The 111,030-nt window shown below is 64.1% G+C and carries 108 protein-coding genes and 5 pseudogenes (1 of these 113 only partly in view); 54 read left to right on the top strand and 59 right to left on the bottom strand.

All coding sequences use genetic code 11. The features are described 5' to 3' along the window. Positions 1-398 precede the first annotated feature (398 nt). From L6D64_RS21050 to L6D64_RS21080, 7 genes are all read right to left on the bottom strand, one after another. A complete protein-coding gene (locus L6D64_RS21050; RefSeq protein ID WP_176507287.1) occupies positions 399-2,048 on the bottom strand; it encodes a dipeptide ABC transporter ATP-binding protein in 1,650 nt (549 codons plus the stop codon). Beyond that, positions 2,045-2,893, bottom strand: a complete 849-nt coding sequence (locus tag L6D64_RS21055) for an ABC transporter permease (protein ID WP_176507288.1) — start codon at positions 2,891-2,893, stop codon at positions 2,045-2,047. Before L6D64_RS21055 ends, L6D64_RS21050 begins: the two co-directional genes overlap by 4 nt. 139 nt (positions 2,894-3,032) lie before the next feature. Then, positions 3,033-4,088, bottom strand: a complete 1,056-nt coding sequence (locus L6D64_RS21060) for an NADP(H)-dependent aldo-keto reductase (RefSeq protein ID WP_176507289.1) — start codon at positions 4,086-4,088, stop codon at positions 3,033-3,035. 30 nt (positions 4,089-4,118) lie between these two features. After that, positions 4,119-5,441, bottom strand: a complete 1,323-nt coding sequence (locus tag L6D64_RS21065) for an LLM class flavin-dependent oxidoreductase (protein WP_176507290.1) — start codon at positions 5,439-5,441, stop codon at positions 4,119-4,121. Positions 5,442-5,454: 13 nt separating this feature from the next. Further along, on the bottom strand, positions 5,455-6,699 hold the full coding sequence (locus tag L6D64_RS21070; protein ID WP_176507291.1) for an acyl-CoA dehydrogenase family protein: 1,245 nt from the start codon (positions 6,697-6,699) through the stop codon (positions 5,455-5,457). A 21-nt stretch (positions 6,700-6,720) separates the two neighbouring features. Next, positions 6,721-7,653: an ABC transporter permease gene (locus L6D64_RS21075; protein WP_176507292.1), complete on the bottom strand. Its 933-nt coding sequence runs from the start codon at positions 7,651-7,653 to the stop codon at positions 6,721-6,723. Next, a complete protein-coding gene (locus L6D64_RS21080; protein ID WP_176507293.1) occupies positions 7,650-9,368 on the bottom strand; it encodes an ABC transporter substrate-binding protein in 1,719 nt (572 codons plus the stop codon). Before L6D64_RS21080 ends, L6D64_RS21075 begins: the two co-directional genes overlap by 4 nt. Positions 9,369-9,830: 462 nt before the next feature. Between L6D64_RS21080 and L6D64_RS21085 the strand changes: the two genes are divergently transcribed. Beyond that, positions 9,831-11,930 carry a TonB-dependent receptor family protein gene (locus tag L6D64_RS21085; RefSeq protein ID WP_176507294.1) on the top strand — a complete coding sequence of 700 codons (2,100 nt, stop codon included), beginning with the start codon at positions 9,831-9,833 and terminating at the stop codon, positions 11,928-11,930. Positions 11,931-12,006: 76 nt separating this feature from the next. Here L6D64_RS21085 and L6D64_RS21090 read toward each other — a convergent pair whose 3' ends face one another. Further along, positions 12,007-12,630: a glutathione S-transferase family protein gene (locus tag L6D64_RS21090; protein WP_176507295.1), complete on the bottom strand. Its 624-nt coding sequence runs from the start codon at positions 12,628-12,630 to the stop codon at positions 12,007-12,009. A gap of 125 nt (positions 12,631-12,755) precedes the next feature. Here L6D64_RS21090 and L6D64_RS21095 point away from each other — a divergent pair, with 125 nt between their 5' ends. Then, positions 12,756-13,286, top strand: coding sequence for a GNAT family N-acetyltransferase (locus tag L6D64_RS21095; protein WP_176507296.1), 531 nt, complete (start codon positions 12,756-12,758; stop codon positions 13,284-13,286). Positions 13,287-13,319: 33 nt separating this feature from the next. Here L6D64_RS21095 and L6D64_RS21100 read toward each other — a convergent pair whose 3' ends face one another. After that, complete coding sequence (locus L6D64_RS21100) at positions 13,320-14,198, bottom strand: DMT family transporter (protein WP_176507297.1); 879 nt, start codon at positions 14,196-14,198, stop codon at positions 13,320-13,322. A gap of 225 nt (positions 14,199-14,423) precedes the next feature. On the opposite strand from L6D64_RS21100, the gene L6D64_RS21105 reads away from it, so the two are divergent. After that, positions 14,424-15,248: an aldo/keto reductase gene (locus L6D64_RS21105; RefSeq protein ID WP_176507298.1), complete on the top strand. Its 825-nt coding sequence runs from the start codon at positions 14,424-14,426 to the stop codon at positions 15,246-15,248. Positions 15,249-15,271: 23 nt separating this feature from the next. Here L6D64_RS21105 and L6D64_RS21110 read toward each other — a convergent pair whose 3' ends face one another. From L6D64_RS21110 to L6D64_RS21120, 3 genes and pseudogenes are all read right to left on the bottom strand, one after another. Next, positions 15,272-17,362 carry a sensor domain-containing protein gene (locus tag L6D64_RS21110; RefSeq protein WP_176507299.1) on the bottom strand — a complete coding sequence of 697 codons (2,091 nt, stop codon included), beginning with the start codon at positions 17,360-17,362 and terminating at the stop codon, positions 15,272-15,274. 130 nt (positions 17,363-17,492) lie between these two features. Further along, positions 17,493-17,987 carry a GNAT family N-acetyltransferase gene (locus L6D64_RS21115; RefSeq protein WP_176507300.1) on the bottom strand — a complete coding sequence of 165 codons (495 nt, stop codon included), beginning with the start codon at positions 17,985-17,987 and terminating at the stop codon, positions 17,493-17,495. 66 nt (positions 17,988-18,053) lie between these two features. Continuing rightward, positions 18,054-18,176 (bottom strand): annotated as a pseudogene (locus tag L6D64_RS21120) (RidA family protein); the annotation flags it as partial. Between the two features lie 157 nt (positions 18,177-18,333). Between L6D64_RS21120 and L6D64_RS21125 the strand changes: the two are divergent. Further along, a complete protein-coding gene (locus tag L6D64_RS21125; RefSeq protein WP_054887291.1) occupies positions 18,334-18,660 on the top strand; it encodes a hypothetical protein in 327 nt (108 codons plus the stop codon). 41 nt (positions 18,661-18,701) lie between these two features. Here L6D64_RS21125 and L6D64_RS21130 read toward each other — a convergent pair whose 3' ends face one another. Both L6D64_RS21130 and L6D64_RS21135 read right to left on the bottom strand, forming a co-directional pair. After that, positions 18,702-18,914 (bottom strand): PLDc N-terminal domain-containing protein, encoded by a 213-nt coding sequence (locus L6D64_RS21130; RefSeq protein ID WP_054887292.1) that lies wholly within the window; start codon positions 18,912-18,914, stop codon positions 18,702-18,704. Between the two features lie 96 nt (positions 18,915-19,010). Next, on the bottom strand, positions 19,011-19,889 hold the full coding sequence (locus tag L6D64_RS21135) for a LysR family transcriptional regulator (RefSeq protein WP_176507301.1): 879 nt from the start codon (positions 19,887-19,889) through the stop codon (positions 19,011-19,013). 174 nt (positions 19,890-20,063) lie between these two features. Between L6D64_RS21135 and L6D64_RS21140 the strand changes: the two genes are divergently transcribed. Together L6D64_RS21140 and L6D64_RS21145 are read left to right on the top strand one after the other, a co-directional pair. Next, positions 20,064-20,489 (top strand): VOC family protein, encoded by a 426-nt coding sequence (locus L6D64_RS21140; RefSeq protein ID WP_176507302.1) that lies wholly within the window; start codon positions 20,064-20,066, stop codon positions 20,487-20,489. A gap of 98 nt (positions 20,490-20,587) precedes the next feature. Next, positions 20,588-21,843: pseudogene (locus tag L6D64_RS21145) on the top strand (cation:dicarboxylate symporter family transporter). A 40-nt stretch (positions 21,844-21,883) separates the two neighbouring features. On the opposite strand, the gene L6D64_RS21150 reads toward L6D64_RS21145, so the two are convergent. After that, a complete protein-coding gene (locus L6D64_RS21150; RefSeq protein ID WP_176507303.1) occupies positions 21,884-22,354 on the bottom strand; it encodes an FAD/FMN-containing dehydrogenase in 471 nt (156 codons plus the stop codon). A 139-nt stretch (positions 22,355-22,493) separates the two neighbouring features. Here L6D64_RS21150 and L6D64_RS21155 point away from each other — a divergent pair, with 139 nt between their 5' ends. Continuing rightward, entirely contained in the window at positions 22,494-23,501 is a 1,008-nt protein-coding gene (locus tag L6D64_RS21155; RefSeq protein ID WP_176507304.1) for a GlxA family transcriptional regulator, read from the top strand. A 6-nt stretch (positions 23,502-23,507) separates the two neighbouring features. Here L6D64_RS21155 and L6D64_RS21160 read toward each other — a convergent pair whose 3' ends face one another. Together L6D64_RS21160 and quiC are read right to left on the bottom strand one after the other, a co-directional pair. After that, positions 23,508-24,179, bottom strand: a complete 672-nt coding sequence (locus tag L6D64_RS21160; protein ID WP_176507305.1) for a TetR/AcrR family transcriptional regulator — start codon at positions 24,177-24,179, stop codon at positions 23,508-23,510. A 527-nt stretch (positions 24,180-24,706) separates the two neighbouring features. After that, positions 24,707-26,614 carry a 3-dehydroshikimate dehydratase QuiC gene (gene quiC / locus L6D64_RS21165; protein WP_176508092.1) on the bottom strand — a complete coding sequence of 636 codons (1,908 nt, stop codon included), beginning with the start codon at positions 26,612-26,614 and terminating at the stop codon, positions 24,707-24,709. Between the two features lie 476 nt (positions 26,615-27,090). Between quiC and L6D64_RS21170 the strand changes: the two genes are divergently transcribed. Then, positions 27,091-28,464 (top strand): MFS transporter, encoded by a 1,374-nt coding sequence (locus L6D64_RS21170; RefSeq protein ID WP_176508091.1) that lies wholly within the window; start codon positions 27,091-27,093, stop codon positions 28,462-28,464. Positions 28,465-28,499: 35 nt separating this feature from the next. Here L6D64_RS21170 and L6D64_RS21175 read toward each other — a convergent pair whose 3' ends face one another. The 4 genes from L6D64_RS21175 to L6D64_RS21190 form a co-directional block, all read right to left on the bottom strand. Next, positions 28,500-29,912, bottom strand: coding sequence for a DOPA decarboxylase (locus L6D64_RS21175; protein WP_176508090.1), 1,413 nt, complete (start codon positions 29,910-29,912; stop codon positions 28,500-28,502). 81 nt (positions 29,913-29,993) lie between these two features. Then, positions 29,994-30,938: a LysR family transcriptional regulator gene (locus tag L6D64_RS21180; protein WP_176508089.1), complete on the bottom strand. Its 945-nt coding sequence runs from the start codon at positions 30,936-30,938 to the stop codon at positions 29,994-29,996. Positions 30,939-31,057: 119 nt separating this feature from the next. Then, on the bottom strand, positions 31,058-31,768 hold the full coding sequence (locus tag L6D64_RS21185; RefSeq protein WP_176508088.1) for a YebC/PmpR family DNA-binding transcriptional regulator: 711 nt from the start codon (positions 31,766-31,768) through the stop codon (positions 31,058-31,060). Positions 31,769-31,894: 126 nt separating this feature from the next. Further along, the gene (locus L6D64_RS21190) at positions 31,895-33,211 is read right to left on the bottom strand and encodes an MFS transporter (RefSeq protein WP_176508087.1); all 1,317 of its coding nucleotides are present in this window, start codon (positions 33,209-33,211) and stop codon (positions 31,895-31,897) included. Between the two features lie 244 nt (positions 33,212-33,455). Between L6D64_RS21190 and L6D64_RS21195 the strand changes: the two genes are divergently transcribed. Then, positions 33,456-34,325: a LysR family transcriptional regulator gene (locus L6D64_RS21195; protein WP_176508086.1), complete on the top strand. Its 870-nt coding sequence runs from the start codon at positions 33,456-33,458 to the stop codon at positions 34,323-34,325. A gap of 157 nt (positions 34,326-34,482) precedes the next feature. Further along, entirely contained in the window at positions 34,483-34,842 is a 360-nt protein-coding gene (locus L6D64_RS21200) for a DUF2784 domain-containing protein (RefSeq protein WP_176508085.1), read from the top strand. On the opposite strand, the gene tam is transcribed toward L6D64_RS21200, so the two are convergent. Then, a complete protein-coding gene (gene tam, locus L6D64_RS21205) occupies positions 34,839-35,615 on the bottom strand; it encodes a trans-aconitate 2-methyltransferase (protein WP_176508084.1) in 777 nt (258 codons plus the stop codon). The genes L6D64_RS21200 and tam overlap by 4 nt on opposite strands. A gap of 96 nt (positions 35,616-35,711) precedes the next feature. Between tam and L6D64_RS21210 the strand changes: the two genes are divergently transcribed. Beyond that, positions 35,712-35,891 (top strand): hypothetical protein, encoded by a 180-nt coding sequence (locus L6D64_RS21210; protein ID WP_176508095.1) that lies wholly within the window; start codon positions 35,712-35,714, stop codon positions 35,889-35,891. A gap of 3 nt (positions 35,892-35,894) precedes the next feature. On the opposite strand, the gene L6D64_RS21215 is transcribed toward L6D64_RS21210, so the two are convergent. Beyond that, entirely contained in the window at positions 35,895-37,304 is a 1,410-nt protein-coding gene (locus tag L6D64_RS21215; RefSeq protein WP_054883205.1) for an amino acid permease, read from the bottom strand. Between the two features lie 325 nt (positions 37,305-37,629). Between L6D64_RS21215 and L6D64_RS21220 the strand changes: the two genes are divergently transcribed. Then, positions 37,630-39,054, top strand: coding sequence for an aminotransferase-like domain-containing protein (locus L6D64_RS21220; RefSeq protein ID WP_176508083.1), 1,425 nt, complete (start codon positions 37,630-37,632; stop codon positions 39,052-39,054). 190 nt (positions 39,055-39,244) lie between these two features. On the opposite strand, the gene L6D64_RS21225 is transcribed toward L6D64_RS21220, so the two are convergent. Genes L6D64_RS21225 through L6D64_RS21235 form a run of 3 tightly spaced genes read right to left on the bottom strand, consistent with a single transcriptional unit; the run spans position 39,245 to position 42,843 of the window. Further along, positions 39,245-40,267, bottom strand: coding sequence for a histone deacetylase family protein (locus L6D64_RS21225; RefSeq protein WP_176508082.1), 1,023 nt, complete (start codon positions 40,265-40,267; stop codon positions 39,245-39,247). Further along, entirely contained in the window at positions 40,267-41,508 is a 1,242-nt protein-coding gene (locus L6D64_RS21230) for a Zn-dependent hydrolase (protein ID WP_176508081.1), read from the bottom strand. The genes L6D64_RS21225 and L6D64_RS21230 overlap by 1 nt, the downstream gene beginning before the upstream one ends. Positions 41,509-41,538: 30 nt before the next feature. Then, on the bottom strand, positions 41,539-42,843 hold the full coding sequence (locus L6D64_RS21235) for an MFS transporter (protein WP_176508080.1): 1,305 nt from the start codon (positions 42,841-42,843) through the stop codon (positions 41,539-41,541). Between the two features lie 289 nt (positions 42,844-43,132). Here L6D64_RS21235 and L6D64_RS21240 point away from each other — a divergent pair, with 289 nt between their 5' ends. After that, positions 43,133-44,041: a LysR family transcriptional regulator gene (locus L6D64_RS21240; RefSeq protein WP_176508079.1), complete on the top strand. Its 909-nt coding sequence runs from the start codon at positions 43,133-43,135 to the stop codon at positions 44,039-44,041. Here the strand turns inward: L6D64_RS21240 and L6D64_RS21245 are convergent. The 5 genes from L6D64_RS21245 to L6D64_RS21265 form a co-directional block, all read right to left on the bottom strand. Next, a complete protein-coding gene (locus tag L6D64_RS21245) occupies positions 44,038-44,319 on the bottom strand; it encodes a type II toxin-antitoxin system RelE family toxin (RefSeq protein WP_176508078.1) in 282 nt (93 codons plus the stop codon). The two genes, L6D64_RS21240 and L6D64_RS21245, sit on opposite strands and share 4 nt — an antisense overlap. Continuing rightward, entirely contained in the window at positions 44,309-44,554 is a 246-nt protein-coding gene (locus tag L6D64_RS21250; protein ID WP_176508077.1) for a type II toxin-antitoxin system Phd/YefM family antitoxin, read from the bottom strand. Before L6D64_RS21250 ends, L6D64_RS21245 begins: the two co-directional genes overlap by 11 nt. A 113-nt stretch (positions 44,555-44,667) precedes the next feature. Then, complete coding sequence (locus L6D64_RS21255) at positions 44,668-45,672, bottom strand: alkene reductase (protein WP_176508076.1); 1,005 nt, start codon at positions 45,670-45,672, stop codon at positions 44,668-44,670. A 30-nt stretch (positions 45,673-45,702) separates the two neighbouring features. Then, positions 45,703-46,896 carry an MFS transporter gene (locus L6D64_RS21260; RefSeq protein ID WP_176508075.1) on the bottom strand — a complete coding sequence of 398 codons (1,194 nt, stop codon included), beginning with the start codon at positions 46,894-46,896 and terminating at the stop codon, positions 45,703-45,705. 206 nt (positions 46,897-47,102) lie between these two features. Then, positions 47,103-48,113, bottom strand: coding sequence for an aldo/keto reductase (locus tag L6D64_RS21265; RefSeq protein ID WP_176508074.1), 1,011 nt, complete (start codon positions 48,111-48,113; stop codon positions 47,103-47,105). A 118-nt stretch (positions 48,114-48,231) separates the two neighbouring features. Between L6D64_RS21265 and L6D64_RS21270 the strand changes: the two genes are divergently transcribed. The 6 genes from L6D64_RS21270 to L6D64_RS21295 all read left to right on the top strand — a co-directional run bounded on the left by L6D64_RS21270 (position 48,232) and on the right by L6D64_RS21295 (position 53,401). After that, positions 48,232-49,155 carry a LysR substrate-binding domain-containing protein gene (locus L6D64_RS21270; protein WP_176508073.1) on the top strand — a complete coding sequence of 308 codons (924 nt, stop codon included), beginning with the start codon at positions 48,232-48,234 and terminating at the stop codon, positions 49,153-49,155. An 86-nt stretch (positions 49,156-49,241) separates the two neighbouring features. Beyond that, a complete protein-coding gene (locus L6D64_RS21275) occupies positions 49,242-50,039 on the top strand; it encodes an SDR family NAD(P)-dependent oxidoreductase (RefSeq protein WP_176508072.1) in 798 nt (265 codons plus the stop codon). 21 nt (positions 50,040-50,060) lie between these two features. Further along, positions 50,061-50,468 carry an SRPBCC family protein gene (locus L6D64_RS21280; RefSeq protein WP_176508071.1) on the top strand — a complete coding sequence of 136 codons (408 nt, stop codon included), beginning with the start codon at positions 50,061-50,063 and terminating at the stop codon, positions 50,466-50,468. A gap of 130 nt (positions 50,469-50,598) precedes the next feature. Further along, positions 50,599-51,585, top strand: a complete 987-nt coding sequence (locus L6D64_RS21285; protein WP_176508070.1) for a zinc-binding dehydrogenase — start codon at positions 50,599-50,601, stop codon at positions 51,583-51,585. A gap of 239 nt (positions 51,586-51,824) precedes the next feature. Further along, entirely contained in the window at positions 51,825-52,367 is a 543-nt protein-coding gene (locus L6D64_RS21290) for a WYL domain-containing transcriptional regulator (RefSeq protein WP_176508069.1), read from the top strand. Positions 52,368-52,465: 98 nt separating this feature from the next. Beyond that, positions 52,466-53,401: a cyclase family protein gene (locus L6D64_RS21295; protein WP_176508068.1), complete on the top strand. Its 936-nt coding sequence runs from the start codon at positions 52,466-52,468 to the stop codon at positions 53,399-53,401. Positions 53,402-53,412: 11 nt separating this feature from the next. On the opposite strand, the gene L6D64_RS21300 is transcribed toward L6D64_RS21295, so the two are convergent. Next, positions 53,413-54,423, bottom strand: coding sequence for an AraC family transcriptional regulator (locus tag L6D64_RS21300; protein ID WP_176508067.1), 1,011 nt, complete (start codon positions 54,421-54,423; stop codon positions 53,413-53,415). 168 nt (positions 54,424-54,591) lie between these two features. Between L6D64_RS21300 and L6D64_RS21305 the strand changes: the two genes are divergently transcribed. The 3 genes from L6D64_RS21305 to L6D64_RS21315 are packed head-to-tail and all read left to right on the top strand — an operon-like array spanning position 54,592 to position 57,230. Continuing rightward, entirely contained in the window at positions 54,592-55,776 is a 1,185-nt protein-coding gene (locus tag L6D64_RS21305) for an acetyl-CoA C-acyltransferase family protein (RefSeq protein ID WP_176508066.1), read from the top strand. Between the two features lie 11 nt (positions 55,777-55,787). Next, positions 55,788-56,636 (top strand): 3-hydroxybutyryl-CoA dehydrogenase, encoded by an 849-nt coding sequence (locus tag L6D64_RS21310; protein ID WP_176508065.1) that lies wholly within the window; start codon positions 55,788-55,790, stop codon positions 56,634-56,636. Between the two features lie 12 nt (positions 56,637-56,648). Next, entirely contained in the window at positions 56,649-57,230 is a 582-nt protein-coding gene (locus tag L6D64_RS21315; protein ID WP_176508064.1) for a TetR/AcrR family transcriptional regulator, read from the top strand. A gap of 48 nt (positions 57,231-57,278) precedes the next feature. On the opposite strand, the gene L6D64_RS21320 is transcribed toward L6D64_RS21315, so the two are convergent. Genes L6D64_RS21320 through L6D64_RS21340 form a run of 5 tightly spaced genes read right to left on the bottom strand, consistent with a single transcriptional unit; the run spans position 57,279 to position 63,778 of the window. Next, positions 57,279-57,656 (bottom strand): response regulator, encoded by a 378-nt coding sequence (locus tag L6D64_RS21320; protein ID WP_099814559.1) that lies wholly within the window; start codon positions 57,654-57,656, stop codon positions 57,279-57,281. A 44-nt stretch (positions 57,657-57,700) separates the two neighbouring features. Continuing rightward, on the bottom strand, positions 57,701-58,927 hold the full coding sequence (locus tag L6D64_RS21325; protein WP_176508063.1) for a hybrid sensor histidine kinase/response regulator: 1,227 nt from the start codon (positions 58,925-58,927) through the stop codon (positions 57,701-57,703). Next, the gene (locus tag L6D64_RS21330) at positions 58,921-59,496 is read right to left on the bottom strand and encodes a chemotaxis protein CheB (RefSeq protein ID WP_176508062.1); all 576 of its coding nucleotides are present in this window, start codon (positions 59,494-59,496) and stop codon (positions 58,921-58,923) included. The genes L6D64_RS21325 and L6D64_RS21330 overlap by 7 nt, the downstream gene beginning before the upstream one ends. Beyond that, entirely contained in the window at positions 59,493-60,314 is an 822-nt protein-coding gene (locus tag L6D64_RS21335) for a CheR family methyltransferase (RefSeq protein ID WP_176508061.1), read from the bottom strand. Before L6D64_RS21335 ends, L6D64_RS21330 begins: the two co-directional genes overlap by 4 nt. Next, positions 60,311-63,778 carry a response regulator gene (locus L6D64_RS21340; protein WP_176508060.1) on the bottom strand — a complete coding sequence of 1,156 codons (3,468 nt, stop codon included), beginning with the start codon at positions 63,776-63,778 and terminating at the stop codon, positions 60,311-60,313. Before L6D64_RS21340 ends, L6D64_RS21335 begins: the two co-directional genes overlap by 4 nt. A 254-nt stretch (positions 63,779-64,032) precedes the next feature. Here L6D64_RS21340 and L6D64_RS21345 point away from each other — a divergent pair, with 254 nt between their 5' ends. Next, positions 64,033-64,383 (top strand): response regulator, encoded by a 351-nt coding sequence (locus L6D64_RS21345; RefSeq protein WP_176508059.1) that lies wholly within the window; start codon positions 64,033-64,035, stop codon positions 64,381-64,383. A 118-nt stretch (positions 64,384-64,501) separates the two neighbouring features. Here L6D64_RS21345 and cobF read toward each other — a convergent pair whose 3' ends face one another. Together cobF and L6D64_RS21355 are read right to left on the bottom strand one after the other, a co-directional pair. Then, entirely contained in the window at positions 64,502-65,251 is a 750-nt protein-coding gene (cobF, locus tag L6D64_RS21350) for a precorrin-6A synthase (deacetylating) (protein WP_176508058.1), read from the bottom strand. Between the two features lie 21 nt (positions 65,252-65,272). Continuing rightward, positions 65,273-66,562 carry an OprD family porin gene (locus tag L6D64_RS21355; protein ID WP_176508057.1) on the bottom strand — a complete coding sequence of 430 codons (1,290 nt, stop codon included), beginning with the start codon at positions 66,560-66,562 and terminating at the stop codon, positions 65,273-65,275. 355 nt (positions 66,563-66,917) lie between these two features. On the opposite strand from L6D64_RS21355, the gene L6D64_RS21360 reads away from it, so the two are divergent. The 3 genes from L6D64_RS21360 to L6D64_RS21370 all read left to right on the top strand — a co-directional run bounded on the left by L6D64_RS21360 (position 66,918) and on the right by L6D64_RS21370 (position 68,372). Next, positions 66,918-67,277, top strand: coding sequence for a histone-like nucleoid-structuring protein, MvaT/MvaU family (locus L6D64_RS21360; RefSeq protein WP_054883227.1), 360 nt, complete (start codon positions 66,918-66,920; stop codon positions 67,275-67,277). Positions 67,278-67,505: 228 nt separating this feature from the next. Then, on the top strand, positions 67,506-68,033 hold the full coding sequence (gloA, locus tag L6D64_RS21365) for a lactoylglutathione lyase (RefSeq protein WP_176508056.1): 528 nt from the start codon (positions 67,506-67,508) through the stop codon (positions 68,031-68,033). 96 nt (positions 68,034-68,129) lie between these two features. Further along, a complete protein-coding gene (locus tag L6D64_RS21370) occupies positions 68,130-68,372 on the top strand; it encodes a hypothetical protein (RefSeq protein WP_176508055.1) in 243 nt (80 codons plus the stop codon). 9 nt (positions 68,373-68,381) lie between these two features. Here the strand turns inward: L6D64_RS21370 and L6D64_RS21375 are convergent, their stop codons facing one another. Continuing rightward, positions 68,382-69,215 carry a shikimate 5-dehydrogenase gene (locus tag L6D64_RS21375; RefSeq protein WP_176508054.1) on the bottom strand — a complete coding sequence of 278 codons (834 nt, stop codon included), beginning with the start codon at positions 69,213-69,215 and terminating at the stop codon, positions 68,382-68,384. A gap of 161 nt (positions 69,216-69,376) precedes the next feature. On the opposite strand from L6D64_RS21375, the gene L6D64_RS21380 reads away from it, so the two are divergent. The 3 genes from L6D64_RS21380 to pbpG all read left to right on the top strand — a co-directional run bounded on the left by L6D64_RS21380 (position 69,377) and on the right by pbpG (position 71,165). Continuing rightward, the gene (locus tag L6D64_RS21380) at positions 69,377-69,718 is read left to right on the top strand and encodes a hypothetical protein (protein ID WP_099814553.1); all 342 of its coding nucleotides are present in this window, start codon (positions 69,377-69,379) and stop codon (positions 69,716-69,718) included. A gap of 94 nt (positions 69,719-69,812) precedes the next feature. Beyond that, a complete protein-coding gene (locus tag L6D64_RS21385) occupies positions 69,813-69,995 on the top strand; it encodes a hypothetical protein (protein ID WP_152956113.1) in 183 nt (60 codons plus the stop codon). Positions 69,996-70,238: 243 nt separating this feature from the next. Continuing rightward, positions 70,239-71,165 (top strand): D-alanyl-D-alanine endopeptidase, encoded by a 927-nt coding sequence (pbpG, locus tag L6D64_RS21390; RefSeq protein ID WP_176508053.1) that lies wholly within the window; start codon positions 70,239-70,241, stop codon positions 71,163-71,165. A gap of 58 nt (positions 71,166-71,223) precedes the next feature. Here pbpG and L6D64_RS21395 read toward each other — a convergent pair whose 3' ends face one another. Next, entirely contained in the window at positions 71,224-71,661 is a 438-nt protein-coding gene (locus tag L6D64_RS21395) for a hypothetical protein (protein WP_176508052.1), read from the bottom strand. 194 nt (positions 71,662-71,855) lie between these two features. Between L6D64_RS21395 and L6D64_RS21400 the strand changes: the two genes are divergently transcribed. The 9 genes from L6D64_RS21400 (at position 71,856) to L6D64_RS21440 (ending at position 79,418) form a co-directional block, all read left to right on the top strand. Continuing rightward, positions 71,856-73,190, top strand: a complete 1,335-nt coding sequence (locus L6D64_RS21400) for a lysine N(6)-hydroxylase/L-ornithine N(5)-oxygenase family protein (protein WP_176508051.1) — start codon at positions 71,856-71,858, stop codon at positions 73,188-73,190. Positions 73,191-73,361: 171 nt separating this feature from the next. Beyond that, the gene (locus tag L6D64_RS21405; protein ID WP_176508050.1) at positions 73,362-74,555 is read left to right on the top strand and encodes a PepSY-associated TM helix domain-containing protein; all 1,194 of its coding nucleotides are present in this window, start codon (positions 73,362-73,364) and stop codon (positions 74,553-74,555) included. Next, positions 74,552-75,091, top strand: coding sequence for a thiamine pyrophosphate-binding protein (locus L6D64_RS21410; RefSeq protein ID WP_176508049.1), 540 nt, complete (start codon positions 74,552-74,554; stop codon positions 75,089-75,091). Before L6D64_RS21405 ends, L6D64_RS21410 begins: the two co-directional genes overlap by 4 nt. Further along, entirely contained in the window at positions 75,088-75,408 is a 321-nt protein-coding gene (locus L6D64_RS21415; RefSeq protein ID WP_176508048.1) for a hypothetical protein, read from the top strand. The genes L6D64_RS21410 and L6D64_RS21415 overlap by 4 nt, the downstream gene beginning before the upstream one ends. Positions 75,409-75,419: 11 nt before the next feature. Beyond that, positions 75,420-75,989 (top strand): DUF6162 family protein, encoded by a 570-nt coding sequence (locus tag L6D64_RS21420; protein WP_176508047.1) that lies wholly within the window; start codon positions 75,420-75,422, stop codon positions 75,987-75,989. Positions 75,990-76,004: 15 nt separating this feature from the next. Beyond that, the gene (locus L6D64_RS21425) at positions 76,005-76,907 is read left to right on the top strand and encodes a metal ABC transporter substrate-binding protein (protein WP_054883295.1); all 903 of its coding nucleotides are present in this window, start codon (positions 76,005-76,007) and stop codon (positions 76,905-76,907) included. Further along, positions 76,904-77,653, top strand: a complete 750-nt coding sequence (locus tag L6D64_RS21430; protein WP_176508046.1) for a metal ABC transporter ATP-binding protein — start codon at positions 76,904-76,906, stop codon at positions 77,651-77,653. Before L6D64_RS21425 ends, L6D64_RS21430 begins: the two co-directional genes overlap by 4 nt. After that, positions 77,650-78,549 (top strand): metal ABC transporter permease, encoded by a 900-nt coding sequence (locus L6D64_RS21435; RefSeq protein WP_176508045.1) that lies wholly within the window; start codon positions 77,650-77,652, stop codon positions 78,547-78,549. Before L6D64_RS21430 ends, L6D64_RS21435 begins: the two co-directional genes overlap by 4 nt. Beyond that, a complete protein-coding gene (locus tag L6D64_RS21440) occupies positions 78,546-79,418 on the top strand; it encodes a metal ABC transporter substrate-binding protein (protein ID WP_176508044.1) in 873 nt (290 codons plus the stop codon). The genes L6D64_RS21435 and L6D64_RS21440 overlap by 4 nt, the downstream gene beginning before the upstream one ends. Positions 79,419-79,430: 12 nt before the next feature. Here L6D64_RS21440 and L6D64_RS21445 read toward each other — a convergent pair whose 3' ends face one another. Then, positions 79,431-80,060, bottom strand: coding sequence for a TetR/AcrR family transcriptional regulator (locus L6D64_RS21445; RefSeq protein ID WP_176508043.1), 630 nt, complete (start codon positions 80,058-80,060; stop codon positions 79,431-79,433). Between the two features lie 123 nt (positions 80,061-80,183). Here L6D64_RS21445 and L6D64_RS21450 point away from each other — a divergent pair, with 123 nt between their 5' ends. Genes L6D64_RS21450 through L6D64_RS21460 form a run of 3 tightly spaced genes read left to right on the top strand, consistent with a single transcriptional unit; the run spans position 80,184 to position 84,044 of the window. Further along, positions 80,184-81,863 carry an amidohydrolase gene (locus tag L6D64_RS21450; protein ID WP_176508042.1) on the top strand — a complete coding sequence of 560 codons (1,680 nt, stop codon included), beginning with the start codon at positions 80,184-80,186 and terminating at the stop codon, positions 81,861-81,863. A 27-nt stretch (positions 81,864-81,890) separates the two neighbouring features. Further along, positions 81,891-83,048 carry an MFS transporter gene (locus L6D64_RS21455; RefSeq protein ID WP_176508041.1) on the top strand — a complete coding sequence of 386 codons (1,158 nt, stop codon included), beginning with the start codon at positions 81,891-81,893 and terminating at the stop codon, positions 83,046-83,048. A gap of 18 nt (positions 83,049-83,066) precedes the next feature. Further along, positions 83,067-84,044, top strand: a complete 978-nt coding sequence (locus L6D64_RS21460) for a D-2-hydroxyacid dehydrogenase family protein (protein ID WP_176508040.1) — start codon at positions 83,067-83,069, stop codon at positions 84,042-84,044. Positions 84,045-84,067: 23 nt separating this feature from the next. Here L6D64_RS21460 and L6D64_RS21465 read toward each other — a convergent pair whose 3' ends face one another. The 3 genes from L6D64_RS21465 to L6D64_RS21475 all read right to left on the bottom strand — a co-directional run bounded on the left by L6D64_RS21465 (position 84,068) and on the right by L6D64_RS21475 (position 86,034). Next, complete coding sequence (locus L6D64_RS21465) at positions 84,068-84,511, bottom strand: acetyltransferase (RefSeq protein ID WP_176508039.1); 444 nt, start codon at positions 84,509-84,511, stop codon at positions 84,068-84,070. Between the two features lie 178 nt (positions 84,512-84,689). Next, the gene (locus tag L6D64_RS21470) at positions 84,690-85,478 is read right to left on the bottom strand and encodes a formate/nitrite transporter family protein (RefSeq protein ID WP_176508038.1); all 789 of its coding nucleotides are present in this window, start codon (positions 85,476-85,478) and stop codon (positions 84,690-84,692) included. 301 nt (positions 85,479-85,779) lie between these two features. Beyond that, on the bottom strand, positions 85,780-86,034 hold the full coding sequence (locus L6D64_RS21475) for a hypothetical protein (protein WP_176507983.1): 255 nt from the start codon (positions 86,032-86,034) through the stop codon (positions 85,780-85,782). Between the two features lie 167 nt (positions 86,035-86,201). On the opposite strand from L6D64_RS21475, the gene L6D64_RS21480 reads away from it, so the two are divergent. Genes L6D64_RS21480 through L6D64_RS21495 form a run of 4 tightly spaced genes read left to right on the top strand, consistent with a single transcriptional unit; the run spans position 86,202 to position 90,893 of the window. Continuing rightward, entirely contained in the window at positions 86,202-86,684 is a 483-nt protein-coding gene (locus tag L6D64_RS21480) for a cell division protein (RefSeq protein WP_176508037.1), read from the top strand. After that, positions 86,677-88,119, top strand: a complete 1,443-nt coding sequence (locus L6D64_RS21485) for a TIGR01777 family oxidoreductase (protein WP_176508036.1) — start codon at positions 86,677-86,679, stop codon at positions 88,117-88,119. Before L6D64_RS21480 ends, L6D64_RS21485 begins: the two co-directional genes overlap by 8 nt. 9 nt (positions 88,120-88,128) lie before the next feature. Beyond that, complete coding sequence (locus L6D64_RS21490; protein WP_176508035.1) at positions 88,129-90,573, top strand: alpha/beta fold hydrolase; 2,445 nt, start codon at positions 88,129-88,131, stop codon at positions 90,571-90,573. Beyond that, entirely contained in the window at positions 90,573-90,893 is a 321-nt protein-coding gene (locus L6D64_RS21495) for a YceK/YidQ family lipoprotein (RefSeq protein ID WP_176508034.1), read from the top strand. Before L6D64_RS21490 ends, L6D64_RS21495 begins: the two co-directional genes overlap by 1 nt. 17 nt (positions 90,894-90,910) lie before the next feature. On the opposite strand, the gene L6D64_RS21500 is transcribed toward L6D64_RS21495, so the two are convergent. Further along, positions 90,911-91,531, bottom strand: a complete 621-nt coding sequence (locus tag L6D64_RS21500) for a LysE family translocator (RefSeq protein WP_176508033.1) — start codon at positions 91,529-91,531, stop codon at positions 90,911-90,913. 90 nt (positions 91,532-91,621) lie between these two features. Between L6D64_RS21500 and L6D64_RS21505 the strand changes: the two genes are divergently transcribed. Beyond that, entirely contained in the window at positions 91,622-92,623 is a 1,002-nt protein-coding gene (locus L6D64_RS21505) for a 5'-nucleotidase (protein WP_236192568.1), read from the top strand. Between the two features lie 115 nt (positions 92,624-92,738). Here the strand turns inward: L6D64_RS21505 and trbK are convergent, their stop codons facing one another. Next, a complete protein-coding gene (trbK, locus tag L6D64_RS21510) occupies positions 92,739-92,918 on the bottom strand; it encodes an entry exclusion lipoprotein TrbK (RefSeq protein WP_099814542.1) in 180 nt (59 codons plus the stop codon). Positions 92,919-93,043: 125 nt separating this feature from the next. Between trbK and L6D64_RS21515 the strand changes: the two genes are divergently transcribed. Next, complete coding sequence (locus L6D64_RS21515) at positions 93,044-93,814, top strand: SDR family NAD(P)-dependent oxidoreductase (protein ID WP_176508032.1); 771 nt, start codon at positions 93,044-93,046, stop codon at positions 93,812-93,814. 12 nt (positions 93,815-93,826) lie between these two features. Here the strand turns inward: L6D64_RS21515 and L6D64_RS21520 are convergent, their stop codons facing one another. Both L6D64_RS21520 and L6D64_RS21525 read right to left on the bottom strand, forming a co-directional pair. Further along, entirely contained in the window at positions 93,827-94,480 is a 654-nt protein-coding gene (locus L6D64_RS21520; protein ID WP_176508031.1) for an HD domain-containing protein, read from the bottom strand. Further along, the gene (locus L6D64_RS21525) at positions 94,477-94,920 is read right to left on the bottom strand and encodes a GNAT family N-acetyltransferase (protein WP_176508030.1); all 444 of its coding nucleotides are present in this window, start codon (positions 94,918-94,920) and stop codon (positions 94,477-94,479) included. Before L6D64_RS21525 ends, L6D64_RS21520 begins: the two co-directional genes overlap by 4 nt. Positions 94,921-95,116: 196 nt before the next feature. On the opposite strand from L6D64_RS21525, the gene L6D64_RS21530 reads away from it, so the two are divergent. From L6D64_RS21530 to gstA, 3 genes are all read left to right on the top strand, one after another. Then, positions 95,117-96,838 carry an ABC transporter permease gene (locus tag L6D64_RS21530; RefSeq protein ID WP_176508029.1) on the top strand — a complete coding sequence of 574 codons (1,722 nt, stop codon included), beginning with the start codon at positions 95,117-95,119 and terminating at the stop codon, positions 96,836-96,838. A gap of 9 nt (positions 96,839-96,847) precedes the next feature. After that, entirely contained in the window at positions 96,848-98,152 is a 1,305-nt protein-coding gene (locus tag L6D64_RS21535) for an ABC transporter ATP-binding protein (protein ID WP_176508028.1), read from the top strand. A gap of 121 nt (positions 98,153-98,273) precedes the next feature. Continuing rightward, positions 98,274-98,879 (top strand): glutathione transferase GstA, encoded by a 606-nt coding sequence (gene gstA, locus L6D64_RS21540; RefSeq protein WP_176508027.1) that lies wholly within the window; start codon positions 98,274-98,276, stop codon positions 98,877-98,879. Positions 98,880-98,940: 61 nt separating this feature from the next. Here the strand turns inward: gstA and L6D64_RS21545 are convergent, their stop codons facing one another. From L6D64_RS21545 to L6D64_RS21560, 4 genes are all read right to left on the bottom strand, one after another. Next, complete coding sequence (locus L6D64_RS21545) at positions 98,941-99,435, bottom strand: DUF1543 domain-containing protein (RefSeq protein WP_176508026.1); 495 nt, start codon at positions 99,433-99,435, stop codon at positions 98,941-98,943. Positions 99,436-99,681: 246 nt separating this feature from the next. Next, complete coding sequence (locus L6D64_RS21550) at positions 99,682-100,692, bottom strand: cytochrome d ubiquinol oxidase subunit II (protein ID WP_176508025.1); 1,011 nt, start codon at positions 100,690-100,692, stop codon at positions 99,682-99,684. A gap of 9 nt (positions 100,693-100,701) precedes the next feature. Continuing rightward, positions 100,702-102,054 (bottom strand): cytochrome ubiquinol oxidase subunit I, encoded by a 1,353-nt coding sequence (locus tag L6D64_RS21555; RefSeq protein WP_236192570.1) that lies wholly within the window; start codon positions 102,052-102,054, stop codon positions 100,702-100,704. 48 nt (positions 102,055-102,102) lie between these two features. Beyond that, entirely contained in the window at positions 102,103-104,457 is a 2,355-nt protein-coding gene (locus L6D64_RS21560; protein ID WP_176508023.1) for an FdhF/YdeP family oxidoreductase, read from the bottom strand. Positions 104,458-104,634: 177 nt separating this feature from the next. Between L6D64_RS21560 and L6D64_RS21565 the strand changes: the two genes are divergently transcribed. Next, positions 104,635-105,144: a ferritin-like domain-containing protein gene (locus L6D64_RS21565; protein WP_054883320.1), complete on the top strand. Its 510-nt coding sequence runs from the start codon at positions 104,635-104,637 to the stop codon at positions 105,142-105,144. 41 nt (positions 105,145-105,185) lie between these two features. Here the strand turns inward: L6D64_RS21565 and L6D64_RS21570 are convergent, their stop codons facing one another. The 3 genes and pseudogenes from L6D64_RS21570 to L6D64_RS28310 form a co-directional block, all read right to left on the bottom strand. Further along, entirely contained in the window at positions 105,186-106,061 is an 876-nt protein-coding gene (locus L6D64_RS21570; protein WP_176508022.1) for a manganese catalase family protein, read from the bottom strand. Positions 106,062-106,121: 60 nt separating this feature from the next. Next, positions 106,122-106,214 (bottom strand): annotated as a pseudogene (locus L6D64_RS21575) (con-10 family general stress protein); the annotation flags it as partial. Continuing rightward, a pseudogene (locus tag L6D64_RS28310) lies at positions 106,215-106,475 on the bottom strand (con-10 family general stress protein); the annotation flags it as partial. Between the two features lie 308 nt (positions 106,476-106,783). Between L6D64_RS28310 and L6D64_RS21590 the strand changes: the two are divergent. Next, a complete protein-coding gene (locus L6D64_RS21590; protein WP_176508020.1) occupies positions 106,784-107,002 on the top strand; it encodes a hypothetical protein in 219 nt (72 codons plus the stop codon). Between the two features lie 66 nt (positions 107,003-107,068). Here L6D64_RS21590 and L6D64_RS21595 read toward each other — a convergent pair whose 3' ends face one another. Further along, on the bottom strand, positions 107,069-108,145 hold the full coding sequence (locus L6D64_RS21595; protein WP_176508019.1) for a zinc-binding metallopeptidase family protein: 1,077 nt from the start codon (positions 108,143-108,145) through the stop codon (positions 107,069-107,071). Between the two features lie 321 nt (positions 108,146-108,466). Here L6D64_RS21595 and L6D64_RS21600 point away from each other — a divergent pair. Then, positions 108,467-108,652, top strand: a pseudogene (locus L6D64_RS21600) (con-10 family general stress protein); the annotation flags it as partial. A 64-nt stretch (positions 108,653-108,716) separates the two neighbouring features. Here L6D64_RS21600 and L6D64_RS21605 read toward each other — a convergent pair. Together L6D64_RS21605 and L6D64_RS21610 are read right to left on the bottom strand one after the other, a co-directional pair. Further along, on the bottom strand, positions 108,717-108,875 hold the full coding sequence (locus L6D64_RS21605) for a hypothetical protein (RefSeq protein WP_176508017.1): 159 nt from the start codon (positions 108,873-108,875) through the stop codon (positions 108,717-108,719). A gap of 37 nt (positions 108,876-108,912) precedes the next feature. Beyond that, positions 108,913-109,074 (bottom strand): hypothetical protein, encoded by a 162-nt coding sequence (locus L6D64_RS21610; RefSeq protein ID WP_176508016.1) that lies wholly within the window; start codon positions 109,072-109,074, stop codon positions 108,913-108,915. Between the two features lie 177 nt (positions 109,075-109,251). Between L6D64_RS21610 and L6D64_RS21615 the strand changes: the two genes are divergently transcribed. Further along, positions 109,252-111,030: the 5' portion of a glycoside hydrolase family 15 protein gene (locus L6D64_RS21615; protein ID WP_176508094.1), read on the top strand. It continues 15 nt past the right edge of the window; only the first 1,779 of its 1,794 coding nucleotides appear in the window; its start codon is at positions 109,252-109,254; the stop codon falls past the right edge of the window.

Raw genomic sequence — 111,030 nt, forward strand, 5'->3', positions numbered from 1 at the left:
TTGTGTCGGTGCAGTCACTCCTGTGCCGCCAACAGGGACCACCTTGTTGGCATGTCGATGCATCTCGGTGGAAGCCAACAGGGGCATGGCGATGCACTTCGGTGGGCGCTGATGCTGTCCCACCAGTCTCCAGTCATGCACCAAGGCGGTCCCTGTTGGCTTCACAGGAGTGACTGGCCCGAAACAAATGTGGGAGCGGGCTTGCCCGCGATGCGCCGCGCGGGCGGCGCTCGATCTGATAGGCGCTGCGCAACTATCGGCGAACACATGGTGGCCGTGATGCGTTATCTGGCCGCCCGCGCGGCGCATCGCGGATAAATCCGCTCCTACAGTTTGTTTCGGGCCAGTCCCGCACCGCTGTCCGCCTGGTTTGTCCCATTCGAAGGACCGGCACAGGCTTACACTGCAATCCGCTCAAACCAGCGAGGCCGCGCCGCCGGCAGGTGCGGCACCGCATCGAGCAGGGCTCGGGTATAGGGATGGCGCGGCTGCCCGAGCACCTGCGCCACCGCCCCTTGCTCCACTACCCGGCCCCCTTGCATCACCAGCACCTGGTTACTGACCTGCTCCACCACCCCAAGGTCATGGGAGATGAACAGGCAAGCCAGGCCCAACTCCGCCTTGAGTTCCGCCAGCAACGCCAGAATCCGCGCCTGCACCGACACATCCAGCGCCGACACCGGCTCATCCAGCACCAGCACCTTGGGCTTCATCGCCAGCGCCCGGGCAATCGCGATGCGCTGTCGCTGCCCGCCAGACAGTTCCAGCGGACGACGGTCGAGCAGCCCCGCCGGCAACTGCACCCGCTCCAGTAACCTAGCCGCCTCGGTACGCCGCAACCCACGCGGCACACCCGCCTGGGCCAGCGCTTCGGCCAGCACTCGCAACACGGTATATCGAGGATCGAACGAGGCCAGCGGGTCCTGGAACACCACCTGTATGCCCTGTCGTGCCTGACGTTGCTGGACGGCAGACAGCGCCAGCCAGTCTTGCCCGGCCAGCTGCACGCTCCCCTGCTCCGGACGCTCCAGCCCGAGCAGGATGCGCCCCAGCGTGCTCTTGCCAGAGCCGGATTCACCCACCACGCCGAGTGTCTGACCGGCACGCAATTGCAGTGACACATCGTTCAGCACCTGACGCGCCTGGCCATCCGGCCCGACGAAAGCCTTGTGCAGGCCACGCGCCTCCAGCACCACCGGTTGCTCGTTCACAACAGCCTCCACCAGCGAAAGCGCCGGGACCGACGGGCGCTGAAAATGCACCGCCCGTGCCGCGCTCAGCAGGCGTTGGGTGTAAGGGTCCTGCGGGTCCTGCAGGATCTGTTCGACCGTGCCCTGCTCGACCACCACGCCATGGCGCATCACCGCCACCCAGTCGGCCAGACGCGCCACCACGGCCAGGTCATGGCTGACCATCAGCAGGCTGCTGTCGCGGGCGCGCAGGTGTTCAAGCAGGTCGAGGATCTGCGCCTGCACCGTGGCGTCCAGTGCGGTGGTGGGCTCGTCGGCGATCAGCAGGCGCGGCTGGCAGGCGATGGCCGAGGCGATCAATGCCCGTTGACGCAGGCCTCCGGACAGCTGCCAGGGGTACTGCCGGGCGCGAACTTCAGGTTCAGGTACACCGACCTGGCGCAGCAGTTCGAGTACGCGCAAGCGACGCTGCTCGGCGCCCAGGTCAGTGTGCAACAGCAACGGTTCTTCGATCTCGGCCCCCACCCTTCGCAGCGGGTCGAGCGAACCCAGCGCATCCTGCATGACGAAGCCGATGCGCCCACCGCGCAGGCGCTGCCAGTCAGCCCCGCCAAGCCGGCGCAGGTCCTGCCGGGCAAACACCAGGCGCTGGGCCTGCACCTGAGCGCCGGCACCGGTCAGGCCAACCAGCGTGCGGGCCGTCACGCTCTTGCCCGAACCCGATTCGCCCACCAGTGCCAGGCACTGTCCGGCGTGCAGTTGCAGGTCGACGCCGTGCACCACCGGCACGCCGTTGAAGCTCACGCGCAGGTCGCGGATGTCCACCAAGGGGGCTGGGTGCTGTTCGAAGATGCTCATGGGTTTCTGCCCTCGCTACGGCGCAACCAGTCGCGGCCGATGACGGTGATGGAAATGACGGTCAGGGTGATCGCCAGCGCTGGCCAGGCCATCAGCCAGGGCGCGTTGGCCATGAAATTGCGCGCCACGGCCATCATCGCGCCCCACTCGGGCGCAGGCGGTGGGGCGCCGAAGCCCAGGAAGCTCAGCGCGGCGGCGGCGGTGATGGCGCCACCCAGGCCGATGCAGGCCAGGATCAACACCGGTTGCACGGCATTGGGCAGCACGTGGGCCAGCACCACCGCCGAGCGTTTGCGGCCAAGCGTGACGGCGGCTTCGACGAAGCCGGCGTGGCGGATGGTCAGGGTCTGGGCACGGACCAGGCGGGCGTAGCGCGGCACTGAAGCGATGCCGACGGCGAGGATCAGGTTGCTGGTGCCCTGGCCGAACAGGGTGATGATGACCAGCGCCAGCAGCAGGTCGGGGAACGCCAGCAGGACGTCGACGGCGCGCATCAGCAGGTTGTCCAGCCAGGCGGGAGCCAGGCCTGCGAGCAGGCCGAGCGAAGTGCCCAGGCCGAGACCGACCAGGGTGGCGGCCAGGCCGATGTAGAGCGACGGGCGGGTGCCGTGGATCAGGCGGCTGAGGACGTCGCGGCCGTTTTCATCGGTGCCGAGCCAGAAGGTGGCGTTGGGTGGGAGGTAGGCCAGGCGGGCGTCGGCAGTCAGCGGGTCGGTTGGGGATAGCCAGTCGGGGAAGGCTACGGCCAGCAGGATCAGGGCCAGGATGAGCCAGGCCAGTGTGATACCTGGGCGAAGCTGCGAATTGCTGGTCAGGAGGGTGGGTGGCAGTGCAATCGTGTTCATAATTGTCCTTCTTTGGCGCCTTTGCCGGCCTCATCGCGGATAAATCCGCTCCTACAGGGGCACCACAGGGCCAGGGCCTATGCGGTACTTGTAGGAGCGGCTTCAGCCGCGAACAAGGGCGCAGCCCTTGCCACTCGGGCTACGGTGCCGGGTTGGGAATGCGGCGGTGCACGGCCTGGATCTCGGCCAGCACCTCGTCGGTCAGTTGCACATCCAGTGCACTGAGGTTCTCCTGCAACTGCAGCAAGCTGGTCTGTCCGGTAATCGCACTGGCCACGAACGGCTGGCGAATCACGAAGGCCAGGGCCAGTTGCGCTGGCGTCAGCCCATGCGCCTGCGCAATCTGCACATAGCTGGCGATGGCGCCGTTGGCTTCCTCGCTGCCATAGCGATTGAACGTGCGATACACCGACGACAACCGCGAACCCTCAGGCCTGGCGCCGTTCAGGTACTTGCCGGTCAACGCCCCGAACGCCAGCGGAGAATAGGCCAGCAGGCTGATCCCTTCGCGATGGCTGAACTCCGACAGGCCGTTTTCGTACAAGCGGTTGAGCAGGCTGTAGGGGTTCTGGATGCTGGCGATCCGCGCCAGGCCCTGGTGCTCGCTGTGCCGCAGAAACTGCGCAACACCCCACGGCGTTTCGTTGGACACGCCGATATGGCGAACCTTGCCGGCCTTGACCTGCTCATCGAGCACTGCCAGGGTTTCTTCGATGGCAATGGTGTCCGGGTGGTCATCGGCATAGGGATACTCGCGGACGCCGAAGAAGTTGCTGGTGCGATCGGGCCAATGCAGCTGGTACAGGTCCAGGTAGTCGGTGTTCAGCCGGCGCAGGCTCCCTTCCAGAGCGGCGACGATGTTCTTGCGGTCGTGGTGCGACAGGCCATCGCGGATATGCGCCTGGCCGCCGGGATCACGCGCCGGACCGGCGATCTTGCTGGCCAGGATGAGCCTGTCGCGGTTGCCACGGGCTTTGATCCAGTTGCCCAGGTAGCGCTCGGTAGTGGTCCAGGTTTCAGCGCGGGTCGGCGTGGGGTACATCTCGGCGGTGTCGATGAAATTGATCCCGGCGGCGATGGCGGCGTCCAGTTGCTCGTGGGCGTCCTGTTCACTGTTCTGATGGCCCCAGGTCATGGTGCCGAGGCTGAGCAGGCTGACCTGGAGGTCGGTGTGGCCGAGTGTGCGGTAACGCATTGGACATCTCCTGAAAATACGGAATCTGGATTAAGCGGCGAACTGGTTCACGGCCTTGGGCAAGCCAAGGTGGTCGCGCAAGGTGGTGCCGGTGTACTCGGTGCGGAACAGCCCGCGCTTCTGCAGCAGCGGCACCACTTCCTCGACGAACACCCGCGCGCCCGACGGGAACATGTCAGGCATGATGTTGAAGCCATCCCCGGCACCCGCCAGGAACCACTCGGCCAAGGTATCGGCGACCTGCTCCGGGGTACCGACAGCCAACCGATGCCCCACCAGGATCCGCCGCGACAGTTGGCGAATGGTCAGGTTCTCGCTGCGCGCCAGGTTCAGCTGGGCTTGCAGAAACCCGTGCGAACCGCGTTCGAAATCCGCCACCGCGCCAATCCGCTCCCAAGGCAACGGCGCATCCGGGTCCAGCTCGCTGGCATCGATGCCGATACGCCCCGCTACCTGCTGCAGCAGGCCATGCTCGCCGTGCCAGGCGTTGAGCTGGTCGAAGCGGGCATGGGCCTCGGCCTCGGTACTGCCGATCACGGTCGACAGGCCGGGCATGATCTTCAGGTGCTGGGGGTCTCGCCCCCAGTCCTTGGCGCGGGCCTTCATCTCCTGGTAGAACGCCTGGCCGTCGGCCAGGGTGGTCTGGGTGGTGAAGATCGCGTCGGCATAACGTGAACCCAGCGCTTTGCCGCCTTCGGATGAACCGGCCTGTACCAGCACCGGCCGGCCCTGGGGCGAGCGCGGCAGGTTCAGCGGGCCCTTGACCTGAAAATGCTTGCCCTGGAAGTCCAGGGTGTGGACTTTGCGCGGGTCGGCGAAACGGCCGGCGACGCGGTCGCCGATGATCGCGTCGTCTTCCCAACTGTCCCACAGCTTCAGGGTCACCTCGACGAACTCTTCGGCTCGCCCGTAGCGGTCGACATGCAGCGGCGCGCCAGCCAGGCCGAAGTTCTGCGCTGCGGCATCACCGGCATTGGTGACCACGTTCCAGGCCGCGCGGCCACCGCTGATATGGTCCAGCGAGGCGATGCGCCGGGCCAGGTTGAACGGTTCGTTGTAGGTGCTGGAGCAGGTGGCGATCACGCCGATGCGCTCGGTGGCGGCGGCCACGGCGGTGAGCAGCACAGTCGGCTCCAGGCGTCCGCCGGGTTGTGCGGACACGTCCGGCGGCAGTGCCGGGCCGTCGGCGAGGAAGATCGCGTCCAGGCAGCCGCGCTCGGAGATCCGCGCGATGTCGCGGTAGTAATTGACGTCGATATAGGCGTCGAGTGCCGCCTCGCCCTGGCGCCAGGCGCCGGCGTGCGAGCCAAAGCCGAGGATGTTCATGCCCAGGCTCATCTGTTTGCTGCTCATGCGGTTCTCCTGATCAGACTGCGCTGGCTTCGTCGCCGCTGCCCTGCCCTTCACTGGCGGCAGCCTGGCGGGCACGCCAGGCCTGGGCCGGGCTGATGCCGTTGAGGTAGTAGTCGCCCAGCGCCTGCTCGCGGTAGATCGCCGGGTTGTGCGAGGCCAGGGTGCGTGCGTTGCGCCAGTGGCGGTCGAGGCGCCGGGTGTTGCTGGTAGCCGAGGCGCCGCCGACCTCGAACAGCAAGGTGCTGGCCTGCAGCACTTGCGGCAGGACGATCTGCTGCGCCTGGAACGCGTGGATCTCGGCGTCGGTGTAGAGCTGCTCGGGCACCTCGCCTCGCTGCCCTGCTTCGAACACCGCCTGCAGGCTCTGGCCCACCGCAACCACCTGGGCCTCGGCGGCGAAAGCGAGGCTCGACAACCGACCGATCACCGCCTGCACCAGCGGGTCGGCGGCCGGTTGCGACTGCCCAGGCACACCAAAGGCGCGGGTGCGGCCCTTGACGAAGGCTACTGCGTCGGCCAGCACCGCACGGCTGATGCCGGCCAGCGTGGCCAGGTGCACCGCCTGGTAGAACGCGGTGAGATACGACTCGGCGCGCAACTCCCCTTTGGCGAAGCGGCGCAACAAATGCTCAGGCTGTACCTTCACTTGCGTGAACCGCGTGGTGCCACTGCCGGTCAGGCGCTGGCCGAAGCCGTCCCAGTCATCGACCCGCTCCACGCCTGGCGCACCGGTTGGTACCGCCAGGCTGACGAAGTCGTCGCCGTGGTTGGCCACCGCCGCGACCCAATCGGCGTAGAGGGTGCCGGTGCAGTAGTACTTCTCACCGTCCAGGTGGTAAGCGCCCTCGCCCCCGCTGAGCTGCACGGTATTGCCGGTGCTGTCGGTGCGCTCGGCCATGGCCGCGCCCCACAGCTCGCCGGCCGCCACTCGGGCGAACCAGTAGTCCTGGGAAGCGGCGTCGTTGGACGACAGTCGCCCTTCGACAAAGCCGAAGTGGGCGCGGAAGATCTGCGGCAGGTTGGAATCGGCCTGGCCCAGGCGCACCAACTGGCGCAGCAACTGCGGCAAGCTCGCGCCAAGGCCGCCGTGGCTGCGGGGCACGCGCAGGGCGCCAAGGCCGGCTTCGCGCAGCCAGGCCACCGGTTCATGGGCCAGGGTGCGTTGCTGCTCGCGGGCCACTGCGCCTTCGGCAATGCGCGCATAGATCGGCGCAAAACGCTCATCCAGATCGGCATCGGTAATCGAGGTTTGACTCATGGCAGTTCCTTTCTCGTGAATTCAGGGGCGTGCGGTGCGCGGGTCGATGGCCTGGGTCGCCAGGTCCACCAGCAGGTTGACCAGCACGTAGAGCGCCGCTGCCAGCAAGGTCACGCCGAGCACCAGCGGCACGTCCTTGGTGGCGGTGGCGTCGAGCATCAGCCGGCCGATGCCCTGGCGGCCGAACAACAGTTCGAGCACCACGGCACCCCCGAGCAGGCTGGCGAACACGTAGCCGGCCAGGGTCACCAGCGGCACCAGGGCGTGGCGCAAGGCATGGCGCAGGCGCACGGCGGTATCGCCCATGCCGCGGGCGCGGGCCTGGGTGATGAAGGGTTGTTCCAGCACCTGCTCCAGCGACTGGCGCAGCACCTGGGCCAGCACCGCCGCAATCGGCAAGGCCAGGGCCAGGCTCGGCAGCACCAGCGAGCGCCATCCGCTTGAGCCAGACGGCGGCAGCACATGGAAGTAGAAGGCGAAGGCCAGCAGCAGCACGGTGCCGATCACGAAATTGGGCGCCGAGGACAGCACCAGTTCGATGCCCGATACCAGCGCGCGCACGCGTCGCCCGCGGTTGGCGGTGAGCAGCGCCGAAGCCAGTGCCAGCAGCACCGCCAGCAGCGCCGCGGTGGTGGCCAGGGCCAGGGTCGCGCCGGCCTGCTCGGCAATCGCCTGGCCGACCGGAATGCGCAAGCGGTACGATTCGCCCAGCTCGCCCTTGGCCAGCCGCAGCAGGTAATGGCCGTACTGCACCCACAGCGGTTGATCGAGGCCGTACTCGGCACGCACCTGGGCCAGCATGGCTTCGCTCGGCATCGCATCCGGGCCGCCGAGAATCGCCAGGGCGGTGTCGCCACCACTGTGCTGCATGCCGAGGAAGGTCAGGCTCGCCGCCGCCCACAGCACGATCACGCCGTCGCGCAGGCGGCGCAGCAAAGTTGCCAGCAATTTCATGGTTGCTCCTTCGCCAGCCACACGCTGGTGAACAAGGGCACGTTGTGCGAACCGTCGAACAGCACGCCGCCGACCACGTTGCGGTAGGCGAGCAGCATCTGGCTTTCCACCGAGGGCACCGCCGGCACGGTCTCGCCCAGGCGCTGCTGGGCTTGGCGATACAGCATGCGACGGTGTGCCGGGTTGGTGCTGCGCCGGGCGTCACCGAGCAGCTGGTCGAGGCTGTCGTCGCGGAAGTGGCCGACGTTCTGGCCGATCATTCGGGCGCTGGGGATCGACTGGCTGTGGTAGAGGATGTACAGGCCGTCAGCTGTATTGGTGTGCCAGTAGCCGCCGCCGAGGGCATCGAAGTTGCCGCGGTAGCGCAGTTCCATGACCTTGCTGATCGGCAGCAGCTCGATGCGCAGGTCGAAGCCCACTTTGCGCAGGTCGGCCTGGGCCGCCACCGAGACATTGGCCGGGAATGCCGGGTTGTCGTAGGTCAGCAGCGTCGCCCCGAGGCGCTGGCCGTCGCGGGTGCGGTAGCCCTCGGCATCACGCCCGGTCCAGCCGGCGGCATCCAGCAGCCGGCCCGCTTCGTCGGGGTCGAAGGCCAGGGCATCGCGTGCCACCGGGTCATAGCCGGGGGTGTTCACCGCCAGAAAGTCACCCTTGGCCAGGTACTCGCCGAAGCCGGAGATCCACGCCAGGCCGTCGCGGTCGATGGCCTTGGCCACGGCCTGGCGCACCCGCACGTCATCGAACGGTACGCGCTCGACATTGAAGGTAATGCTGCGCGCCGGGTTGCCCTTGCGAATGCGGTTGCGCAGGGTCAGCTGCGGGTTGGCGCGGATCGCTGCAGCATTCTGCGCCGGGGCGTCCAGGGCCATGTCGCTGTCGCCAGCTTCCAGCGAGGTGTAGCGGATCATCGCTTCGGGCACGTAGCTCAATTCAATGCCGTCCAGGTAGGCCTCGCCCTGGTGATGGATCGCAGCTGGCGCCCAGTGGTAGCCCGGGCGGCGGGCAAAGCTGGCGCGCTGGTCACGCACCCAGCCGGTCAATACGAACGGCCCGGTGCCGATCGGCCGACTGGCTATGGTCGCGGGCGCCTCGATGATCTGCCGTGGCGAGATCATCCCCAGCCAGGCTTGCGACAGCACATCGAGAAACGGCGCATAAGGTGCGCGCAAGGTGGCTTCGAAGGTGAACGCATCGATCACCCGGCCGTTCAGGTACGGCGCGATGTAGGCAGCCGCCAGCGGCGAGTGGGTCTTCGGGTCGCGCATGTGTTCGAGGTTGACCCGCACCGCTTCCGCATCGAAGCGCTCGCCGTCGCTGAAGGTGACGTCGTCGCGCAGGTGGAAGGTGTAGGTCAGGCCGTCGGCGCTGATCTCCCAGCTCTTCGCCAGCCACGGCGTGAGGGTGCCATCCTCGGCCTGGTAGACCAGGCAGTCGAACAGGGTGCGGCCCATCCACTGCATGTTGCCGTGGGACAGCGCATGGATGTCGAAGCTGCCGGCATCGGTCGCTGCCGATACGCGCAAGGTGCCGCCGCGCTGGCCGCGCTGCTGCTCGACGAAGTCGCTGGCCGGGTAGCGCATCACGCCGTCCACCTCGCTGACCGCTTCACCCTTGAGGGTGGACTGGGCCTGCGGGGGCGTGGCGGGTGAACAGGCGGCAACTAACAGCGCACTGGCCAACAGGCATGCATTGAATAATCGGACGTTTGGCTGCACAGCAGGCTCTTTATATAGACGGCTACATAAAGTGCTGTTGCAGATGTCATGCCAGCCTTGTTTCCACGTATTTACTGGGCGCCAGCAGCCTTCCAGACGCGCTAACCACACAAACTGCCCAGTTACTGTTGGACTGCAGACAGTCAGCCAATGCAGGGCCCTGTGGGAGCGGGTTTACCCGCGAATGCGGCGGTGGCCATGCCAGAGCATTCGCGGGTAAACCCGCTCCCACAGGTTCGCCGTCTGATCTGGATATTTGTATATAACCCACACTGTTTCAAATACAACACGGCCACAACAAAACTTGCTGTTTCGTTCATCTTCACACACTCAATTACTTGGCAAAGCCGCAACTTCCGGTCTTTTGTCCGCTGGCACAGAATCTGCTCTTACCGCTTTCGACAGGCCTGACTATTCCCATAGAACGCCGAGGACCTACGATGACTTTCAAGGAATACGACGATGCGTGCGATTCACCCCCACCCACTGCGCCTGGCCATCCGCCACGCTGCTCTGGCCACCCTGCTGGCCCCGGCCACGGTACTGGCCGCTGACCCTACCCTCGGCACGGTGACTGTGCAGGCCGCCAAGCAGACTGAAGTGCAACAGGCCGCCAGCGCCCTCGCCGAGGTGCCCGGTGGCACCAGCGTGGTCGATAGCGAAGAAGTCGCCAAAGGCCGTACCGCCACCCTGCAGGACACCCTGGCCTACCAGCCCGGTGTGTTCGTACAGTCCACCGGCGGCAACGACGCGGCGAAGATCTCGATCCGTGGCTCCGGCGCCAACACCTCGCCCGGCTACTTCCGCGAAGGCATCAAGTTCCTCTTCGACGGCCTGCCACTGACTGGCCCTGGCGGCACCCCGTACGAATTCCTCAATGCCAGCGGCGTCAACTACACCGAGATCCTGCGCGGCGCCAACGCCTTCCAGTATGGCGCGCTGACCCTCGGCGGCGCGGTCAACTTCGTCAACCACAGCGGCTACAGCGCCCCCGGCCTGCGCGTGCGTGCCGAGGCCGGCAGCTACCACTACCAGAAGCAGAGCATCAGCTACGGCGGTGTCGAAGGTGGCCTGGATTACTACCTGCAGGCCGACAACTACCGCAACGACGGCTACCGTGACTACAGCCTGTCGAAAAGCTCGGGCATCGTCGCCAACGCCGGCTACCGCTTCAACCCGAAGCTGGAAACCCGCCTGCTGCTGCGCTACCGCGACGAGACCCACAACGACCCCAGCGCCACCACCCTCGACAATGCCCTGCACCACCCGCGCCGGGCCAGCGCCACCGCAGAAAGCAGCGGCGCCGGTGCGCGCCGCCCGGGCAGCATCTGGGCCGGCAGCAAGACCACCTACACCTTCGACGACGATGCGCGGCTGACCTTCGGCCTGTCGTACCACGACTACCGCCACACCAACAGCCCGCGCAGCCCGAGCAATCCCAGCTACTGGGACTGGCACGACCTCGGCCTGCTGCTGGGCTATGACCGGGTCGACTACCTGTTCGGCCACGAGAGCCGCAGCAATATCGCCTTTACTTCGACCCAGCACCTGCGCGGTGGGGTGGATTCGGCCAACGGCAACAAGGTGTCGCTCAAGCAGGTCAACTACAAGGACTCGTTCGACCGGGTGATCGCCCTGGGCAACGACATCAACCTGGTCGACAACCTGTGGCTTACCAGCGGCGTGTCGTTCATCAATGTGCGGCGCAAGGTCAACATCGACTACGCGGTCAACCCCAACACCACGACCTTCCCGCAGCATGTCGACTACGACAACTGGAGCGTCGCCCCGCGCATCGGCCTGCGCTACGAGATCAACCCCGAACTGCAGGTGTTCACCAACTTCAGCCGCAGCATCGACCCGCCCGCGTCATGGGAATACTCCGGCTCCGGCCCGACCCTGCCGTACATCCGCCCGTTGGTGGAACAGAAGGCCAACACCTTCGAGGTCGGCATCAAGGGTTCCCACGGCATCTTCGATGGCAGCCTGGCGCTGTACCGTTCGTGGATCCACGACGAACTGCTGAACGTGCAGATCATCCCTGCTACCTCCACCGCAGCAGCGGTCACCGGCGCGTTCAACGCTTCACCAACCATCCACCAGGGTGTCGAAGCCGGGCTCAATACGCGCCTGTGGGACAACACCCAGGGCGACCTGGTGCGCTGGCGACAGTCGTACACCTACAACGACTTCTACTACCGGCATGACGACACCTTCGGCGACAACCAGCTGCCAGGTGTGCCCAAGCATATCTACCAGGGCGAACTGCAATACCAGGACCACAGCGGCTGGTACACCGGGGTGAACGTGCAATCGGCATCGCGCACGGCGGTGGACTATGCCAACAGCTTGTATGCGCCGTCGTACACGATCTGGGGGGCGAACCTGGGGTATGAGGCGCCGAAGGGCAACTGGAAGGTGTCGCTGGACCTGAAGAACCTGGCGAACAAAGCGTACGTGACGGCGGTGACGCCGGTGTACAACGCGCGCGGGCTGGATACCGCGTCGTTCTGGCCGGGGGATGGGATCGGGGCTTATGTAGGGGTTGAAGTTCGCTACTGACTTTTCCTGTGGCGGCCTCGCGGATAAATCCGCTCCTGCACGGAGCGGATTTATCCGCGAACAGGCCGGTACTGGCTTACGCCGTCCGCGGCATCAGCTCGTAGGGATGCTTCCACCCCGGCACCGCCTGAATCCGCTGCTTCCACGCCTCGATGTGGCTGAAATCGGTCAGCACGATCCCGGTGTCCTCCGGCATGAACACATACCCCGCCAGCGACAGGTCGGCAATGGTCAGCCGCTCGCCGACCATGAACGGCGCCTTCGCCAGGTGCGCATCGACAATCCGGTACGCCGCCGTGGCCCGCTCCCGCAGGAAGCCGGTCACTTGCGTCTCACCTGTCTTCTTCAGGCACAGCAGGAAACGCAGCGCCGCGTAGTAGCTGGTGAACTTGTGGTTGTCGAACAGCATCCAGCGCCAGATCTCGCGCTTTTCATTGTCGTCACGCGGGCCGAACTGGCCGGTGCGCTCGGCGAGGTATTCAAGAATCAACGCCGACTGGGTCAGCCGCTGCCCAGCGTGCTCCAGCACCGGCACCTCGCCCTGCTCGTTGACCTCGTCACGCCATTGCGGGTCGCGGGTCTGGCCGTTGAAGAAATCGACGAACACCGGTTGCCAGTCCTGGCCAGTGAGTTCGAGCATCAGCGCAGCCTTGTAGGCGTTGCCGGATTCGGCGAAGCAATGCAGCGTATAGTCGGGCATGGGCGGACCTTCAGTTTCCTTTGAATGATCGATTTGGGCATTCACGGCAAATCCGTAACGGCGCTCGCACAGATTACACAAAAATAGGCTTAAATTTCCCGATCAACCCGCCAGGAAGGCCTGCAATGCCCTACCCCGATCTGCCTCGTACCCTGTCCACGCCGCGCACCCTGCTGGTCCGCCCGGCGCCGGCGTTTGCCCAGCAACTGCAGCAGGCGCTGCTCGACAGCTACAGCCTGCACCAACCGTTCCTGGCCTGGGCCAAGCCCGACTGGACCTTGAAGGAGGTGCAGGAAACGCTGCAACTGAGCGCCGAGGAGTTCCTCGACCCAGCCAAGGAAAAGCGCTATTTCATCCTCGCGCCGGACAGCGGTGAAGTGATCGGCTGCATCGGCCTGCGCCCTGGCGATGACCAGTACGAAGTGGGTTATTGGGCGAGCCAGGCCAGCAGCGGCCAGGGCCTGATGCGTGAGGCGCTGACCTGCCTGCTGGACGCGGTCGATGCCCCGGTGTGGCTGACCACTGATATCGATAACCATGCCAGCCAGCGCCTGGCCGAAAGCGCCGGGTTCGTGCGGGCCGGCAGCCAGCTGACTGAATTCGACCCCAGCACGCCGAGGCCTGTGTACCGACGCGTCCCTGCGGGAAACCGGTGAGCCAACTTCTCCATCGGCTGGAGCAATTCGCCTTTATTTCTTGCGCTGCATCCAGGCGGCCCCAAGGCCACTCAGGCAGATGATGGCAATGCCCAGCAAGCTCGCACTGTCAGGCACCTGGCCGTAGATCAGCAGCCCCAGCAACCCGGCAAACACGATCTGGCAGTAGCTGAACGGTGCCAGCAGCGCTGGCGCGGCATGGCGGAAGGCCTGGGTCAGCAGCAGGTGCGCGCTCATGCCGAAACCGCCCAGAGCCAGCATCAGCAATGCATGGTCCCAGCGCGGCACCTCCCAGAAGAACGGCACCAGCACACTCATCACCAGGGTGTTGCAAAGCCCCGCGTAGAAGTTGCTGGTGGTCGGGCTGTCGTAAGCCGCCAGGATGCGCGTGAGCAGCTGATAGAAGCAGAAGCCCAGTGCCGAACCGAACGGATACAGGATCGCCGGGGTGAACATCGCGCCACCGGGGTGTACCACTACCAGCACACCGATGAAGCCCAATACCACCGCCACCCATTGCCCTGTCGTCACCCGCTCCTTGAGCAAGGGCGCCGAGAGTGCGGTGACCAGCACCGGGGCGAGAAAGTTGACCGAGGTTGCCTCGGCCAAGGGCAGGTATTGCAGGCCGCTGGTGAACAGCAGGCTGGTGCTCAACAGGCTCAGTGCACGCAAGGTCTGCAGCAGCGGGCGACGGGTGCGCAAGACATTGAGCCCGGACTTGGGCAGGAAAATCCCGGCCATCAACAGCGTGTGCACCACATAACGGGCCCACACCACCATGACGATCGGATACAGCCCACCGAGGAACTTGGACAGGGCATCGTGACTGGCGAACAGGAAGGTCGCCACCACTACCAGGGCAATGCCACGCAGGGGTTGGTTGACTCCGGACAACGGTGTACTGGAACTCATGGCGTTCTCGTCGGCGGCGCGGCTCAGTGCTGCGTCAGGGGCAGGTGCGACAGCACGGATTCTAGAAGAGATACGACAACTTAAGGAAGTTCAATTCCAGGCTTTACCTGGAACGTTCGCCATTCCGTTCGCTGATCGACCACTTTCTACCCCGGCTGCATGGCCTGTGCCTGGCAAAGCGCGCACCATCGCCTGCGGACCCTCGACCTTGAACAAGGAGTTTTCATGCAACGGCTCACTACCCGCAACGGCCTGGACCTGCCCTGCATCGGCCTGGGCACCTGGCCAATGACCGGCGACGCGTGCACCCGCGCCGTGCACCAGGCGCTGGAGCTGGGTTACCGGCACATCGACACCGCCACTGCCTACGCCAACGAAGCCGCTGTCGGCCAGGCCCTGCGTGACAGCAGCGTGCCGCGTGAGCAGATCCACCTGACCACCAAAGTCTGGTGGGACCGCCTTGAGCCCAAGGCCATGCGCCAGTCGCTGGAAGACAGCCTGCGGGCGCTGGGCACCGAGCAGGTCGACCTGTTCCACATCCACTGGCCCGCCAAGGACTGGGATCTGGCCCGTAGCATCGAAACCCTGGTGGCATTGCGCGACGAGGGCAAGGCGCGCTGCATCGGCGTGGCCAACTTCCCACTCGGCCTGCTGCGCCGTGTGATCGAGGAACTGGGCGCGCCACTGTCGGCGATCCAGGTCGAATACCACGTATTGCTCGACCAGCAACCGCTGCTCGACTACGCTCGCCAGCATGACCTGGTGCTGACCGCCTACACCCCGCTGGCCCGTGGCCGCGCGGCGGAGCAGGCGGTGATCCGCGAGATTGCGCGCAAGCACGGCGTACTGCCGAGCCAGGTGGCGTTGAACTGGTTGCTCGATCAAGCGGGCGTAGCGGTGATTCCCAAGGCCAGCAGCCGGGACAACCAGCTGGCCAACCTGGCGGCGCTGGAGGTGCGGCTGGATGATGCCGACCGCGCGCTGATTGCCGGGTTGCCGAAGGGGCAGCGGGTCGTCAGCCCGAACTTTGCGCCGGACTGGAACAGCTGAGTCCTGACGGGGCCCTCGAACCACTACACACAAACCTGCTTCAGGCGCTCACTGGCCGGCGCCGGCCGCCCGTACAGGTAGCCCTGGAAGTGCGAGCACCCTTCTGCCCGCAGCCGTTGCATCTGTTCTTGCGACTCCACGCCTTCGGCTGTGGTCTTGATCATCAGGCTGTTGGACAGCTCGGTGATCGCACGGATGATCGACATCGCCTCGCGGCTGTCGCACATGTCATGGACGAACGACTTGTCGATCTTGATCCGGTCGAACGGGAACGAACGCAGGTAGCCCAGCGACGAGTAGCCGGTGCCGAAGTCATCCAGCGAAATCGACACACCCAGGTCCTTCAGCGCCCGCAGTGTGCGCACGTTCTCTTCACTGTTGCCCAGCAGCACCGACTCGGTGATCTCCAGCTCCAGGCGCTGCGGTGCCGGGCCCGAGTCGGCCAGGGCCAGGGCCACGCTGTGGACCAGGTTGGCGTTCTTGAACTGCACCGGCGACAGGTTCACCGACACGGTCTGCTCGGTGCCCCAGCTGGCCGCCTCCTGGCACGCCAGGTTCAGCGCCCGGGTACCGAGCTCGTGGATCAACCCGGTCTCCTCGGCGATGGGGATGAAGTCCATCGGCATGACCATGCCCCGGGTCGGGTGCTCCCAGCGCAACAGCGCCTCGTAGCCGGTCACGCTGTTGGTCTGCTGGTCCACTACCGGCTGGTAATGCAGGTGCAACTGCCCCAGGTGCAGCGCCGTGCGCAGGTCGGTTTCCACCAGGCGGCGCTGACGGGCGGCGACATCCAGCTCCAGGTGGAAACACTCGTAACGGTTACGGCCGTTGCGTTTGGCCTCATACAGCGCCATGTCGGCGTAGCCGAGCAGTTGTTCGGCCTGGTCGTTGTCGTCGGGGGCGATGGCGATACCGATGCTGAGCCCCACCGAGAACTGATGGCCCTCGATCTGGAATGGCGGGCAGATCGCCTCGATCAGGCGCCTGGCGGTGTTGCAGGCGGCCTCGCGGCTGTCCAGATGGGTCAGCACCACGGCGAACTCGTCACCGCCCAAGCGGGCCAGGGTGTCGTGCTCGCGCAGCTCGCGGCGCAGGCGCTTGCCGAGCGCGCGCAGCAGCTTGTCACCGAAGGCATGGCCGAGGGAGTCGTTGATGTTCTTGAAGTTGTCCAGGTCCAGGCACAGTGCGGCAGTGAGCTTCTCGTTGTCGTGACCGCGCACCAGGGCCTGCTTGAGGCGCTCATGGAACAGGGTGCGATTGGGCAGCCCGGTAAGGGCGTCGTGGTGCGCCATATGGTGGATCTGCGCGTGGGCGGCCAGCTCTTCGGTGGCATCTTCGGCCACGAACAGCACGTAATCTGCCTGGCCCTCACACTGTTGGCTGAGCAGCGCGCGGCTGCGCAGGGTGCGCGGGCCACAGGCGGTGTCGACCCGGGTTTCGGCGGCAAAGCCCTTGCTGCTGCGCGCCCCACGGCTGAGCTGGGTTTCCAGGTAATCCGCCGCGGCCGGTGCCAGGCACTCTGCGGGCGTGTGGCCGATCATTGGCTTGGCGCCGCCACCGAACAGGCGCTCGGCCTGTTGGTTGGCGAGCAGGATGCGCTGGCTTGCCAGGTCCTGGACGATGACGCTGGCAGGGATGTTGGCAATCACCGAGTCAAGGAACTGCGACAGGTTGGCCATTTCCTGGCTGTACTGCTCGGCCAGTTCCTTGGCTTGCAACAGCTCCAGCTCCTGCTGGCGGCGCTCGGAAATGTCGCGGGTGACCTTGGCGAAGCCGACCAGCTGGCCGTGGTCGTCACGTACCGCCTCGATCACCACATGGGCGTGGAAGGCCGTGCCGTCCTTGCGCAGGCGCGCACCGATCTCTTCGAAACGGCCGCTGCTGCGGGCCTGTTCCAGGTTCTGCTCAGGCAGGCCGGCCGCGCGCTGGTCTTCGCTGTAGAACAGCGAGTAATGCTGGCCGACGATCTCCTCGGCGCGGTAGCCCTTGGCGCGCTGTGCGCCGGGGTTCCAGTTGGCGACAATACCGTCGGGGGTGAGCAGGTAGATGGCATAGTCCACCACGCTCTGGATCAACAGCCGGTACATGATGTCGGGGCTTGCGACTAGCGACATGAAATTTACCTGAACCTGCGACGCGCACGAAAGGAACCCCGGGCCAGGGCGGCCGGGTCTTGTAAGGCAGTGCTGGCATTATGCCTTGCGAGTGAACTTTGTGAAGTAGGTCACAGAATTTTGCTGCGGGTCAGTGAAAGACGGAGGTCACCTGGTAGGTGAGCAGGTCAGGCTCGTCGGCGGGGAAGATCTGTTGCACGGGCCGTTGCAGGTCGGCCACCACGGCCTTGCAGAACGCCACCGCGATCGGATCCAGGGCGTAGCAACGCAGCAGCCAGTCGCCGGGGCTGGCGAGCAACTGGTTGGCCACGGCACGGCCGATGCCCTGGCGCCGATAGCGCTTGAGGATGAACAGGTCGGCCAGTTCCAGCGCGTCGAAACCGGGCAGTTCGCTGCGCTCTACCAGCACGAAGCCGGCAATGAAACCGTCCGCCAGCACCAGGCTGGCGCTCCAGCCTGGGGACTGCCAGTAGCGCTGCAGGTGCTCTTCGTGAATGTAGAAACGGCCGTCCACTTCGACATCTTCCTGCTCCCAGTCGGAGGACTCATAGGCATAGAACTGGTAGAGGTTACGGATCAGTTCGGCCTGATCGGGGGTGGTGGGCAGCAGTTCGATGGGCAGCATGGCTGGGGTGGCTCGGGCAAAACGTCATTCTAAGGCTTTTGTGGTGCCTCGGATGGCCTGTTCGCCGGCTTGGGTGGCATTGGCCAGCGCCTGGCGGGCTTGGCCTGCAAAATCGGGCGGCAGCTGCCCATTGGCATCCTCCCCGCCCTGCCCGGCGAGAAACAGCAGGCGGCTGCCGCTGGTGGGCTCGAGTTAGGTAGGTCAAGCTGTTGTAGGAAACTTCTTTATCGCCGTGCAGAACCTCAACCACGTGTATGTAGGATTGCGCCGCACAGTTCGCTAGATTGCAGTTCCCGGCACGGAGGCCAGCACTGCGGCGTAGCGCCGCTTCACTGAAGGAAAAGCCATGAGCAAGCCCTATGCGTTCCAACTCGCCTACACCATCAGCCCGGTGAACAATGACCATGAAGGTGACGCCGCGATAGCGCGAACCCACCTGCGCGAAGAAATGGGCTGGAAGACCTCCGGCAAAGTCGAAACGACGCTGCACGGTGAGGTTGTCCTGTCACCGGGTACGCCTGACGAAAAGCGCAAAGAAGCCAGCAAGGCGATTCGTACCCGCATCCGTGACGCGTTCAAGGCACTGGAGGTAGAGGACACGGTCAGCTTCGCCGGCAGCCTGATGGTCAGCGGCCTGGACCCGGCCATCAAAATCGGCATCACGCCCGACTGAACCCACCGGTATCAGGCGCCATGCGCCTGATACCGCCGCCGTCATTTCTCCTCCAGCACCGCCCTGCCCTTCACTGCCCGCGGCCCACGCCAAGCCCAGAACAGCAGCCCCGGGAACGGTGCATAGACCACGAACACAACCCACAGCATCTTGCGCTCTGCGCGCCGATCGCTGCCGATGATGTGCCAGATGGCAAAGATCTCGAGCAGGATGACCAAGGCCGCGACAATGATCCAGATCGTTCCGATTTCCATGAGCACTCTCCCGTTGGCATGTACTGGGTTGGGTTGCTGCCAGCGCTGAGGGTTCAGTTGGATTTGCTACGTGCGTTCAGTGACAACCCGCGCGTCTCAAGTCGCCGAGTGTCGGGCGGCCTGGACGATGAGGGCGATCAGTTGCGTCACCTGCTCGCTCAAGAGCACGTTGGCGTGGTGCACCAGGCCAATGTCGCGATGGAAGGTATGCGCACCAAGGTCATAGGCCCGCACGCTGGCGGGCCAGGCATCCTGGGTGACGGTCTGCGGTACCAGCGCCACGCCAACGCCCTTGCCAACCAGTTCGGTGATGGCCTCCAGTTCGTCCAGCTCGCACACTTCGCGGGGGCTGAAATGCGCCTGGCGCAGGAAGCGATCGACCTGACGACCGCCGAACGAAGAGCGGTCATAGCGAATGAAGGGCTGCGTGCTCAGCAGATCACTCCAGTGCGCCTGCTCCAGTCCTGCGGGCACGATCAGGCGGTAAGGCTCGCGGGCCAGGGTCGTCCATTGCAAATCGCTCTGCAGCTCGAATGGCGGACGGATGATCACCGCGATATCGATCTCCCTGGCGTCGACTGCGCTGAGCAACTCCAGTGACAACCCGGGAATGATGCGGGTGCGGCACTCCGAACGGGCCGCATGAAACTGCGCCAGTGCTTGGGGCAGCAGTGACCGCTGAATGGATGCGATGGCTCCAATGTCCACCTGCACAGTGGGCGCGGCCCCAGGCTCATTGGAACCCAGGCTGCTGTAGAGCCGGATCACTTCCTGCGCCTGAATCAGAACCTGCTGACCACGCCGGTTCAACTGGGCGTTCCTGCCCCGGCGCTCGAAAATCTCGAACCCCAGTTCCTCCTCCAGCCGCTGCATCTGGGCGCTCACCGCTGCCTGGGTCAGGTTGACCTTCAAGCCCGCCGCGGCAAAGGTGCCCTCGCGGGCGACCACGATCAGCGTCTTCAGCTCGCGGATCATCAACAAATTTCCTTTGTGTTTTTAAGAAAAATATATTGATTTTTTTATTGGTTCGCCATCCCTAAACTCGTCCGCAGAACAAAAAACAGACGCTTGCCGGCAAGCTCGGTTTTCAGGTTCAAGACGAAAGCCCCCGGCCTTCGCCTCCATCAAATCGATTCACAGGAGCACCTGATGAGCCTTTCCCCTTTCCACCTGGCAATCCCCGTTCACGATATTGCTGCAGCCCGAGAGTTCTATGGCCAAGTCTTCAACCTTGAAGAAGGCCGATCGGCTGCACAATGGGTCGACTTCAACTTCTTTGGCCATCAGTTGGTGATCCACGAACACCCGAAGATGGCGTATCAGGAACAGGCCTTGAGCAACCCTGTGGATGGCCACAATGTGCCGGCCCCGCATTTTGGCGTCATCCTGCATTGGGACGAATGGGAAGCGCTAGCCAAGCGCTTGACCGCGCTGGGCACCCAGTTCGTCATCGAACCGTACATCCGTTTCAAAGGCCAGGTGGGCGAACAGGCCACCCTGTTCCTGTTCGACCCCTGCGGTAATGCCCTTGAATTCAAGGCGTTCAGGGACATGGGGCAGCTTTTCGCCAAATAAACCTGAACATTTCGCGTGCCCTCGGCGTGGGCGCTCGCGCTCACGCATCTAGCTACTGCCAATCGCGCAGCACACCTTCTATAAAAAAGGCTAGAGCCATGAAAAAAGTCCCGCTGGTCTGGCAGATCGTTGTCGGTCTGTTGCTCGGTATCCTCGTCGGCTGGTACCTGAACAGCCATCCCGCTTATCAACAGTGGGCAAGCACCGAAATCCTCAAGCCCTTGGGTGACATCTTCATCAAGATGATGAAGATGATCGTCGTACCGATCGTCTTCTGTTGCATGGTGCTTGGCATTGCCGGAGGCGGCGACAACAAGTCGTTCGGCCGCATGGGGCCAAGTCGCTTGGTTACTTCTTTGCCATCACCACCTTGGCGATCATTGTCGGACTGGTGCTTGGCAACCTGCTGCAACCCGGGTCAGGCACCGTCATCGCAGGGATGGCACAGGGTGATGCGGTGATGAAGAGGGAACCCGCCAAAAGCGCCCTGCTGATCGTGCAGAACATCGTGCCCGACAACGTGTTCCAGTCGCTTTCCGAAGGCAAGCTATTGTCGGTCCTGTTCTTTGCCGTACTGTTTGGCATGGCCCTGAACGCGTTGCCACGGGAGAAGAGTGCTGCGGTAATCGCCACCCTGCAGGGCACCGCCGACGCCATGTTCAAACTGGTCAACTATGTGATGGCCTACGCTCCGATTGGCGTGTTCGGCATGATCGGCTCCACCGTCGCCACCTTCGGCTTCGACTCGCTGCTGCCACTGCTCAAGCTGATTGGCGTGGTGTACCTGGCACTGCTGCTGTTTGCGCTGATCGTGCTGGGTGGCATCTGCTACCTGATAGGCGAGAACCTGCTCAAGCTGGTGCGCTACTTCAAGGATGAACTGATCCTGGCCTGCTCCAGCGCCGCGTCGGCCGCGGTCATGCCGCAGTTGATGGAAAAGCTGGAACGGTATGGCGTTCCAAGGCGCATCGTCAGTTTCGTGGTGCCAGTCGGCTACGCCTTCAACCTGGATGGCGCGTCGATCTTCCTGGGCGTCGCGACGATCTTCATCGCTCAGCTGTACGGCATCGACCTGACGCTATCCCAGCAGATTCTGCTGGTCGTCACGATGGTGCTCACCTCCAAAGGCGCCGCAGGGGTACCCGGCTTTGCAATCATCATCCTCTCGGCGACATTGGCATCGGCCGGGCTGCCACTGGAAGCGGTGGCACTTGTGGCCGGCATCTTCCGCGTCATCGAAAGCGGTACGACCACGCTGAACGTGCTTGGCAATGCCATTGCGCCCCTGGTCATTGCCCGCTGGGAAGGCGTGGCGTTGAAGGGTGAAGGCGGCCCGCTTCCGCTGTGTAACTGAACGCTCAGAGCCCTGTCACAGACAGGGCTCTGACGCATCATCAGTGCGCCGACACCCCGTCCAGGGCCGCCTTGAGCGCCACGGCATCGGCAAAGGCCTGCTCGCTCACCAGCACCCCATCCTTCAAGCGCAGCCATGAAACCTGCCCCGCCTGCCCCGGATAGCGACTGGCAATACGGCCTTCGCGGTCGAGCAACACCCGGTAGCTGTAATCACGCATCGCCGGAATGGCGAACAGCTTGCTGATCAGCGCCGGCATGCGGTGGATATCGGCGACGAACACCGCTTCGCGCGCCTCCAGGTAGCCCTTGGGCGCGTCGGCCAAGGCGGCCTTGAGCAGCTTGGCACCCTCCATGTCGCGGGCCACCAGCAGGAGGTGAGTGTCGGTTTTCAGGCTGTAAGGCTGATCGTACTGGTCAAGCAGCGTCCAGGGTGCCAACCGCTCGCCTGGCTCCAGGGCGTGGGCCAGCAACGGCAGCAGACCGAACAGTAACGCGATGGCGTATTTCATCGAGGTTCTCCAGAACAGAAGCGCCAGCATAGTCCACTTGCCTCAACACGACCTGCACCACGACACGCGCGCGCCGGCGATTGTCTTTCCCGCACGCTGCCGCCACACTCTGCTGGCCAGCCAGGAAGCGGAGTCCAGAGTGCCCACCCCACGTCAGTTCAGCAAGAAGACCAGCACCAGCAACATGCTGCGGCTCAAGGCCAGCGCCGGGTGCCCCGAGGCCCCCTACCGCGTCGACTTCATCCTGCTCGAGCACTTCTCGATGGCCAGCTTCACCGTGGCCATGGACGTGCTGGTCACCGCCAACCTGCTGCGTGCCGACAGCTTTCGCTTCACCCCGCTGTCACTCAAGGGTGACCGGGTGCTCAGCGACCTGGGCCTGGAACTGGTGGCCAGCGAACTGTCCGCCAGCGACCTCAAGGAACTCGACCTGCTGATCGTCTGCGGCGGCCTGCGCACGCCGCTGAAATACCCCGAACTCGACCGCCTGCTGGATGAATGCGCCGCCCACGGCATGGCCCTGGGCGGGCTGTGGAATGGCGCCTGGTTCCTCGGCCGCGCCGGTGTGCTCGATGATTACGGCTGCAGCATCCACCCCGAACAGCGCGCCAGCCTGTCCGAGCGCAGCCCGCAAACCCGCATCACCCCGGCCAGTTTCACCCTCGACCGCGACCGCCTCAGCGCTGCCAGCCCCAACGGTGCCATGGAGCTGATGCTTGGCCTGGTGCGCCGCCTGTACGGCGACGGCTTGGCCGAAGGGGTGGAAGAAATCCTGTCGTTCTCCGGCGCCCGCTACCGTCAGGTCGGCCCAGGGGCGAAGAAGTCGATGAGCTTGCACCTGCGCACCATTGTCGAGCTGATGGAGAACAACCTCGAGGAGACCCTGAGCCTGGACCAGCTGGCCGCCTACAGCGGTCGCTCGCGTCGTCAGATCGACCGCCTGTTCCAGGCCCAGCTCGGCACATCGCCGCGGCGCTATTACATGGAACTGCGCATCACCAAGAGCCGCCGCCTGCTGCAGTACTCCGACCTGTCGGTGATGGAGGTGGCAGTGGCCTGCGGCTTCGTCTCGGTATCGCACTTCAGCAAATGCTACGCCGCCTACTTCGGCTACCCGCCGTCACGCGAGCAACGGCTGGGCGAGTAAGCGGGTTCAGGCGCGGATGTAGCTGAGCACCACGTCGCAGATCATCTGCCGATGGCGCAGCTTGACCTGCTCGTCGGCCAGGTCGATCTGGAAGATGTCGCCGAAGGTGTGGCGGTTGGACACCCGATAGAAGCAGAACGAACTCATCAGCATGTGCAGGTCGATGACCTCGATGCCCGGGCGGAATACGCCCTCCCTGACGCCACGTTGCAGCGTGCTGCCCAACGCCTGCAGCACCAGGCTGCTCATCTCGCGAATGGCCGGCGACTTCTTGATGTACTCGCCGTAATGGATGTTTTCGGTACACACCATGCGCACGAAGTCGACGTTGCGGTCGTGGTGGTCGAAGGTGAACTCGGCCAGCCGGCAAATCGCCTGTTCGGCCGGCAGCGACTCCAGGTCCAGGCTCTGCTCGGTCTTGCGGATATCACCATACAGCTTGACCAGGCACTCGACGTACAGCTGCTCCTTGCTGCCGAAGTAGTAGTAGATCATGCGCTTGGAGGTTGCCGTACGCTCGGCGATGGCGTCCACCCGTGCGCCGGCCAGGCCCTGCTGGACGAACTCGTTGATGGCGGCCTGGAGGATGTCCTCGCGGGTTTTCTCGGGGTTGTTCTTGCGCGGTTGGCGCGTAGCCGAGGGTTCAGGCGTGCTGAGGGGGGCTACGGGGTTGCTCATGGCGGCTCACGGAGTGTCTTATTGGGATTTGCCGGGATTATCCGTGAGTGGTTCGCCCTGCGGCAAGCGACGGAAGAACAAGGTGATCTGCCCGACCTCCACGCCGAGCGTGCTCATGCGGTTGAGGTGTATGGCAGTCAGAGTAGGCCCAAAGGTTAGCAGCGCCTATGAGATCGAGCGCCGCCCGCGCGGCGCATCGCGGGCAAGCCCGCTCCCACATTTGTTTCGGGCCAGTCATTCCTGTGCCGCCAACAGGATCCGCCTTGGTGCATGTCTGGAGACAGGTGGAGCGGCATAAGCGCCCACCGAGATGCTTCGCCATGCCAACAAGGCAGTCCCTGTTGGCTTCACAGGAGTGACTGGCCCGAAACAAATGTGGGAGCGGGCTTGCCCGCGATGCGCCGCGCGGGCGGCGCTCGATCTCATAGGCGCTGAAGATGTCAGGGCAGGCGCCTTTCAGCCCTTACACCCTCTCATGGCAAGCGCCTATCAACCCAGCCCTCCCACTCACGAGCGCCACCTCGCAATCACAGCACCGGCTTGCGCGCCACCCCGCTCCGCCGCTTGGCCATGGCCGCCAGGCGCACCGCGACGTTCGCCGCGCCATACCCGGCATAGCCACCCTTGCGCTGGATGATCTCGAAGAAGAAACGCTCCTCGAACGGCTCGGTATACACATGGAACAGCTCGCCGCCCTGAGCGTCACGGTCGTACAGCACGTTGTAGTACGCCAGTTCGCTGAGGAATTCGTCATTGAAATCGAACCGCGCCGCCAGGTCGTCGTAGTAGTTCAACGGGATTTCCAGCAACGGCACACCCGACTCCTTGGCCCGTGCCACTTCGGCGAAGATGTCCGCGCAGTCGAAGGCGATGTGGTGCACACCCGAACCGCGGTAACTGGACAGCGCATGGGCGATGGCGGTGTTGCGGTTCTCCGAGATGTTCAGCGGCAAGCGCAGGCTGCCGCACTGGCTGCGCAAGGCGCGGCTCTTGACCAGGCCATACGGGTCGGGCAGCACCACTTCGTCGTCGGCAGCAAAGTCAAACAGGCTCTTGTAGAACAGCACCCAGCTGTCCAGCGACTCGGCCGGCAGCGCCAGGGCCATGTGGTCGATGCGCTGCAGACCGCCAGTGACAGTGGCCGCCGGGTCCAGGCGGAAGTCGGTGTCGTAGAGCGACGGCCCTTCCTTGCCCTGCTCCACCAGGTAGATCAGGCTACCGTCCGGCGCACGCACGGCCGGCACTTCGCATTCGTTGGGGCCGACCAGGCCACGGAATGGCTGGCCGCGGAAGTCGGTGGCGCGTTGCAGCGCGGCGTGCTCATCCTTCACCCGCAGGGCGGTGGCGCACAGCGACGGGCCATGGGCCTCGAAGAAGTTGTGGCCAAACGAGTACGGCTCGGCGTTGAGCACGATGTTGATGTCGTTCTGGCGCAGCAGGCGCACCTCCTTGCTGCGGTGCTTGCCGGCTTCGGCAAAGCCCAGGCGCTTGAGCCAACTGCCCAGGCGCGCGCCGACGGCTTCGTCGACGGCAAACTCAAGGAACTCCACGCCGTCGTAGGCGCTGGCAGCCGGCGGGGTGAACAGCACGCCAGGCTCGAGGGTGATGCCTTCCTGTTCCAGGCGCAGGCGGGTCTGTTCTTCGAGGTACAGCAGCGAGCGCAGGCCGTCGGCGGCATTCTGCCGTGGCGGTGCTGCACGGAAGCCATCGTTGAAGATTTCCAGCGACAGCGGGCCGCGGTAGCCGGTGGCCAGGATTGGCGCGAGGAAGCCGGCCAGGTCCATTTCGCCCTGGCCTGGGAAGTTGCGGAAGTGGCGGCTCCACTCCAGCACGTCCATGTTCAGGATCGGCGCATCGGCCATCTGCACGAAGAAGATCTTGTCGCCCGGGATGTCGCGGATCGCCGCCGGGTCACCTTTGAGCGACAGGGTGTGGAAGCTGTCGAGGATCACCCCCAGTGCCGGGTGGTCGGCCTGGCGCACCAGGTTCCATACTTGCTGGTAGGTATTGACGTGGCGGCCCCAGGCCAGTGCTTCGTAGCCGATCCGCAGGCCGCGCTTGCCGGCGTGCTCGGCGAGCAGGCGCAGGTCGTCCACCAGGATCTGTTCATCGCCCAGGGCATCGGCCTGGACGTTGCTGCACACCAGCACCAGGTCGGTGCCCAGCTCCTGCATCAGGTCGAACTTGCGCTCGGCGCGGTCGATGTTCTTCTGCAGGCGGTTTCGGCGGCAGCCTTCGAAGTCGCGAAATGGCTGGAACAGGGTGATGGCAATGCCGAGGTCAGCGCACATCTGCCGCACTTCGCGCGGGCTGCCGGCGTAGTACAGCAGGTCGTTCTCGAAGATCTCGACGCCGTCGAAACCGGCGGCGGCGATGGCTTCGAGCTTTTCCGGCAGGGTGCCGCTCAAGGACACGGTGGCTATCGAACGCTGCATGAAGGAGTTCCTTGTTATTGGACGGACGACGAGCCGAGAACCCGCTGGGGTTTCTGGCACTGTTGATTATTCGCAGGTAAAGTCGGGCGGGCAATCTGTTTGTACGAAATGGTTAGTTTTGCGTTCGATTACCGCACAAAACCGATTTTGGCGAATTGATTCAGTGCCAACCCTAAGCAAACATGGACCCAGACGCAGGCCCACCGACCGCCCTCTTCTGCCCTGAGGGTCATTTGGCAGAACCTGCGCAGACAAGCCCAACGTCACAACATAATAAGTTCAATAAACCGGGTACCGACCTATGCACACCTCCATCGCCTTGCGATCCGCACCTGCTCGTTCGTCTTCCCTCTGCAGACACCGCCTGCGGTCAATCGCGCTATAACCGCCCTACTCCCGAAAAGCGATCGCACCCCTCTGGCCGCCCCTGGGCGACGCCAGCCGTGCGGCGACCTACAAGAACAACGGAGACAACGATGGCTCACTCAAGCTCTCAAGCCAAGAAAGCGACCGCCAGTGGATGGATTGGCTCGGCACTCGAATACTACGATTTCTTCATCTATGCCCAGGCAGCGGCGCTGATCTTCCCGCAGATCTTCTTCCCCAACACCGACCCGAAAATGGCCATCATCGCCTCGTTGGCCACCTACGGTGTGGGTTACCTGGCGCGCCCTGTCGGTGCCTTCGTGCTCGGTCACTGGGGTGACACCCGCGGGCGCAAGAACGTGTTGCTGCTCTGTATGTTCCTGATGGGCCTGTCGACCATGGCCGTCGGCCTGCTGCCGACCTACCACGACATCGGCCTGCTGGCGCCGGCCTTGCTGGTGCTGCTGCGCCTGGTCCAGGGCTTTGCCGTGGCCGGGGAAATCTCCGGGGCCAGCTCGATGATCATGGAGCACGCTCCGTTCGGCCGACGCGGCTACTACGCCAGCTTCACCTTGCAGGGCGTGCAGGCCGGCCAGGTATTGGCGGCGGCGGTGTTCCTGCCGCTGGCCTACTTCATGCCGAGTGAGGCGTTCAACGACTGGGGCTGGCGCATTCCGTTCCTGTTGAGCGCCGTCGTCCTGATCGCAGGCTTCATCATCCGCCGGGAAGTGCACGAAACCCCGGCATTCGTGAAGGAAGAGAAGCAGGACAAGGTCGCCAAATCGCCGATCAGCGAAGCCTTCCGGCACAGCTGGAAGCACATGGTGCTGGTGATGTTCATGGCGCTGATGAACGTGATCCCGGTGGTTGCCACCATCTTCGGCGCCGCCTATGCGGTACAGCCGGCCTACGGCATCGGCTTCGACAAGAGCGTGTACCTGTGGATCCCGGTGGTGGGCAACATCGTCGCGGTGCTGGTGATTCCGTTCGTGGGCAACCTGTCCGACAAGATCGGCCGCCGCCCGACCATGATCGCCGGCTGCCTGGGCTCTGGCCTGCTGGCCTTCGTCTACCTGTATGCAATCAGCATCCAGAACGTGCCACTGGCCTTCGCCACCTCGATCGTGATGTGGGGCATGGTCTACCAGGGCTACAACGCGGTGTTCCCAAGCTTCTACCCGGAGCTGTTCCACACCCGCTACCGCGTTTCGGCCATGGCCATCGCGCAGAACATCGGCACCATGCTCACCGCCATGCTGCCAGCCCTGTTCGCCCTGGTGGCGCCACCGGGTTCGGACAACATCCCGCTGGTGATCGGTGGCCTGGCCTTCTTCATCACCTGCGTGTGTGCGCTGGCGGCCTACATTGCCCCGGAGACTCACCGTCTGGCGATGGAAGACCTGGGCAATCCGGATGCCAAGCCGATGGACAAGGGCGCCTTCGAAGCCAGCCGCAAAGGCAGCTTTCAGGCTGTGAGCCACTGACAGATCGCTGGGGCCGCTCAGCGGCCCCGGCACCTTCAGCCTTTGACCACTTCCTGCAGGCTGTGCCAAAGCTTTGCCACATGCTCCCGCTCGGTCGGCAGGGCCCCCACCGAAACCCGTACCATCCACCGCCCTTCGAGCGTCGCCGGCGTCACATACGCCACCCCGGACGCATTCAGCCGCTCGGCCCACGCCCTGGTGTGCGTATCCAGCGCCTGCCCTTCCAGCCCCGCCGGCCGATGGCGAATGCACAAGGTCTGCAGTTGCACCGGTGCCAGCACTTCCCACTCCGCCGCCGCTGCAACCTGCTCCGCCAGCCAGCGGGCATTCTCCAGGTCACGGCGCAAGCGCTGCTGCAAGGCCTCCACGCCTTCGCTGCGCAACATGAACCACAGTTTCAAGGCACGGAAGCGCCGGCCCAGCGGGATCCCCCAGTCACGCAGGTTCTTCACCTCGCCATCCACCGCCGACTGCAAGTAGCTCGGGTTGGTGCTCATCACCCGGATCAGGTGCTGCGGATCACGCACGTAGTAGATCGAGCAATCGAATGCCACGCCCAGCCATTTGTGCGCGTTGACCACCACAGAGTCGGCCAGCTCGATGCCATCCCACATCCAGCGACATTCCGGGAGGATCATCGCCGAACCGGCCATGGCCGAGTCGACATGCAGCCACAGCCCGTTGGCCTGGGCGATTTCGCCGATCGGGCGCAGCGGGTCGAGGGCGGTGGTGGTGGTGGTGCCGGTGGTGGCGACCACCGCACAGGGCTGGTTGCCGGCGGCCAGGTCTTGCTCGATGGCAGCCTGCAGCGCCTGCGGGCGCATGGCGAATTTCTCGTCGGTCGCGATCAGGCGGATGTTGGCGCGGCCGAAGCCGGCCAGCAGTGCAGCCTTGTCCACCGAGCTGTGAGCATGGGCACTGACATAGACGATCAATGGCTTGGCCTCGGCCTGCAGGCCGCCGCGGACCAGCGCATAGTCGGTGGCTCGTTCGCGGGCACTGATGAGCGCCACCAGGGTACTGGTGGACGCAGTGTCCTGGATCACCCCGCTCCACTGGGCCGACAGCCCGAGCAACTGACGCAGCCAGTCGAGGGTGGTTTCCTCCAGCTCGCTCAACGCCGGGCTGGATTGCCACGACAGGCCGAGCACGCCAAGGCCGGTACTGAGGAAGTCGCCAAGCACCGACGACAGGGTGCCATTGGAGGGGAAATAGCCGTAGAAGTCTGGGTGCTGCCAGTGCGACAGGCCAGGCATGACCCATTGGTTGACGTCGTCGAGGATCGCCTCGAACGACTCGCCTCGCTGTGGGGCGGCCTGTGGCAGCTGCGCCTTGAGGTAGCCGGGCTCGACCTGGGCCATGACCGGGCGTTCGCCGACGGATTGGCGGTAGTCGGCGATCAGGTCGATCAGCTGGTGGCCGTACTGGCGGAATTGTTCTGGGGTCACGCGCGCGCTCCTGAGGGTTATCCAGTGCCCCAAGTCTAGGCGCCTGCGCCCATGCGAATAACCCCGCTTCGCGCATACCTGCTATGGCAAACCTGCAACCCCGCCCTGCACCCCGAATTGTGACTGGCGCCACAGCTCGAACACCCGGTTGCGCAACCAGCGGTGTTCGGCCGAGGCCTGCAAGCGCTGATGCCACACCACCCAATAGCGCTGGGTATGCTCGACAAACCCTAACGGCCGCCACGCCAGCCCATGCAGGCGGCACAATTGCCGGGCGATGTGCTCGGGCACCGTGGCCAGCGCCTGGCTGTTGCCGATCACCTGCACGGTCGCCGAGAAGAACGGTACTTCCAGGCTGATGCGCCGCTGCAAACCTTGGGCGCGCAAGTGGCGGTCGATAAAGCTGTCCTTGTCGCCGCCACCGGAAATGCGCACATGCTTGCAGGCCAGGTAATCGTCCTGGCCAAGCTCGTCCAGCGCGGCCAGCGGGTGGTCCTGGCGCATCAGGCACACCGCGCGGTCTTCACCGAGCAGGCGACCATGCAGGTTGGGCGGCGACTCGTCGAACAAGGTGGTGGCCAGGTCGATCTCGCCGCTGGCAAGCAAGGCGTATTGCCCGGCCTGCCAGGTGCGGTAGTCGATGGACACACCCGGTGCCTCTTGCTCCAAGGCAGCCACCAGCAGCGGCAGCATGTGCTCGGCCACGTAATCGGAGGCGGCCAGGCAGAACCGGCGCTCACAGCGGGCCGGGTCGAAAGCGGCGGGTTGGCGCAGGGCCTGGAGCTCTTCGAGCACCTGGCGCAGGGGCTCGACCAGGGCTTCGGCATACTCGCTAAGCACATAACCGCGGCCTTGACGCACCAGCAGCGGGTCGTCGAAGGCTTCGCGCAGGTGGGCCAGCTGGCGGCTCAGGGCCGATTGGCTGACGCCCAGGCGGTCGGCGGCGTGGCTGAGGTTCTTCAGCTGCAGGAGGCAGTCGAGGGTGCGCAGGTGGGCGAGGCTGAGGGAGGCGAAAGTCGGGTTCATGCAGGCTCCCTTGCGTGGTTTTTGCAGGCCCATTCGCGGGTAAACCCGCTCCTACAGGGCATGCACAGGCCTGTAGGAGCGGGTTTACCCGCGAATGGGCCGCAAAGCGGCCCCAGTTTTCAGGCGGTCAGGCCCACGTAGACGTTCTGCACGTCATCGTGCTCGTCGATCGCTTCGAGGAACGCTTCAACTTCAGCCAGCGCCTCGGCACTCAGGCTGGCCGCGCTCACCGGGTTCTTCGGGGTATAACCGATCTTCGCCGAAGTGACGGTGAAGCCATGCTCAGGCAGGGCCTTCTGTACCGCATCCAGGTCAGTGGTGTCAGTGATGAACAAGGTCGACCCCTCTTCTTCACCTTCCTCGAAATCCTGGGCACCGGCTTCAATGGCGGCCATTTCCGGGTCGGCATCGCCTTCCGGGGTGGCTTCGATCAGGCCGACGTGGTTGAAGTCCCAGGTCACCGAGCCGCTGGCGCCGAGCTGGCCCTTGCGGAACAGCACGCGGATCTGCGCCACGGTGCGGTTGACGTTGTCGGTCAGGCACTCGACGATCAGTGGCACCTGGTGCGGGGCGAAGCCTTCATAGCTGACGGCATGGTACTGCACGGCATCGCCGTCCAGGCCAGCGCCTTTCTTGATGGCACGCTCCAGGGTCTCACGGGTCATCGAGGCCTTCTTGGCCTGGGCGATGGCCAGGCGCAGGCGCGGGTTCATGTCCGGGTCAGCGCCGGACTTGGCCGCGATCTGGATTTCCTTGGCCAGCTTGCCCATGATCTTGCCCTTGGCATTGGCAGCTGTTTCTCTATGTTTGGCTTTCCACTGTGCGCCCATGTCGACTCTCTTTGTACCAGGCGGCCGGTTCAGGAAGCGACCGGCCAAAAGTGGGTGCAGTTTATACGCCCTCGGGCAGTGGATCGACAAGTAATCTCACGCTTCGTCGGCCTTGCTCGCTGCCCTTCAGGTACGCAGTGGCTTGATCGCCATGCTGGTGTTGGGCGCCACGTCGTTGGCCGCGGCAGTGCCGGCCGGGCGGCTGTTCCAGTGCGGCAGCAGCACCAGGGCCGAGAACAACGCACAGCCGGCAAACACGATGAACACCGTGACGCTGTCGAAGTAGCCCGGCAGCAGGCCGCCGAGCACCGCGCCCACCGAGCCGCAACCGTTGACGAAACCTGCCGCCGTGGCGCCGGCCTTGGCCGTGCCGAAGTCGATGGCCGCCGCGCCGCTGATCATCGAATCCGGCCCGTACAGGGTCAGGCCCATGACGAACAGCAAGGCCACCACCATCACGATACTGCCGCTGTGCATGGCCGCCATGAACGCTGCCAGGGTCACTGTCAGCAGCACCAGGCTGATCACGCAGGCCGGCATGCGCCGGGCGCCGAACAGCTTGTCCGAAGCCAGGCCGATGATGATCGGGCCCAACAGCCCCGCCAGTTCGAAGGCAGTGGGGATGATCGCCGCGCCGACCTTGCCTACCGAAGGCATCTGCTCGAAGACGATCACCGGCCCCCACAGCAGGATGGCGTAGCGTGCGGGCTTGAGCAGGAAGTACGCCAGACCCAGGGTCAGCACCGTGCGGTTGCGCAGGATTTCGCGCAGCGGCGCCCACACGCTGCACAGGTTAGCGGCCGGGGCCATGCTCTGCGGCTCGGGTTCGACCGCAGCAAGGCCGACGTCCTCCGGCTTGTTGCGCTGCATGAAGAAGAACAGCACGGCCACCCCGGCCACCACCGCGGCACTCGAGAAGAACGCCGCATGCCAGGTGCCGACCAGGGTATAGGCCCACCAGCCAGCGAACGGCGAAGCGACCAGGCCGCCGAAGGCGTAGCACGAACTCCACAGCCCAAGCACCCGGCCGCGCTGCGAAGCCGGGAAGAAGCTGCCGATGTTCTTGCACAGCCCGGCCCAGCCGGTGGACTGCGCCAGCCCCTGGACCAGCATGCAGGTGGCGAAGACCGGGAAGGTCGCCAAGCTGCCCATCACCACGGCCGCCGCCGCCGAGATCAGCAGGCCACCGAGCACCACCACGCGCGGGCCGAAACGGTCGGCGAGCATGCCCCAGGTGAACTGGCCCACGGCATAGGCGGCCAGGTAGATCGCGTCGAGGTTGGCCATGGCGGCCTTGTCGAGCATGAACGTCGGGTCTTCAGCGATGCCGAGCTTGGCCACCGAGAAGGCCTTGCGGGTGAAGTAGAAGGCGGCGTAGGCCAGCCAGGTGATCGCGAAAATCTGGATGCGCCAGCGTTTCAACGCAGCGAGTGCTTGATTCATTGATTCTGACCTCTTGCTCAAGTGTGCCGGCAGATTGTTAAAAAACGCCTGTCTTGTTGTTGTGTTGCGCACTGCATGACGAAGGCTCGTCATTTGGTCAGATGGCACCGATGTGCGGGCCATGCCCCGGCCACTGCTTGTGGCGTTGGCCTCGGGTTGAAACGTATGGAAACAGTTGCTGACTGATAAAGAAAATCGATTTATCGTATTTCACACATAAGCCCAGCTTGTTACCGGAGGCGGTATGTCGGTGTCACACGCTCAACTCAAGGCGTTCCATGCAGTGGCCGTGCACGGCAGCTTTACCCGCGCCGCGCAAAAGCTGTTTCTGACCCAGCCGGCGGTGTCCGACCAGGTGCGCAAGCTCGAAGAGCGTTTCGGTGTGCTGCTGTTCCACCGCAACAAGCGCTCGGTGCAACTGACCGACCTGGGCGAGCGCCTGCTGGGCATCAGCCAGCGCCTGTTCGCCTGCGAGGCCGAGGCGCACGACCTGCTGCAGGACTCCCGCGCCCTGCACACCGGCAGCCTGGTGCTGGCAGTGGATGCGCCCGTGCACGTGCTGCCGCAGATCGCACGCTTTTGCCAGCGCTACCCAGGCATCCAGGTCAAGATCGAGACCGGCAACACCGATGAGTCACTGGCCAGGCTGTTCAGCTACCAGGCCGACCTGGCGCTGCTCGGGCGCGATGTCGATGACGAGCGGCTGTACTGCGTGCCGCTGCGCCGCGACCCGATGGTGGCGTTCGTCTCGCACAACCACCCGTGGGCCAGCCGTGGCTCGATCAACCTGGCGGATCTGGACGACACACCGCTGGTACTGCGCGAGCCGGGGTCGGTGACGCGGCAGACGCTGGAGGAAGAGATGCAGCGCGCAGGCTTGCGGATCCGCCCGGCGATCCAGGTGGAAGGCCGCGAGGCAGCGCGTGAGGCGGTGGTGGTGGGGATCGGCGTGGGGGTGGTGTCGGCGGCCGAGTTTGGCGCAGATGCGAGGGTATGCGCGCTGCCCATTGTCGATTGCCAGCGGCATCTGACCGAAACCCTGGTGTGTCTGAGCGAGCAGAGAAGCCGCCGGGTGGTGGCGACTTTCCTGCAGATGGTTCAGGAAGAGTTGTAGCGCCTGCACCGGCCTCTTCGCGGCTAAAGCCGCTCCCACAGGTACCCCACAGCATCTGAAACCTGTGCAGTTCCTGTGGGAGCGGCTTTAGCCGCGAAGAGGCCAGCACAGGCAATACAACTATTCTGGAAATACCTCAACTCCAGGCTCTCCCACCATGCTCTACCGCTTGGCCGCCGACGCCCTGGTCCTGCTTCACCTGGCCTTCATCCTGCTGGTCCTGTTCGGCGGCCTGCTGGTGCTCAGGTGGCGCCCCGCCCTGCTCCTGCACCTCCCCGCCCTGACCTGGGGCCTGGCGGTGGAAGGCCTGCACCTGCAATGCCCGCTCACCGACTGGGAAAACCGCATGCGCCTGGCCGCCGGTGATGCGGGTTACCACGGCGGCTTCGTCGAGCACTACATCTGGCCACTGATCTACCCCGCCGGCCTGACGCCACAGATCCAGCTGCTGCTGGGCGGCGTCGTGCTGGTGTTCAATCTGGTCATCTACGGCTACATCATCTGGCGCCGGGCCTAGCGGGTCGCGACCACGAACAGCCGCGGGAACGGCAACAGCACCTTGCCATCGGTGGCGGGCGGATAGTCATGCTGCATGGCCTGCAGGTACATCTGCAGGAAGCTTGCCTGTTCCGCTTCGTCCAGCCTGGCCAGATAAGGCCGCAGCGCCGACCCCTTGAACCATTCCACCACCGCCTCGGCGCCGCCGGTCAACGGGTGGTGATAGGTGGTGCGCCACACGTCCACCCGCGTGCACAGGGGGCTGAGCAGGTCGTAGTAGAACGCCGCATTGTGCCGCGGCGGCAACTGGAAATCGGCGAATTTTTCCGCCCACGGGCCGTCGCTGGCGATCTTGCGCAGTTGCCGGTGAGCGGGCTCGTCGAGGTTGTCGGGGGTCTGCACGGCCAGGCTGCCACCTTCGCTCAGCTGGCGCACCAGGTGCGGGTACAGCGAGCCATGGTCAGGCACCCATTGCAGCGAGGCATTGGCCAGGATCAGGTCTTGCGGTTCGGGGGCGGACCAGTCGCTGATATCGGCAATTTCGCAGCGTACCCGTGGAATATGCAGGCGCTTGCGCTCGCGGGCCTTGTCGATCATGTCCTTGTCGCTGTCCAGCGCCGTTACCTGGGCGTCCGGGCAACGCTGCAGCAGCACTTCGGTCGAGTTGCCGGGGCCACAGCCCAGGTCGGTGGCATGGCGTACCGGCCGCGGCGGCACGGCGGCCAGCAGGTCACGCACGGCGCGGGTGCGTTCGTCTTCGAAGAGGGAATACTGGGTGGCGGACCAGGCCATGGGCGGCTCCTGTTGGCGGACGATGCAATGAGCATACGCCATGTACCCAAGTGCATGCGCCTGAACTGTCGGCCTATGCTTGAAGTCAGTTCCTTTATGCGCATGCCCATGAAGCTATCCATGGCCTTGGCCATTCTGGCGCTGATCGCCGCCGCCGCCCTGCTCGGTTCGCCCTGGATGAACCAGCGCTTTCACATGCCCGAGGACAAACACCAGGCCCAACAACGCGAAACGGCCGGGTCCCCAAGGGAGCCGGCCGTTTCCAAGCGCAACTGACGCTTAGTGCTGCTTGCCAGTACGGATCTGGTGCACCACGCCCATCGCCACCACGACAGCCGCGGCGATGCCGGTGGAAATCACCAGGATCTGATAATCAGGCATGAAGGCCATGGTCACCAATGCGGCGATGATGAAGCCGATCACCAGGTAGGTCAGCCACGGGAACAGCCACATCTGCAGGCGCACTTCCTTGCCTTCGGCGATCAGCTTGCGGCGCATGCGCAGCTGCGAGAAGGCGATCACCAGGTACACCAGCAGGGCAATCATGCCGGTGGTGTTCATCAGGGTTTCCAGCACGTCTTTCGGGCGCAGGGTCTCGCTGAAGTTGATCAGCGCGCAGACCACGGCCACGGCGCAGGAGCCGATGATCGCGTACACCGGTACACCAGTGCCGGCACGGGTGATCTTGAAGAATGACGGTGCGTCGCCACGCTGGGCCAGCGAGAACAGCATGCGCGAAGCGGTGTAGTGGCCAGAGATCAGGCAGCTGCTCACCGAGGTCAGCACCACGAAGTTCATCAGCAGTTCGGCGTGCGGCACGCCCAGCAGCTCCAGGGTACGGCGGTAGGCGCCATAGCCGGAAACACCCAGTTGCGGGTCGTTCCACGGCACCAGGCAGACGATCAGGAAGATCGAGCCGACGTAGAACAGGCACACACGCCATACCACCGAGTTGGTGGCCTTGACGATCTGGGTAGCCGGGTCCTTGGCTTCGGAAGCGGCGATGGTGACGATTTCAGCGCCAAGGAAGGCGAACATCACCCCGAGCAAGGCACCAATGACCGTGGTGATGCCGTTGGGCATGAAGCCTTCGGCGGTCAGGTGGGTCATGCCACGCACTTCACCGAACTGCCAGATGTTCATCACCGCGGCGGTGCACACCACCAGGAAGCAGACGATCGCCACCACCTTGATCAGCGCGAACCAGAATTCGAACTCACCGTAGTGCTTGACGTTGAAGAAGTTGACGGTGATCAGCAGCAGGGTCGTGGCCAGCACGAACACGTTGACGCTGACGTCGGGGAAGAAACCGTGCAGGATCTTGCCCGCCACATAGGCTTCCCAGGCCATCAGGATGACCCAGTACCACCAGTACAGCCAGCCGATGGTGAAACCGGCCCAGCGGCCGATCGCGCGGTCGGCGTAGGTGGAGAACGAGCCGGTGTCCGGCGAGGAAGTCGCCATTTCACCCAGCATGCGCATGATCAGCACCACCAGGATGCCGCCGGCCAGATAGGCCAGCACTGCGGCCGGGCCGGCGCTGTGGATCACGCTGCCGGAGCCGACGAACAAGGCGCCGCCGATAACCCCGGCGATCGACATCATCGTCAGGTGGCGCGACTTGAGCGAGGCACTGAGCTTGCTCTCGTGCCCGCTTTTCGCGGTGGTGGTTGTGGATGTTGCGTCCATCAGTTGTGTACCCCGTGCTTCTTTTTATCCAAGGAAAACTGTGAAACCCCGATGGCTCTCGGTTTCACCTGTACATCAGTGCTAATGCGGGCAGGATGGTGTGCGCTAACACACGCAGGCCTTCCGTGGCGGCCTGCTGACGCGCCCCAGGGTTGGCACCTGAGGCGAACTGAACATGCTTTATGTGGCGATATCTGACACCTAATGTAAAAATGTCCGACGTAGAGAGCCATGCACAGTGGCATGAATCTCGCACTGCACTGTACAGGCCGCCAATGCAATACACCCGCTGGCGCTTGGCGTTACGCACTCCTGAAGGCCCCGAATGTTCGAATTACACCCAGACTCTTCCACGCCGCTGGTCAACCAGATCATCGACGGCCTGCGCGAGCTGATCGATAACCAGACCCTCAAGCCCGGCACCAAGGTCCCGTCGATCCGCGCCTTTGCCGCGAGCTATTCGGTGAGCACCTTTACCGTGGTCGAGGCCTACGACCGCCTGGTTGCCCAGGGGCTGCTGGTGAGCAAGGGTAATGCGGGGTTCTTCGTCAATCGAGCGGCGAACGAGCTGCTGGAAAGCCAGAACAGCGAGGCCGAGACCGGCCGCCCGACCTTCAATTCCGAGTGGTACCTGCAGCAGATCTTCGAGATTCGCCAACTGCCGTTCAAACCTGGCTGCGGCTGGCTGCCCAATGACTGGATGTACGAAGAAGGCCTGCGCCGCGGCCTGCGCCAGGTCGCTGGCAGCCCGCTGGAATTGTCGGGCTACGGCGACCCGATGGGCTTGCCGGAGCTGCGTGCGCTGACCGCGCAGAACCTGCAACAGGAGCTGTCGATCGTCTGCAACCCGGCGCAGCTGATGCTGACCCACGGTGCCAGCCAGGCGCTGGACCTCGCCGTGCGCACGCTGGTGCGCCCCGGTGACGTGGTGCTGGTGGACGACCCCGGCTACCCCAACCTGATGAGTATCCTGCGTACCCAGGGCGCGACCTTGATCGGCGTGCCACGCACGCCCAACGGTTACGACCTCAATCACCTCGAACAACTGCTGGCGCACCATCGCCCTACCGCGTTCTTCACCCAGCCGCACCTGCACAGCCCGACCTGCTCACGCACCCCGCTGGCGCAGCTGCATCGTTTGCTGCAACTGGCCAGCCAGCACGGTTTCCGCCTGGTGGAGAACAACCTGTACGCCGACATGGTCGCCGAGCCGCAACCGTGCCTGGCCAGCCTCGACCACCTGCAGCAGGTGGTGTACGTGGGCAGCTACTCGAAGAGCATCTCGCCCAATGTGCGGGTCGGCTACCTGCTGGCCAACCCGGAGCTGTCGCAGAAGCTGCTGCACCTGAAGATGCGCTCGGGGCTGACCACTTCGCAGGTGATGGAGCGGGTGGTGTACGCGGCGATCATCGACGGACGCTGGCGCAAGCACCTCAAGCGCCTGCGCCAGCGCTTGGCCGACGCGCATCAGGAAGTGGGCCGGCATTTGCATCGACTGGGCTTTGAACTGTTCACCGAGTCGGATGAAGGCATGTATATCTGGACCCGCCACCCGGCAATACCGGACAGCGCGGCGTTGCTGGATGATGCCTTGGAGAAAGGCATCATGCTCGGGCCTGGGCAGTTGTTCATGGTCGATGCCAAGGCCACCGGATGGATGCGGTTCAATGTGGCGTTCAGCACCGACCCGGCGATGTGGGAGTTGCTGGAGAAGGTGCTGGTCAAGCATGTGCGGCGGGGTGGGATTTAGGGAGTTCTGATGTGGCCGGGGGTTCGCCCTGGCATTTTCAGCGCCTGGGAGATCGAGCGCCGCCCGCGCGGCGCATCGCGGATAAATCCGCTCCTACAGTTGTTGCAACGTGCCGAACCTGTTACGCCATGGTTGCCAGCCTTGGCGCATGTCTCAGGCCTAGTGAGGCGACATCAAACGCCTGTCACACTTAGCGCCAGACAAGCTTGTCTGCAAAAAACGCCTGCGCATTGGCCTCCAGGCTCTCCAGGTGATAGCCCCCTTCCTGCACAATCAGGCACGGCAACCGCAGCGCCCGAATCCGCTCACCCAGCGCAGAAAACCCTTCCGTCGTTACCGCCACCTTGCTCTGCGGATCCAGCTCATAGATATCGAACCCGAGCGACAACACCAGCACCTCGGCCCCAAAGTCCTTCACTGCATCCAGCGCAATCTCCAGCTGCCCCATGAAGTCCGCCTCGCTGGCGCCATGGGCCATCGGCAGGTTGAGGTTGTACCCCTCCCCCGCACCACTGCCGCGCTCATCCTCGAACCCGGCCACACCGGGGTAGAAGTTGGTCGGGTCACCATGGGTCGACACGTACAGCACATCATTGCGCTCGTAGAAGATTTCCTGAATCCCCTGCCCGTGGTGCATGTCGGTATCGAGAATCGCCACCCGGCTGTAACGGCTGCGCAGGGCCTGGGCGGCCACGGCGGCATTGTTGATGTAGCAGAACCCACCGGCCGCATCGAACCGTGCGTGGTGGCCCGGCGGCCGGCACAGCGCGTAGGCCGCCGGCTCGCCATCGAGGATGGCCTTGGCCCCGGCTACCGCGCTCTGCGCCGACCAGTAGGCCGAGCGCCAAGTGTTCTCCCCAACTGGGCAGCTGCCGTCCGCCAGATAGCGCCCGGCCTGGGCAAGGATGCCGCGCAAGGCGTTGGGCTCACGCACGAAGATGTTCGACATGACCTCGTCGCCCCAGTCCTCAGGCACTTCCTTCCAGCGCGCATGGGCCTCTTCGAGGAACGCCAGGTAGGCTTCGCCATGCACGGCCTTGAGCGGCGCAAGGCCGGCATCGTCGGGCTGGCGGATGTCGAAGCCCAGGTCCTTGGCGGCCTGCAGCAGGCGCTGGGCGCGTTCGGGGACTTCCTGCGGGGTACGCATGGCACCGCGCGAGTAGTAGCTGCGCGGATGGTGCAGCAGCTGTTCGGGGTGGAAGTAGCAACGCATCAGGCTTCTCCTTGTTCGACTCGGCCGGCGCGGGCCAGCACGGCGTTGAGCAGTACATCGACGCCCTGGCGGGCATCCTCGGGTAGCACGTCTTCGGCTTCGTTGTGGCTCAGGCCGCCGACGCAGGGGATGAACACCATCGCCGTCGGGCAGTAGCGGGCCAGCAGGATCGCATCGTGGCCGGCGCCGCTGACGATGGACTGCTGGGTGTAGCCAAGCCCGTCCACCGCCTGCTGCACGGCGGCTACGCAATCCGCGTCGAACGGCGTGGCCGGGCTGACCCAGTGGCGCTCGATGCGCACCAGCAGGCCGCGCTGGCTGGCGATGGCCTGCAGCTTCAGGGTCAGGTCGCGCTCCATGGCTTCGATGGCCTGGTCGCGGTGATGGCGCAGGTCGACGGTGAAGCGCAGCACGCCGGGGATGGTGTTGCGCGAAGACTTGGCGATCGACAGTTCACCAACGGTGGTCAGGCCTTCTGGCGCGAAGTCAGCGGCCAGTTGCTCGACCGCCTGGATCATCTGCGCAGCGCCGTAGAGGGCGTCCTTGCGCAGCGGCATCGGCGTGGTGCCGGCGTGGGCGGCCATGCCTTCGACGGTGACGTCCAGCCAACGGATGGCCTGGCCGCCACTGACCACGCCGATGGCCTTGGCGTTGTCTTCCAGGATCGGGCCCTGCTCGATATGCGCCTCGAAGTAGGCATCCACCTGGCCACCCAGCGGGCGCTGGCCGGCGTAGCCGGTGCGCCGCAGTTCGTCGGCGACAGTGACGCCATCGGCATCACGGATGGCCAGGGCCTGGTCCAGCGCCAGGGTGCCGGTGAACACCGCCGAGCCGAACATGGCCGGGGTGAAGCGGGCGCCCTCCTCGTTGGTCCAGACGGCGATCTCCAGCGGCTTGCGGGTCTGGATGTTCAGGTCGTTGAGGCGGCGCACCACCTCCAGGCCAGCCAGCACGCCATAGACGCCATCGAAGCGGCCGCCTTCAGGCTGGGTGTCGAGATGGCTGCCGATCATCACTGGAGCAGCAGCCGGATCGCTACCGGCGCGGCGAGCGAACAGGTTGCCGATGGCATCCACGCTCAGCGTCAGGCCAGCCTCGCGGCACCAGTGGCTGAACAGTTCACGGCCGGCCTTGTCTTCGTCGCTCAGGGCCAGGCGGCAGCTGCCGCCGCGGGCGGTGGCGCCGATTTCGGCCATGGCCATCAGGCTCGCCCAAAGGCGTTCGCCATTGCTTTTCAACATGTGGGGGTACTCCACAATCAGAGGAATCGATCAGGCCAGTTCCAGGCGCTGACTACGGGCGTACTGGCGTGCCAGGGCCAGCACGCAGACCAGCGAAATGCTGGCGATCAGGCTGTAGAACGCCGCCATGGGCCACCATTGGCCGGTAAAGGTGTGGGCCAGCCAGGTGCCGATCAGCGGTGTCAGGCCGCCCGCGAGGGCGCCGCACACCTGGTAGGCCAGGGAAATCGCGGTGTAACGCACGCGAGTGTCGAACATGCCGCTGACGTAGCCCGCGATCACCGCGTAGAACGAGGCCATGCAGGCCGCCGCCAAGGCGATGCCGAGCACGATCATTGGGCCTTGGCCAGAGCTGACCAGCACGAACATCGGGTACGGCGAGGCCATCGCCAGCAACGCGACCAAGGCCAGGAAGCGGGTGGCGCCGAGTTTTTCCGACAGCCACGCGGCCAGCGGCTGCACGCAGAACTGGATGATCGCCACAAAGAACAGGCATTCGAGGATCAGCGAGCGCTCCAGGTGCAGTTGCTGGGTGGTGTAGCTGATCATGAAGGTGTTGGTGAAATAGACCCCGGCAATGCCCAGGGTGTTGGCACCGATGCACAGCAGCAGTGGGCGCCAGGCGGTGCGCAGCACTTCCAGTACCGGGGCCTGCTCCTTGCGCTGGGCCCTGGCCGCCTGCTCGCGGCTGGCGATGAACTCGGGCGATTCGTTGACGCCCAGGCGAATCGCCAGGCCCACCAGCAGCAACAGTGCGCTGGCCAGGAACGGCAAGCGCCAGCCCCAGCTCATCAGGTCTTCCTCGGGCAGGCGGGTCACTGCGCCAAAGGCCAGCAGCGACAGGATCAGGCCCGCCGGGCTGCCCAGCTGGGCGAACGAGGCGAAGAAGTTGCGCCTGCCCTTCGGCGCATGTTCACCGGCCATCAGCACGGCGCCGCCCCACTCGCCCCCCACGGCGATGCCCTGGATCACCCGCAGGATGATCAGCAGTACCGGTGCGCTGGCGCCAATCTGTGCGTAGGTCGGCAGCAGGCCGATGCAGACGGTGACGATGCCCATCATCAGCAAGGTGATGACCAGCGATTTCTTGCGCCCGATACGGTCGCCCACATGGCCGAACACGATGCCACCCAGTGGCCGGGCGAAGAAACCCACGGCGAAGGTGCCAAACGCGGCCATGGTGCTGAACAGGCTGTCGTCGGAGGGGAAGAACAAGGCACCGAACACCAGGGCGGCGGCGGTGGCATAGATGTAGAAGTCATACCACTCGATCATGGTGCCGATGAACGCGGCGGCGGCGGCACGGCGCGGCTGGGGCGAAGCGGTGGGCTTCATGGGGGGCTCCTTTGCTTGTTTTTCTGGCAGGAGTTGACGGGTCATTGTGGCGCTCTGGCGGCGCATGGCCTTCAGGTCGGTGTTGGCTTCTTCGCGGGTAAACCCGCTCCCACAGGAGTTGCACAGGGTCTGAAAGCTGCGCCGTACCTGTGGGAGCGGGTTTACCCGCGAAGAAGCCAGCACCGATGTCACAGGCCTCAATGACTGCGATTTATCGTCCCGGGGCTATGATTAGTCAATTTTCTATTTATTATTCGAACTATTAGCCTTGCTTATCATCGAGCCTGCCATGTCCGACCGCCTGCTCAACGACCGCCTCGACTGGAACCTGCTGCGCACCTTCCGGGTGATCGGCCAGGAATTATCCATCAGCCGCGCTGCCGCGCGCCTGCACCTGACCCAACCGGCCGTGAGCCAGGCGCTCAAACGCCTGGAGGAACAGCTCGGCCGCCAACTGATCGCTCGCCGCGGGCCGCGTTTCGTGCTCACCGACATGGGCGAGCAGCTGTTCCAGCTGGCCGGTGAGGTGTATGGGCAAATGTCGCAGATCAGCGGCCTGCTGGAGCAGCCGGCCGATGAACTGGTGGGCAAGGTGCGCTTGCTGATGATCAGCCGCATCGTCAGCGAACGCTTCGATGAGTTCCTCGCGGACTTCCACCGCCAGCACCCGCGGGTGGACCTGGAAATCGACGTGATGCGCAGCTCGGACATCGTCGCCGCCTTGCAGGAAAAGACCGCCACGGCGGGCCTGAGCCTCAATCGCCGGCCGCAGCCACGCCTGGAGCAACGGCTGTTCCTGCGCCAGCGCTATGCGTTTTTCTGCGGCAAGCACCATGCCCTGTTCGGCTTGGCCGAAGGCGATCTGCAGCGGGAGAACTTCGTCAGCTTCACCAGCGACCAGATTGGCGGCATGCTGTCGCCACTGACCATCTTCCGCGACCAGCAGGGCTTTTCCGGGCGGATCGTGGCGTCATCGCCGAGCCTGGAAGAGGTACGCCGGCTGGTGATCGCCGGGTTCGGCATCGGCTGCCTGCCCGAGCATGTGGTGGCGCCGGATGTGGCGGCGGGGTTGCTGTGGAAGCTGCCGCCGGAGGAAGGGATTGCCGATGTGGATATTCACCTGCTGTGGAACAGGGAACAGCGGTTGAGTCGCGCGGAAGAGGTGTTTATCGAGGCGTTGCAGCAGAGCCTGGCCTAACGCTTTTGAGCCGAGCGATAGACCTCGCCACGCTCACGCTTGCCAACCGAAACAACCACCACGACGATCCGCTCATCCTCGACTCGATAGACCAGCCGATACCCTGAAGCCTTGAGTTTGATCTTGTAGTGGTTCGGCATGTCGCGCAGTGCATCGGCCTGGACCTTGGGTGACTGCAGGCGTTCAGCAAGCTTCTTCTTGATCTGCTCGCGCATGGTGTGGCCAATCTTGCCCCACTCTTTCAGCGCGGATGGCAGGAATTCGAGCTTATAGGTCATCCAGAGATACCGATACGCCCTTTTCGCCCAACCTCGACTTGGCCAGCTCGCTCAGTTCAAGATCTTCCAGGCGCTCCATCATGGCCTCGTACAGTTCGGCCGGCACCATGTACCCCATCACTCGGTTGTGATTGAGCACAGCGACGGGCATGCCCGCTGCGCCGGTCATCACGGCCGATGGGTTCTTTTTCAGCTCCGACACGCTTACGGTCACGTTTGCGAAGATGTTTTGCATGTTTTTCACCCTCTATCGAGGGCCATATTTTGGTCCATATATAGGATATAAACAACCCGTGACTGCTCAATCGCATCGCCAGCAAGCCGGCAATGCGCCGCAAAGCTACCTCATCAAGCGGTCGCCAATGCCGGGTAATCGGTCAACCCTCGGGCAACACCCCCAAACAGCGTGGCCCGTTCATGTTCGGCCAGTGGAGCATCGAGACGCAGCCGTGCCGGCAGGTCCGGGTTGGCCACGAACGGCCGGCCAAAGCCGATCAAGTCTGCCCAGCCCTCCTCCAGCGCCCGGCGCGCACGCTCGCCGGTGTACTTGCCGGCATACACCATCACCCCAGGGAACACCGCCCGCAGCTGTTGCTTGAAGTCCAGCGGCATGTCCGGCGCATCGTCCCAGTCAGCTTCGGCGATGTGCAGGTAGCCGATGCCGATCTCACCCAGGCGCTTGGCGGCTGCGGTGTAGGTGGTGACCGGGTCGTCGTCGACACAGCCATTGAGCGTGGTCAGCGGCGCCAGGCGCACGCCGACGCGCTGAGCGTCGCCGGTGCCATCGACCAGTGCGCGAGTCACCTCATCGAGGAAGCGCAGGCGATTTTCCAGCGAGCCGCCGTAGCGGTCAGTGCGATCGTTGGCGCCGGAGTCCAGGAACTGGTTAAACAGATACCCATTAGCGGCGCGCAGTTCGACACCGTCGAAGCCGGTCGCCATGGCATTGCGCGCAGCCTGGCGGTACTGATCGACGATCCCGGCGATTTCCGCCTCATCGAGCGCACGTGGCTGCGATGCCTGGACAAAGCCCGGCGTGCCGTCGGCGTTGTCGATGAACACGTTGACCCCTTCGGCCTGTACCGCCTCGGTCACCAAGCGCCAGCCGTCGATTTGCGCCTGGGTGTGGATGCCCGGGGTGCGGGCATAGCCCTTGCCCAGCGGCGCGATCCAGGTGCCTTCGCTGACGATCAGCCCGGCGCTGGCACGCTGGGCGTAGTACTCGGCCATCAGCGCGGTGGGTACGTCGCCGGGTTGGGCGGCGCGCGAGCGGGTCATTGGCGGCATCAGCACGCGGTTGGGCAGGTTCAGGGCGCCCAGTTGCAGAGGTTGGAACAGCGGATCGTGAGTCATGGCAAGCAATTTCCGTTAGCGGATCAAGGGTCAGGCGCGGCTGACGACAGGTTGTGGCTGAGCAGGAACACGGCGGTCGAGGCGGCCGCTGTACAGAGTCAGGGCCAGGGCACCCAGGGTGACCAGCGCCGCGATCCAAGGCGTGTGGCCCAGGCCCAGCTGCTGTACCACCTGGGCACCGCCCCAGGAACCGCCGGCCACACCCAGGTTGAAGGCGGCGATGTTGAAACCGGCGGCTACGTCGACCGCATCCGGGGCGACCTTTTCCGCCTGCTGCACCACATACACCTGCAGGCCAGGCACGTTGCCGAAGGCCACCGCGCCCCAGGCCAATACCGTCACCACCACCAGCACCGGGTGCGGCGCGGTAAAGGTCAATGCCAGCAGCACCACGGCCAGCAACAGGAAGATGATCGACAGCGCCTTGACCGGGCCTTTGCGGTCGGCCAGGCGGCCGCCCCAGATGTTGCCCAAAGCTACCGACACGCCGTATGCGAGCAGCACCAGGGCGACGCTGTTGGCACCGAAGCCGGCGATGTCCTGCAGGATGGGTGCGAGGAAGGTGAAGGCAATCAGCGAACCGCCGTAACCGACCGCGGTCATGGCGTACACCAGCAGCAGGCGCGGTTGCAGCATCACCCGCAGCTGGCGCAGCAGCGGTGCCGGCTGGCTGTGCTGGATGCCCTTGGGCACGAACAGCAGTGCGCCGAGCAACGCCACCAGGCCGAAGGCGGCCACCACCAGGAAGGTCATGCGCCAGCCGAAGTGCTGGCCGATGAAGGTGCCCAGGGGAATGCCGGTGACGAAGGCCACGGTCATGCCGCTGAACATGGTGGCGATGGCGCTGGCAGCTTTATCCTTCGGCACCAGGCTGGTAGCGATGATCGAGCCGACCGAGAAGAACACGCCGTGGGCCAGGCCGGTGAGGATGCGCGCCATAATCAGCGATTCGTAGCTGGGCGCCTGCCAGGCCACCAAGTTGCCGGCGGTGAACAGGGCCATCAGGCCGACCAGTAACAGCTTGCGCGGTACCCGGCCGGTCATGGCGGTGAGCAGCGGCGCACCGATGGCGACGCTGAGTGCGTAGAGGCTGACCAGCAGGCCAGCGGAAGGGAGGGTGACCGCCAGGTCGTTGGCGATGGTCGGGATCAGGCCGACGATCACGAACTCCGTGGTGCCGATGGCGAAGGCCGCCAGGGTCAGGGCTAACAAGGCGAGAGGCATTTGAGAATCACCTGTGGAAGGTTGGGATGGGTGAATTCTCGGGGCGGACGGAGGTTGGAAAAAGGTAGCGGCGGGACAATGAGTTTTGCTTCTGAAGCAAAGGTTATAGCCGCGCTGTTGCGAAAGGATCAATCTTTTGTGGCGCCTGGTTAGACGCATTCGCGGGTTTACCCGCGAATGGAGGGCAAAGCCCTCCTCTTGCGCGATTAGGCCTTTGGCACTGGCGCATGCTGGGTAATCAGCCCCAGCTCACGCAGCTCGGTCCAGAAGGCAGCCGGGATCACTGCCTTGAACGCCGCCAGGTCCTGGTCGGCATGCTCCGGCCGGGTCGCCCCAGGAATCACCGCAGCCACCGCCGGGTGCGCCAGCGAGAACTGGAGCGCTGCGGCCTTGATATCCACACCGTGGCGCGCCGCCACTTCGTTCACGCGCTGCACCCGGGCACGGATTTGCGGGCTGGCCTGCTGGTACTCGTAGTGGTCGCCACCGGCAATCACACCCGAGTTGTACGGGCCGCCGACGACAATGCCGAGGCCCTGGGCCAGTGCACCCGGCATCACGCGCTGCAAGGCACGCTCGTGGTCGAGCAGGCTGTAACGACCGGCCAGCAGGAAACCGTCCGGGCGGGCCTGTTCAAGGTCCAGGGTCAGTTCGATCGGCTCGACGCGGTTGACGCCCAGGCCCCAGGCCTTGATCACGCCTTCTTCACGCAAGCGGCTCAGTACCCGGAAGGCACCGGTGCGGGCGATTTCGAACTGGCTCAGCCATTCGTCACCGTAGAAGTCCTGGGCGATGTCGTGAATCCAGACGATGTCCAGGTAATCGGTGCCCATGCGCTTGAGCGTGTCTTCGATCGAACGCAGGGTGGCATCGGCGCTGTAGTCGTTGACGATGCGGTTACGATTGCCATGCTCGAACAGGCCGCTCTTCTCGCCCAGTTCACGGGTAGCGGGGTCTTCCAGTTCATCGAGGATGACGCGGCCGACCTTGCTGCTCAGTACGTATTCATTGCGTGGGCGCTGGGCCAGGGCCTTGCCCAGGCGGATTTCCGACAGGCCGGCACCGTAGAACGGCGCGGTGTCGAAATAGCGCACGCCATTGTTCCAGGCAGCGTCCACCGAGGCTTGCACTTCGGCTTGCGGCACGTTGCGGAACATGTTGCCCAGTGGCGCGGTGCCGAAGCCCAGTGGGTTGGCGATCAGGTCTTTGAGGTTCATGGAATCTTCTCCAGTAAGGTGTGAAAGGTCGTCAGCCGACGACGTGAGCGCATCCTAGGCTTCCCAATACAAGACCGTCCAAGTCATAATTCGACAGAGTTAAGTCCTTGGAGGTCTCATGCAGGATCTACGTCAGTTGCGCTACTTCGTGGCCGTCGCCGAATGCGAGAACGTCGGCCGGGCCGCCGAGCAGCTGCATATCTCTCAATCCCCCTTGAGCCGGCAGATCGCCCAGCTTGAGGACAACCTGGGCCTGGCGCTGTTCGAACGGCGCAACCAGCGCCTGTACCTGACCAACGACGGGCGCACCTTCCTGGCCGAAGCGCGCGGCCTGCTCAAGCATGCCGAGCGCCTGGAGTCGCTGGGCAAGCGCCTGGGCCGTGGCGAGGAAGGCGGCCTGTGCATCGGCTACGTCAACCACGCCATCCATGCCGGCGTGCTGCCGGGTGCAGTGCGGGTGATCCGTGGCGAGCGCCCGAACATTCACATTGCGCTGTACAACATGACCCCGAGCGAACAGTTCGAAGGCTTGCGCCAACGCAGCCTGGACATTGCCCTGGTTTGCGAGCCGCCACCGAAGAACGACCCCGACCTGCGTGCCCAGCCGGTGCTGGACGACCCGATGCTGCTGGCCATCCCGGCCATGCACCCATTGGCCAGCAAAGCCGGACTGACACCGGCCGACCTGCATGAACAGGAATGGATCATCACCGGCGGCCAACCCGACCAGGTCAACAAGCGCGACGATTTCATCGCCCGCTGCGGCGATGCCGGGTTCACCCCGCGCCTGTCGCTGGAGGCCACCGACCCGCTCAGTGTGCTCGGCCTGGTGTCCGCCGGCCTTGGCCTGGCCATGGTGCAGAGCAGCCTGTCGGCCAGCGTCGGGCCCAGCGTGGTGCTGCGTCAGCTGGAATGGTTCCAGCCCTGCGTACAGTTGTGGGCGGCCTGGCATCAGGTGGACCTGCGGCCGATCGTTGGGATCTTCCGCGAGCGGGTGCTGGCTCTAGCTGATAAAGAACCTGACCAGTCGAAACAGGTCTGAACTCAGTCGAATTACGTCTTTTACAGTCTTACAGCGCATCACTAGGATGGCTTCCATCGATGCAACTCATCCACAGGAGCCATTCCATGAACATCGACCTCGGCGGACGTACCGCCATCATCAGCGGCTCGACCGGCGGTATTGGTCTGGCCATCGCCCGCGGCCTGGCCCGCGCCCATGCCGACGTGGTCATCGCCGGCCGCAGCCAGCAGTCGCTCGATGCCGCCCTGGCTGAATTGCGCGCCCAAGGTGGCCGTGGCCAGGTGCACGGCGTGGTCGCCGACCTGGGCACCGCCGAAGGTGCAGAAACCCTGTTCGCCGCCCACCCGCAGGCCGACATCCTGGTCAATAACCTGGGTATTTACGACGACGTTGACTTCTTCGACGTGCCTGACAGCGAGTGGCAGCGCTTCTACGACATCAACGTGCTCTCCGGCGTGCGCCTGGCCCGCCACTATGCCCCAGGCATGGTGAGCAAAGGCTGGGGGCGGATCCTGTTCATTTCCTCCGAATCGGGCATCGCCATCCCCGCCGACATGATCAACTACGGCGTCACCAAGGCCGCCAACCTGGCCGTGTCCCATGGGCTGGCCAAACGCCTCGCCGGCACCGGGGTGACAGTCAATGCCGTGCTGCCCGGCCCGACCCTGACCGACGGTGTCGCCGCACTGGTGGCCGATGCCGCCCAGGCCTCCGGCCGCAGCATTCGTGAAGAAGCCGACCATTTCGTGCGCACCGCGCGGCCGAGCTCGATCATCCAACGCGCCGCCGAAGTCGACGAAGTCGCCCACCTGGCGGTGTACCTGGCCTCCCCTTACTCCTCCGCCACCACCGGCGCGGCCCTGCGGGTCGACGGCGGTGTGGTCGACAGCCTCGCGATCTGAATTCAACTGGAGATCTACACCATGGCAACTGCCTACGCTTCCCTGCAAACCCTACACAGCCCTGACCACGTCTGGGCCCTGATCGGCGGCTTCGACAGCCTGCCCGACTGGCTGCCGTTCATTCCTGAAAGCCTGTCCAGCGAAGGCGGCCGCGTGCGCTCGCTGAAAGACCCGGACGGCAACAGCATCGTCGAGCGTCTGATGGCCTTCGATGAGCAGCAGCGCAGCTACAGCTACGCAATTCTCACCAGCCCGTTCCCGGTGGCGGGCTACCTGTCGACCCTGCGGGTCAAGGCCGATGGCCAAGGCAGCCTGATCGAATGGTTCGGCGAGTTCACCCCGGTCGGGGTCAGCGATGCCGAAGCGCAGGCTCTGTTCAAGGGCATCTATGAAGGTGGCCTGGAAGCCTTGGCGAAAACCTTGGGTTGACTGATCGGGGGCCGCAACGCGCCCCCTTTCTTTGCCTCCCAGTCAAGACACCTTGTCTTATCCCCGCCTGTTTCCCCCTGCCGATACCCGCTAGCCTCCCGCCCACATTCGTCTCACAAGGACCCGCAGCATGCCAACCTATCATCAAGCCTGGGCCTGGACCCCGAATGCCGGGCTCGACGGCCTGCAACTCATCCAGAAACCCCTTCCTGAACCCGGCCCCGGCGAAGTGCTGGTGGCCAACCGCGCCATCGCCCTCAACCCGGTGGACTGGAAGATCTGCGAATGGGGCCACCCGGCCTGGCAGCAAGGCACCGTCCCCGGCGTCGATGGCGCCGGTGTGGTAATCGCCGCCGGCATCGGCGTGGATCTGCCGCTGGGCACCCGCGTCGCCTATCATCAGTCCCTGGCCCGTGACGGCAGCTTCGCCGAACACTGCCTGCTCGACGCCAGCCTGGTCATGCACATTCCTGCCCAACTGGACGACAGTGCCGCCGCAGCGGTGCCCTGCCCCGCCCTAACGGCCTGGCAGGCGCTGGCCAAGGTGCCCGACGGTGCCAGCCGCGATGTGCTGGTGATTGGAGCTGGCGGCGCCGTGGGCTTCTATCTGGCGCAGCTGGCAGCACAACGCGGCCTGCGCGTCTGGGTTACTGCGGGTCAACGTCACCATGCAGTGCTCAAGGCGCTCGGCGTGGCCGGCGTGTTCGACTACCACCACAGCGACTGGCAGGCGCAATTGCACGCCGCCCTCGGTGAGCGCCCGTTGCATGCCCTGTTCGACACGGTCAGCGGTGCCCACGCGGGCAGCCTGGCCCACCTGCTCGGCTACAATGGCCACCTGGTGTGCATCCAGGACCGCCAGGAAGCCGCGCCGCTGGCCGCCTTCAGCACAGCGATCTCGCTGCATGAAGTGGCGCTCAACAGCATCCATGCCCATGGCCACCTGCAGGATCGCCAAGTGCTGCGCGCGGCGGGTGAGCAACTGCTGCAAGCCGTCGCCGATGGTCGCCTGGTTGCACCGCAGCGCCGCGAGTTTGCCTTCGAGGCATTGCCCGAGGCTCTGGGGGCCTTGAAAGATGGCAGCCTCGGCGGTAAATGGGTTACTCGCCTGGATTGAGCGGTTCTGGGAAGTGCCTGCCTTGAGCGCTCTGGCGCCTGTTGAATCGAGCGCTGAAGGTCTAGCGGCAGGCACTTGCCAGCCTTGATACGGTCCTCTCCAGTCCCCCCATCCCGCCCACCGACAACCTTCGATCCCACCAAACTTGGATCCCATCCCCCGATGGAGTATGCTCTCGCAATAGCTATATGCCATCATCCAGGTACGCCCCGTATCTGGCCTTCAAGGATGAAGCTCCCGTGCCCAGCCACCCGACCCGCCACACCATCGCCCGACAATGGCAGTTGCTGAAGCTGTTGCCCGACCGTCATCCCGGGATGAGCTCCACGCAATTGCAGGCCGCACTGGCCAGGGCCGGCCACAAGACCAGCAAGCGTACGGTCGAGCGTGACCTCAATGAGCTGGCAACACTGTTCCCATTGCACTGCAACAGCAAAGGCATGCCCTACGGCTGGTACTGGCAGCCAGGTCTGAGCCTGGATGCGGCCCAGCAGTTGCAACCCGATGTGCTCACCCCCTCGCAACAGATCGAACTGCAGGCCTGGGTCGACGATGGCCTGGCCCGTCGCCTGGAACATCAGCCGCTGTCCGAGGACATGCGTCTGGCCCCCCACGACAACGGCGGCGCAATGCTCGCGGCCACGGTCGAAGATAGCCGCGCGCTGATGGGCTGGCTGCTGTCCCAGGCCGGCTCGATTCGCGTCAAGGCGCCAGAAACACTGCGCGTGTCGATGGTCGAACAGCTGCGCCAAAGCTTGGCACTGAACGACGACGGCTATTGACCGACAGGCAAAAGTCATTGTCCCCCGGGCCGCTTTTTCCCTGCGGCGACCCTGCCCAGAATTCGCTCCTGACAACGCTTCATCTTCAGGAGAATGCAATGACACGCTTCAAGCCCCTGCTGCTCGCCGTCACCCTGGCGAGCACTGCCCAGGCCACCCTGGCCGCCGACTGGCAAACCTCCCCTTACGGCCACAACGACGAGATCGGCGCGGCCAACCTGCTTACCCCGGACGTGGTGAAACAGGCGGTCGGCCTGGTCAAGACTGGCAAGACCTACCCGCTGGCCGTACCGGTGAGCAAAGACCTGCCGGCCTTCCGCCACCGCAGCTTCCACCTGTACAACATCCAACCCGGTGAGCAGGCCGGCCAGACCCTGGGCCGCAACAAATTCAGCTTCAACGACGAGCTGGTCAACGGCTGGACCGGCGTCGGCACCCAACTCAACGGCATCGGCCATATCGGCATCGACAACGTCTACTACAACGGCAACAAGGCTGCGGACTTCGTCACCGTTGAAGGCGTGACCAAGCTGGGCGTGGAAAAGGTGCCACCGATGGTCACCCGCGGCGTGGTGCTGGACATGACCGCCCACTACGGCAAGGCCATCGTCCCCGGCGGTACTGCGTTCAGCGTCGACGACATCAAGGCAGTGCTCAAACACGAAGGCATCGCGCTGCGCAAGGGCGATGTTGTGCTGTTCAACACAGGCTGGCTCGAACTGATCGGCAAGGACAACCAGCAGTTCCTCGCCACCGAGCCAGGCATCGACCTGGCGGCCGCCGAGTGGCTGGCGGACCAGGGCATCGTCGCCTTCGGCGGGGACACCTGGGCCTCGGAGGTGTACCCGAACCCGACCGGTGAAGAGTTCCCGGTCAATCAGTTCATGCTGGCCAAACGCGGGATCTACAACCTGGAGCTGATCGACACCCGTGCGCTGGTCAAGGATAGAGCATTCGAGTTCCTGTTCGTGCTGGGGCAGCCGCTGTACAAGGGCTCGACCCAGGTCAACATCAACCCCGTGGCCATCCACTGATCAGGAGAAGACTACCGCCCGGCCAGCCTGGCCCGATAGCTGCCCGGGCTCTGCCCCGTCCATTTCTTGAACGCCCGGTGAAACGCACTGGGCTCCTGGAAGCCGGCCTGCTCGGCGACCTCGGCGATGCTCAGCGTGCCTTCGCGCAACCGCTCGAAGGCCATCGCCCGGCGCACTTCATCCTTGATCTGCTGGTAGGACCGGCCCTCGCGATCCAGCTGGCGACGGAAGGTGCTGGCGCTGACCCCTTGCTGTTCGGCCATCGCCGCCAGGGTCGGCCATTGCCCATAACGGCGTCCACGCAAATGGCGGTAGACATCGGCCACCAGGCCATTCTGATTGCGAAAGCGGATCACCAGGCCCTGCGGGGCGCTACGCAGGAAAGTCTTCAGCCCTGCCAGGTCCTGCACCACCGGCAAGCGCAACCAGGCGCTGTCGAACTCGACTTCGGTACGCCCGCTGCCCAGGCGCAAGTCCGGCCCCCACAGCAGCGCGTCATCGTCCTGGGCCGGGCGCGCCACCGCCAGCTCCGTGCGGTCGATGGCGATGCGCCGCCCGGCCAGCCAGCACAGCAGGCCGATCACCAGCACCAGGTAAGTTTCCTCGGCATACACCTGGGTCAGCGGGTCGGCAATCGTCGACTGCACGCTGATGACCGCACGCCCACCGCGCAGCGTGAGGTTGCCGCGCAGGTCGCGCAGGAACAGGGCGAAACTGCTCATGCACTGGCGCAGGGCTTTCTCCAGGTTGGGTTCCTGAATCAAGCCACGGCAGATCAGGGCAAAACTGCCCAACGGCATGCCGTGGCTGTCGAGGCGGAAGAACTCGTCGTCCAGCAGCTCGATCAATTCCAGCCACAAACCGGCGAAGGCCTTGGCCGGCACCCGCGCCTGGGGCTGGCTGAGTACGGCCGGGTCGATGCCCACGCCGCGCAACCGCGCCTCCAGCACGTCGGGCTGGTCGCGCAGGGTGTGCAACATGGCATTGAGAAAGTACACCGCGACCGAATCGCTATCGCGCATGGCGGAATTCGCTGTCTATGCTGAGTGGCAAAAAATGCCAGGTTGACTGAACAGATCCGGCATAGGCTGCGACAGAGCCTTTGCCTAGACTCGAACCCACCTCGGGATCGCCGGCCATTCTCGCAGAGCCTGGCCCGCTCCCGCCATGCCTTCGCAATCGGAGCCTCTATGAGCAGCGCAGAAATCTACGTCGTCAGTGCCGTCCGTACCGCCATTGGTGGTTTCGGTGGTTCCCTCAAGGACCTGCCACTGGCCGACCTGGCCACCGCCGTGACCCGCGCCGCCATCGAGCGTGCCGGGGTGGCCGCCGACCAGATCGGCCACGTGGTGATGGCCAACGTCATCCCCACCGAACCACGCGATGCCTACCTGTCGCGGGTCGCAGCGATGAACGCTGGCATCCCCAAGGAAACCCCGGCCTTCAACGTCAATCGCCTGTGCGGTTCGGGCCTGCAGGCCATTGTCTCGGCCGCCCAGTGCCTGCTGCTCGGTGATGCCGACGTGGCCCTGGCCGCCGGCGCCGAGTCCATGAGCCGCGGCCCGTACCTGCTGCCCCAGGCGCGCTGGGGCGCCCGCATGGGTGACCTGCAAGGCATCGACTACACCGTCGGCGTGCTGCAGGACCCGTTCGAACACTTCCACATGGGCATCACTGCGGAAAACGTCGCCGCCCGGCAGGGCATCAGCCGCGAAATGCAGGACGAACTGGCCCTGACCAGCCAGCGCCGCGCCGCCCGCGCCCAGGCCGAAGGCCGCTTCGACAGCCAGATCGTGCCGCTGGAGCTGAACACCCGTAAAGGCACCGTGCAGTTCGCCGTCGACGAGCATGTCCGCGCCGATGTCACCGCCGAACAACTGGCCGGTATGAAAACCGTGTTCAAGAAGGACGGTACCGTCACCGCCGGCAACGCCAGCGGCATCAACGATGGCGCCGCCGGCCTGGTGCTGGCCACCGGTGACGCTGTGCGCCGCCTGGGCCTGAAGCCCCTGGCGCGCCTGGTGGCCTATGCCCACGCCGGCGTCGAGCCGGAGCTGATGGGCCTTGGCCCGATCCCGGCGACCCGCAAGGTGCTGGAAAAGGCCGGCCTGAACGTTGCCGACCTGGATGTGATCGAGTCCAACGAAGCCTTCGCTGCCCAGGCCTGCGCCGTGGCCCGCGAGCTCGGCTTCGACCCGGAGAAGGTCAACCCGAACGGCTCGGGCATCTCGCTCGGCCACCCGGTCGGTGCCACCGGGGCGATCATCGCCACCAAGGCCATCCATGAACTGCAGCGCATCCAGGGCCGCTACGCCCTGGCCACCATGTGCATCGGCGGCGGCCAGGGCATCGCCGTGGTCTTCGAGCGCGTCTGAGAGGCTGAACCATGACGATTGAACAGATTGCCGTAATCGGCGCCGGCACCATGGGCAATGGTATTGCCCAGGTGTGCGCGGTGGCCGGCTACCAGGTCCTGCTGGTGGACGTCTCCGACGCCGCGCTGGAACGTGGCGTGGCCACCCTGAGCAAGAACCTGGAGCGCCAGGTCAGCAAGGGCACGCTTGACGCCGAGCGCGCCGAGGCTGCGAAAACCCGTATCCGCACCAGCACCGACTACGCCCAGCTGAGCCGAGCGCAGCTGGTGATCGAGGCGGCCACCGAGAACCTGCAGCTCAAGCAGCGCATCCTGCAGCAGGTAGCGGCCAACGTGGCCGCCGACTGCCTGATCGCCACCAACACCTCGTCGCTGTCGGTGACCCAACTGGCGGCCAGCATCGACCACCCTGAGCGCTTCATCGGCGTGCACTTCTTCAACCCGGTGCCGATGATGGCCCTGGTCGAGATCATCCGCGGCCTGCAGACCAGCGACAACACCTACGCCCAGGCGCTGGTGGTCACCGAGAAGCTCGGCAAGACACCGATCACCGCCGGCAATCGCCCGGGCTTCGTGGTCAACCGCATCCTGGTACCGATGATCAACGAAGCGATCTTCGTGCGCCAGGAAGGCCTGGCCAGTGCCGCGGACATCGACACCGGCATGCGTCTGGGCTGCAACCAGCCGATCGGCCCGCTGGCCTTGGCCGACCTGATCGGCCTGGATACCCTGCTGGCGATCATGGAGGCCTTCCATGAAGGCTTCAACGACAGCAAATACCGCCCTGCCCCGCTGCTCAAGGAAATGGTCGCGGCCGGCTGGCTGGGGCGCAAGAGCGGCCGCGGCTTCTTTACCTACTGAGGAACGCCCGCCATGCCCCCGGTCAATGCCGCCATGCGCTGTGCCAACTTCGAAGAGCGACGCGACCGGGCCATGGCGCTGTTCGCCGAAAAGGGCTTTGGCCAGGTCAGCATGCGCGAACTGGCGGCCCATGTCGGCCTGACGGCCGGCTCGCTGTATCACCATTTTCCCAGCAAGCAGGACCTGCTGTTCGACCTGATCGAGGAGCTGTACGAGGAGCTGCAGGCGACCCTGGAACAGGGGCGCCGGGCCATGGCCCGAGGCGGCTCGGCAATGGCCTGCCTGATTGCCGCGCACTGGCAGCTGCACGCCGAACGGCCGATGCAGTTTCGCCTGGCGGAGCGGGACCTGTGCTGCCTGAGCGAAGCCCAGCAGGCGCGCCTGGGGTTGCTGCGCAAGCGCTATGAGGCGGGGTTGCTGCGCCTGATCGCACCGCGGGCGACGTTGCAGGGCGAGGCGTTGGTGGCGACGGCGCATGTCGTGGCGACGCTGCTGAACCAGTTGCCGGGGATGCTCAAGGGCTTGCCCGAGGAACAGGGGCTGGGGCTGATGGAGAGCCTGCTGGTGGGCGGGATCGAGCGGACCTTGGGTTAACCTGTGCCGGCCTCTTCGCGGGTTTACCCGCGAAAAGGCCGGCACGGGTCAACGCAACAGGGCCTGGATCTGCTCGTGCAGGGTATCGAGGTCGAATGGCTTGGCCAGGATCGGCGCCTTGCGCGCGATCGGGCTGCCGGATTCGAGAATCTCGGCCGGGTAGCCACTGATGAAGATCACCTTCAGGTCTGGCCGCAGCTTCACCGCAGGTTCGGCAATGTCCACCCCGGAAATGCCACCCGGCAAGCGGAAGTCGGTCACCATCAGGTCCAGGTGCGGCTTGCTCGCCAGAATGGCGAACGCCTGTTCACCGTCCTCGGCCACCAGCACGTGGTAGCCCTCACCCGCCAGGTAGTCGCGCAGGATCATCCGGATTGCCGGTTCATCCTCGACCACCAACACTACATCTTGTGCATCTTCACTCATGTCAACGCCTTGAATACTTGCCGTTGGCCAATGTGACCTCAGGCTTACGCGGAGGTTGCCCGCACCTGGTCGTTTTGTTCGTTCACCCCTGCCAGCGGCAACAGCAAGGTGAACGTGGAGCCTTTGCCGACATCGCTTTGTACCTGAATCTGCCCGCCATGGGCCTGGACGATCTGCTCCGAGATATACAGGCCCAGCCCCAATCCATTGCTGGCTTGCTGGGTGGCCACACGCTCGAACTGCTGAAAGATCCGTTGCTGGTTGCTGGCGCTGATGCCGATGCCGTGATCGCGAACCTGCACCGCTGCCATGCCATCGCACTCGAACACCTGCACGTGGACCGGCCGTCGCTCGCCGTAACGCAACGCATTCGACAACAGGTTGGCCAGGACTTGCTCAATCCGGAATTCGTCCCACTCCCCCGTCAACGGTTCACACCGCAGTAGCTCGATGGTGGTCTCCAGTGCCGTGGCCTGGGCCGAGAAGTTTTCTACCAGGCCGCGTACCAACTGGCTCAGGTCGAACACCCTGGGCCGCAGCGACAGCTTGCCGGTGCGAATGCGCGACACGTCGAGCATGTCCTCGATCAGGCGGATCAGGCTGTTGATCTGGCGCTCGTCGCGCTCGACCATGGCCTGCAGTTTGTCGGCGCTGAATGCCTCGAGATTGCCACGGGCCAGGTGCATCCTGCGCAGCTGGGTTTCCAGGATCAGGCCGTTGAGCGGCGTGCGCACCTCGTGGGCAACGATCGACATGAAGTCGTCGCGCATACGCACCGCATGCTCCAGCTCACCTCGTGCTACCTGCAACTGGCCCAGCAGCAGTTCCTGCTCCTGGCGGCTGCGCTCGAGCGCCTGCAGCTGCCGGTCGAGCACCTTGCGCTGGCGGTACAGGTCGACGAACACCGACACCTTGCTCTTCACCGCCAGGGTGTCGAGTGGCTTGTGCAGGAAATCCACTGCACCGCTCTCGTAGCCTTTGAAGGCATAGTTCATTTCACGCGCGGCAGCCGAGACGAAGACGATCGGGATGTTGCGGGTCTTTTCCGTGCCGCGCATCAGCTCGGCCAGTTCGAAGCCATTCATGCCGGGCATCTGCACGTCGAGAATGGCCAGGGCGAACTCGTGTTCGAGCATCAGCGACAAGGCCGCTTCCGCCGACTGTGCCTGGTAGACCTCGCGGTCTTCGCCCTGAATCAGGGCGGCGAGCGCCAGCAGGTTTTCCGGCAGGTCATCGACGATCAGCAGTTTGGCAGTGGTGTGGCTTAGCATGCGCTGGGTTCCAGGGTAGCGAGCAAGTGCCCGATACCGCTCAGAGAAAGGATAAGGTCGGGCGTATGCCGGGCCAGTGCGGCCTCCGGCATCAGCGCCACCTGTGCATCGCGGGGATCCTGGACCACGGTCCGGCCGCCGCTGTTCTTGATGTAGGCAAGCCCTTCGGCACCATCTTCGTTGGCCCCGGTCAGCAGCACGCCGAGTAATCCAGGGCCGTAGGCATCGGCCGCCGAGGTGAACAGGAAGTCGATGGCCGGGCGCGAAAAATGCACCGGGTCTTCCTGGCTCAGCGACAGGCTCAAGTCAGCTTCCACCGACAGGTGATAACTCGGCCCGGCCACGTAGATCTGCCCCGGGGCAATGACTTCCTTGTCGCAAGCCTGGCGCACCGGCCGCTGCAAGCGCCGCTGCAACACCTCGGCCAACTGGCTGTGCCGGTCGTCTGGCAGGTGCAGCACGCACAGCACCGGAATGGCAAAACCGGCCGGCAACGCACCGAGCACCGTGAACAGTGCCGTGACGCCGCCCGCCGAGGCGCCTATGACCACCGCGCGCACGCCGTTCATGATTTACGGTAGATCCGTTCGGGCTTGACCAGTGGCTCGAAGCGCTCGCTGTAGGCCGAAAAATCCACCGACTCCTTGCTGCCGAGCACCAGGAAGCCACGGTGGCACAAGGACTCGTGGAACAACCCGAGGGCGCGGTCCTGCAGTTCCTTGTTGAAGTAGATCAGCACGTTGCGGCACGACACCAGCTGGGTCTCGGAAAACACGCTGTCGGTGGCCAGGCTGTGGTCGGCGAAGGTCACGTTGTCACGCAGGCTGCTGTCCATGATGGCGTTGCCGTAGGCCGCGGTGTAGTACTCGGCAAAGTCCCGGCGGCCCCCGGCCAGGCGGTAGTTTTCTTCATACTCGCGCATGCTCTGCATCGAGTAGATGCCTTGCTTGGCGCGGTCCAGCGAATGCGGGTTGATGTCGGTGGCGTAAATGATGGTGCGTTCGAGCAGGCCCTCTTCACGCAGCAGGATGGCCATCGAGTACACCTCCTCACCGGTGCTGCAGCCTGCGATCCACACCTTGATCGACGGCCAGGTGCGCAGCAGCGGCACCACCTCCTGGCGCAGGGCCAGGAAGTGGCCAGGGTCGCGAAACATCTCGCTGACCGGGATCGTCAGGTACTGCAGCAACTGCATGAACATGCCCGGGTCGTGCAGTACCCGTTCCTGCAACGCCGACACCGTGAGGCAGTCGAACTGGCGCAGCGCATGGAGGATCCGGCGCTTGATCGAAGCGCCGGAGTAGTTGCGGAAATCGTAGCTGTACTTGAGGTAGATCGCCTCGATCAGCAGCCGGATCTCGATGTCGGTGTTGCGTTCGCTAGTCAAATTCGCTCCAGTTGCGGCAGCCACACACGGATCAACGAGAACAGGCGGTCCAGGTCGATCGGTTTGGCCAGGTAATCATTGGCGCCAGCCTGCAGGCAACGCTGCTGGTCATCCTTCATCGCCTTGGCGGTGACGGCGATGATCGGCAGCTTGCGCCAGCGCGGCTGCTGACGGATCAGGCGAGTGGCCTCGAAACCGTCCATCTCCGGCATCATCACGTCCATCAGCACCAGGTCGATGTCATCGTTCTGTTCCAGGCGTTCGATCGCTTCACGCCCGTTGCGGCCGATCTCGACGATGGCGCCCTTGTGCTCCAGGGCGCTGGTGAGGGCGAAGATGTTGCGTACATCGTCGTCAACCAGCAACACCTTGCGCCCCTCGAAGACCTTGTCGCGGCTGCGCGCGGTCTTGAGCATGCGCTGGCGCTCATGGGACAGCTGCGATTCGACTTTGTGCAGGAACAGCGTCACTTCATCGAGCAAGCGCTCCGGCGAGCGCGCGCCCTTGATGATGATCGAGCGCGAATACTTGAGCAGGTCAGCTTCTTCTTCGCGGGTGAGGTTGCGCCCGGTGTAGACGATCACGGGCGGGAACGAACGGATGTCCTCGGCAGTCATGCGCTTGAGCAGCTCGTTGCCTAGCATGTCGGGCAGCTTGAGGTCGATGATCATGCAGTCGTAGATGTTCTCGCGCAACAGCGCCAGGGCATCCTGGGCCATGGCCACGGCGGTGATCTCGACATCCTCGTCGCCGATCAGGCGGGCAATGCTCTCGCGCTGCAGGTCGTCGTCCTCCACCAGCAGGATATGCTTGAGCTTCTGGGTCAACTTGGCTTCCAGGCGGGCGAACACTTCCTTGAGCTCTTCGCGGCTGGTCGGCTTGACCGCATAGCCCACCGCGCCCATGTGCATGGCCGCCTCGACCCGGTCTTCGACCGAAATGATGTGCACCGGGATATGCCGCGTGGCGGCCTGTTCCTTGAGGCGCTGCAACACTGTCAGCCCGGAATGGTCAGGCAGGCGCATGTCCAGCAGGATCGCGTCGGGGATGTACTGTTCGGCCAGCTCGAAGCCTTCATCGGCGCACTGCGCGACCAGGCAGCTGTAACCCAGCTCGTGGGCAAGGTCGAAGAGAATGCGGGCGAAGTTCGGCTCGTCCTCGACCACCAGGATGCAGCGGTTGTCGAACGGTGCGCGTTCGCGGTCATCGCTGAAGGCCGGCGCCGGGCGCTTGGCCAGAGCCGGAGCGGCAACCGGCGGCGCCGGCGGCAGGCTGTCGACGGCCGGGCGCAAGCTCAAGGGTTCGACCTCCTCGCTCTGCGACTCGTAGCGTTCCGGCATGATCAGGCTGAACACACTGCCGTGGCCGAGGCTGCTGTCGACGCTGATCTGCCCGCCCAGCAGATGCGCCAGGTCACGGGAGATCGACAGGCCCAGGCCGGTGCCGCCATAACGGCGGTTGCTGGTGCCGTCGACCTGATGGAAGGCGCCGAAGATCGCTTGTTGCTGGTCGGCGGCGATGCCGATGCCGCTGTCGCGAACCGAGAAGATGATGCCGCTGCCAGCCTGGTAGCCGATGTTCAGGCTGACCTGGCCACGCTCGGTGAACTTGATGGCGTTGGACAACAGGTTCTTGAGGATCTGCTCCAGGCGCTGGCGGTCGGTGAACAAGGTGGCCGGCACCTGCGCTTCGACCGTCACCTCGAAGCCCAGGCCCTTGTGCTCGGCCAGCGGCAGGAACATCCCGCGCAGGCCTTCGACCAGGCGTTCGAGCTGAGTGTTTTCCGGGCGCACTTCGAGCTTGCCGGCCTCGACCTTGGCGATGTCGAGGATGTCGTTGATCAGGTTCAACAGGTCGTTGCCTGCCGAATAGATGGATTCGGCGAACTTGACCTGCTCGGCGCTGAGGTTGCCCTCGCCGTTCTCGGCCAGCAGCTTGGCCAGGATCAGCGAGCTGTTCAGCGGCGTGCGCAGTTCATGGGACATGTTGGCGAGGAATTCGGACTTGTACTTGCTCGACCGCTGCAAGTCTTCGGCACGGGCCTTCAGCTCTTCCTGGGCCTGGCTGAGTTCCTCGTTCTTGCGGTCCAGCGCGTGGGTGCGGTCGGACAACTGCTCATTGGTCTGTTCAAGTTCGGCCTGCTGGGTTTCCAGATGGGCCTGCGACTCCTTGAGCACGCGCGATTGCTCTTCGAGCTCTTCGTTGGCGGTCTTGAGCTCTTCTTGCTGGACTTGCAGTTCCTCGTTGAGCTGCTGGGTTTCAGCCAGCACTTCCTGCAGACGCTGGCGGTAGCGAGCGCTTTCGATGGAGATACCAAGGTTGCCAGCCACGCGCTCCATCAGTTCGTCGTCACGCTCCTGCAAGGGGCGCAGGAAGCCGAGTTCGATCACGCCATTGATTTGGCCGTCGTCAATGGCCGGCATCAACAGCGCGCTGCGCGGCAGACCGCTGCCAAGGCCGGAGCTGAAGCGGTAGTAATCGTCCGGCAAGTTGTCCAGGCGCAACAGGCGCCCTTCGCGCACAGCACGGGCCAGCAGGCCGTCGTGGTCACCCAGCACCTGCTGGCGGGCCTGTTCCTCGGCCCCCAGGCCATAGCTGGCCACGCGCACCAGGCGACCGTGCTCGTCACGCACATAAAGCGCACCAACCACACTGCCCAGGTAGCTGGCGAAGAAACGCAGGATGTTTTCGCCCAGCATCGGCAAGGTCAGCTGGCCCAACACCTGTTCAGACAGCTGTGTCTGGCCATTGCGCAGCCAGGCCTGGTGCTCCAGGCGCTCGGCGAAGCGCTGCTGGGCCTGCAGGTTGTCGCTGTAGCTATCCGACAGTGCCATCAGATCGCGACGGCCGAAGTAGGCGAGCAAGGCGCTAAGGCCGACGATGAGCAGCACGAAGACGGAAATCGCCGTGACAGTGACCGCGCTGACCTTCTCGTTGCGGGCCATTCGCAACTGCTGCTCGGTGTTGATCAGGCTCTCGAACTGATTGCGTATTTCGTCGGTGATGCGCTTGCCGCGGCCATTGGCCACCGACTCACGGTAATCCCCACCACTGCGGCGCTGATTGATCATCTCGCTGCCGAAATCGTTCCAGGCGCTCTGCAACGCGATCAACCGGTCGATGCGGTCGACCTGCTGCGGGTTGTCCTCGACCATGCCGCGCAGGCTCTGCAGGCTGCCCAGGATACGTGGCTTGGCCACCTCGTAGGGGTCGAGGAAGCGTTCGTCACCGGTGATCAGGAAACCGCGCATGCCGGTTTCCATGTCGATCGACAGCTTGACCGTCTCGTTGGCATTGCCAATCACCCGATCGGTGTGCTCGACCCACTGCATGGCCGAAAGCAGGTAGTTGATCACCGCGACAAAGGCCACGGCGCCGAGCAGACCCACCCCCAGGGGTAAGCCGATATTGCGGCTCAACAGCTTGCGGAAGCTCTGCTGGTCCATCGAGGCTGCTTGAATCATCTGAAAACGCCCGCGCGAAAAAAGTCCATTGGAAAAGTGTGGCGGCTCAAGCCTGTAGTTGTCTGCCGCTGCGCTCACCGGTCAACAAGCGAGTCTAACCCGCTTGGGCCGCCTCGGCAGGGCATTTAGCCAGTATTTGAAGGCTGCGTGTGAGAATCGTTCCATCGATGTGCAACAGTCCGGTATCCTCGGGAACTTCTGTCACTGCCTGGCGCACAGAGTAGGGACATGCCTTTTTCAACAGGAAACCAACCATGCACCTTCTGGTAGTCGAAGACGACGACATCGTACGTATGCTGATGGTCGAAGTGCTCGACGAATTAGGCTACAGCACCATTGAAGCGGAAAATGCCACGGCGGCGCTGAAGGTGATCGAGGACGACAGCCAGCAACTGGCCCTGCTGGTGACCGACGTCGGCCTGCCGGATATGCGCGGCGAAGCATTGGCAGCCGAGGCCCGTGCCATGCGGCCGACGCTGCCGGTGCTGTTTGCCAGTGGCTATGCCGAGAGTTTCGACGTGCCGCAGGGCATGCACATGATCGGCAAGCCGTTCACCATCGACCAGCTACGCGACACGGTGGTGCAGATTCTCGGTACGCCTTGAAGCCGTCAGCGCCTGCTTCGCGGCTGAGCCGCTCCCACCGGTACGCTGCAAGTCCCATGGCCTGTGATATCCCTGTGGCCGGCTTCAGCCGCGAAGAGGCCGGTACAGCCACCCTACCTCACAGCTCCCGCCGCAACAGGTAGGTATCCATGATCCACCCCTTGCGCGCCCGCTCCCGCTCACGCATTTCCAGTATCCGCGCCTTCACGGCCAGCAAAGGCCCAGCGATCAGCACTTCATCCTCAGTACCCAGGTAAGCGCCCCAGTAGATCACCAGCGCCGGGTCCTCCAGCGCGGCAAATGCACATTGCCCGTCGAGCATCACCACCACATTGTCCACCTGCCCCTGCTCTGCCAGGCGTCGCCCTGGCAGTACGGTCAGCGGCTCGCCTATGCGGTTGAGCGGGATCTGGTGCCGCGCCGCCAGGGCCTGCACACTGCTGATACCCGGAATCACCTGCAAGCGCAGCGCCACGCCGCGTTCGCGAACCAGGTCAAGCATGCGCAAGGTACTGTCGTAGAGCCCCGGCTCGCCCCACAGCAAAAAGGCGCCAATATCCTCGGCGCCCAGCTCTTCGCTGATCAACCGGGCATACAGCGTGGCACGCTGGCGATGCCAGTCGTGCACAGCGCTTGGGTAATCGTCCGCCTCGGCATCGCGCCGCGGGTCCGCCACCTGCACCAGGCGGTAGCCGCCCTCGGGCCGATAGCGCTCGAGGATCGCCTTGCGCATGCGGACCAGCTCACCCTTGCCGGGGCCCTTGTCGAGCACGAAGAACACGCTGGCACGACGCAGTGCCTCGACCGCCTCGACGGTAACCTGCCGCGGGTCGCCCGGGCCGATGCCGATCAACAGAAGGTCTTTCATGACCGCGCCCAGCCTGTCTACTCAGAAGATAGAGAAGTTATAGCTGACGATCACCCGCGTCTCGTCCATGTCCCGCGCCCACCGCTCGTAGTTGCTGCGGTACGTGGAGTTACGCAGGCGCACACTGACATCCTTGAAGGTGCCGCTCTGCACCTGGTACTTGAGCTCGGTGTCACGCTCCCATTCCTTGCCTTCGGCAGTGCTGCCCGGGACCTTGATGTGGTCGCCATTGATGTAGCGGGTGAAGAAGCTCAGGCCGGGCACGCCGAGGGCTTTGAAGTCATAGTCGTAACGCAGTTGCCAGGAACGCTCCTGGGCGGCGGCGAAGTCGTTGACCTGGGCGTAGTTGACCAGGTACGGGTTACTGCCATCGAGGTACGGCATGGCACTTTCGCCATACATGCGCTGCCAGCCGGCGCTGACCTTGTGCCCACCCAGGCTGTAAGCGAGCATGCCGCTGAAGGCGCGGTGGTCGATCTCGCCGGCGCGGGCATTGCCAATGTCATCGCTCTTGATCAGCCGCAGGTCCGCCGACAGGCTGCCAACCGCGAGCGGCTGGCTGGCGACCAGGCCAAGGAAGTGCTGGCGGTAGATGTTTTCCAGCTTGGCGACCTGATACTGGGCACTGAACCGGTCGTTGAAGCGATAGTCCAGGCCGGCCAGGTCAAAGTGGTCGGCTTCGATATCGCAGGCATAGCGTTTGTTCTTGCAATGCACGCGAATATCCTGGCGATCGGTGGAATCACGCGCCGTGTACTTGTCCAGGCGGGCCAGGGTGAACTTCAGGTCGTGCAGTTCTTCGGAGGTGAGCATCGCACCCTGGAACATCGTCGGCAGCAGGCGACCATCGTTGTACTTCAACAACGGCACGTCCGGCATCATCGAGCCATACTTCAGCACCGTGTTGGAAACCTTGACCTTGGCCGCCAGGCCCATCTTCGCGTATTGATCGGCCGAGTGCCGTGGATCGTGGCCGGAGGAAGGCAACAAACCACTGTTACTGTCGGCCGGGCTGGAATCGAGCTTGATGCCTAACATACCCAATGCATCAACGCCAAAGCCGACGGGCCCTTGGGTATAACCCGACTGCACATTGAGAATGAAGCCTTGCGCCCACTCTTCGCGTTTTGACGCGCCCTGGCTGGAACTGCTGTGGCCATCACGAAAATCCCGGTTGAAATAGACGGTGCGTGCTTCAACCTTGGCATTAGCGTCTTCAACAAAACCGGCAGCCTGGGCATGCGCACCGGTGCACAACAGGAACACGCCGGCAACACGGCGCCCGGGGGCGAGAGGGAGGGGGGAAAACATGCGAGGGAACATCCAGAGAAAGGCGAAAAAACAAATTGTGACGCACCTGCGCCACGCGAATGCGTCGCGGCCGAACATGCGTCGGCCATCATCTGAAATGATCGCCCAAGCGCGCTGCGACGCGGTATTGGACCATGGTCTAGAACCCCACGAAGAGCCATCGAAAAACCACTGCATTACCGCCCGGAAAACTTGGAAAGTTCCCGATTACTTATAAAAAGTTTGCGGTTTACCGAATTCCTGCAAGTGTCTACACTCGATGTCAGCGAACAGTTTTACCCACCCGCGTGGCTGGCGTTTAGTCCTTGTCAATGTTCGTCACGCCCTGCCACGAAGACGTACAGGAGTGATTACAGTGTCCAGACTTGCAGAGTTTCGTGCTGCCGAGAAAGCGCTCCAGGAACAAATGGCGCAACTGGAGGCGCTGAAAAAGGATGCCGGCCTCAAACGCGAAATCGAATTCGAGCAGAAACTAGTCGGCCTGATGAAAAGCTATGACAAAAGTCTGCGCGATATCATCGCCATCCTCGACCCGAAGGCGGTTACCCGTGGCACGGCCAGCGCGCCGAAACAGCAGCGCCGCCCGCGCGTGGTGAAAGTCTATGAAAACCCGCACACCGGCGAGCTGATCGAGACCAAAGGTGGCAACCACCGCGGCCTCAAGGCGTGGAAAGAACAGTATGGGGCCGCTACCGTGGAAAGCTGGGTTCGCTGATGAAACGTCAACACCCACTTCACACTTTTTTCACAACGGCTGCAGCAGTATCAAGACAGCTAAAGGACTAGCGACCCCATCACGCGCCCGCACATGCGGGCCTCTAATTCCGGCGCCCTGCTCACCCCGAGCAGGGCGCTTTTATTTGCGCAAACGCTTCACTGCCGTATCATGGCCTCCTGTCTGTTTCGCTGGCACCTGATTGCCAGCCCCGTCTCTGGAGTCCCCATGAGCCTGCACGATCTGCAAACCCTGCCTGGCGTCACCGCGCAGCCAGACGCTGCCACCGCCCAGTTCGTCTTCAACCACACCATGCTGCGGGTCAAGGATATCGAGAAGTCGCTGGACTTCTACACCCGTGTGCTGGGCTTCCGCCTGGTCGACAAACGCGACTTCCCCGAAGCGGCCTTCAGCCTGTATTTCCTGGCTCTGGTCGACCCGGCACAGATCCCCGCCGACGACGCCGCCCGCCACCAGTGGATGAAGTCGATCCCGGGCGTGCTGGAACTGACCCACAACCACGGCACCGAAAACGACCCGGCGTTTGCCTATCACAACGGCAACACCGACCCACGCGGCTTTGGCCACATCTGCATCTCGGTGCCGGACGTGCGTGAAGCCTGCGCCCGTTTCGAAGCCCTCGGCGTGCCGTTCCAGAAGCGCCTGCAAGATGGCCGCATGAACCACCTGGCTTTCATCAAGGACCCGGACGGTTACTGGGTAGAAGTGATCCAGCCAGCCGAACTGAAGGGCTGACCGCCTTCGGTTCGCGCTCGTCGGGCCGGGAACCGCCGGCCCCTTGCTGTGGTATATGAAGGTAACGCTTCACATACCACAGCGAGGTAAAGGACGATGCAATCTCTTCACTGTGAATACCGCAACCACACCATCACCGCCAGCGTGATGCCCCACCCCGACTCCCCCCTGCCCTATGCCGCCGGTTGCCTGATCACTGACCCACAGGGGCATACCAGCAAGCGCCTGTCCATGCCCATGAAGTTCTTCTCGGACCTCGAGAATGCGCAGCATGTGTCGCTGGCCCATGGCCGGGCACTGGTGGACATGCAACTGGACAAAGGGCACAAGGCCTTCTGACCCAGCAGGTCATTTGGGTGCAGGAGCGGCGCGTGCATAAGCTACCGCCGCTTCGGCCTGTTCACGGCTGGGCCGCACCCCGGTGTACAGCACAAACTGCTCCAATGCCTGCAACGCGATCACTTCCAGCCCGGTGATCACCGGCTTGCCCAGTGCCTCGGCGCGCTGGATCAATGGCGTGCGCGCCGGCATCGCCACCACGTCGAACACCCGCTCGGCCGCCGCAATGGCATTCTCGCTGAACGCCAGCGCTTGGGCCTCTGGCCCGTCAGCCATGCCGATCGGTGTCACGTTCACCAGCATCGGCGGGCACAGGTCACCCAGCTCGGCCACCCAGCGATAGCCACAGACATCCGCCAGCTGCCGACCGGCCTGCTCGTTGCGGGCGACAATGAGGCCTTCGCGGAACCCGGCATCGCGCAAGGCACTGGCCACGGCCTTGGCCATGCCGCCACTGCCACGCAGGGCGAACGCGGTGGCGGGGTCGACCTCGTGCTCTTCGAGCAGTTGCCGCACCGCCAGGTAATCGGTGTTATAGGCCTTCAGATGGCCGCCGTCGTTGACCAGGGTATTGACCGACTCGATCGCCGCCGCCGACGGGTCGATCTCATCCACCAGCGCCATGCAGGCCTCCTTGTACGGCATCGACACGCCACAACCGCGAATCCCCAGCGCGCGAATGCCTGCAACCGCTGCCGGCAGGTCGTCGGTGGTCATGGCCTTGTAGTAGTAATCGAGCCCGAGCTGCTGGTAGAGGTGATTATGAAAGCGCACGCCGAAGGTGCCAGGCCGCCCGGCCAGGGAAATGCACAGCACGGTATCTCTGCTGGGAGTTGTCGCCATGAACGGCTCCTCTTTGCTGACTGAATCGTTTGTTCAGCCTACCAGACGCAGCCGCTGGTCGCCCCTTACACAACCTTTACCGTTTCCCTGTGCTCGGCTGACAGAGACCGGATTCATACTATCAGGGCCCCAAGCGTGGGGTTACCTCGCGAGGAAGTCTCATGATCCGTCATCTCCCCGGAATCGCCCTGCTGGTCGGTGCCCTGGCCATCAGCGGGCAAGCCTCTGCCCACGGTGGCGGCGGCCATGGCTGGTATGGCCCAGGCCCACTGCTCGGCGCTGCCGTGGTCGGGGCCGTGGTCGGGGCGACGGTATACGGTGGCCACGACCGCACCGTCTATGTCGAACGCCAGCCCGCCTACTATGGGCCACCGCCCGTCTATGTCCAGGCTCCGCCGCAGCCAGTGTATTACCAACCGTACTACGTACCGGCGCCGCCACCGCCAGCGTACCGCCCCTACTACGGGCCGCCACCGGTGTATTACGGCCCGCCACGCTGGTGACCGTTGAAAAAACTGATGAGCACTATTGAGCATGTTGATTTCAAACCGTGCCGGCGGCTGCGTAAGGTGGGCACATGTTTCACAGGAGGTCCCCATGGCCACTATTCAGATCATGTCCGTCGTCGGCACTGCTGTCCCCGTCACACTGCGTGAGCAAGGCCTGCTGGCCTGCTGGTACCTGGTAAGCAATGGCGAGGCCGTCAGCGGCCCGCTGGCTACTCGCGCCTCGGCGCAGGCCCTGGCTGAACAGCTCCAGGCCGACTGCCTGATCGCTTGACCTGATTTTGTTGCGCGTTGCTCCCTACGTCCCTTCCGACCCGCTACCTGGCGGGTCTTTTTTTGCCCCGGCGAACCGACGAGTGGCGGCAGGAAAACCGATACAGCATGAAGCTTTTTTCATTTCGCGGGGTCGGCTCAACGAGCAATCGACAGCACTTCGGCCATACTCCACAATGCAGCGGTTTTTTGGGGGAAAACCCTTGCACAGCCAACGACATACCAACTTTTAGTGAGCCTCAACGTGAAAACATCCCTGTCCATCCTCAGCCTGCTGCTGTTGCTCACAGGTACTGCGACCCTTCCGTCGACCGCTGCTGCACAACCCCCGGCCCAGGTCCAACGCGACCCGTCCAAACTGCACCTGGCGTCTGGCAGCGCCCTGCTGATCGACCTGAACACCAACCAGGAACTGTATTCGAGCCACGCCGACCGGGTGGTGCCCATTGCCTCGGTGACCAAACTGATGACGGCGATGGTGGTGCTGGATGCCAAGCTGCCCATGGATGAGATGCTCACCATGACCATCGCCAACAACCCGGACATGAAAGGCGTGTATTCGCGCGTTCGCCTGGGGAGCGAGCTGAATCGCCGGGAAACCCTGCTGATTACCCTGATGTCGTCGGAAAACCGTGCCGCGACCACCCTGGCCAACCACTACCCAGGGGGCTACCCGGCCTTCATCAAGGCGATGAACGCCAAGGCCCGCAGCCTGGGCATGGCGCACACCCGTTATGTCGAACCGACCGGCCTGTCGACGCAGAACGTCTCCACCGCCCGTGACCTGTCCAAGCTGCTGATGGCCGCGCGCAAGTACCCGATGCTGAGCGAGCTGTCGACCACCCGCGAGAAGACCGTGGCCTTCCGCAAGCCCAACTACACCTTGGGCTTCCGCAACACCGACCACCTGGTGAACAAGAGCAACTGGGACATCAAGCTGACCAAGACCGGTTTCACCAATGAAGCCGGCCATTGCCTGGTGCTGCTGACCAGGATGGACAACCGCCCGGTGGCCATGGTGATCCTCGATGCCTTCGGCAAGTACACCCACTTCGCCGACGCCACCCGCATGCGTCAGTGGCTGGAGACCGGCGCGACCAAGCCGGCACCGGCCGTGGCCATGCAATACAAGACCGACAAGCACGGCAAGGGGCGCCTGGCGTCGGACTGACGGCAGGCCTTGTCAGCCTCATCCCCGGCTTGCCGGCGATGAGGCCCGTTCAGGCTGTTCAGGCCTGGGTATCGACCATGCCGCCGGCACTGCTGCCGCCCGACTTCTGCAACGCTTCCAGCAGTTGCGCGGTGGCCGTCATGATCTCGCCACTGAGGGTGGCGATGCTGGCCTGCTTGGCCGTGACTGCCGCCAACTTGCTGGTTTCGTCGGTTTTCTGCGCCATCAGGATGGCCAGCTGTTTCTGTTCATCGGCCAACTGCTTCTGCAGTTTCTTGATCATCTCGCGCAACTGCTTGATGTGCGAGGGCTCGTCACTGCCACTGCTGCCTTGCGCACCCTCGGCGCCCTTGGCCTGGCCGTCGCCACGCAGCTTCGAGGTGTCGACCTGCAGCGTCGAGCTGCCCGATTCAGTCTTTTCCGTGTCGCTGGCCTGCGAAGCGCTGCCGGCCTGGGCCGAGGTGTTGCCGATGCTGACTGCCGCGATACCTACCATGTGTTTCTCCTTGCCTTGCAAAGGGTCCTTGAGTTGACCTGCGTATCGGCCGAAAGCGGCAAGCCTTTAGGCCCGGCTGGCCGCAGGCACGCTTGCGGGCAGTAAATTCACCCAGCGCTGGCTCGTTCCACCCAATGTACAAGCGCCGGAGCCCCGGCATGCGCCCACATTCGACCCATTATGGAACCGCAGCCATGAGCCAGTCTGCACACCCGGAAACTATCAAGGACCTGATCGGCGTTGGCTTCGGCCCGTCCAACCTGGCCCTGGCCATCGCCCTGGAAGAGCTTGCCCAGAGCCAGGGCCACGCCCTCGATGCGCTGTTCATCGACAAGCAGAAGGAATACCGCTGGCACGGCGAAACCCTCGCCACCCAGAGCGAACTGCAGATCTCGTTCCTCAAGGACCTGGTCTCGCTGCGCAACCCGACCAGCCCCTACAGCTTCGTCAACTACCTGCACCAGAAGCAGCGCCTGGCAGACTTCATCAACCTCGGCACCTTCTACCCCTGCCGCCTGGAGTACAACGACTACCTGCGCTGGGCCGCCGAGCACTTCGCCGCCCAGGCGGTGTATGGCGAAGAAGTGCTGCGCATCGAACCTGAAGTGAAGGCAGGCCGTGTCGAGCACCTGCGCCTGGTATCACGCGACGGGCAAGGCCGCGAATTCAGCCGTCGGACGCGCTCGGTGGTGGTAGGCAGCGGCGGCACGCCGAAAATCCCCGAAAAATTCAGCGCGTTCAAGGATGATCCGCGGGTTTTCCACCATTCCCAGTACCTGAGCAGCCTGAACAAGCTACCCTGCACGGCCGGCAAGCCGATGCGCATTGCCGTGATCGGCTCGGGCCAGAGCGCCGCCGAGGCCTTCATCGACCTCAATGACAGCTACCCGTCGGTCAAGGTCGACATGGTGCTGCGCGGCTCCGCCCTCAAGCCGGCCGACGACAGCCCGTTCGTCAACGAGATCTTCGCCCCCGACTACACCGACCTGGTCTACAACGAGCCGGCCGATCAACGCGCCAAGCTGCTCGGCGAATACCACAACACCAACTATTCGGTGGTCGACCTCGACCTGATCGAGCGCATCTACGGCATCCTCTACCGGCAGAAGGTCGCCCACCAGTTCCGCCACAACGTGCTGTGCCGCCGCCAGGTGGAAGCCGTAGTGGCCACCCGCGACGGCATCGAACTGACCCTGCGCGACCTGGCCACCGGCCAGCAGCAGACCCACCGCTACGACGCGGTAATACTCGCCACCGGCTACGAACGCCGCTCGCACCGCGACCTGCTCGCCCCGCTGGCCGACTACCTGGAAGACTTCAGCGTCGACCGCAACTACCGGGTATTGGCCAGCCCCGACCTGCAGGCCTCGGTCTACCTGCAAGGCTTCTGCGAGAACAGCCATGGCCTCAGCGACACCTTGCTGTCGGTGCTGCCCTCCCGTGCCGCCGAGATCGGCCAGGCGCTGTACCACGACCTGGCACGCCAGCAGGGCAAGGCACAACCTGCCGTTGCCCTGACCAGCGCCTGACTGGCGCTGCTACCCAACCGACAGGGCGCCACCAGCGCCCTATCGGCGCGTGTGCCCTGCGAAACATTTGCTTGCATTTAATTCGTCAGGATTTTCATTCTCATTCGTCTTTTGAACAACAGCCCTTTTTTGGTCGGGCCTGTGCTCGCCCCTTTTTCAGAAGACTGACCGATGGCCAAATCACCGAAAAAATCCAAGTCCAAGCTGTGGTTCCTGGTGCACAGCTGGCTCGCCCTGCCGATCTGGTTCTTCGTGCTGATCGTCTGCTTTACCGGCATGCTGGCCGTGGTCAGCCAGGAAATCGTCTGGCTGGCCAACCCCGACGTGCGTGCCAGCAAGCCTGACGACAACGCCGAACGCCTGAGCTTCCAGCAAGTGCTCGATGCCCTGCACAAGGCCGAACCAGACATGGCCGTCAACTCGCTCAGCCAGCCCGATGGCGCGCACTTCGCGCTGACGGCGCAGGTCACTTACGCCGATGGCTCCAGCCCGATGCTCTACGTCAACCCCTATACCGGGGCCATTCAGGGCAAGATGCCGGACTTCAACTTCGAAGCCTTCACCCGGGCCCTGCACGGCTGGTGGCTGGTGCCGTTCACCAATGGCTTCAGCTGGGGCTGGTACCTGGTGTCGATGCTCGGCCTGCCAATGCTCGCGTCGCTGGTAACGGGCCTGGTGGTGTACAAGAAATTCTGGAAAGGGTTCTTCAAGCCGGTACGCACCGGCCATGGCTCGCGCATCTTCTGGGGCGACCTGCACCGCCTGGCCGGGGTCTGGTCGATCTGGTTCATCGCGGTCATTGCCATCACCAGCATCTGGTTCCTGATCCGGGCGATCCTGTTCGACAACCAGATCACTATTTCCAGTGAGCCCGTCGTGCCGGTGATCGCCCGCGAGCAGGTGCCGCAGACCGTCGACGGCAGCCCGGCGCCACGCATCGACCTGGACGAGGCCGCACGCATTGCCGGCCTGGCCATCCCCAGCCTGGAGATCACCTCAATCTCGCTGCCGGCTACCGCCTACAGCCACATCGAAATGGGCGGGCGTGGCTGGTACCCGCTGATGTTCCAGAGTGCGTCGGTCAACCCGTATACACGCCAGGTCGACAGCCAGTTCCTGCTCAGCGACCGCTCGGCCCTGGAGTTCGTCACCGAGTCCATGCGCCCGCTGCACACGGGCGACTTCGGTGGCCTGCCGATCAAGCTGATCTGGTTCTTCTTCGGCCTGATCCTGACCCTGATGGTGTTCAGTGGGCTGCTGATCTGGACCAAACGCACCGCCCAGGCCACCGCCGCCGCGCTCAAGCGCAGCGAGCGCACAGCGCACGGCACACGCCGCGAAACCACGCTGGAGGTGCGCCCATGAGCCGTGCCCGAACCCTGCCTGGCCGGCCACTCAGGCAAGGGTGGCTGAAGTGGCGCTTTCACCTGAACATCCTGCTGATCCTCATTCCCCTGGGTTTCATGCCCAAGTACTTCGCCGATGTCAGGTTGTTCCGTGGTGACGCCGGGCTCGGTGCCAACCCGATCCACGGCATACAGGTCGGCCCATACAGCCTGGACCTCGCCGAGCTGCGCAACGAAGCCCCGCGCGCCGATGGCCCCGCGGGCCACTTCAAGCTGTTCAACGCGGCGCTGTGCAAGGCCTGCGTGAATGACGTCAAGGCGGTCTACCTGCGCATCGGCAAGCCGCGCAGCCTGCGTGCCGCAGGCACCATCTTCTTCGGCGCGCCATACCGCATGGTCACCAACCTGCCCATACCGCCGCGCACCGGCGCCGACGCACAGGTCTGGATCACCCTCGAAGGCTGGGACGGCAGCCTGCACCAGGCCTCGGTCCCCCTGGCCAAGGCTTCGCCAGCCACCGTGGCCTGGCTCGAAAAACAAGGAGGCAAACCATGAAACACCTCATGCACAGGCTCGCCCTGCCCTGGCTGGTACTGGCTGCAAGCCCGGCCCTGGCCCACAACCCGATGTGCGAATGCGAGGAGGTGGCCGGTGGCCAGGTGAAATGCACCGGCGGGTTTTCCGATGGCAGCGGCGCGCCCGGGGTGACCCTCGACGTGATCGGCTACGACGAGCAGGTGCTGGTCGGTGGCAAGCTCGGTGACGATTCGAGCCTGACCTTCAAACGCCCCGACGGCGAGTTCTACGTGCTGTTCGACGCAGGGCCTGGCCACGTCGTGGAAGTCGACCACGCCGACATCGCGCAACCATGAGCCGTCCAGCCATGAGCCAGGCCCAAGTGGTGCGCCCGGCCGGCGCCGGGCACGAAACCCTCTATGTGCTGCTGGCCAGCCTGTTGATCGTTGCCCTCGCCGCCAGCGTCGTGCTGCTGCGCGGCGAGCGCGAGGACGAGCAGGCCATCGCCAGCCACCAGATCGACGCACGCCGCGACCTGAGCGCGGCCGAACAAGGCATCTACACCGACCTGCGCGTGGCGTTCGACGAGATACAACTGCTTCGACAGGAAAGCGCCGCCACGCCCAGCGTTGCGGCACTGGCCGAGCAAGGCCTGCCACCGTTCGTGGCCGATGCCGGCAGCCAGCGCCGTGGCAACCACCAGTGGCAGTGGCTGGCGACTGGCGCCTACCTGGGCCGCAGCCAGGCGCCGCAGGTGGCCGGCAGTTTCCTGCTGATCCTGCCCGACGCTGGCAGCACCGAGGTCGACGTGTGGCTGCGCCGCGACAGCGCCGCCGTGCTTCCCGACGACCTCGGCCAGGCCGCACTGATCGCCGCCGGCTGGCAGCAGGTGGTCAGCCACTACGACGCCGGGGTCACCCGCGAACACCGTCATTGAACCCAAGGATTCCCCATGTTCCGCAAAGCCCTCGCCCTGCTCCTGGCCTGCGCCCTGCCGGCGCTGGCCCTGGCCGATACCGGCAAGCCCCTGCGCATCGGCATCACCCTGCACCCCTATTACAGCTACGTCAGCAACATCGTCGGCGACAAGGCCGAAGTGGTGCCGCTGATTCCGGCGGGTTTCAACCCGCATGCCTATGAACCCCGCGCCGAAGACATCAAGCGCATCGGCACGCTGGACGTGGTGGTGCTCAATGGCGTGGGCCATGACGACTTCGCCGACCGCATGATCGCCGCCAGCGAAAAGCCCGGCATCCAGACCATCGAAGCCAACCAGAACGTACCGCTGCTGGCCGCCACCGGGATCGCCGCGCGTGGCGCCGGCAAGGTGGTCAACCCGCATACCTTCCTGTCGATCAGCACCACCATCGCCCAGGTCAACAACATCGCCCGAGCGCTCGGCAAGCTCGACCCGGACAACGCCAGGCTCTACACGCAGAACGCCCGTGCCTATGCCAAGCGCCTGCGCGCCTTGCGTGCCGAAGCCCTGGCCAAGGTCAGCGAAGCCCCCAGCGCCACCTTCCGCGTGGCCACCATCCATGCCGCCTACGACTACCTGGTGCGTGACTTCGGCCTGGAAGTGACCGCCGTGGTCGAGCCCGCCCACGGCATCGAACCCAGCCCGGCGCAGCTGAAAAAGACCATCGACCAGCTCAAGGCGCTGGATGTGAAGGTGATTTTCTCGGAGATGGACTTCCCTTCGGCCTATGTCGAGACCATCCAGCGTGAAGCCGGCGTGCGCCTGTACCCGCTGACGCACATTTCCTATGGCGAGTACACCCAGGACAAATACGAAGTGGAAATGAAGCGCAACCTCGACACCGTGGTCCGCGCCATCCAGGAGAACCGCGCATGACCGCTGCCGCGCACCTCATCGCACCCGCTGGCCCGTGCATCGAATTTGCCGGCATCGACCTGACCCTGGGCCGCACACGCATTCTCGACCAGGTGCAGTTCAGCGTGGCCGCAGGCAGCGTGCACGCTATCGTCGGGCCCAATGGCGGCGGCAAGAGTTCGCTGATCAAGACCTTGCTTGGGCAGATGCCGCACCAGGGCCAGCTGACCCTGCACTGGCCAGGCGCGCAGCAGGTGATCGGCTATGTGCCGCAGGCGCTGGAGTTCGACCGCGGGCTGCCGATGACCGTGGACGACTTCATGGCGGCCATGTGTCAGCGGCGCCCGGCGTTCCTCGGCTTGTCGCGGCGCGTGCAGCCGGCGATCGATGCGGCGCTGGCGCGGGTCGGCATGCTCGCCAAGCGCAAGCGGCGCATGGGCGCGTTGTCCGGTGGCGAGCGGCAGCGCGTGCTGCTCGCCCAGGGCTTGATACCGGACCCGCAACTGCTGGTGCTCGACGAGCCGATGTCGGCGCTCGACGAAGCCGGCATCCAGGTGTTCGAACAACTGCTGCAAGGCTGGCGCCAGGCCGGCACCACCGTGTTGTGGATCGAGCATGATCTGGAGGCCGTGCTGCGCCTGGCCGACCGGGTCACCGGCCTGAACCGCCAGGTGCTGTTCGACGCCCCGCCGGCCCAGGCGCTGACGCCGGAGCGCCTGCTTGGCCTGTTCTCTGTCCACCCTCGCAGCGAGAGCCTTGCCCGATGAGCTTCGAAGCCTTCCGCCAGCTGGTCCAGGCTTGGGCCGACGCTGGCTACCTGCCGCAGGCGCTGGCCTACGGTTTCGTGATCAATGCCTTGTTGGCCGGCCTGATGATCGGCCCGGTGCTGGGCGGCCTCGGCACCCTGGTGGTGGTCAAGCGCTTTGCCTTCTTCTCGGAAGCGGTCGGCCATGCCGCGCTGACCGGGGTCGCCATCGGCATCCTGCTCGGCGAGCCCTATACCGGCCCCTATGGCAGCCTGTTCGGCTACTGCCTGCTGTTCGGCATCCTGCTCAACTTCCTGCGCAACCGCACCGGGCTGGCACCGGACACGCTGATCGGCGTGTTCCTTTCCGTGTCGCTGGCCCTTGGCGCCAGCCTGCTGTTGATGCTCGCCGGCAAGATCAACGTGCATATTCTCGAAAATGTGCTGTTCGGCTCGGTACTGACGGTCAGCGCCCAGGACCTGCTGGTGCTGGGCATCGTCGCGATGCTGGTGCTGGCAATGGCCCTGCCGCTGTACAACCGCATCATGCTGGCCAGCTTCAACCCGCAACTGGCGGCGGTGCGTGGGGTGGCGGTGAAGACGCTGGACTACCTGTTCGTGGTGCTGGTGACCTTGGTCACAGTGGCTTCGGTGAAGGTGATCGGGGCGATTCTGGTCGGCGCCCTGCTGGTGATCCCGGCAGCGGCGGCGCGCCTGGTCAGCCAGTCGCTGAAGGGGTTTTTCTTCGTGTCGGTGCTGATTGCCAGCCTGAGCACACTGCTCGGCATCCTGCTGCCCATCATGCTTGACCTGCCGATGCCTTCGGGCGCCGCGATCATTCTGGTGGCCGGTATCTGCTTCGCCCTCGCCGCGCTGGCCCGCGCCCTCGTCCCACGTCTGCAAGGAAACCCGGCATGAAACTCAAACACCTGGCCCTGGCCATCGCTCTGGCCAGCCTGCCCGCGCTCGCTTCGGCCAGCCAAGTGCTGACTTCCCTACCGGTGACCCACAGCCTGGCCAGCGCCCTGCTCGACGGCACCCGCGTGCAGCTCACGCGCGCCGCGCCCGCCAACTTGCCGGCCAGCCGCCAGCCGTCGTACTTCAGCAGCCGTGGTGGTGCCAGCCTGGCCAAGGCCGCCCAGCAGGCCGACGCAGTGATCGGTGTGCGTTCGATCTGGCGTGACGACCCGCTCTACCCGCTGGCGCGACGCAGCAACATCCGTATCGTCGAGATCGATGCAGCGCGGCCGCTCGATGGCGCGCTGCCGGGCATCGCCGTGAGCGGCGATGACGCCTATGCCGCCTACCCCTGGCTGAACCCGAGCAACCTGGGGCGCATGGCCGATATTCTGGCCAACGACCTGGAGCGCCTGGTGCCCGCCGACAAGCAGAGGATCCAGGGCAACCTGGCGAAGCTCAAGCGCCAGCTGCTGGAGCTGACTGCCAGCAGCCAGGTGCAGCTGGCCAAGGTCGAAAACCTGAGCGTGGTCAGCCTGTCGGAGCGCCTGGGCTATCTGGCCAGCGGCTTGAACCTGGATGTGGTGGAACAGCCGCTGCCAGCGGATGGCAAATGGGATGAGGCGGCGCTGAAAGCGCTGGGCGAGAACCTCACAGAGCAGGATGTGGCGCTGGTGCTGGACCATCGGCAGCCGGATGCAGCGGTGGCCAAGGTGATCGAGGCGGCCGGGGCGAGGTTGCTGGTGGTAGACAGTGCCCCCGAAAATGCACTGGCCGGGCTCAAGGCCAGTGTCGAGCAGGTGATCGGGGCACTGAGCGAAGGCGGATGAGGCCGCTACCGGTCAGGGCCGGCCCGCCTGCATCCCGGCCAGCAAAAAGCCCATGAAGCGGCGCACGTCCTCGCGGTGCGCCACCAGGTCCAGCGGCTCGTCACTGCACAACCGCAGCAGCTGCAGATGCCCGTAGTCATTGATCAAAAACGCTGCATAGCCCACGTCAAGGTCGGCGCGCAACTTGCCGCTGTCGCACAGGTCCTGCAGCAGGTGCTTGAGTTCCTCGACCAGCGCGTCGTTGACCCGCTTGTAGGCCTCGGGCACATCACGCTGCTTGCTCCCCAACAGCGGCAGCAACGGCGGCAGGATCTCACGCCACAAGGGTGCCGGCAGCACCTCGAAGGCGTAATCGGTCAGGTTGGCCTCGTAGAAACACAGTGCATCCAGCGCCTGGTCGAATTCCACCAGGCGCTTGCGTGCCTCCGCCACCGCGCGGTGGTCGGCCTCGCGCAGTTTCTCCAGGAGGATCTCCTGCTTGCTGCCGAAATAAGCGAACACCGTCGGTACCGACACCGCTGCCAGGCGGGCGATCTGTTCCATGGTGGTGGTCTGGAAGCCTTGGCGCTCGAACAGGCCCAGCGCCGTGCGGCTGATCGTTTCCCGGCGCTGCGCCTTCTGTTGCTCGCGTAATCCGCTCACTTCACCACCCCTTCTCAAAACCGACGGCCAGCATACCGCAAAGCCAAGCCGTAAAAATATTTTATTGACTAAAACTTTTTACCGACACAAAACTAGCGCGGCATTTTGCCCCAGGGAGCCGCCATGACCAGCACCGCCGACCTCATCATCCACAACGCTCGCATCTACACCGTCGACCCGCACCAGCCTTGGGCCGGCGCAGTGGCTGTGCAGGGCGAGCGCATCCTCTGCGTTGGCGACCACGCCAGCGTCATGGCCCATGCCGGCCCTGCCACGCGCTTGCTGGACGCCGCCGGCAAGCTGGTGTTGCCGGGGTTCGTCGAATCGCACTGGCATTTTTCCAGCACCGCGTTCGCCTTCCAGGCACTGGTCAACCATGAAGACCCGCACGAAGTGCTGGCCCTGCTCGAACGCTACGTGGCGGCCAACCCAGGCGAGAAAGCCATCACCGGCATGGGCTGGATCCAGCCGCTGATGCCGGCCGAGCTGCTGCGCCGTGAAGTGCTCGACGCCATCTGCCCGGACAAGCCGGTGTGCCTGTTGTCCACCGACTACCACACCATGTGGGTCAACACCTACGCGCTCAAGGCAGCCGGCATCGACCGCGACACGCCGGCCGTGGAAGAAGGCGCCAGCTGGTTCGAGAAGGACCCGCTCAGCGGCGAGCCCACCGGCGTGATCATCGACTGCGCGGCCTACTCGCTGCTGATGCAACGCCTGAGCGAAGCCGGTTACCTGCCAACCGGCATCGACCTGTACCTGCGCTCGATTCCGTTCTGGCAAGAAAAGCTGGTCGCCGCCGGCATCACCACCGTGTTCGACGCCGGTTTCCTCGACCCGGCCGGTGACCAGACCCTGCTGTACGAAACCCTGCAGCAACTGGAACGTGAAGACCGCCTGAAACTGCGCGTGGTCGGCAGCTATATCAACATGGGCACCGAGGATGACCCGGTGACCATCCTGCAAGGCATGCGCAGCCGCTATGACTCACCGCTGGTGAAGGCGCAGACCTTGAAGTTGATGCTTGACGGCACCGAACTCAACCACACCGCGTTCCTGCTCGAACCCTACTGCGACAAGCCGCACTGCGGCTCGACGACCATGCCGGAAGCGGTGTTCGAAAACCACGTGCGCCAGGCCGATGCCGCCGGTATCGACGTGATGGTTCATGCCGTGGGTGATGCCGCCGTGCGCATGGCGCTGGATGTGTTCGAGCGGACCTTCGCCAGCAACCCGCCGCGCGACCGCCGCCATGTGATCACCCATGCCTTCCTCACCCACCCCGACGACATCCCCCGCTTCCGCCGCATCGGCGTCATGGCCAACACCCAACTGCAATGGGGCGTGGTCGACGCCTACGCCGAGGCCATCCAGCAGTCGTATGGTTTCAAGCGCTGGGCTTCGATGTACAAGTTCCGCACCTTCATCGACCAGGGCGTGACCGTGTCGATTGGCATGGACGGCCTGGTGTGCCAGTGCCGTTGCCAGCACAAACCGGTGGAACACATCGAATCGGGCCACACCCGTCAGCTCAGTGGCGAGCCGAATGCGCCAGTGATGCCCGATGCCGACGAACGCCTGAGCATCCCGCAACTGATTGCCGCCTACACCCTCAACGGCGCCTACCAGCTGGGGCTGGAAAAGGAAATCGGCTCGATCACTGCCGGCAAGCGCGCCGACATCATCATCCTCGAACAGGACCTGTTCGAACTCGATCGCTACCAGATCGGCAAGACCGACGTGGCGCTGACCGTGATGAACGGGCGCATCACCCATGACGCGGGCACCCTGCGCCACGCCTGAACCTCAAGCGCCCCTCGGAAAACTCCAATGCACAACAACAAGAACAACCTGCTTTTGCGTGCCGCCCTGATCTACATCGCCGCCACGGCGCTGATCATCATCGGCGTGCAACCGATCTTCATCGGCCTGGTGGCCGAACGGATGAACCTGGACCTGAGCCAGCAAGGCTGGATCTTGTCCAGCGAAATGACCGGGACGTTGCTCGGCAGCCTGCTGTTGCCCCTGCTGGGCCGGCGCTTCGGTGGCCGTGGCCTGTACCTGGCAGGCGCGCTCGCGGCCCTGCTGCTCAATGTGCTCAGTGCCATGCTGGACTCACTGGCAACGCTGGTGCTGTGCCGCCTGGCCTGCGGCGTGGCTACCGGGTTGCTGTATGCCGGCGCCATCAGCGGGCTGGGGCGCTTGCCGGGGCAGGACCGCTCGTATGGTTTATCGCTGCTGATCCAGACCGCCGTGTTCGCGCTGTATGCCACCTGCATGCCACAGCTCGCCGAGGTGCTCGGCAACCGTGGGGCAGTAGCAAGCATCGGTGGCTGGTTCGTGTTGATCGCCCTGGTCGCGCTGGCCATTCCGGCCCGCCTGCACCGCGAGGCGCCGTTACCCGTGACCCAGAGCGGTGTCGGTTGTGCCACGCTCGGGCGCTATGCGCTGCTGGGGATGCTGTGCCTGCAGCTGGCGATCTATTGCATCTGGGGCTTTGTCGACCCACTGGCCCGCGAGCGTGGGATCAGCCCGGTGGAGGTGGGCTGGTCGTTCGGCCTGGGCATTCTCGGCGGCTTGCCCGGCGGGGCCCTGCCCAGTGTGCTGGGCGCACGGGTGAGGCGTGGGCCGATGATCGCCTTCGGCTCGCTGCTGGTGCTGTTGTCGATCGTGTTGCTGGCACGCCAGGCACAGGATGCCGAGCAGCTGTGCGTGGCGTTGTTCCTGATGAACTTTGGCTGGGTGCTGGCACTGACCTACTACATGGGCGCCATCGCCACCAACGATCCGCGCGGTACCTTGACGCCCTGGGTGAGTATCCTGCAGGTCGCGGCGGCGGCGCTGGCACCGGCGTTCGTGGCCTTGCAGCAGCAGAGCGCCGGGCATGAGGCGATCTTTGTCAGTGCCGGGGTGGCGGTGGTGCTGGGAGTTGTGCTCAAGTGTATGGCCAGGGTGGTGCCACGTCGGGCCAACCCCTTCCCACACTGACCGCCGGGGCCGACCACCATGCGCATTGCCATTCCCGATGACTACCAGGACGTCATTCGCTCGCTCGAATGCTTCAAACGCCTCGCTGGGCATGAGGTTCGCGTGTTTCACGACAAGCCACCCGCCGCCCTGGATGAGCTGGCCGCCCGCTTCGCCGATGCCGACGCCCTGGTCCTCACCCGCGAACGCACGCGCATCGATGCAGCCCTGCTCGACCGGCTGCCCAACCTCAAGCTGATCAGCCAGACCGGCAAGGTCGCCGGCCATCTGGACCTGGAAGCCTGCACCACCCGCGGCATCGTCGTCAGCGAAGGCCGCGGCTCGCCGGTGGCGCCGGCGGAGCTTGCCTGGGCGCTGCTGCTCAACGCCCGGCGCCAGCTGGTACCCGCGATCGAAGCGTTCAAGCAAGGCCACTGGCAGGTCAACCTGGGCCAGGCGGTGGCCGGCCAGCTGCTGGGCATCTGGGGCTACGGCAAGATCGGCCAGCGGCTCGCCCGCTACGCCCAGGCATTCGACATGCCCGTGCTGGTGTGGGGCAGCGAGAGCAGCCGGGCGGCGGCCGAGGCCGATGGGCACCGGGCGGCGACCTCGCGCGAGGCATTTTTTGCCGAGGCGGACATCGTCAGCCTGAACCTGCGGCTGTCAGAGACAACGCGCCATCGGGTGACCTTCAGCGACCTGTCGCGGATGAAAGCGGACGCCCTGCTGCTGAATATCAGCCGCGCCGAGCTGATTGAGCCCGGGGCCCTGCTGCAGGCGCTCGACGCCGGCAGGCCGGGCTTCGCTGCGGTGGATGTGTTCGAACAGGAGCCGATACTCGAGCCGAACCACCCCCTGCTCACCCACCCGCGGGTGCTGAGCACGCCGCACCTGGGCTATGTGGAGAAGAACGGCTACGAGCTGTATTTCGGCGATGCCTTCGACAACGTGGTGGCGTTTGCCCAAGGCGCGGCGAAGAACGTCGCCAACCCGCAGGCGCTGACGGTGCGGCGCTGATCTGCAGGCTCAAGGGTTATGGCTTACGCCGGGTCAGGCAAGGCCATGTGCAACAAAGGAAACGGCCGGCCTTCGCCGTCCAGCGGCGAACGCCCGGTCTGCACGAAGCCGTAGTGAAGATAGAACCCCACCGCCTGCGGGTTCTGCTCGTTCACGTCGACACTCAAGGTACCGCGCGGCTGGCGGCAGAAGTCCAGCAACGCCCGGCCAATCCCCTGTCCATGCCGATCAGGGTCGACGAAGAGCATTTCCACATGGTGCTGGTTGAGCCCGATAAAGCCCAGCGGCTGGTCCTCGGTGTCGACGGCCACCCACAGCTCGACGGCATGCAGGTAGACATCGCGCAGCTGCGGCAGCAAGGCGTCGATGTCGGACGCTTGTAAAAAGTGATGCGTGGCGCGCACGGCGCGCAGCCAGATGTCGAGCAGCCGAGGGTGATCGGCAGCGATAGCTTGGCGAATGATCATGGAATCATCCCGAATTTTCTGATGACGGATTATCGGTGCGCCGTGGTCAGGCGCCCGTACTCATGTCGGCATCATGTATGCCCGCTTCGCGAATCAACGCCTGGGCGGTGCACGGCAGAACAGCCGGAAAGGAAGGAGGCGCCCATGCTACCCAGCCTTGCCGGCGAGGTAAAGGCACTTACGGCAGCGTGGCCTGCTCCTGGGCCGTCGCAGCAAACGACACGTAGTACGCCAGGCCGACGAAGATCGCCCCGCCCACCGCATTGCCGAGGAACACCGCGAGCAGGTTTTCGGCCAGCGCGCCCCAGCTCAGGTAACCGGCAAAAATCGCCGCCGGGATCAGGAACATGTTGGCCACCACATGCTGGAAGCCGATGGCGACGAAGGCCATGATCGGGAACCAGATGCCGAGGATCTTGCCGCTCATCTCACGGCTGGCAAAAGCCAGCCACACCGCCAGGCACACCAGCCAGTTGCAGCCGATACCCGAGACGAAGGCATGGACGAAGTCGGCGCTGGCCTTGCTGGTGGCGGCGGCCACGGTCTTGGCCAGGTAGGCGCCCTCGGTGAGGCCAAGCAGGTGGCCGAAGAAGTACGCCACGAACAGCGCGCCGAGCAAGTTGGCCAGGGTTACCAGCCACCAGTTGCGTGCCACCGCCGCCAGGCGAATGCGCCCGGCGAACATGGCCAGCGGCAGGCTCATCATGTTGCCGGTAAGCAGTTCGCCGCCCGCCAGGATCACCAGGATCAGGCCAATCGGGAACACAGCAGCCCCCAGCAGGTTACCCAGCGAAGCCCATTGCCCGGGAATCATCGCGCTGACATGGATAGCCAGGATAAAGCCCATCGAGATGAAGCCACCGGCAAGAAAGCCGAGGATGAGCAGTGCGCGGGTAGGCAAATGGGCTTTCTTGGTACCGGCCTCGATGACGAGTTCAGTGATCCGGGCGGGGGCATTGACAGACATTTCGGAAACTCGAACGCAGGGACGACAGGCACGCCCGGAGGCACGCCGGCAGTCAGGAATTTACGGGTGGCGAAGTGATGCGAGGTGCTTCAGGGGGAAGGCAAAACAGGTGGTCTCTGGCGCTACAACGAAGAGCCGCGCACGTTACTGAGGCAGAATGTCGCAGTCAAATTGATAGGGTGGATGGCTTGATAGACAGGGTCGATGAGGAGGCTGGCGTACAACCCTTCAGCATCCGACGCCATCCCTGTGGGAGCGGGCTCGCCCGCTGCCACAGGGTACCGACCGCCACCGCAATCGCTCAACGAGGTTGCGGGTGTTCGCTGGACACCGAGTTGTTGGCGTCCACATCCTGCATCTCTTCCTCGACCGGGGCCTCGTCGTCCGCCGGCAGCGGGACTTCGACATTCTCGTGAGTGCGGGCAGTGCCGTTCTCCCGCTGCTGTTGCGCGTCCTGATCGGAACCCGGATTGCCTGGCGGCGGGTTCCAGTCTTCCGGTCGCTGCTGCGACCACGCTTCACCCACATCCTGCTTTTTCGGGGTATCTGTCGTCATGGTGGGTCTCCGGTGTGCGGTGCAGCGGATCTGCACCTTTAACTCAGAAGAAATGCGAAGGGCTGAAGTGCCAGCGCCTCGACCAGTGGCGCAAAGAGCCAGCGCCTACGACCACTTGCGCAATTCAAGTACACTGGCCGCCGTCACGGAAGCCGACAGGACAAGGAATGCTCCGCTCTCTTACCGCACGATGCGATGTGCGCCGTGCATGGGTACGCTGGCTGCAAGCCGCAGCGCTGATGCACTTGCTGATTGGCCTGGGCCTCACCTGGGCCGGCCATAGCGCGTGGCTGGGCAGTTACCAGCTGAGCATCGAGCAGGCGTTCTGGGGCCAGGCAGCGCCAGCGCCTGCCCGCGCGCAGCAGGTGTGGTGGCTCGCACTGTTCGGCGCCACCTTGCAAAGCTACTCGCTGTACATGCTCGGCCTGATCCGGCTGGGCGACCGCCTGCGCAGCCACAGTGCGTGGGCCTGGCTGGCATTCGGCATCGTGCTGTGGGCACCGCAGGACATGGTGGTGTCGTTGCAGGCCGGCATGTGGTCGCACCTGGTCATCGATGGCCTGGCCCTGCTCGCCCTGCTGCCACCGTTGCTGTGGCTGTATCGCTGCGACCGCCCCACCACCACTTTGAAAGGACTTGAACGTGGCTGAACTGCCGATCCTCTCCTGGGCCCTCAACCTGCTGCTGATCCAAGGTTTGCTGGGCGCGCTGGACACTGTCTACCACCATGAACTGACCGTTGCCCTGCCCCAGCGCTACAGTGCGCGGCTGGAGCTGGCGATCCACGCAGTGCGCTCGTGCTGCTACGGCATCCTGTTCCTGGGTATCGCCCATGTAGCGTTCCAGGGCGTCTGGGCGATTATCGTGGCGGTGGTCTTCACCCTGGAGATCGGCCTGACCCTGTGGGATTTCGTGGTCGAGGACCGCAGCCGCAAGCTGCCGGCCATCGAGCGCATCATGCATACCGTGCTGGCGATCAACGCTGGCGCCTTCTTCGCGCTGTACGGCCTGCAGCTGCTGCAGTGGTCGAGCCTGCCCGATGGCTTGGTGGCCATCGACCTCGGCTGGCGCGGCTGGCTGCTGACCCTGTTCGCCCTCGGTGTGACGGCGTCGGGGATCCGCGATGCGCTGGCGACGCTGCGCCTGCACCGCCAGGGGCCGCCAACCAACCCGTTCGCCGGCAGCGCCTACAAGCAGGTGCTGGTCACTGGCGGCACCGGCTTCATCGGCGAAACCCTGGTCAACCAGTTGCTCGATGCCGGTCACAGCGTCAGCGTGCTGGCCCGCGACCCGCTGCGCGCCGCCTACCTGTTCGACGGCCGCGCCCGCTGCCTGCGCAGCCTCGACAAACTCGGCCATGACGAGCGCTTCGACGTGGTCATCAACCTGGCGGGCGCGCCCGTCGCCGGGCCACGCTGGACACCGCGTCGCCAGGCGCAGCTGCTGGCCAGCCGGGTCGGCACTACCGAGGCCTTGCTGCACTGGGCACGCCAGGCCCGGCACAAGCCGGCGCTGTGGATCCAGGCCTCGGCCATCGGTTACTACGGTGTACGCGACGCTAGCCAGCCACTGGACGAAAGCGCCAGCAAAGGCGACGGCTTCATGGCCGAACTGTGCGATCGCTGGGAGGCATCCGCCAGCCCGGCCAGCGCCCTCGGCGTTCGCCAGGTGGTGCTGCGCCTGGGCGTGGTGTTCGGCCCTGGCGGTGCGCTGGCGCCCCTGCTGATGCCGTTCCGCCTGGGCCTGGGTGGGCGCATGGGTGATGGCCGGCAAATCATGAGCTGGGTGCACCGTGACGACGTGCTGGCGGTGATGGCGCGCACCATGGTCGACAGCGAAATGCAGGGCACCTACAACCTGGTCGCCCCCGAGCCGGTCAGCCAGGCCACCTTCGCCCAAACTGTCGGCCGACTGCTCAAGCGCCCGGTGTGGCTGCATGTTCCCGCTGCACCGGTTCGGGCGCTTGCCGGGGAAATGGCCGAGCTGTTCTTCGACGGCCAGCGCGTGCTGCCGAGCCGCCTGGAGCAGGCCGGCTACCGCTTCCAGTACCCGACCCTGGACAGCGCCTTGCGCGACCTGGCCTGAGGAGCATCGATGAGCAAGCCTCTGCTGTACCTGCTGGCCGGCAACGGCAGCGCCGCCGACTGGTGGGACGATGCCCTGCCGCACTTCCGGCACTACCGGGTGCAGGCCCTGGAACTGCCCGGCTTCGGCGACAACCCCGCGCCGCCCTGCAAGGACCTGGACGAGTATGCGCAAGCCCTGCTGAGCCTGAGCGAACGCGGGCACGCCATCATGGCCGTTGGCGTCAGCGCGCTGATCGTGCTGCATGCCCTGCAGCGCAGCCCCGGCCATTTCAGCCGCAGCGTGCTGCTGGCCCCGGTCGGCGCCTTCCTCTGGCAACGCCGACTGCCGGCGCTGATGTCGCCGCTGCCGCTGCGCAAGGCCATCCACTGGCTGCTCAGCCACAAGCCGCACTGGTTCGCCGCCAAGTTTTCCAGCCAGCGCTGGACGCCCGCGCAGTACCAGCGCATGGGTGCCGGCTATGCCCGCTGCCGCGCCTTCGTGCCCTCCTGGGCGCAACTGCGCGCCGACACCGCGCTGCCGCTGCTGGAGTGGGTCACCGACCCCATCGAGCTGGTATGGGGCGACCACGACCACGTGCTGGGGATCGCCCAGGCCGCCGCCTGGTCAGCGATCCTCGCCCGCGCCGACCTGCGCATCAGCCTGCAACCGGGCTGGGGCCACTACCCCTGGATCGATGCGCCGGCCGAATTTGTCGCCTGGCTGGAGTCAGCCAGCCAAGGCTTCGTCGCCCACACCAAAGGCGGCCGCCTGCAACTGGCGGCACTGGCCGGCCAGGCTGTGCCCGAAGCCCTGAGCCTGGACGACGGCAACGACCCGCGCCTTGCCAGGCTGCTTGCCTCGGCCCCGGATGCCCTGTGGGCCGTGCGTTCCTCCAGTTATGCCGAGGACCAGGCCGATGCCGCCAATGCCGGCCTGAGCACCACTTACCTGCGCGTGCCCGGCGACGCCGTCGCCGACCGTGTCAGCGCACTGCGTGACGCCGGCGTCGAGGAAGTGGTGGTGCAGCGCTTCATCCAACCAAGGGTGTCCGGTATCGCCTTCGTGCGTCACCTGTCGGTGGAGCTGGAGTGGCTCGAAGGCCACCTGGAAGCGCTGGCCGACGGCCAGGCCAGCCCCCGGCGCGCAACGCTGTCGCGCTTGGGCGCTGCCTGGCAAAGCGGCCACTTCGCCAACGTGCATGGCCTGACAGCCAAGGCCCTCTGGGACTTCCTGCAAGGCGTGCTGAACGTCTTCCACTACGTGCCCGGCGATATCGAATGGGCCTGGGACGGCCAGCAACTGTGGCTGCTGCAGTATCGCCCGATCAGCGAGCATGGCTGGCGCCGCCACCTGACCTCGGCCAACATCGCCGAGATCCTGCCGCCGCAACCCAGCCGCTACGTCGAATACGCCCAGCGCCGCGCTGCCGCCAGCATCCCGGCGATCATGGCGCGCTGGGACAGCCGGGTGCTGCAGGACAACGAACCCTTCACCGCCGTGTTTGGCGGTGCCTCCTACATCAACAACGACTTGTTCCTTGCCCGCCTGGCCGACTGGGGCATCTCCGCTGCCAGCTACGCGGGCGAAGTCGGCGGCGCCACCCCCGCCCTGCCCTGGCGCCCGCTGCGCCTGCTGCGCGCTGTGCCGCGCCTGTGGCGCATGCAGCATGCTGCACGCAGCCACCTGCAGGCCCTGGCCCCGGGCCTGCAACGCTTCGACGCGGAACTGGCGCAGCTGCAGGCCGCCGGGGCTGACGGCCAGCAATTGGCAGACTGGTTCAGCCGCTTCTATGTCTTCGTGGTGCAAGGCAACCTGTGCATCGCCACGGCCCTGGCCAGCAGCGGCGGTGCCTGGCTGGGCCGGCCAGCGACCGCCTACAACGATCTGCAGCACAGCCCCCACCGTCTGCCGTGGGAAACAGACCCCGGCACGCCGCGGCCGGCGCCGACCGACCTGCCACTGCAGCCGCTGCCCGCCTGGCCATCCGCCGTTACCTTGGCCCATCGCCTCGGCCTGCCCGGCTTGCGGGGTTACTACCTGCAAGTGCGCGAGTGGTACCGGGACAACCTGATGCGGATTTTCTTCCGCGTGCACCACGCCATGCCTGAAGCCCAGCGTGCCGATTGGTTCGGCCCGCATCCTGACGTGCGCACGCGCGACGGCAGCTTCTGGCAAGACGGCAGCCAGGGCAGCGAACAGGCCACCGGTTTCATGATCTACCCTGGCCAGGTGCAAGGCATCCTGGGCCAGGACATCCTCCTCGAAGACAGCCTCGACCCCGGCCGCCATGCCCACTATCAGGCCGCACGGGCCGTGATTGCGCGCATGGGTGGGCGGTTGTCCCATGGTTCGACCTTGCTGCGCGAACTGCGCAAACCCTCGGCAGTGCTGCCGCAAGTGAGCAGCGAGTGGCTGGGGCGTGAGGTGCAGTATCGGGATGGGGAATTACGGCTGGTTGAAGGACCGCGTTGATGAAAGACCAGAAAGGGGTGTCAACCCTTGTGAAAAGGATTGCCAAGTACCTGACGCTCTCGCTGCCGCTGATGTTGAGTGGCTGCTGGAGTACCCTCATTCACCTCGATGGCGAGCGCTGTGTCTATCCGGGCACACGCTTTGGCTGGAACTTCGCCACGCGCAACGGCCCCGGTGGCTTAGTGGGCCTGATCGACGTACCCTTCTCCTTCGCGCTGGATACGGTACTGCTGCCCTATGACCTGACCGCGTTTCTGCCTGAAGATAGCGGTGGCGATCATCGGGAATGCAATCTGGATGGCTCGTTCGACGTGATGTAGCACACGGCGCTCGGCGCCTATCGCTTGCCCAGCGCCAGCCGAGCCGCGAACAACATGAATACCAGGCCGGTCGCACGGTCCATCCACTGGATGACCTTGTCCCGTCGCAGCAGCCCTGCTAACGGCCGAGTCGCGCTAATCAATGCCATCGCCCACAGCAGGCCTAGCACCACGTGAATGCTGACCAAGCCAAAGGTCCAGGCTACCAGAGGCTGACCTTGGGGAATGAACTGGGGCAGGAACGACACATAGAAGATGCCGACCTTGGGATTGAGCAGGTTGCCCATCAAGCCCTTGAAGAACCAGTTGCCAGCGCGCTGGCCATCTTTCCCGGCAGGTGCCAGCGATTGCCGTGGGCGCAAGAGCATGTTGAGGCCAAGCCAGGCCAGGTAGGCAGCCCCACAGTATTTGAGAATGTTGTAGGCAAGCTCCGATACAGCGATCAATGCGCCAAGGCCGAAAGCAACGGCTGCGCCCCACAGCAGGCAGCCAGCGTTGATGCCCAAAGCTGCACGCACGCCCTGCTTGCGGCCCTCTACCGTAGCGGTCCTGAGAATCAGCGCCGTGTCCAGGCCTGGGGTCAGGGTCAGCAGCGTGGCTGCGAGGGTAAAGGCAATGAGATTGTCGGCAATCGGCATGCGAATTCGGGCCTTGGTTGAACTCGGGCGCAGATTAGCATGGCGTTGGCCTATGATGGTGGCTGGTCCCCGCCTTTCTCAGGACAGCCCATGCCCTACCCCATCGAACAGAAACTCGTCGTCGGCGTCGCCTCCAGCGCCCTGTTCGACCTGACCGTCTCCGACAACATCTACCAGTGCGAAGGCGTCGAAGCGTATCGCCTGCACCAGGAAGAAAACCTCGACGTGCCCTTCCCAAAGGGCGTCGCCTTCCCGTTCATCCGCCGCTTCCTGAGCATCAACAAGGCCTTCCCCGAACAACTGCCGGTGGAAGTGGTGCTGCTCTCGCGCAACTCGCCGGAAACCGGTTTGCGGGTGTTCCGCTCGATCAACCATTACAACCTGGACATCACCCGCGCCGCGTTCATGTCCGGCCGTTCGCCCTACGAATACATCCCGGCGTTCAACGCCTCGCTGTTCCTCAGTGCCCATGAAGGCGACGTGCAGCGTGCAATCGACGCCGACTACCCGGCGGGCCTGGTGCTGCCGACGAAGATCTACGATGACGAGATCGACACCGAGCTGCGCGTGGCCTTCGACTTCGATGGCGTGATTGCCGATGACGAGGCGGAGAGCGTGTACAAGCAGCGCCTGAACCTGGATGAGTTCCAGGCCCATGAGCAAGATCGCAAGGCCATACCGCATCAGCCGGGGCCGCTGGCAGACCTGTACCGCAAGCTTTCACTGATTCGCAAACTGGAAGACCGCAAGTTGGCGCAGGACCCTGCGTACCAGCGCATCCTGCGCATCGCCATCGTCACGGCACGCAATGCGCCGGCCCATGAACGGGTGGTGACGACGCTGAAGAACTGGGGGGTTTCGCCGGATGAGTCGTTCTTCCTTGGCGGGATGGAGAAAGACCGGGTGCTGTCGATCCTCAAGCCGCACATGTTCTTCGACGACCAGCGCAGTCACCTGACGTCAGCGGCGGGGGACCTGCCGATGGTGCATGTGCCCTTCGGTGTGGCGAACAAAGAGAAGCAGCCCAGTGGTGCCAAACCTCTGACAACGGAGCATCCCGTTACGCCGCCTGCCAATCTTCGCCCGGCATGATACGGCGCATGAATTCACGCTGCATGCTTTGATTTGCAGTCGACCGTTCGAAAGCGACTCGACTTCGGCCCTGAAAAGCGTTTGACCGGTGCGATTCACGTAGTGCAAAGCCACCTCACGGCGACTGCCGAGGCATGCACTTTTCGACCAGCGTATCGCGGTTGGCATTGTTGGGGAGCGTCTTCAAACGATCGGGCTGGCAGTGTTCATCAGAGACCGCGTAGTGGGAAGAATCGTCGCCACAGGCCGCCAGCAAGGTAGCGATGGCAATCACAAGTAGGGATTTGCGAATCATCTGCTCACTCACTCCATTGACGGGCGGAGGTTTGGCAAAAGGATAGACGCCTGCCAAAAGCGTAGCGCGTCGCAGGGCGAGTTCAATGCCAGACTCGTATTCAATTCACTCGCGTGAGGTGCCGCATGAGCCTGATACCCAACCTCAACGGCCAGGCCAATGTCCTGGTAGCGGGCGCAAGCCGTGGCATCGGACTGGCACTGTGTACGGCCTTGCTGGCGCGTGACGAGGTGGCCCGGCTCTGGGCCGTGTCGCGCAATGCCAAAGGCAATGACGACCTCGCGACACTCGCCAGGCAACACGGCGAGCGCCTGGTACTGATGGATTGCGACGCACGTGATGAACGATCACTCGCGACACTGGCAACCGAACTCGGGCATACCTGCGATCACTTGCACCTGGTCATCAGCACCTTGGGCATCCTTCATCAGGAGGGCGCCAAGGCAGAAAAATCTCTGACACAGCTGGACCTGGCCGGCCTGCAGGTAAGCTTCGCGACCAATGCCTTCGCACCGATACTGCTGCTCAAGCACCTGCTGCCCTTGCTGCGCAAGGAACCCGCCACCTATGCCGCGCTGTCAGCCAGGGTTGGGTCAATTGGCGATAACCGCCTGGGTGGCTGGTACAGCTATCGAGCCAGCAAGGCGGCGCTCAATCAGTTGCTGCATACGGCAAGCATCGAACTGAGGCGCCTGAACCCGGCCGCCTCGGTACTGGCACTGCATCCCGGGACCACGGACACGCAGCTGTCGCAGCCGTTTCAAGGCAATGTGCCAGCGGGCAAGCTGTTTGACCCTGCGTTCGCCGCGCAGTGTGTCATCGAGCAGGTCGGACGGTTGGGGCCTGCGGACAGCGGAGGGTTCTGGGCGTGGGATGGACGAGCCATTGAATGGTGATAGCCCCAGCGCCTAGCCCTCGCCAACCTCATCCATGAAATCTGCAAGAAATGCTTCAAGCCGCGCATGGCGTTCGGCAGCCAGTCGAGCGCCTTCGCCGGTTGTGAAACCGGAGGCGAGTTTCAGCAGTTTGGTGTGGAAGTGCTCGATCGCATACACCGTATCCCGGTACTCCCTGCCCCGCGCAACGGGATTCTCGAAATCGTACAACGCAGACCCCATTCGCCCAGCCGTATAAAAACACCGGGCAATGCCTACCGCACCCAAAGCGTCCAGCCGATCGCTGTCCCGAAGGATCCTGGCCTCAAGCGTCTGCGGCGCGAAACCTGCCGAATAGCTGTGGGTCTTGACGGCATGCGCCACCTGTTCGACGCGCTGCGAAGGCCAGCCCAGATCAGCCAGGATTGACGCCGCCTTGTCCGCGGACAGCGACGAAGCCTGGTCACGCAGTGGCGAGTTCTTTTCTACCGCGACACAGTCATGCAGCACCGTCGCTGCAAGCAGCACTTGCAGATCACCGCCTTCCACCCGCTGTATCCGCTGCACGTTGACCCAAACGCGATGGATATGGGACAGGTCGTGGGAGCCATCTTGCTGGCTCGCCGGCAGGTATTTCAGCAACTCGGCGGCGAGGTGCTGGAACGGGGTAAACACTTCACCAGTCATCTCAGTTTCTCCATCGGCTGATAGACCAGCCCGGCGAACTCGCCCACTTCCCCGGCCAAAACGAAACCGTAGCGCTGGTATGCAGGCACGGAGCTCAACGAAGCCCTGACGGTCAGGACCTGGCTCCTTGCGTAGGCCAGAACCTCATTCATCAGGCGCGCCCCCACACCCCGGCGTTGCCATGCAGGCGCCACGAACAGCATCGCTACATGACGGCCTTCCTTGAGCTCAACCAGGCCACAGAGGTTGCCATCCGCTTCGCAGACCAGGATCAGGTTATCGCCTTGCATGCGTTCGGCGAACGCTTGCTCGGCAGCAACCTTGGCAAACGTCTCCACCCCCTGCTCGGTCAGCGATGGCGCCACCGCCAGCGTAAATGCCTCCAGACACAGGGCGCTGGCGCGGGGTATGTCTGCGTGGGTCAGTTTACGTATGTGCATATCAAAAAAGTTATCCATGGCCTTGGTACCTTCACGTGACATTCCATTTCAGACAGCTGAACCTTAGCCGTACAGCGGGGTTACTGGACCTCTGAGCATCATTTTTTTGCCACATTGACCTGTCATCCACCTCGACCATACTGGCTCAGGTGTTGGCATCTGCCCCTTTACACCTCCTGACGATCGAGACCTGTTCATGGCCCGCCTGTTCAACCCCTCGCCAGGCCTGCGTGAGGTAGCGCCCAATCGCTGGGACTGGATCCTTCTGCCATTGGTGCTGGTGGTCCTGGTGCTGGCCGCCTATGGCGCCATGCAGATGAGCCGGCCGTTCGTGGTCGGCGAGGCGCTGCCGATTGCCCTCGACCCGGTCAACCTGCCCTACTACCTGATGCGCACCATCCTGCGGATGTTCATCGCACTGGGCTTCTCGCTGCTGTTCGCCTTCGTCTTCGCTGCGCTGGCGGCCAAGTATCGCGCCGCCGAAAAGGCCATGATCCCGTTACTGGACGTGCTCCAGTCGGTACCTATCCTGGGTTTCCAGGCCATCGCCATCGCGCCGTTCATCGCGCTGTTCCCGGGCAACCTGCTGGGGGTCGAATGCGCGGCGATCTTCGCCATCTTCACCTCCCAGGCGTGGAACATGGCGCTGAGCCTGTACCAGTCGTTCCGCACCGTGCCGCCGGAGCTGAACGAGGCTGCGCGGATCTTCCGTCTCTCGGCCTGGCAGCGCTTCTGGCGCCTGGAGCTGCCGTTCGCGATGCCTGGCCTGCTGTGGAACATGATGATGTCGATGTCGGGTGGCTGGTTCTTCCTGGTCGCCGCCGAGGCCATCTCGGTGGCTGGGCAGGACATCAAGTTGCCCGGCATCGGCTCCTACATCGCCGTGGCCATCGACCAACGCAACCTCGGCGCCATCGCCTGGGCCATCGGCGCGATGCTCACCGGCATCCTGCTCTACGACCAGCTGTTCTTCCGCCCGCTGCTGGCCTGGGCTGACCGCTTCCGCTTCGAAGACACCCAAGGCGACACCGCGCAACGCGCCTGGCTGCTTGACTGGGGGCGCCGCAGCCGCTGGCTGAGCGCCTTCAGTGCGCAGCTGGCCAAGGGCTTGCAGAACGCCATGGGCTGGTTCGCCCAGCGCCACGACGGCACCGTGGCGCGGCGCCCGTGGCTGCGCCTGCCGGCCTGGTGGCCGCGCGCCTGGGACATCCTCCTGGTGCTGGCCTGCGCCTTTGCCTTCTTGCGCCTGGGGCTGTTCGTGCACCAGGACGTCGGCTGGGGCGAAGCCCTGCACGTGCTCGGCCTGGGCCTGATCACACTGTGCCGGGTGATGCTGCTGATTGGCCTGGCCTCGCTGGTGTGGGTGCCGCTGTCGATCTGGATCGGCCTGCGCCCGCGCTACTCGCAGAAGGTGCAGGCGCTGGCGCAGTTCCTCGCCGCCTTCCCGGTCAACCTGCTGTTCCCGCTGGTCGTCCTGCTGCTGGTGCATTTCCAGCTCAGCCCGAACATCTGGCTGAGCCCACTGATGGTGTTCGGCACCCAGTGGTACATCCTGTTCAACGTGGTGGCGGGGGCTGCGGCCATTCCCTATGAACTGCGCCTGGCCGCCGACAACCTCGGCCTGCGCGGCTGGCTGAAATGGAAGCGCGTGTACCTGCCAGCGGTATTTCCCAGCTTCGTCACCGGCGCCATCACGGCCAGTGGCGGTTCGTGGAACGCCAGTATCGTCGCCGAATACGTCAGCTGGGGCGACACTTCGCTGGTGGCCGACGGCTTGGGCAGCTACATCAAGCAGATGACCGACGCCGGCGACTTCCACCGCATTGCCCTGGGCATCGGCGTGATGTGCATCTACGTGATGCTGCTGAACCGCTTCTTCTGGCGCCGCCTGTACCTGCGCGCCGAAAGCCGTCGTTGAGGACCTGCCATGAAACAACCACCGCTGATCCAGCTCAAGGGCGTGAGCAAGGCCTTCCGTGCCACCGACGGCACGCCGCGAACCATCCTCGAAGGCGTCGACTTGCAGCTGCGCGAGCGTGAGATCGTCGCCCTGCTCGGCCGCTCCGGTTCGGGCAAGTCGACCCTGCTGCGGATCATCGCCGGCCTGATCGGTGCCGACCGCGGCACCGTCACCTACCGCGGCCAGCCGATCCACGGCCCGGTGGGCGGTGTGGCCATGGTCTTCCAGACCTTCGCGCTGTTCCCCTGGCTGACCGTGCAGCAGAACGTCGAACTCGGCCTGGAGGCCCAGGGTGTGAGCCCGGCCGAACGCGAGCGCCTGGCCGACGCCGCGCTTGAGCTGATCGGCCTGTCCGGCTTCGGCGGCGCCCTGCCACGCGAACTGTCCGGCGGCATGCGCCAGCGCGTGGGCATCGCCCGTGCCCTGGTGATGAACCCCGAAGTGCTGCTGATGGACGAGGCCTTCTCGGCCCTCGACGTGCTCACCGGCGAAACCCTGCGCGACGACATGCTCGAACTCTGGGAAGAACACCGCATCACCACCCGCAGCATTCTGGTGGTGTCGCACAATATCGAGGAAACGGTGATGATGGCCGACCGCATCCTGATCCTCTCCAGCGACCCGGGCCGGGTGCGTTCGGAACTGCACATCGACCTGCCGCGCCCGCGCAACGCTGACTCGGAAGAGGTCCGCGCGCTGATCGACGAGGTCTATGCGCTGATGACCCAGCGCCCCGAGGCCATCGCTGCCGCCGGCGCGCCACCGGCCGTGGAGCTCGGCTACCGGCTGCCCGACGCCGATATCGCGCGGATGGAGAGCGTGCTCGAACTGATCGCCGGCGAACCGTTCAACGGCGAGGCCGACCTGCCGCACCTGGCCGAGGAAACCGAGCTGCCCGACGAGGTCCTGTTCCCGATTTACGAGGCACTCGGCCTGCTCGGCTTCGCCCAGGTGGTCGAGGGCGACATCCGCCTCACACGCCACGGCCGCAATTATGTGACCGCCCGCCAGGCGCGGCGCCAGGACCTGTTCGCACGCCAGTGCAAGGGCCGCGTGTCCCTGATCGGCTACATCCTCGACAGCCTGCACCTTGAGCCTGCCGGCCTGCAGGAAAAAACCGTGCTCGACCGCCTGACGGAATACATGGACGCCGAGGAAGCCGAGCGTGTGCTCAAGGTGGCCATCGAGTGGGGGCGCTATGCCGAGCTGTATGAGTACGACTTCCACACGCGCCGCCTGACCCTGGCCCGGGAAATCATCGATGAGCAGTGATTGTGCTGGCCGCTGGTCAGCGGTTTGCCTGAGAGCCTGCTTTGCTGTCATAACCTGAGCGCTGCACAGCGCCTCACCACGCCAGCCGTATCCAGGCTGGCCCACTCAATGGGAGAAGACCATGAAGCTCTTTTACTCGCCGGGTGCCTGTTCACTCTCGCCGCATATCGTCCTCAACGAACTGGACCTGCCCTACACCGTCGAAAAGGTCGACCTCAAGACCCATACCACGGCCAGTGGCGCGGATTTCTACATGCTCAATGCCAAAGGCTATGTGCCGGCCCTGCAGCTGGATAACGGCGAAGTCCTCACCGAGGGCCCGGCGATCATCCAGTACCTTGCCGAGCACAAGCCCCAGGCCAACCTGCTACCGCCTGCTGGCACGCTGGAGCGCGCGCGGGTGCAGGAATGGCTGAATTTCATCGGTACCGAGCTGCACAAGACCCTCGCCGCCTTGTTCAACCCGAGCATCAGCCCGGAGGCCAAAAGCAAGACCATCGAAACCTTCGGCAAACGCCTGGGGTTCGTCGACAAGGCCTTGCAGGGCAAGGATTACCTGACCGGTAACGCTTTCAGCGTGGCCGATGCCTACCTGTTCACCATCGTCAACTGGGCGCCGATGCTGAAAATCGACCTCTCGCCCTGGCCAACGGTGGTGCAGTTCCAGAAGCGCGTCGCCAACCGCCCGGCCGTGCAGAAAACCCTGAAAGCCGAAGGCTTGATCTGACCCGCACCGGGTTCGAGCGGCCAGCCCCTCGCAGGCTTGCGCCGCTCGCCAGGGGCCAAGGCTAGGCCAGTACGATGTAGTCGTTGCGCTGCACGATCCCGGCATGCGGCCCCTCAACCAGGTGCACATAGCGGCCGCCCACTTCATCAATGGGCAAGCAGTCGTCAACGTCCAGCACCGCATCGGTATGGGCCTTTGCCCAATGTGACAGAATCTGCCGCTTGCCTTTTGCCTTGGCCTCGCTCTTGCTACTGGCCACGACCAACAGATAATGATGCGCTTCGCCGAACGTCTGTGACTCGTAGCCACCCAGGTTGATGAAGTACAGGCGAGGTGCATCGGGCAATGGCGCCAAGCTGCTCAATTCCACCCGCCAGCCCTCGACACCATCGACAGCCATCCAGGCGTCGATATGCATGCCTTTGAGGCTGCCGAACCAGCTGTCACGCAGTTGCGGGTAGGCTTGTTCCAGCGTATCGGCCACCACGAAAACGACGTCGTGCACCTCGATTTTTGCCCGAGGGTGTTTACCGCCAAGCAGCACTACGAAAAGCATTCATTATCCCTGTCATCGGCTTCTGCTCAGGATCGGCAGCTGCAAGTACCTTGTCATGCGATGTAAGCCCACCACTGGCGAACCATCGACACGTCGATAGCCTGGAGGTTATCAGGGTTTGTGCAGTAGTACTGTAAGGTCAAGGCGCCGCGTTGAACTCTTCGCGGGCGCCCGCTCCCATAAATATCGCTGTTCGGCTCACCGGCAGCCAGGGGTCTGGTGATAGCCCAGCCATGCAATGATTGCTCAGGGTGTGCCTCGACCCCACACATGGACTTTCCCGCTAAACACACGGAAACCAAAGGTGTTGTAGAAAAAGGTCACCGGCATCAGCAGGACAAAACCAGCCAGCATGAACGTTTGGCTTGTCCTGCCCGACGCGGCGCTGAACAGCGTGAGGCTGGGCGGGACGATCAGCGGAAAGAGGGTAATGACCATCAGCGTGAACGCCAGGACGAACACACTCAGCGCGCAGATCAGCGGCACTACGTCGTAGCGACTTCGAAAGCTGAGCGCAAAAGCGATGAAGGCAACCAGACCTGTTCCGCCCATTGCCCCCAGAACGACCGGGTTGAAAAGTCGCTGCGCATAACCGGGGTTCAGGCCAGAGGTCCAGAGGAGCAGCACCATCAGCAGCACCAGGGTGGCTGCAGCAAGACATTGCGCTTGCCTGCGCGCTGTTCGCTGCAGGTCACCTTCGCTTCGCCAATACAGCCAACAGGCCCCGAGCCACGCATAGCCCACCACCAGCACGCCCGCGCAGTAGAGTGCGAAAGGGCTGAGCCATTCCCAGCCGGTTCCGCTGAATTGCCCGTTCTGGCTGGAAATGCCTTGCACCAGCGTTCCCAGCGCCGCGCCCTGGCATCCCCCGGCGACCAACGACCCGCACGTGTGCAGCGCGTCGATGCCGCGCTTGAGGGTCGGGCTTTGCGTATAATCGCGAAATTCCAATGCCATGGCACGCATGATCAGCGCCAGGAACATGGCAATGAAGGGCAGGTACAACGCCGGTAGCAGCACCGCATACGCCAGCGGAAACAGCGCCAGCAGCCCTCCGCCCCCCAGCACCAGCCAGGTTTCGTTGGCATCCCAGATGGGCAGGATCGACACCGCCATGGCGCGCCGTCGCCCGGCGCTGCGGGTCAGCCCCATGAGAATGCCGACGCCCAGATCCGTACCGTCGAGCAGCACGTAGCTGAGCACCGAGAACGCGAGAGCGGCAGCTGAAAGCAAAACGATCACGTCACCTTCGAGCATGGGCGCACCTCATGGCCTGCCGATTTCATCCGCAAGGGTCGGCTGCGGTTCTGGCTCCTCTGCCTTGGCAGGATGACGCAGCATGCGCAGCAATACCCACAAGCCGATGCCGAACACCACCAGATAGAAAACCAGAATCACGCCGGTCGCGCCGACGGCTTGGTCCCTTGAGACCGGCGATACACTGTCAGCCGTTCGCAGCACGTTGTAGACCGTAAAGGGTTGCCGGCCCACCTCGGTGACCACCCAGCCACTGATCATGGCGATGAAACCGGCCGGGGCCATCAGCACGCAGCAACGGTGCATCCAGCGCGCCGTGTACAAGCGCTGTCGATGACGCAATACCAGGCTGGTGATGCCGAGGACGATCATCAGCAGCCCCAAGCCCACCATCAGGCGGAAGGCCCAGAACACCATCGCGACAGGCGGGATGTCCTGGGGCGCGAATTCCGTGAGCGGTGTGATCGAGCTGCTCAGGTCATGGCGCAGATACAACGAAGCTACGCGTGGAATCGCCAACTCGAAATGATTGCGCCGCTCGGCCATGTCGGGCAGTGCAAACAACCGCAACGGCTCACCTGCGCCGGGTGCAGGGCGCACCCATGCGCCCTCCATTGCAGCCACCTTCTGTGGCTGATACCTCAGCGTGTTCTCGCCATGCAGATCGCCTGCAATCAGCTGGACAGGCGCGAGCGCGGCAAGGGTCCACATTGCCATGCTGAACTGGACTCTGGCATGACGGTTGGAGGGCTCGCGCAACAACTGCCATGCACTCGCGCCAGCAATGAGCAAGGCGGTGGCCAGGAAGGTCGCCAGCAGCATATGGGCGAAGCGATAAGGGAATGAAGGGTTGAAGATGATCGCCCACCAGTCCTGCGCGATGAACCGCCCATCCGGGCCAATGCCGAAACCGCGCGGCGTGTGCATCCAGGCGTTTGCCGAGAGGATCCAGAAGGCACTGATGATGGCGCCGACAGCCACCGCGCAGGTGGCGAAGAAATGCAGCTTGGGCCCTACCTTTTTCATGCCGAACAGCATGATCCCGAGGAAACCTGCCTCGAGGAAAAACGCCGCCATCACCTCGTAGAACATCAGCGGCCCGAGGATTTCCCCTGCCTGGGTGGACAGCCGTGACCAGTTGAGACCCAACTGGTATTCGAGGATGAGGCCTGACGCAGTACCTATCGCGACGTTGAGCGCGAACAGCTTCAGCCAGTACCGGTAGATATCCAGATAGACCGGCTCCCGGCGCCACAGCCACAGCGCCTCCAGCACCAGCAGAAAATTCGCCAGACCAATGCTGAACGCCGCCAGCACGATATGAAAGCTGATGGTCACCGCGAACTGGGCCCGTGCCGCCATCAGCCCCCATTCAACACTCTCCATAGGGCTCCCCTGCTCGAAGTCCCGCTATACGACCTGGTCAGTTGCGGGCACGGCATGTTCGAGATCGTCGACATCTGGCTGCGCATCGATCAAGATCACGGGCACCGATTTCGCGGCCGGGACTTTGCTGCGTCTGGCGTGGTGCCATAGCGGGACGAGCGCATTGGATTCCGGGTAGTAAGACGCAGCGCACCCTTCCGGAATGTCGTAGGCGATGATCTGGAAAGGCCCTGCCTCACGCCGCACAGCCGGTTCAATGGCCGTGCGCAAGCGCACCCAGCCGCCCGGCACGAAGCCCAGGCGTACGATATCGTTGCGGTTGAGGAACACCACTTTGCGCGTGCCCTTCACGCCCCTGAAGCGGTCATCGTAGCCGTACACCGTCGTGTTGAACTGGTCATTGCTGCGCAGCGTCATCAGTTGCAGGACATTTCGGCCCGCTTCGCCTGACAGGACATCATCATCCTCGTCCAGCGATGCGGGCGTAATGAACTGGGCCTTGCCCGACGGCGTGGCCCATTGGCGCTGCGCAGCGCCCAACGGCCGATGAAACCCACCGGGCTCCCACATGCGTGTTTCAAAGTCATGGAAGATGTCCGGATAGACTTCGCTGATGGCCTGGCGAACGCGTGCGTAGTCCTGGCTCCAGTGCAGCCAGGGAATGGCCACGGCGTTGCCCAGCGTGGCGTCGGCCAAGGCGGCGACGATCGCCAGTTCCGAGCGCAACTGCTCCCCTGCCGGTTCTGCGGTGCCACGCCAGGCGTGAATGCACCCGGTACTGTCTTCAGTGGTGTACGTCTGCTCTATGCCCCGCTGGCGGTCGATTTCGATCCTGCCCAGGCAGGGCAGCAGCCAGGTGTGTGCACCGGGCACCAGGTGCGTGCGATTGAGCTTGGTGGCGATCTGCACGCTCAGACCAAGCCCCGCCCACGCAGGCTCCATTCGACGCGTGTCGGGTACCGCGCGCAGAAAGTTGCCGCCAAGCCCGATGAACCCCTTCACACGGCCATCGAGAATGCCCTCACAGGCCTCGACCGTGGTCAGGCCCTTGTGCTCAGGGACCTTGAAGCCGAACAGTGCCTCGATCTTGTCCTTGGGCACCTTTGCAGGGTCTTCGGTGATCCCTACGGTGCGCTGGCCCTGCACATTGGAGTGCCCCCTCACCGGGCAGATACCGGCCCCCGGCTTGCCGATATTGCCGCGCAACAACAGCAGGTTGACCAGCATCTGCACGTTACCTACGCCGTGCCGGTGCTGGGTCATGCCCATGCCATAGACGATCATCACCTTCTCGCTGCGCGCATACACCGTGGCGGCGGCCTCCATCGCACTGCGGCTCAGGCCGGACCGGTGCTCCAGCTCAGCCCATGCATAGCCCCGCACCTGCTCTATGAAGTCGACCAGGCCCTCGGTATGTTGCGCAAGAAAAGCATGATCCAGCACGGGCGGCTCGCCGTTGATGTTCGACCGGTCCTCCATCTCGAGCAGGGCCTTGGCAATGCCCATCACGGCAGCGGTGTCACCGCCGATGGCGACCTGGTGATATTGGGTGCTGATGGCCGTGGATTTCGGACCGAGCATTTCAGTGGGGGACTGGGGATTGACGAAGCGCTCCAGCCCCCGTTCCCGGATCGGGTTGAAGGTGATGATCGGAACGTTGCGCTTGCGCACCTCTTGAAGCGGATGAAGCATGCGCGGGCTGTTGCTGCCGACGTTTTGCCCGAAGAAAAAGATGCAATCGGTGTGTTCGAAATCGGCCAGGGTGACCGTGCCTACCGGCACGCCAATGCTTTCCTGCAAGCCCACCGACGTGCTTTCGTGGCACATGTTGGAACTGTCGGGAAGGTTGTTGGTGCCATAGGCACGGGCAAACAGCTGGTAGACGAACGATGTCTCGAGCGATGCGCGCCCTGACGCGTAGAACACCACCTCGTCGGGGCTCAGCGCACGGAGTTGCGTGGCGATGGCCTCTGTAGCCTCCTCCCAGGTCGTCACCACATACCGATCGGTCTGCTTGTCATACCGCAGTGGATGGGTAAGACGGCCGTGCTGCTCAAGCTGGTAATCCGTCCAGCCACGCAATTCACTGAGCGAATGCGCCGTGAAGAACTCGGGTGAGCTGCGCAACGCGGTCAATTCCCAGGCCGTCGCCTTGGCGCCGTTTTCGCAAAATTCCAAAGCGTGAGGGTCGCCAGGCTTGGCCCATGCACAACTGACACAGGCGAAACCGTTGGGCTTGTTCTGTTTGGTCAACGCGCGCGTGCCGTTGATCAAGGTCTGCTCGCGCCAGAGGATGTTCAGCACCGAATGGGCAGACCCCCAGCCTCCGGACGCCGAGGTATAAGGTCGAAAATGCGAAGTGCCGTGGATCATCCTCATGCCGACCTCGTCTCGTTATATGTATCAAACGTTACGAGTACGACGCCTACCTGAAGTTCGGCGCTTCTGCCCGGTGGAATCCGCTCCTGCCCATGCCCCATTCGTCGATCCAACTGAGCGTGGCACCGCCGGGCGCTTTCCCAACAGGTACCTATCACTGGATGCGAGGTACTGATCATGGCAAGTGCGAAAGAAAACCTGCTCGACTGGCTGCGTGACGCCCATGCGATGGAGCAACAGGCCGAGAGCATGCTCAAGGGACAGGCAGAGCGGCTGGAGCATTACCCCGAGTTGAAAGGCCGCATCGTCAAACATATCGAAGAGACTCAAGGGCAGCAGCGCGTGCTGGTCGAATGCATCGAGCGCCTGGGCGGCAGCACATCGACCTTGAAGGACCTGGCGGGCAAGCTCATGGCGTTCGGGCAGGCGGTCGGCGGGATGACCATGAGCGATGAAGTGGTCAAAGGGGCGATGGCAGGCTATGTGTTCGAAAACCTGGAGATTGCTTCCTACACCGTGCTCATAGAAGCCGCCGAAGCGGCCGGCGACAGCGCGACGGCGCAAGCCTGTCGTTCGATCCTCAAGGAAGAAGTCGCCATGGCCGAATGGCTCAAGGCGCATCTGCCGGAAGTAACCCGTGCATTCCTGGCCCGCTCGGCCGACCCTGATGCAGAAGCCAAGCGCTGAATACGCATCCCGCGCCGGACTCGCTCCGGCGCGGGCATTTCTCATTGCTGCCCACTGTTCACTTTGCCGAGTTCCGCTCCGGTCAGAGGTTGCGCATCCGGGTCCGACTGGGTACGCAGCTTCATGGCTGCGAGGGTGTCTGCGCCGCGTTCATCGAGCTGGACACTGGCCGAGCCATCGCCACCGTCCACAGCGGGCTGCGGTTCATCGACGTAAATCCAGTCTTGCCCTTCATTCCAGGCCCCACGCATCTCCCCGCCCTGGGACAGATTGAAATACGTGCGATTGAGCTCAGGGTCGCCGGGCAACTTGCCTTGCGGGAAGTTTGGCTGGATAGCGTGCAGCGCCTTTTCGAACGACATCTGGTGGGCGATCTCACGGCTCATCAAGAAGCCCAAGGCATCCTTGATGCCGGGATCATCGGTAACGTTGATCAGCCGTTCATAGACGATCTTGGCGCGCGCCTCGGCAGCAATGTTCGAGCGCAAGTCGGCCGTCGGTTCGCCAATGGTGTCGATGTAGGCCGCGCTCCACGGTACCCCGGCGGAATTGACCAGCGGGGCTCCGGCACCGTATAGCAGGCTGGTGACATGGGAGTCATTGCCGGCGCCGGTCAGCGAGCGGTACAGCTCGCCCTCGGCCTCTACGCCTTCGGCCAGGCTGCCCTTGGCGCCTTTGTTGAGCATCACCACGATCGAGCCGATGATCTCCAGGTGGCTGAGCTCTTCGGTGGCAATGTCATAGAGCATGTCCTTGCGTCCTGCGTCATCCTCACTGACCGCCTGGGTGAAGTAGCGCATCGCGGCGGCCAGTTCACCCTGCGGCCCACCGAACTGTTCCAGCAGTAAATTAGCCAGGCCGGGGTTGGGTTGCGCCACGCGCACGGTGTATTGCAATCGCTTGTTATGCATGAACATAAGCAGGTCCTCATCAGTGCGCAGGGGCAGCCGGGCTGCCCCCTGCACGTTTATGGATGATCAGCGGTTGTCATCACTCTTGCGACCGCCGCCGTGGCTGTGCTGGCCACCTACACGGCCGGCTTCGGAAGCCTTTTCGCGGTCATTGGCAAAATTGCCCCCTGACGCCTGGCCACCTTTATGGCCCGCTTCCGAGGCACGCTCAGGGTCGTTCTTGAAATTGCCTCCCGAGGCCTGGCCCCCTTTGTGGCCTGCTTCAGAGGCGCGTTCCGGGTCGTTCTTGAAGTTGCCGCCTGATACCTGGCCGCCTTTGTGCCCGGCTTCGGAAGCCTTTTCCCGGTCGTTGGCGAAGTTGCCAGGATTGGTGTTGGCGTTGCCGCCTTGATTACCGCGGTTGTCCTGATTGCTAGCCATGATTGACACCTCATGTCGGTAGATACACACAGGAAGGTCTGTGTTTATCAGTGACCGGTACCAAGCGCCGCATCGTGCATTGAGTTTCGAAAAGGCGGACGAAACGCGCTAATGAACGCAGGCCTTTTTTCTTGGCAGATGGCTGCTGGTGCCTGGGTATTCTCGGTGCCGATAGAGGGGACTCTGAATGCAATGGCCACGACCCACCGCGGTGATGGAGCCAACCATCAACCGGGGTGAACGGATTGGATTGCGCCACGATCAACCAGAAGGTTCGCGCCTCCTCTATCCGCAAAAGGACATTCGACATGGCCAGCTACCTTTACCTGATCAGCTACATCCTCGATAACCAACCCGGCACTTGCGAGTTGCGCAGTGACCAGGAAGACCTCAGCCGCGAAGCTGCCCGCGATTATCTGCAAGGCCTGCATCGCAACGAAGCGTCATCCTTCACTGACGTTCAGGTTCAGCGTCTTGAACATGACCACGAGCGCGGTACATCGCCAGGGCATTACCAGCAGCCCTGACGAGCTACCGGCATGGCCGTGATGCTTGAACGGATAGCGCCGTTGTGACGTCGGCTCGAGCCAGGCTCACGCTGTTGTCCGTTGCGGACCGCCAGCCGTCGAGCCTGTCAGATACTCCACCAGCGTCGCAGCGCAGGCCGAAATACCCTCCACCAGCACCATCTCGAAACCGTGGGTGTTTTCCGTGGGAATGGCGATGCAACCCGCCTGTGCATCAACGCCCGTGCTCAGCACCGCACTGGCGTCGGAGGCGAAATCCACCAGCAGTGCCGACTGCGGGGCATAACCTGCTCGTCGGCTGGCGGCGATCAACGCTTGAACGACAGGGCGGCTGTAGTAGCCCTTCTGGTCGCCGGTATTGATGATCGGGTTGACCGAGAGCTGCGTACCGTATTCTTCCAGCACCGGCCCCACCTCGACCGCGATGGTGGTTTCGCCTGGCAGCCTGGAAGCCGCGTACAGGGCACCGGCATTGGACTCCTCCTCCAGGGTGGTCAGGACGAACCAGACGTCTTGCTGCAGCTGTTGCCTTCTCGGGTGCAGCAGCCGTGCGCAGTGGATCACCGCAGTCAACGGCGCCCGGTCATCCAGAAAATGAGCCGCGACACAATCATTGACCTGGAAGGGTTTGCGCCAATGCTGGCTGAGCACCACACGCGTGCCCGGCCGCACGCCTGCTTGCTCCAGCTCGGCGTTGGAGGTGCGGGTAACGACGTAGACATCCTTCCACTGAACATTGCCCGCCAGCACATCTCGCCCGTTCGAAGTCCGACCGCTGTTGTGCATCGAGCCGTAAGACAGAACACCCGGCAGGGTCTTTTCATCGCCCAGGATATCGACAGGGCAGACACCAAAACTGATGGGTTGCGCCCCGCCCAGGGCCAAGACTTCCAAGGTGCCGTCCGCACGAACGTTCTTGACGATCATGGCGATCTCATCAAGGTGGGCCATGACCCGGATGGCTGCATCAGGGTCACAAGCACGAGATGCTCGAACGACCCCGATCACATTCCCGGCCCTGTCGACATAGGCCTCGTCGCACACGTCTTGCAACGCTCGCAGACAGATGGCCCGAACTTCATCTTCCTGGCCGCCCGGGCCACGGGCGTTCAGCAACTCAGTCAGCAACGCTTCGATGTCCAACGGTCATCCTCCTCGCCTGATCGCTAGCGGTTGACCTGAACGTCGCAGGCCACGTTCAGTTGCGTCCTGCCAGCGTGGCGAGCCAACGGGGCGCATTTTTTGAACTGACAAAGGCCGGGGCGCTGATAAAACAGATTGCAGATACTGGCTGCCCAGGCTCTGCGGCGCGATTAATCCCATATCGAGTCCTTTCATGCGTTTCGTCCGGCAACGGCGATTTAACGGGAGCATTGCCCCCCTGTCGAAGCGTCGGAGTTGAACACAGACTTTCCTGTGTGCCACATGAGGTGAAAGATCATGGCTAACAATCAAAGCAACCGTGGGCAACAAGGCGGTACCGCTCAGAACAACCCAGGCAATTTTGCCAATGACCGGGAGAAGGCATCCGAGGCAGGCCGCAAGGGCGGCCAGGCTTCCGGCGGCAACTTTGCCAACGACCGCGAACGCGCATCGGAGGCTGGCCGCAAAGGCGGACAGAACAGCCACGGCGGCGGTCGTAACAGCTAAGGGCATCGGCCTGTGCTGAATGTGCCGGGGCGAGGCATGGCCCCGGCATTTTTATGCACCGCACTCAAAGCGATTGGCCATCGTCCTCGATGTCTTGCTCAGCCTCTGCAGCATCGGTGGCATCCGCGTCATTCAGCGGCGGTGAGGTGGGTTTTTCCGGATCGTTGATGAAAGGCACACCACTCGGGCCGTGTTCTTCGAGCCCTTGCGTTTTTGGTTGCATGGCAAAGCCTCCGGGTCGGCAATTATCTGGATGAATTTCAGCGTTTGTCTCGCCCGTGGCCACGGGCCGTTTTCTGCGCAGTGGAGTCCTGCGCGGTACCGGTCGAACCATCGGGCCGACGGGCATTGTTATCCCGCTCCTGTTCGCCGGTAACTTTTGTTTGCGGGCCTGGCTGCTGCGGTTGGACTTGTTTGGTCATGTCGCTCTCCTGTCGTTTCTACCCAGTACAAAAGGGAAGCCAGACTGATGCACAAAGTTCAGGCGAGGTTGGCAGCACGGGATGGGCGGATAAACGAACTTGGCGCGCAATCGGTATGTCCCACACAGAACAGCAGATCTTGCAGGCATGCCAATGGAAAGAGAACCGAGCGAGGGGATGCAATACGGTGCGCCTCAGCGGGACGAAGGTGGCTGGCTACCCCTGGAGGAATACGGCGCGCTGGGCGATGGCCGCTCCGTTGCGCTCATCGGCCTGGACGGTTCCATCGACTGGTGGTGCGTCCCCCACATGGACTCCCCGCCCCTGTTCGACAAACTGCTGGCCCCGCATACGGGCGGCTACTTCTCGATCACCCCCAGTGCGCCGTTCGTTGCCGAGCGCCGCTACCTGCCCGACAGCAATGTGCTCGAAACCACCTTCATCACCGATGAGGGTCGCGCCCGCCTTACCGAGTCCCTGAACAGCGGCCCGGCCGGCCGGTTGCCCTGGGCTGAACTGGCCAGGCGCATCGAAGGCATCGAAGGGCAGATGGACTTGCACATCGCCATCGATTTCGGCACCCAGGCCGATACGGTCAGCCCCTACCTGGCACCGAATGACAATGCATGCGTATTCCATGCAGGGCGCATACTCGGCATGTTCCTGCATGATCACCAGGTACAGGTCAAGCGCAAGGACGACCTGGGCGTGCGGGCCTCGCTCAGCGTTGCCGCCGGGCAGCGCGCAGTGGTCGCGATCATTGCCGGGCGTGATGAGCCACTGGTAGTACCGCCACTGGCCTTGATCGACGAACGCATCGATGGCTCACACCGGGAGTGGTGCCAATGGTCCAGGAGCCTGGTCTACGATGGCCCGTACAAACCGCTGGTGGTGCGCAACGCGCTGGCACTCAAGCTGCTGCTGTCCTCGCCCAGTGGCTCGATCATGGCGGCAGCCACCTCATCGCTTCCTGAGCGCATCGGTGGCAACAAGAACTACGACTACCGGTTCGCCTGGATCCGTGATGCCGGCTACACCATCGAAGCGTTTCTGAGCATCGGTGCGCAGCCAGAAGCCAAGGCCGCCTTCAGCTGGTTGCTGCGGCGGCTGGATGAACACGGGCCACGGGTGTTCTATACCCTGGACGGGGCCATCGGGGCTTGTGTGCGGCCGATCGACCTCCCTGGCTACAAGCATTCGCCGCCCGTCGTCGGCAACGATGCCCGTGACCAACTGCAACATGGCGTGTTCGGCGATATTTTCGAGACCGCCCGCTGCTTCATCGACTGCGGCAACATTCTCGACTCGCCCAGCGCCATGATCCTGTCGGCACTGGCCGACCAGTGCGCCGACGGCTGGAGACAGCAAGACGCCGGTATCTGGGAACTGCCGGACAAGCAGCATTACACGATGTCCAAGATCAGCTGCTGGCAAGCCTTGAGCCGGGCCATCGAGCTGGCCGATGGCGGCCACCTGCCCACCACCTGCCGGGAACGCTGGGATCGCGAGCGGCAACGCGTTCAGGCTTGGATTGAAGCCCACTGCTGGAGCGAGGTACATCAGGCGTACCTGTTCTACCCAGGCAGTGATCGGCTGGACGCTTCGCTGGCACTCGCGGTGCGCTTCGGTTACCCCAGCGTGGCGCGGCTACGCAGCACCTTGGAGGCGATACAGGACGAGTTGGGTGCCGGTCCGTTCCACTACCGCTACAGCGAAGCTCAGACGCAGGAAGGTTGCTTCCTGGCCTGCACGTTCTGGGTGATCGAAGCCTGGGCCATCCTCGGCCAGCAAGCGCGAGCCGAGGCGGCCTATGGCAAAGCGTTGGGCGCACTGTCGCAGGGGGTGGGCATCTACTCGGAGATGGTCGACCCGGAGAATGGACAGTACCTTGGCAACCTGCCGCAGGGCCTGAGCCACCTGGCTGCTTTACGGGCAGCGTTGGCCATCGGTGGCTAT

This window comes from Pseudomonas urethralis (genome assembly GCF_021602465.1).
Lineage (GTDB): Bacteria > Pseudomonadota > Gammaproteobacteria > Pseudomonadales > Pseudomonadaceae > Aquipseudomonas > Aquipseudomonas vlassakiae.

Bases quoted from the DNA above. Each gene is read 5' to 3' on its own strand.
- L6D64_RS21050 (WP_176507287.1), bottom strand. From the start codon at position 2,048: ATGAGCATCTTCGAACAGCACCCAGCCCCCTTGGTGGACATCCGCGAC.
- L6D64_RS21055 (WP_176507288.1), bottom strand. From the start codon at position 2,893: ATGAACACGATTGCACTGCCACCCACCCTCCTGACCAGCAATTCGCAG.
- L6D64_RS21060 (WP_176507289.1), bottom strand. From the start codon at position 4,088: ATGCGTTACCGCACACTCGGCCACACCGACCTCCAGGTCAGCCTGCTC.
- L6D64_RS21065 (WP_176507290.1), bottom strand. From the start codon at position 5,441: ATGAGCAGCAAACAGATGAGCCTGGGCATGAACATCCTCGGCTTTGGC.
- L6D64_RS21070 (WP_176507291.1), bottom strand. From the start codon at position 6,699: ATGAGTCAAACCTCGATTACCGATGCCGATCTGGATGAGCGTTTTGCG.
- L6D64_RS21075 (WP_176507292.1), bottom strand. From the start codon at position 7,653: ATGAAATTGCTGGCAACTTTGCTGCGCCGCCTGCGCGACGGCGTGATC.
- L6D64_RS21085 (WP_176507294.1), top strand. From the start codon at position 9,831: ATGCGTGCGATTCACCCCCACCCACTGCGCCTGGCCATCCGCCACGCT.
- L6D64_RS21090 (WP_176507295.1), bottom strand. From the start codon at position 12,630: ATGCCCGACTATACGCTGCATTGCTTCGCCGAATCCGGCAACGCCTAC.
- L6D64_RS21095 (WP_176507296.1), top strand. From the start codon at position 12,756: ATGCCCTACCCCGATCTGCCTCGTACCCTGTCCACGCCGCGCACCCTG.
- L6D64_RS21100 (WP_176507297.1), bottom strand. From the start codon at position 14,198: ATGAGTTCCAGTACACCGTTGTCCGGAGTCAACCAACCCCTGCGTGGC.
- L6D64_RS21105 (WP_176507298.1), top strand. From the start codon at position 14,424: ATGCAACGGCTCACTACCCGCAACGGCCTGGACCTGCCCTGCATCGGC.
- L6D64_RS21110 (WP_176507299.1), bottom strand. From the start codon at position 17,362: ATGTCGCTAGTCGCAAGCCCCGACATCATGTACCGGCTGTTGATCCAG.
- L6D64_RS21115 (WP_176507300.1), bottom strand. From the start codon at position 17,987: ATGCTGCCCATCGAACTGCTGCCCACCACCCCCGATCAGGCCGAACTG.
- L6D64_RS21125 (WP_054887291.1), top strand. From the start codon at position 18,334: ATGAGCAAGCCCTATGCGTTCCAACTCGCCTACACCATCAGCCCGGTG.
- L6D64_RS21130 (WP_054887292.1), bottom strand. From the start codon at position 18,914: ATGGAAATCGGAACGATCTGGATCATTGTCGCGGCCTTGGTCATCCTG.
- L6D64_RS21135 (WP_176507301.1), bottom strand. From the start codon at position 19,889: ATGATCCGCGAGCTGAAGACGCTGATCGTGGTCGCCCGCGAGGGCACC.
- L6D64_RS21140 (WP_176507302.1), top strand. From the start codon at position 20,064: ATGAGCCTTTCCCCTTTCCACCTGGCAATCCCCGTTCACGATATTGCT.
- L6D64_RS21150 (WP_176507303.1), bottom strand. From the start codon at position 22,354: ATGAAATACGCCATCGCGTTACTGTTCGGTCTGCTGCCGTTGCTGGCC.
- L6D64_RS21160 (WP_176507305.1), bottom strand. From the start codon at position 24,179: ATGAGCAACCCCGTAGCCCCCCTCAGCACGCCTGAACCCTCGGCTACG.
- quiC (WP_176508092.1), bottom strand. From the start codon at position 26,614: ATGCAGCGTTCGATAGCCACCGTGTCCTTGAGCGGCACCCTGCCGGAA.
- L6D64_RS21170 (WP_176508091.1), top strand. From the start codon at position 27,091: ATGGCTCACTCAAGCTCTCAAGCCAAGAAAGCGACCGCCAGTGGATGG.
- L6D64_RS21180 (WP_176508089.1), bottom strand. From the start codon at position 30,938: ATGAACCCGACTTTCGCCTCCCTCAGCCTCGCCCACCTGCGCACCCTC.
- L6D64_RS21185 (WP_176508088.1), bottom strand. From the start codon at position 31,768: ATGGGCGCACAGTGGAAAGCCAAACATAGAGAAACAGCTGCCAATGCC.
- L6D64_RS21190 (WP_176508087.1), bottom strand. From the start codon at position 33,211: ATGAATCAAGCACTCGCTGCGTTGAAACGCTGGCGCATCCAGATTTTC.
- L6D64_RS21195 (WP_176508086.1), top strand. From the start codon at position 33,456: ATGTCGGTGTCACACGCTCAACTCAAGGCGTTCCATGCAGTGGCCGTG.
- L6D64_RS21200 (WP_176508085.1), top strand. From the start codon at position 34,483: ATGCTCTACCGCTTGGCCGCCGACGCCCTGGTCCTGCTTCACCTGGCC.
- tam (WP_176508084.1), bottom strand. From the start codon at position 35,615: ATGGCCTGGTCCGCCACCCAGTATTCCCTCTTCGAAGACGAACGCACC.
- L6D64_RS21210 (WP_176508095.1), top strand. From the start codon at position 35,712: ATGCGCATGCCCATGAAGCTATCCATGGCCTTGGCCATTCTGGCGCTG.
- L6D64_RS21215 (WP_054883205.1), bottom strand. From the start codon at position 37,304: ATGGACGCAACATCCACAACCACCACCGCGAAAAGCGGGCACGAGAGC.
- L6D64_RS21220 (WP_176508083.1), top strand. From the start codon at position 37,630: ATGTTCGAATTACACCCAGACTCTTCCACGCCGCTGGTCAACCAGATC.
- L6D64_RS21225 (WP_176508082.1), bottom strand. From the start codon at position 40,267: ATGCGTTGCTACTTCCACCCCGAACAGCTGCTGCACCATCCGCGCAGC.
- L6D64_RS21230 (WP_176508081.1), bottom strand. From the start codon at position 41,508: ATGTTGAAAAGCAATGGCGAACGCCTTTGGGCGAGCCTGATGGCCATG.
- L6D64_RS21235 (WP_176508080.1), bottom strand. From the start codon at position 42,843: ATGAAGCCCACCGCTTCGCCCCAGCCGCGCCGTGCCGCCGCCGCCGCG.
- L6D64_RS21240 (WP_176508079.1), top strand. From the start codon at position 43,133: ATGTCCGACCGCCTGCTCAACGACCGCCTCGACTGGAACCTGCTGCGC.
- L6D64_RS21245 (WP_176508078.1), bottom strand. From the start codon at position 44,319: ATGACCTATAAGCTCGAATTCCTGCCATCCGCGCTGAAAGAGTGGGGC.
- L6D64_RS21250 (WP_176508077.1), bottom strand. From the start codon at position 44,554: ATGCAAAACATCTTCGCAAACGTGACCGTAAGCGTGTCGGAGCTGAAA.
- L6D64_RS21255 (WP_176508076.1), bottom strand. From the start codon at position 45,672: ATGACTCACGATCCGCTGTTCCAACCTCTGCAACTGGGCGCCCTGAAC.
- L6D64_RS21260 (WP_176508075.1), bottom strand. From the start codon at position 46,896: ATGCCTCTCGCCTTGTTAGCCCTGACCCTGGCGGCCTTCGCCATCGGC.
- L6D64_RS21265 (WP_176508074.1), bottom strand. From the start codon at position 48,113: ATGAACCTCAAAGACCTGATCGCCAACCCACTGGGCTTCGGCACCGCG.
- L6D64_RS21270 (WP_176508073.1), top strand. From the start codon at position 48,232: ATGCAGGATCTACGTCAGTTGCGCTACTTCGTGGCCGTCGCCGAATGC.
- L6D64_RS21275 (WP_176508072.1), top strand. From the start codon at position 49,242: ATGAACATCGACCTCGGCGGACGTACCGCCATCATCAGCGGCTCGACC.
- L6D64_RS21280 (WP_176508071.1), top strand. From the start codon at position 50,061: ATGGCAACTGCCTACGCTTCCCTGCAAACCCTACACAGCCCTGACCAC.
- L6D64_RS21285 (WP_176508070.1), top strand. From the start codon at position 50,599: ATGCCAACCTATCATCAAGCCTGGGCCTGGACCCCGAATGCCGGGCTC.
- L6D64_RS21295 (WP_176508068.1), top strand. From the start codon at position 52,466: ATGACACGCTTCAAGCCCCTGCTGCTCGCCGTCACCCTGGCGAGCACT.
- L6D64_RS21300 (WP_176508067.1), bottom strand. From the start codon at position 54,423: ATGCGCGATAGCGATTCGGTCGCGGTGTACTTTCTCAATGCCATGTTG.
- L6D64_RS21305 (WP_176508066.1), top strand. From the start codon at position 54,592: ATGAGCAGCGCAGAAATCTACGTCGTCAGTGCCGTCCGTACCGCCATT.
- L6D64_RS21310 (WP_176508065.1), top strand. From the start codon at position 55,788: ATGACGATTGAACAGATTGCCGTAATCGGCGCCGGCACCATGGGCAAT.
- L6D64_RS21315 (WP_176508064.1), top strand. From the start codon at position 56,649: ATGCCCCCGGTCAATGCCGCCATGCGCTGTGCCAACTTCGAAGAGCGA.
- L6D64_RS21320 (WP_099814559.1), bottom strand. From the start codon at position 57,656: ATGAGTGAAGATGCACAAGATGTAGTGTTGGTGGTCGAGGATGAACCG.
- L6D64_RS21325 (WP_176508063.1), bottom strand. From the start codon at position 58,927: ATGCTAAGCCACACCACTGCCAAACTGCTGATCGTCGATGACCTGCCG.
- L6D64_RS21330 (WP_176508062.1), bottom strand. From the start codon at position 59,496: ATGAACGGCGTGCGCGCGGTGGTCATAGGCGCCTCGGCGGGCGGCGTC.
- L6D64_RS21340 (WP_176508060.1), bottom strand. From the start codon at position 63,778: ATGATTCAAGCAGCCTCGATGGACCAGCAGAGCTTCCGCAAGCTGTTG.
- L6D64_RS21345 (WP_176508059.1), top strand. From the start codon at position 64,033: ATGCACCTTCTGGTAGTCGAAGACGACGACATCGTACGTATGCTGATG.
- cobF (WP_176508058.1), bottom strand. From the start codon at position 65,251: ATGAAAGACCTTCTGTTGATCGGCATCGGCCCGGGCGACCCGCGGCAG.
- L6D64_RS21355 (WP_176508057.1), bottom strand. From the start codon at position 66,562: ATGTTTTCCCCCCTCCCTCTCGCCCCCGGGCGCCGTGTTGCCGGCGTG.
- gloA (WP_176508056.1), top strand. From the start codon at position 67,506: ATGAGCCTGCACGATCTGCAAACCCTGCCTGGCGTCACCGCGCAGCCA.
- L6D64_RS21370 (WP_176508055.1), top strand. From the start codon at position 68,130: ATGCAATCTCTTCACTGTGAATACCGCAACCACACCATCACCGCCAGC.
- L6D64_RS21375 (WP_176508054.1), bottom strand. From the start codon at position 69,215: ATGGCGACAACTCCCAGCAGAGATACCGTGCTGTGCATTTCCCTGGCC.
- L6D64_RS21380 (WP_099814553.1), top strand. From the start codon at position 69,377: ATGATCCGTCATCTCCCCGGAATCGCCCTGCTGGTCGGTGCCCTGGCC.
- L6D64_RS21385 (WP_152956113.1), top strand. From the start codon at position 69,813: ATGGCCACTATTCAGATCATGTCCGTCGTCGGCACTGCTGTCCCCGTC.
- L6D64_RS21395 (WP_176508052.1), bottom strand. From the start codon at position 71,661: ATGGTAGGTATCGCGGCAGTCAGCATCGGCAACACCTCGGCCCAGGCC.
- L6D64_RS21400 (WP_176508051.1), top strand. From the start codon at position 71,856: ATGAGCCAGTCTGCACACCCGGAAACTATCAAGGACCTGATCGGCGTT.
- L6D64_RS21405 (WP_176508050.1), top strand. From the start codon at position 73,362: ATGGCCAAATCACCGAAAAAATCCAAGTCCAAGCTGTGGTTCCTGGTG.
- L6D64_RS21410 (WP_176508049.1), top strand. From the start codon at position 74,552: ATGAGCCGTGCCCGAACCCTGCCTGGCCGGCCACTCAGGCAAGGGTGG.
- L6D64_RS21415 (WP_176508048.1), top strand. From the start codon at position 75,088: ATGAAACACCTCATGCACAGGCTCGCCCTGCCCTGGCTGGTACTGGCT.
- L6D64_RS21420 (WP_176508047.1), top strand. From the start codon at position 75,420: ATGAGCCAGGCCCAAGTGGTGCGCCCGGCCGGCGCCGGGCACGAAACC.
- L6D64_RS21425 (WP_054883295.1), top strand. From the start codon at position 76,005: ATGTTCCGCAAAGCCCTCGCCCTGCTCCTGGCCTGCGCCCTGCCGGCG.
- L6D64_RS21430 (WP_176508046.1), top strand. From the start codon at position 76,904: ATGACCGCTGCCGCGCACCTCATCGCACCCGCTGGCCCGTGCATCGAA.
- L6D64_RS21435 (WP_176508045.1), top strand. From the start codon at position 77,650: ATGAGCTTCGAAGCCTTCCGCCAGCTGGTCCAGGCTTGGGCCGACGCT.
- L6D64_RS21440 (WP_176508044.1), top strand. From the start codon at position 78,546: ATGAAACTCAAACACCTGGCCCTGGCCATCGCTCTGGCCAGCCTGCCC.
- L6D64_RS21450 (WP_176508042.1), top strand. From the start codon at position 80,184: ATGACCAGCACCGCCGACCTCATCATCCACAACGCTCGCATCTACACC.
- L6D64_RS21455 (WP_176508041.1), top strand. From the start codon at position 81,891: ATGCACAACAACAAGAACAACCTGCTTTTGCGTGCCGCCCTGATCTAC.
- L6D64_RS21460 (WP_176508040.1), top strand. From the start codon at position 83,067: ATGCGCATTGCCATTCCCGATGACTACCAGGACGTCATTCGCTCGCTC.
- L6D64_RS21465 (WP_176508039.1), bottom strand. From the start codon at position 84,511: ATGATCATTCGCCAAGCTATCGCTGCCGATCACCCTCGGCTGCTCGAC.
- L6D64_RS21470 (WP_176508038.1), bottom strand. From the start codon at position 85,478: ATGTCTGTCAATGCCCCCGCCCGGATCACTGAACTCGTCATCGAGGCC.
- L6D64_RS21475 (WP_176507983.1), bottom strand. From the start codon at position 86,034: ATGACGACAGATACCCCGAAAAAGCAGGATGTGGGTGAAGCGTGGTCG.
- L6D64_RS21480 (WP_176508037.1), top strand. From the start codon at position 86,202: ATGCTCCGCTCTCTTACCGCACGATGCGATGTGCGCCGTGCATGGGTA.
- L6D64_RS21490 (WP_176508035.1), top strand. From the start codon at position 88,129: ATGAGCAAGCCTCTGCTGTACCTGCTGGCCGGCAACGGCAGCGCCGCC.
- L6D64_RS21495 (WP_176508034.1), top strand. From the start codon at position 90,573: ATGAAAGACCAGAAAGGGGTGTCAACCCTTGTGAAAAGGATTGCCAAG.
- L6D64_RS21500 (WP_176508033.1), bottom strand. From the start codon at position 91,531: ATGCCGATTGCCGACAATCTCATTGCCTTTACCCTCGCAGCCACGCTG.
- L6D64_RS21505 (WP_236192568.1), top strand. From the start codon at position 91,622: ATGCCCTACCCCATCGAACAGAAACTCGTCGTCGGCGTCGCCTCCAGC.
- trbK (WP_099814542.1), bottom strand. From the start codon at position 92,918: ATGATTCGCAAATCCCTACTTGTGATTGCCATCGCTACCTTGCTGGCG.
- L6D64_RS21515 (WP_176508032.1), top strand. From the start codon at position 93,044: ATGAGCCTGATACCCAACCTCAACGGCCAGGCCAATGTCCTGGTAGCG.
- L6D64_RS21520 (WP_176508031.1), bottom strand. From the start codon at position 94,480: ATGACTGGTGAAGTGTTTACCCCGTTCCAGCACCTCGCCGCCGAGTTG.
- L6D64_RS21525 (WP_176508030.1), bottom strand. From the start codon at position 94,920: ATGCACATACGTAAACTGACCCACGCAGACATACCCCGCGCCAGCGCC.
- L6D64_RS21530 (WP_176508029.1), top strand. From the start codon at position 95,117: ATGGCCCGCCTGTTCAACCCCTCGCCAGGCCTGCGTGAGGTAGCGCCC.
- L6D64_RS21535 (WP_176508028.1), top strand. From the start codon at position 96,848: ATGAAACAACCACCGCTGATCCAGCTCAAGGGCGTGAGCAAGGCCTTC.
- gstA (WP_176508027.1), top strand. From the start codon at position 98,274: ATGAAGCTCTTTTACTCGCCGGGTGCCTGTTCACTCTCGCCGCATATC.
- L6D64_RS21545 (WP_176508026.1), bottom strand. From the start codon at position 99,435: ATGCTTTTCGTAGTGCTGCTTGGCGGTAAACACCCTCGGGCAAAAATC.
- L6D64_RS21550 (WP_176508025.1), bottom strand. From the start codon at position 100,692: ATGCTCGAAGGTGACGTGATCGTTTTGCTTTCAGCTGCCGCTCTCGCG.
- L6D64_RS21555 (WP_236192570.1), bottom strand. From the start codon at position 102,054: ATGGCGGCACGGGCCCAGTTCGCGGTGACCATCAGCTTTCATATCGTG.
- L6D64_RS21560 (WP_176508023.1), bottom strand. From the start codon at position 104,457: ATGAGGATGATCCACGGCACTTCGCATTTTCGACCTTATACCTCGGCG.
- L6D64_RS21565 (WP_054883320.1), top strand. From the start codon at position 104,635: ATGGCAAGTGCGAAAGAAAACCTGCTCGACTGGCTGCGTGACGCCCAT.
- L6D64_RS21570 (WP_176508022.1), bottom strand. From the start codon at position 106,061: ATGTTCATGCATAACAAGCGATTGCAATACACCGTGCGCGTGGCGCAA.
- L6D64_RS21590 (WP_176508020.1), top strand. From the start codon at position 106,784: ATGGCCAGCTACCTTTACCTGATCAGCTACATCCTCGATAACCAACCC.
- L6D64_RS21605 (WP_176508017.1), bottom strand. From the start codon at position 108,875: ATGCAACCAAAAACGCAAGGGCTCGAAGAACACGGCCCGAGTGGTGTG.
- L6D64_RS21610 (WP_176508016.1), bottom strand. From the start codon at position 109,074: ATGACCAAACAAGTCCAACCGCAGCAGCCAGGCCCGCAAACAAAAGTT.